This window comes from Pseudomonas sp. A0308 (assembly GCF_044218815.1).
Classification (GTDB): Bacteria; Pseudomonadota; Gammaproteobacteria; order Pseudomonadales; family Pseudomonadaceae; genus Aquipseudomonas; species Aquipseudomonas iridis.
Map to the genome: position 1 here is coordinate 2,809,714 of NZ_CP162581.1, position 115,343 is coordinate 2,925,056.

Sequence of the window (115,343 nt, forward strand, 5' to 3'; positions counted from 1 at the left end):
AGGCTATTCGCGCCGAGGAAGGCTTGGCCAAGGGCAATGCCGCGGACGCCGACTTCTATAAGGGCAAGTTGCAGGCGGCGCGGTATTTCCTGACGTGGGAAGTGCCGGGCTGTCACCACGAGTTGGCGTTGCTGGAGGCGCGGGATGATACGTGCCTGGCGATGCAGGATGAGTGGTTTTAAAGGCTGACCCTCGGGGCACGCCCTTAACGCGCGCCGCTTGTACACCTGTAAAACCTGACAGGTTACGTCGCAACACTGCAGGTATACCTTCGTGTCTTCAAAGTTACGGCACATAACGGAGGCGGGTATGACCCAGAGACAATTGAAAGCCGCAAGGGCCGAGCCGCTCGACCACATGCTGCTACACATAAATATCGGCGAGAAGCTGCTTCGAGGCAGCACAGATAAAGTGGTCAGCGCAAAACACTTTGCTGCACATGATTGGGATTACAAGGTTGAAGTGACCTTATCGGGTGAAACCCTGACGTCGCAACAACCCATCAGCCATGACCAGATGCTGTGGGCCGCGCAAAAGGACGATACGTTCGACTTCAACGGAACGAAGCGCACTGTAAAAGCCAAAGTGATATACGAATCTGGCGGTCAATATTTCTGCGAATTGCAGATTTGAACGCTGGCACGCCGAGCGGGCTTGAGCGCTCTGAACAAGAGCGCTCTTTCGAGGCGGCATTGGCCAAAGGCCCCATCAGCCCTGATTGATGGTCTTGGCGATAGTGTCGACCGTGGCGCTGACTTGCTCTTGGTAACGGTCGAGTTCTTGCTGGTGCTGTTTCTTCATTTCGATCTGCTGCGAGCACAGATTCATCGCCGCCAGCACCAGCAGGCGGTCGCCGATCAGCGTCGGGTATTTCCTTTTGGTGTCCGCCAACGCGGCCTTGAGCATGAGTGCGGCGTCCAGCAGGGTCTGTTCTTCCCCGGCCGGCGCCTTGATCGAATAGTCCTCCCCAAGAATGGAGACAACTTTTACCCCTGCTGTGTGGTGGTTCATGCGCTGACAGGACCTGCGTTGACGCGATCAACCAGGGCTTGAATGCGCGCGGCGGTGGCGCCGTGTTTTTCTTCCTGTTCCATCAGGTTCAGTTGCAGGCTTTCGTTTTCATCCTTGGCCTGGGCCAGTTCCGTGGACAGGGTCTGGTTGGTTTGCGAAAGGGTCTGGTTCTGTTGCACCAGGTCGCTGACGAGCTGTTCCAACTGGCTGAGGGATGCTTCCAACATTTTGATCTTCCAAGCGTTTTTCAAAGGGCGCGTACGATAAAGAAAAGTCGTCGTGGACGCTAGGTTTAAACCGGCGCAAAGCCTTGATTTTCCTGACGGCCGACCGTTCTCGCGAGTTTAAAAGACTGTGATCTGCCAATCTGGTTCCTGCACTTCGTCGCTCAAAGCGGGGTGCGACAAATCCGCACATGAACTAAAGAGTTCATTTGCCTGACCGATAAGCCATGCATTAGCAGTCTCAGCCCGCATGGATGCGGCCCTTTTCGGTATCCGCCCATGTCCCTCCGCAATATGAATATCGCCCCCCGGGCGTTCACTGGTTTCGCCCTGATCGGCGGCCTGATGTTGATTCTCGGTGTGTTCGCCCTGAACCAGATGGACAAAATCCGCGCGGCAGGCGAAGACATCGCCACCGAGAGCGTCCCATCGATCAAGGCCCTGGACGAATTCACTCAACTGACGCTTCGTCTTCGGGTGCTGTCGTATCGCTTGCTGATCAACCGTGAACCGGACGTCCAGCAAAAAACCTTCGAGCTCTTCGAACTGCGCAACAAGCAGATCGCCGACGCGCAACGCGCCTATGAGCCAATGATCGACGGCCCACAGGAACGCTCGGCTTACGACCAGTACGTGCAATTGCTCGCGCAGTACCGCCAGTTGGAAGACAGGATGAAAACCCTGTCGCGCAACAACCAGATCGATGAACTGCGGCAGATGCTCAATAGCGACTTGCTGAGCAATTCGGAAGCGGTGAATGCCGCGTTGGCGCGCTTGCTGGAAATCAACACCCAGCAAATCGCCGAAACTGATAAAGGTGCGTCTGACCAGTACTCCATGTCGTTCAACCTGGTGGTTACTCTGCTGATCATTGCCAGCGGCCTGACTGTGCTGTTCGCCTGGTTGCTGACCAACAGCATCACCAAGCCAATCTCCAAAGCACTGGAAGCGGCAGAGACCATCGCCGAAGGCAACCTGACGCAGCCGATCCACGTCGACGGCAGCGACGAAGCCGGACGCCTGCTGGCGGCGATGGCCAAGATGCAATCGAAGCTGCGTGACACCCTGCAGCGGATTTCCGGTTCGGCCACGCAACTTGCTTCGGCCGCAGAAGAACTCAACAGCGTCACCGACGAAAGCGCGCGCGGCCTGACTCAGCAGAACAACGAAATCGAACAGGCGGCTACGGCGGTCAACGAGATGACCAGCGCGGTCGAAGAAGTCGCCCGCAACGCGGTAAGCACCTCGGAAGCCTCGAAGAACGCCACCACGTCAGCAGGCGACGGCCGTGATCTGGTGCAGGAAACGGTCAGCGCCATCGAACGCATGAGCGCCGACGTGCAGAGCACGGCGAGCCTGATCGGTGATCTGGCCAATGAGTCCCGTGACATCGGCAAGGTGCTGGACGTGATTCGTGGCCTGGCTGATCAGACCAACCTGCTGGCGCTGAACGCCGCGATTGAAGCCGCGCGTGCCGGTGAGGCCGGTCGTGGTTTTGCGGTGGTGGCGGACGAAGTGCGTGCCTTGGCCCATCGCACACAGCAGTCGACCAGCGAGATCGAGCGCATGATCGGCAGCATTCAGAGCGGCACCGAACACGCCGTGGATTCGATGCGCAACAGCACTGAGCGTGCTGAGTCGACGCTGAACATCGCACGCGGTGCCGGGATGTCGCTGGACACCATCAATACCGCCATCGTAGAGATCAACGAGCGCAACCTGGTAATCGCCAGCGCCGCTGAAGAGCAGGCGCAGGTGGCGCGGGAAGTCGACCGTAATCTGGTGAACATCCGCGATCTGTCGGTGCAATCGGCGACCGGCGCGAATCAGACCAGTGCGGCGAGTAACGAGCTGTCGCGGCTGGCGCTGGATCTGAACAATATGGTTGGGCGGTTCAGCCTTTAATCGCCAAGAGCAAAGATCGCAGCCTGCGGCAGCTCCTACATGGGATTGATGTACACCCTGTAGGAGCTGCAGCAGGCTGCGATCTTTTGATCTACCAAAAACCTTTTTGACATCACCACATTTCAACAGGTTAGAATCGCTGGCACGCAGACTGCATGGTCAGTTTGTGCCCGTCTTTACGCTTCTGGAGTACTGCCTTTGAATGCGACGACCATCAACAGCCTGTTCTTGATCGGCGCGTTGCTGGTAGGCGCAAGCATTCTTGTCAGCTCACTCTCTTCCCGGCTCGGCATTCCGATTCTGGTCATTATTCTCGCGGTCGGCATGGCCGCCGGGGTCGATGGCGGCGGGATCATTTTCGACAATTACCCCACGGCTTATCTGGTCGGCAACCTCGCGCTGGCGGTGATCCTGCTCGACGGCGGTTTGCGCACGCGGGTCTCAAGTTTCCGCGTGGCGTTGTGGCCGGCGCTGTCGTTGGCGACGGTCGGAGTCTTGATCACCACCGGACTGACCGGCATGGCAGCGGCCTGGTTGTTCGACCTGAACCTGATCCAGGGCCTGCTGATCGGCGCCATCGTCGGCTCCACCGACGCCGCGGCGGTGTTCTCGCTCCTCGGCGGCAAGGGCCTGAACGAACGGGTGAGCGCCAGCCTGGAAATCGAATCCGGCAGCAACGACCCGATGGCGGTGTTCCTCACCGTGACCCTGATCGACATGCTCGCCAGCGGCCAGACCGGTTTGCACTGGAGCCTGTTGACCCACCTGATCCGCGAGTTCGGTATCGGTGGCATGGTCGGGCTCGGCGGTGGCTGGTTGATGTTGCAAATGGTCAACCGGATCAACCTCGCCGCCGGCCTGTATCCGATTCTGGTGATCGCTGGCGGTCTGGTGGTGTTTGCCCTGACCAACGCCTTGCACGGCAGCGGTTTCCTCGCGGTGTACCTGTGTGGCCTGGTGATCGGCAACCGCCCGGTGCGCAGCCGTCACGGCATCCTGCACATGCTTGATGGCATGGCGTGGCTGGCGCAGATCGGCATGTTCCTGGTGCTGGGGCTGCTGGTCACGCCACACGATTTGCTGCCCATCGCCCTGCCCGCCCTCGGCCTGGCGCTGTGGATGATTCTTTTTGCGCGGCCGTTGTCGGTGATGGTCGGCCTGCTGCCGTTCAAGGCGTTCCATGGCCGCGAGAAAGTCTTTATTTCCTGGGTTGGCCTGCGCGGCGCGGTACCGATCATTCTTGCGGTGTTCCCGCTGATGGCCGGGCTGCCGAACGCGCAGCTGTACTTCAACCTCGCCTTCTTCATCGTGTTGGTGTCACTGCTGGTGCAGGGCACAAGCCTGCCGTGGGTCGCCAAACTGCTGAAGGTCACCGTACCGCCGGAGCCTGCGCCGATTTCGCGATCCGCACTGGAAGTGCACATCACCAGCGAGTGGGAGCTGTTCGTTTATAAGCTCGGCGCGGAGAAATGGTGCATCGGTTCGCCCCTGCGCGAGCTGAAAATGCCCGAAGGCACGCGCATCGCCGCGCTGTTTCGTGGCCAGCAACTGCTCCATCCGTCGGGTAGTACGGTGCTGGAAGTCGATGATTTGCTGTGTGTTATCGGCCATGAACACAACTTGCCGGCGCTCGGAAAACTGTTCAGCCAGGCGCCACAACGTGGCCTCGACCTGCGTTTCTTCGGCGACTTCGTGCTCGAAGGAGACGCCCAGCTTAAAGCGGTTGCCGCGCTTTATGGCTTGCCGGCCGAAGGTATCGATCCGGACATGACCCTGGGCACCTTCATTGCCCACAAGGTTGGGGGCGCGCCGATCGTGGGTGACCAGGTGGAGTGGAACAACACCCATTGGACGGTGGCGGTCATGGACGGGAACAAGATTGCTAAAGTGGGCGTCAGATTCCCCGAAGGAAGTCGCCCGGGCCCCGGACTCTTCCTCTAAACTGCGTCCACTATCACTTGCTTGACCGGTCTCTATGCCTACCCTGCGCTCCTTTTTCGTCGCGGCCCTTCTGGGCCTAAGTCTTACTGTCGGCCCGCTGTACGCCGCCGAACCACCGTCGAGCCAATCCGTGCAGGCCAGCCTCGACAAGCTCGCCGACAGTAAACTGCCGGATGCCGATAAAAAGACTCTGCAAACTGTCCTGCAGAACACGCTCAATCATCTGAACAATCAGCGTGATTACGAACAGAAGCTGATCGATCTCAAGCAGCAATTGGCCTCCGCGCCCCGGCAGACCATCGAGAGCACCCGCGAACTGACGCGTCTCAAGGCCACTGCGGTGGTGCCGGTGACCCAGCGTTTCCCCAAGGAGTCGATCCAGCAGCTGGAGCAAATCCTGACGGATCGCTCGACCCAGCAAAGTGATCTGCAAAAAGCCCTGGCCGACGCCAACAGCCTGATCATCACCGCGCAGACTCGTCCCGAGCGGGCTCAGGCAGAAATTTCCGCCAGCCAGACGCGCATTCAGCAGATCAACAACATCCTCAAGTCCGGCAAGGAAGCGGGCAAGACGGTCAGCGCCGAGCAGCGCGACCAGTTGAATGCCGAGCTGGCGGCGCTGAACGCGCTGATACCGTTGCGCCGCCAGGAACTGGCCGGCAATAACCAGTTGCAGGATCTGGGCAACGCTCAACATGACCTGCTGTCCGAAAAATCCGACCGCCTCGACCGCGAGATCCAGGAACTGCAGACCCTGATCAACCAGAAGCGTCTGGCGCAGTCTCAGGAAACCGTCACCCAGCAATCGATCGAGGCACAGAAGGCCGGCAGCAGCAGCCTGCTCGCCACTGAAAGCGCCGCCAACCTCAAACTCTCGGACTACCTGCTCAAGAGTACCGATCGTCTCAACGAAGTCACTCAGCAGAACCTGCTAACCAAACAGCAACTCGACACTCTGACCCAGAGCGACTCCGCCCTCGACGAGCAGATTGCCGTGCTCAAGGGCAGCCTGCTGCTGTCGAAGATTCTCTACAAACAGAAACAGGCTCTGCCTCGCCTGAAGGTCGACCGCGATCTGGCGGATCAGATCGCCGACATCCGCCTGTATCAGTTTGATGTCAGCCAGCAGCGTGAACTGCTGAGCAATCCGGCGTCCTATGTGGACAACCTGCTGACTACCCAGCCGCCGGAAGAGATTACTCCGCAGCTGCGCAAAAGCCTGCTGGACCTGGCCAACACGCGCGCCGACCTGCTGGAGCGGCTCAACCGCGAATTGAGCGCAATGCTCAACGAATCGATCACCCTGCAACTCAACCAGAAGCAACTGCTGAGCACCGCGCAAAGCCTGCGCGCGACCCTCGACGAGCAGATGTTCTGGATTCCCAGCAACAAGCCGCTGGACCTGGAGTGGATGCGCGGCGTGCCGGATCGCCTCAAGCGTCAGGTCGATACGTTGCCGTGGGCTTCCAGCCTGAGCGAGTTGACCGACGGGCTGACCCAGCGACCGTTGCTGTTCCTGCCGCTGGCGCTGCTGATCGGCGCGTTGCTGTGGCGGCGCAAGAGTCTGTATGGGCGCCTGAACAAGGTTCACCAGGACATCGGCCACTTCAAACGCGACAGCCAGTGGCACACACCGCAGGCGATCCTGATCAATATTCTGCTGGCGATGCCGGTGGCGCTGGGACTGGGCCTGTGCGGTCTGGCCTTGCAGATCGACGCCCGCGGACAGAACGCCAACATGGGCGCGGCGCTGCTGCAAATGGGTCAGGCATGGCTGGTGTTCTACACCGCCTACCGGATTCTGGCGCCGGGCGGCGTGGCCGAATTGCACTTCCGCTGGGAAAAACCCCAGGTCGAATTCCTGCAAGGCTGGGTGCGTCGACTCGGCCTGGTGGTCATGGCACTGGTGGCTGTGGTCGCGGTCGCGGAATTGCAGCCAGCGGCGCTGGCCGACGACGTCCTCGGCATGCCGGTGGTGCTGACCTGCTACGCGTTGATGGCATGGCTGCTCAGCCGTCTGCTGATCAGCAGCCCTACCCACCAAAACACCTCGCTGTTCCGCAAGGCTCTTGGCGTGATGTTTACCCTGCTGCCAATCGCGTTGTTCGTAGCCGTTTGCTTTGGTTACTACTACACCGCGCTGAAACTCAGCGATCGCTTGATCAACACGCTCTATCTGCTGATGTTCTGGCTGGTGATCGAAGCCACCTTCGTTCGCGGCCTCAGCGTTGCCGCACGGCGTCTGGCCTACCAGCGTGCCCTGGCCAAGCGCCAGGCCGCGAAAGAGGCCGGCGAAGGCGAAGCCGTCATTGAAGAGCCGACGCTGGACATCGAAAAGGTCAACGAACAGTCCCTGCGACTGATCCGTCTGGCCCTGCTCGGCGGTTTCATCGCGGCGCTGTACTGGGTCTGGTCGGACCTGATCTCGGTGTTCTCGTACCTCGACAACATAACCCTTTACGAATACACCAGTGGCACCGGCGCCAACATGAGCATGGTGCCGATCAGCATCGGCGACATGCTTGGCGCGCTGATCATCATTGGCATCACCTTTGCCTTGGCGCGCAACTTGCCCGGCCTGCTCGAAGTGTTCGTGCTGTCAAAACTCAATCTGGCGCAGGGCAGTGCTTACGCGACCACGACACTGCTGTCCTACGTGATCGCTGGCATCGGCTTCGTCACGACCCTGTCGACCCTCGGGGTGAGTTGGGACAAGTTGCAATGGCTGGTGGCGGCGCTGTCGGTCGGCCTCGGTTTCGGTATGCAGGAGATCTTCGCCAACTTCATCTCCGGCATCATGATTCTGTTCGAACGCCCGGTGCGAATCGGCGACACCATCACCATCGGCAACCTGTCGGGCACGGTGAGCAAGATCCGCATCCGCGCCACGACCATTACCGACTTCGACCGCAAGGACATCATTGTCCCGAACAAGACGTTCATCACCGGACAACTGATCAACTGGTCGCTGACCGACACCGTCACCCGAGTCACGCTCAAACTGGGCGTCGATTACGGTTCCGATCTGGATCTGGTCAAGGAGTTGCTGCTCAAGGCCGCCCGGGAAAACCCGCGCGTGCTCAAGGAGCCGGAACCGCTCGTGTACTTCCTCAACTTCGGCGAAAGCACCCTCGACCACGAACTGCGCATGCACGTACGCGATCTGGGTGACCGCAACCCGGTGCTTGATGAGGTCAACCGCTTTATCAACCGCGAGTTCAAGAAGCAGCACATCAACATCTCGTTCCGCCAGATGGAGGTTTACCTGAAGAACCTGCATGGTCAGGAATACAAGTTGGTGCCCATTGAAGCGGAGACCAAAACCATCGTGCCGGTTGGCGCCGAGCAAAAACCGCTGCAAGACTCGCCACAAGAGCCTTTGCAAGAGCCGCCACAGACCAAACTCGACTAACCCGGTTAATCCCAGCAGAATGCTCGGACATTCTGCTGGAGCAGGCCCTTGAAAGCCCTCGACGAACTGACCTTCGACAATCGTTTCGCCCGCCTTGGCGATGCATTCTCCGCCCATGTGCTGCCCGAGCCGATCGACAACCCTCGTCTGGTCGTCGCAAGTCCGGCAGCGCTCGCCCTGCTGGATCTAGAGCCGGCCACCGCCGAAACTCAAGAGTTTGCCGAACTGTTCGGCGGCCACAAGCTGTGGGCCGATGCCGAGCCGCGAGCGATGGTGTACTCCGGGCATCAGTTCGGCGGCTACACGCCGCAACTGGGTGATGGTCGCGGCTTATTGCTCGGCGAGGTCTACAACGCGGCCGGCGAGCACTGGGACTTGCACCTCAAGGGCGCCGGGCAGACGCCGTTTTCGCGCATGGGCGATGGTCGCGCCGTGCTGCGTTCGTCGATCCGTGAATTCCTCGCTTCCGAAGCGTTGTACGCGCTGAACATTCCGTCCTCGCGCGCAGCCTGCGTGATCGGCTCCGACACCCCGGTCTGGCGTGAAAAGCAGGAACGCGCCGCGATGGTGCTGCGTCTGGCGCCGAGCCATATCCGCTTTGGCCACTTCGAATATTTCTATTACACCAAGCGTCCCGAGGAGCAGAAGTTGCTCGGCGAGCATGTGCTGGCGATGCATTTTCCGCAATGCCTGGAGCAACCCGAACCGTACCTGGCGATGTTCCGCGAGGTCGTCGAACGCAACGCCGAACTGATCGCCAAATGGCAGGCCTACGGGTTCTGCCACGGCGTGATGAACACCGACAACATGTCGATCCTGGGCATCACCTTCGACTTTGGCCCGTTCGCCTTTCTTGATGACTTCGACGCCAACTTCATCTGCAACCACTCGGACGACCAGGGCCGGTACTCCTTCAGCAATCAAGTGCCCATCGGCCAATGGAACCTCAGTGCCCTGGCCCAGGCATTGACGCCGTTCATCAGCGTTGAAGCCCTGCGCGAAACACTTGGCTTGTATTTGCCATTGTTCCAGGCGCACTACCTCGACCTGATGCGCCGTCGTTTCGGGTTCACCACGGCTGAAGATGACGATCAATTGCTGCTGGAAAACCTGCTGCAACTGATGCAGAACAGCGGCGTCGACTACACGCTATTTTTCCGCCGGCTCGGTGATCAATCCGCAGAACTGGCCGTTGCTCAATTGCGTGACGACTTCGTCGACATCCAAGGCTTCGACGCCTGGGGCGAACGCTATGTGGCGCGGGTTGCCCGTGATGGCGCGCCCGATCAAGAGCAACGCCGCACGCGCATGCACGCGGTCAATCCGCTGTACATCCTGCGTAATTATCTGGCGCAAAAAGCGATTGATGCGGCGGAACAAGGGGACTATTCAGAGGTTCGCCAGTTGTATGCGGTGTTGAGCAAGCCATTCGACGAACAACCGGGGATGGAAAGCTATGCCGAGCGCCCGCCCGAGTGGGGCAAGCATCTGGAGATCAGTTGTTCGTCGTGATGGCATCAAACTGGCCAGGCGCAAATTGAAGCGCCGGCGCTGCCAAGTGGTGCGGGCAGAGCGAGCGCTCAGGTCTGTGCGGCCGCGAATCTCAATCGCGGTCGCAGGGCCTCGCCAGCGTTGAGTTACGCAGCTTGCGTCTGCGCAGAAGGCCGCTCGCCTTGCTTGAATAGCACGAAGTCGCGCTCTTCGCTGTCCGTTGCGGCGCTCTTGAGCAGGAACCCGATCACTAGCCCGCCGCCAAACAATACCCCCGAGAATCCCGGGAAAGGCGGTTTGGCAAAGAACATGAAATAGAGCGTCGCGAGCAGGCTGATCAAGAAATACGGCCCCAGAATCAACAACGCCAACTTACCGATACGGGTGGCCGTATGCAGTTTTTTGTCCAGCACCTGACGGTCGGCTTCATCAAGCAATAGATCCGAGCTGCACTGATAACAGTTGATGGGTTGCAACCGAACCAGTTCGAACGCTTGGTGATACGTCGGTTTGAGCGTGTAGTTGCAATGCCCGCAACTCATGCTCGCGTCCTTGTAAGGCGTGGAGTCAGTAGGCACAGCGGCCTCTTGGGTGTGGCTCATGACAGTTAATTCCCTTTAGTTGACAGCTACGGCTGAAAAAGCCGCGCGACATGCTAGTAGAGTGCGACTGTCATGGCGCTGCATGGTCTTGCCGTGCCCTTCAGATAAATACATCTACCGGCACGTTGAAGCGCTCTGCCAACCAGCGGACCTGGCGCAAGTTGAGCTTGCGCTTGCCATTCAGAATTTCAGAAACAACCGACTGTGTACCGACACCCGGCAGGTCGCTCTGGGTCAAGCCGTGTTCACGCATCATGTAACCGAGAACCTCTTCGCCGCTCGCTTGAGCCATGGGGTGATGGGTGTGATCCCATTCTTTGATCCAGTCACCAATGATGTCGACCAGGCTCATCAAGGGATGCGACTCGTCATCGCCGGTAATCTCGAGTATCTCGTCGACTGCCCGAACCAGGGAGTCGTAGTCCTCTTCGCTCTTGGGTTTTCTAACCAATGGAGAAACAAACTCCCAATGTTCAGCAACTGTCTTGATCAAAACACTCATACCTTTGCCTCCTTCCATTTCCCACGGTCATATTCGCGGTGATCCAACACATGCTTTATGAAAAGCCTCTGTGATCGGTAACTGACAAAAGCAATTAACCTCAGCTTATTGCCGCCGATATCAAAGACATGAAATTCGCCCACCTTGTCGATTGCGGGAAATATCGATTTCATCGCCGCGAAATCCTTTGGATAACTCCTGCTTGCCAGACGAAACCACTGCGCCAGCGCGTTTTCTGCCTGTGGCCACCGTGCCTTGGCCTCTCTAATCGGTTTTTCACTGAACACATGCATGCAACATCCTTATCGCATTCTGCTATAGAAAGTTAATCACAGATCGAAATTATCGCAAGTTGCGATACTACCGAGCAGACCAACGGACCCGCTCGGTGTGCTCCAGCCTAGGTGCAACCTTGAAGCCTGCACGATTGAAAATATGAGCAAACGTCTCCAACTTACGCTTATCAGCTCTTCACCGGACTTTGCTCATGACCGACCCACTGCTCATCCCCTGCCCCACCTGCAACGGCCTCAACCGCATTCCCGCCGAGCGCCTCGCTGACCAGCCGAAGTGCGGTCGCTGCAAATCTGCGGTGCTGCTGAACAAACCCTTCGAACTCAAGCAAGGCGATTACGCCAGCCAGATCAAGGGTGATCTGCCGTTGTTGGTGGACGTGTGGGCGGACTGGTGCGGGCCATGCAAGTCGTTTGCGCCGATATTCGAGCAGGCGGCTGCGCAGTTGGCGGGCAAGTGTCGGCTGGCCAAGCTTGATAGCGAGGCGAATCAGCAGTTATCGGCGCAGTTGGGGATTCGCTCGATTCCGAGTCTGATTCTGTTCAAGAACGGTCGGGAGGTGGCGCGCCAGAGCGGGGCGTTTCCTTTGCCGCAGTTGATGGCGTGGCTGCGTAGCCAGGGCATCTGAAACACCCTGAAAACTCTGTGGGAGCTGGCTTGCCAGCGATGACACTGGATCAGGCACTTCAGATGCTGAATGTGCCGGCCTCATCGCGGGCAAGCCCGCTCCCACAGGTTTTGTGGGAGCTTCGAGAAGTCACGCGTCTTCGAGCAGGTTGTGCAACTCGACAAACTGCTGGGTCAGCTTGTGCCGCGGATCAAGGTGGATCAGCGGGATGCTCGCCTGATGCGATTCACGCATGCGCACTGAACTGGTCAGATACACCGGCAATACCGGCAAACCTTCGGCAATCAGCTCATCGAGAATCTGCTGCGGCAGGCTGGCCCGCGCCTGGAACTGGTTGACCACGATGCCTTCGATTTCCAGCCCTTCGTTGTGGTCTTCCTTCAATTCTGCAATTTCCGCCATCAACCCGTACAAGGCCTGACGCGAGAAGCTGTCGCAATCGAAGGGAATCAGCACGCGATCTGCCGCAATCAGCGCTGATACCGCATAAAAATTCAGCGCTGGGGGTGTATCGAGATAAATCCGGTCGTAATCTTCGGACAATTCATCGAGCAATTTGCGCAGCTTGTTGATCTTGTGCTTCGCCTCAAGCTTCGGCTGAAGATCGGCCAGCTCGGCGGTAGCAGTGATGATGTGCAGGTTGTCGAACGGGGTTTCGTAGATATCCGCCTGATTCTTCTTCGAGAACGGCCCTGAAGACAGCGTTTGCTTGAAGAAATCGGCAATTCCCATCGGGATATCGTTGCCGGTGAGCCCCGTCAGATATTGAGTGGAGTTGGCCTGAGCATCCAGATCGACCAACAGTGTGCGATAACCCTCACTGGCGCTGACCGCTGCCAGATTGCAGGCAATGCTGGATTTGCCTACGCCACCTTTCTGATTGAACACCACGCGCCGCATGACAAAACCTCCGTGTATCAAAGAATGACCGAGTGTAGATGCGCGCCGCCTCGCTTCGCTACCTTCGCGGACATGGACTACAGGTCAGGTGCAATTTTCCGCGTGCAGGACCAGTAAAAACCACCAGCAATCGCCGAGATGGCCGACAGACAAGCCGCTGACAATTTGGATAATGGCCAAGTGACAGTTTTACCGCGAACCATTCGGTACATTTCACTGCACAAAATGTAACCACCATTTGCTACACACCCGTGTCACCGGGATAATGCGCGCCACCCGGCGCCAAGCGCCACGTCAAGCCTGCTGCGGCTTTGACGACTCACGCCTCAACAAAAAGCCCGCAGGGGCGGGATGAATGTCCGTGATCAACTTCAACATCGCCCAGTGGCGCGCGTGGGCCCCGGGGCTCGATAGCGTGGACGCATGGCAAGCCTGGAGCCGACAACCGGTCGTGCTCCAGAGCAGTGATGCCGCGCCCGATGTATCGTTCTTGCCGGCCATGCAACGCCGCCGCCTCAGCCGACTGGCCAGAATGGCTTTCAGTGTCGGCTGGCCACTGGCCGACGGACGGGAAAACCTGCCGCTGGTGTTCGTCTCGCGACACGGCGAGACCCCGCGCACTTACGAGATCCTCAGCGACCTTGCCAAAGACGAACCGCTGTCGCCGACGCAATTCAGCCTCTCGGTGCACAACGCGATCATCGGCCTATGGTCGATCATGCGCGGCGAAACCAGCGAAATGACCGCCCTCGCCGCCGCTGGCGACGGTCTCGAACACGGCATGCTCGAAGCCGCAGCCCTGCTCAATGAAGGCGCTCCGGCGGTGTTGCTGGTGATTACCGAAGAACAGCCGCCCGCAGCCTATTCGGCGTGGATCGACGATGTGCCGTTTCCTTACGCGCTGGGTCTGTTGCTCACTCCCGGTACCGACTGGCGGCTGACCCTGAACAGCACCACCGAAGCACGGTCCAAAGCGCACTGGCCACACGCGCTCAACTTGCTACGCACCCTGCTAGGCCAGCAGCCCCTTTGCCAACATGCCTGGAAAAATCGTGTATGGACCTGGCAACGCAACCCGTGACCGAGAAGAACCGCGACGCTTACTACTGGCGTCTGCTGGCCACCGCGGCGAGTTTCGCGCTGTTCGGGCTGGGCGGGCTGTGCCTGCGCGTGCTGGTTTTCCCGGTGCTTGGCTGTCTGCCCGGTGATGCCCTGAAGCACCGTCAGCGTGCGCGGCACACCGTCAGTCGGCTGTTCTGGTTTTTTGTCCGATTCATGGCTCGCACCGGCGTATTGACCTACGACATTCAGGGCGCTGAGCGTCTCGGTCGTCCAGGGCAGATGATCATCGCCAATCATCCGTCGTTGATTGATGTGGTGTTCCTGATCGGTCTGGTGCGCCAGGCCAACTGCGTGGTGAAGAAAAGCCTGTGGGAAAACCCCTTCACCCGTGGCCCGCTGCGCAGCACCGAATACATCAGCAACGACGGCAGCATGGACATGCTCGATGCGGCCGCCGAGTCCCTGCAAAACGGCCAGACCCTGATCATTTTCCCTGAAGGCACCCGTACTCAACCGGGCCAGGCACCAGCCTTTCATCGGGGGGCTGCGGCGATTGCCCTGCGGGGTGCGAAAATCCTTACGCCGGTGGTTATCAAGGTCAACCCGACCACCCTGACCAAAGCCGAGCCCTGGTATCGGATCCCCAGCCGCCGCGTGCACTTCAGTTTTCGTGTCGGGGCCGATATAGATCCACAGGCATTCGCAGCACAAGGCCCGGCACCGCAGGCCTCGCGCAAGCTCAACGACTATTTGCATTCTTACTTCATCAAGGAGCTCGCCGAAGATGAGCGATCTACACCGTGAGATTAAATTGCTGATCATCGACGCCCTCGGCCTCGAAGACATCAGCGTCGACGACATCGGCGACGATCAAACATTGTTCGGCGAAGGCCTGGGCCTGGATTCTGTCGACGCACTGGAACTGGGTCTGGCGATCCAGAAAAAGTACGGCATCAAGATCGACGCCGACGCCAAAGACACCCGCAACCATTTCTCCAACGTGGCGAGCCTTGCGGCCTTCGTCATGGCAAAACAGGCAGCTTGAGACCGGACCATGCAAACTCGTGACGATATTTTCAACACCCTGCGTGATGCCCTGGTCGAGCTGTTCGAACTGGATCCCTCCCGTGTAAGCCTGGATTCCAACCTGTATCAGGATCTGGAGATCGACAGCATCGACGCGGTCGATCTGATCGACCACATCAAGCGCCAGACCGGCAAGAAGATCGCCGCCGAAGAATTCAAATCAGTGCGCACTGTCGGTGACGTGGTCGAGGCGGTCTACCGTCTGGTTCACCCGGCCGCATGAGCCGACTGATCGGCCTCGGCCTGTTGCTGGCCGGTCTGCTGTATCCCTTTGCGGTGTATTTCGGCATGGAGCACTTTGCCCCGTGGCAGTTCGGCCTGCTGCTGGGCAGCCTGTGGCTGGCGCGAGCACTGGTCGGCGAACGCAAACCCGGCAGTCTGTGGATGGCCTGCGTGGCGATCATGTTTTGCCTGTTGCTGGCGCTGTTCGACAGCCCGCTTTTGCTGCGCTGGTATCCGGTGCTGATCAGCGGTTTCATGCTGGTGCTGTTCAGCCTGAGCCTGAAATACGGCCCGCCGATGGTCGAACGCCTGGCGCGGCTGCGTGAACCGCATTTGCCGGCCAACGCAATTGCCTACACGCGCAAGGTCACGGTGGCCTGGAGCGTGTTTTTCTTCTGCAACGGTTTGTGCGCCGCGCTCCTGACCCTGTGGGCGCCGCTGAGTTGGTGGATGTTGTACACCGGCCTGATCTCCTACGGATTGATCGGCCTGATGTTTGCCATTGAATGGCTGATACGACAACGGGTAAGAGGCCGTACATGAACTGGATAAAACTTGAGCAACTGTTGCTCAAGGCGTTGCCGGCGCGGGCGATCAGCCAGGCCCCGGCATTGGATCACGCACAGCTGTGCGAGCAGGCGTTGAGCGTGGCTGCCGGCCTGCAAGCCCAAGGCGTGCAGCGTTTGGCCGTACATCTGGAAGATGCCGCCGACCTGGCCATCGCCCTGCTCGGTGCCTGGCGCGCTGGCGTCAGCGTATTGCTGCCCTCGGACTTGCAAGCGCAAACCCGCCAGCGCTGGTCCGGCGAAGTGGATCTGTGGCTGACCGATCAAACCGGCGACAGTGGTTTAGCTGAATTCCACCAGCCGCCACTTCCCGGCGCCGAGCTGGATCTGGATCAGTGTCGCTTGAGCCTGTGCACTTCCGGCTCCAGCGGCGAGCCCAAGCGCATCGACAAGACCCTGCGCCAGCTGGCCAATGAGGTCGAGGCGCTGGAACAGCTGTGGGGCGCGGATCTCGCCGAGTCATGCATCATCGGCAGCGTCGCCACCCAGCACATCTACGGTTTGCTGTTTCGCGTGTTGTGGCCGCTGTGCGCCGGGCGAACGTTCGTGCGCAAACAACTGGCATTCCCCGAAGACCTGCAACGCGCCAGCCGCGAGTATCCAGCCTTCGCCTGGGTTGCCAGCCCGGCGCTGCTCAAGCGCATGGGCGACAATCTCGACTGGCCGGCCCTGAGCGCTGTGCGCCGGGTGTTTTCCTCGGGCGGCGCACTGCCTGTAGACGCGGCTCAAAGCCTGCAGCAACGCTTGCAACAGTGGCCGACTGAAATCCTCGGCAGCTCGGAAACTGGCGGCATCGCCTGGCGCCAGGGTGAGCAGCTGTGGCAGCCGTTCGCCGGTGTCGAATTGAGTCAGGACAACGACGGTGCACTGCTGATCGCCTCACCGTACCTGCCTGCCGGGCATGTCGAACACACCGCCGATGCAGCACGCATTGCCGCCGATGGCCGTTTCGAACTGCTGGGTCGACTGGACCGAATCGTCAAACTCGAAGAAAAACGCATTTCCTTGCCGATGCTTGAGCAAGCCCTGGTCGCCCACGACTGGGTTGCCGAAGCGCGCTTGGGCGTTGTTCAGGAAAATCGTGCGTCCCTCGGCGCCTTGCTGGTGCTCAGCGAGTCCGGCCTGTTTGCTCTGCGCGAACACGGTCGACGTAGCCTGACCGAAGCCCTGCGCCTGCACTTGAAAGAGCACTGCGAAGCCCTGGCCCTGCCGCGTCGCTGGCGATTGCTGCGGCAAATGCCGCTCAACAGCCAGGGCAAACTGCCGCAGGCGGATATCGAGGCGCTGCTGCTCGGCCCTCGTCCGAAAGCCCCCGAGGTGCTGGAGCAAACCGAAACAGACGGCGAATGGAGCCTGCAACTGAGCGTGCCGCCGGATCTGGCGTACTTCAGCGGCCACTTCCCCAAAGCCCCCGTGTTACCCGGCGTGGTGCAAGTGGAATGGGCACTGAACCTCGCTCGGCAACTGCTCAACCTGAGCGGTGCCTTCGCTGGCATGGAAGTGCTGAAATTCCAGCAACTGGTGCGTCCCGGCGATGAAATCCAGCTGCACCTGCGCTTCGATCCCGAACGCGGCAAATTGTATTTCGCCTATCGCAATGACATGGCGACCTGTTCCAGTGGCCGCATCCTTCTGGAGACTGGCAATGCATAACCCCTGCGCCGTGATCCCGGTCTACAACCACGAAACCGCGATCACCACCGTTGTCGACGCCCTGCTCGCCCAAGGTCTGCCGTGCCTGCTGGTGGACGACGCCAGCAAGCAGTCCTGCGCGCGGGTGCTGGACGTGCTGGCCGAGCGCGACAACGTCCATCTGGTGCGGCTAACCATCAATCAGGGCAAGGGCGGCGCGGTGATGACCGGCCTGCGCGAAGCCTCGCGCCTGGGCTTCAGCCACGCGCTACAGGTCGACGCTGACGGTCAGCACGATCTGCACGACGTTGCCCGCTTCGTTGAGGAGTCCCGCGCACATCCGCAAGCGATGATCTGCGGCTATCCGCTGTTCGACGAAAGCGTGCCCAAGGGCCGCTTGTACGCGCGCTACCTGACCCACGTGATGGTCTGGATCAACACACTGTCGCTGCAGATCCGCGATTCGATGTGTGGCTTTCGCGTCTATCCGGTTGCAGCGACGCTGGCGGTGATCGACTCGGCCAAGGTCGGCAAACGCATGGATTTCGACTCGGACATTCTGGTGCGCCTGGCGTGGCGCAATCAGCCGATGCGCTGGCTGGAAACCAGCGTGCATTACCCGCTGGATGGCGTCTCGCACTTCCGGCTGTTCCATGACAACGCGCTGATTTCGAGCATGCACACGCGGCTGTTCTTCGGCATGTTGCTGCGCTTTCCGGTGATCCTCTGGCGACGGTGGCGGACATGACCGTCGATACCGAAAAGAAGCACTGGGCCGACCGCGAGGAACGCGGCAGTTTCCTGCTGATGAAATTCACCGCGCTAGCCGCCAAGGTGCTTGGTCGCCGCCTGCTGAGCCCGTTGTTATACGGCATCGTCCTGTACTTTTTCCTGTTCGGCCGCACGGCCCGACACAGCGCCCGGCAATACCAGCAGCACCTGGCCGACTGGAGCCAACGCGAAGACTTGCGCCCAAGCCATTGGCGGGTGTTCGGCCAGTTCATGGCGTTCGCCGACTCGCTACTCGACAAGCTCGACGTGTGGAACGGCAAACTGCGCATCGAGCAAATCGAAATCATCGACCCGGCGCTGCTGCGCACTCAGTTGCGCGGCAGTCGCGGGCAATTGCTGGTCGGCGCGCACCTGGGCAATCTCGAAGTGTGCCGGGCGCTGGCGGAGATCGGCGAAAAGGTCACGATGAACGTGTTGGTGCACACCAAGCACGCCGAGCAGTTCAACCGCTTGCTGGGGGAAGCCGGGGCGACCAATCTGCGCCTGATCCAGGTCAGCGAACTCGACCCGGTGATCATGCTGCAATTGCACGAACGCCTGGAGCGCGGCGAGTGGCTGGCGATTGCCGGCGACCGTGTGCCGCTGCACGGCGGCCGTAGCGTGACCGTGGACTTCCTCGGCCATCCGGCACCATTCCCGCAAGGCCCATGGCTGCTGGCCGGGCTCCTCAAATGCCCGGTCAATCTGCTGATGTGCCTCAAGCAACCCGACGGCCATTATCGCCTGACCCTCGAACCCTTCGCCGACGCCATAGTGTGGAAGCGCAGCGAGCGCGAGCAGGTCATTCATCAGTGGGCCACCCGCTACGCGCAGCGCCTGAGTCACTATTGCCTTGAAGCTCCGCAGCAATGGTTCAACTTTTACCCTTTCTGGAAGACCGATGACGACGCCAACCCATGAGCCGGTAACCTTCGGCGAACGCCCTCTGCGCATCGAAGACGTGCTGGCCCTGGCCAACCGTCAGGCGCCCGTAAAGTTGCAGAGCGACGCCGATTACCGCGAGCGGATCGCCAAGGGCGCACGGTTCCTCGATTCGCTGCTGGACAAGGAAGGCGTGATCTACGGCGTGACCACCGGTTACGGTGATTCCTGCGTGGTCGCGGTGCCGCTGCATCACGTCGAGGCGCTGCCGCGTCATCTCTACACTTTCCACGGTTGCGGGCTGGGCAAACTGCTCGACGCCCAAGCCACCCGCGCAGTGCTGGCGGCGCGTTTGCAGTCGCTTTGCCACGGCGTTTCCGGGGTGCGGATTGAACTGCTCGAGCGCCTGCACGCCTTCCTCGAATACGACATCCTGCCGCTGATTCCCGAAGAAGGCTCGGTTGGCGCCAGCGGCGATCTGACGCCGCTGTCCTACGTCGCGGCAACCCTGTCCGGTGAGCGTGAAGTGATGTTCCGTGGCGAGCGCCGTCAAGCGGCCGACGTCCATCGCGAACTCGGCTGGACGCCGTTGGTGTTGCGCCCCAAAGAAGCGTTGGCACTGATGAACGGCACCGCCGTGATGACCGGCCTCGCCTGCCTCGCCTACGCCCGCGCCGATTACCTGTTGCAACTGGCTACCCGCATCACCGCGCTGAACGTCGTGGCGCTGCAAGGCAATCCGGAGCATTTCGACGAACGCCTGTTCGCCGCCAAGCCACACCCGGGGCAGATGCAAGTGGCCGCGTGGCTGCGCAAGGATCTGGCAATCGACGCGCCGACCGCGCCGCTGCACCGCTTGCAGGATCGCTACTCGCTGCGCTGTGCTCCGCATGTCCTCGGCGTGTTGGCCGACAGCCTGAACTGGCTGCGTTCGTTCATCGAGATCGAACTCAACAGCGCCAACGACAACCCGATCATCGACGCCGAAGCCGAGCGTGTGCTGCACGGCGGGCACTTCTACGGCGGGCACATCGCGTTCGCCATGGACAGCCTGAAAAACCTCGTGGCCAACGTCGCCGACCTGCTCGACCGTCAACTCGCGCTGCTGGTCGATGAACGTTACAACCACGGTTTGCCGAGCAATCTGTCCGGCGCCACGGCGGATCGGGCGATGCTCAACCACGGCTTCAAGGCTGTGCAGATCGGCACCAGCGCCTGGACCGCCGAAGCGTTGAAAAACACCATGCCGGCCAGCGTCTTCTCGCGCTCCACCGAGTGCCACAACCAGGACAAGGTGAGCATGGGCACCATCGCTGCCCGTGATGCGATCCGCGTGCTGGAGCTGACCGAACAGGTCGCCGCCGCTACGCTCCTCGCCGCGAACCAAGGCGTATGGCTGCGCGCGCAAGCCGAAGACGCCCGAGCGCTGCCGCCTGCGCTGGCCGCCATGCACGAAGAACTTGCCAAGGACTTCCCGCCGGTGATCGAAGACCGCGCACTGGAAGGCGAACTGCGCCTGTGCCTGCAACGCATCGCCGCGCAACACTGGAGGCTGCATGCGTAGCGCCGGAGTACTGCACGCCGATACGGAAATCCTCGTCCCGTTCTTCGACGTCGACACCATGCACGTGGTCTGGCACGGCCATTACGTCAAATACCTCGAAGTAGCGCGCTGTGCGTTGCTCGACAAGATTGGCCACAACTACACGCACATGGTCGAATCCGGTTACGCCTGGCCGATCATCGATCTGCAACTGCGCTACGTGCGTGGCGCGGTGTTCGGCCAGAAACTCAACGTGCGCGCCAGCCTGGTCGAGTGGGAAAACCGTCTGAAGATCAACTATCTGATCACCGACCTGCAAAGCGGCGAACGCCTGACTCGCGCAAGCTCCGTGCAAGTGGCAGTCGAAGTGAGCAGCCGCGAGATGCAACTGGCTTCACCAAAAGTCTTCACTGATGCCGTGGAAAGGATGCTGCGATGAACCTGTTTTCTAAAAGTCTTGGTGCGCTGGTGCTGCTGGCGGTGTCATCACTGGCCCACGCCTTTGACCTGCAACAACTGAGCGCACAACTGGCCAAGCCGGACGTGATCCACGGCCAGTTCGTCCAGGAAAAACACCTGCGCGCCCTGCCCCAGCCGCTGATCAGCAAGGGCAGTTTCGTCCTCGCAAAAAACCAGGGCCTGCTCTGGCTGCTGAAAACCCCGCTGCAACAGGATTACCGCATTAGCGCCAAAGGCATTGCCCGGCGTGACGGCAACGGCTGGCAACTGCTGCCGAACAAAAGCGCCGGGGCCGAGCAGAACCGTTTGTTTCTCGCTGTGCTGCAAGGTGACAGCAGCGGCCTGCAACGCGACTTCGAACTGGCGCTCAGTGGCGACGCTCAACGGTGGAAACTCACCCTGACCCCACGTTCGCTGTTGCTCAAGCAAGTGTTCAGCCAGATCAACATTGACGGCGGCGAACTGGTGCAAACCATCGAACTGCTGGAAACCCAAGGCGACAGCACCGTGCTGCGCATGCAGGACAGCACCGCCGGCCAACCGTTGAGCGACGCGGAGCAACATGACTTTGCCGAGTGAACGCAAGCTGCCCTGGCTGTTCCTGATTCTGCTGCTGGCGGTCGTCGCGCTGGCCGGTTGGCAGTGGCGCGACGGTGCGCCGTTGTCCGCCAACCTGATGGAACTGGTGCCGGGCACTGACCCCGACGCCCTCGAACTGCGCGCCGAACAACGCATGCAGGAGCCTCTCAACCGCGAAATGCTGGTGCTGGTCGGCCACGCCGATCGCCAGCAAGCAGTGGCCATGGCGCAAACGCTGGGCGAGCAATGGCAAGCCAGCGGACTGTTCGAAAAAGTGCAGTGGAACCTGCAAGCAGACCTCCCGGCCCTGCGCACGCAATTGCTGCAAGGGCGGCTGGCGATGCTCTCGGCGAGTGACCGGCAACTCCTGATCGAACATCCCGACGCCTTCATTCAGCAACGGGTGCAGGCACTGTTCGACCCGTTCAGCGGTTTCAGTCTGGTGCCGAGTCAGGACGACTGGTTGGGCCTGACTGCACGCATCCAGAACAGCCAGCCGCAACACGGCGCGGTGCAGCTGGACATCGGCAGCGGTGCGTTGGTCGCCGATGCCGACGGCAAGAGCTGGGTGCTGTTGCGCGCACGCACCACCGGCAATGCCTTCGACATGAACCTGCCGCTGCAAGTGGCCGATCTGCTTAAGCACAGTCGTGATCAGGCGGCGAAATCCGACGTGCAGCTTCTGGCCGCCAGCGGTCTGCTGTACGCGGCCAGTGGTCAGCAACAGGCCACTCGCGAGATGACCTGGGTGGGCGGCGGCGCCACAGTCGGGATTCTGCTGTTGCTGCTTTTGGCGTTCCGTCGCTGGCGCGTGTTGTTGGCATTTGTGCCGGTGCTGGTGGGCATGTTGTTCGGTGCCGTGGCGTGTGTGGCGCTGTTCGGCCATATGCACGTGATGACGTTGGTACTCGGTTCCAGCCTGATCGGCGTGGCGGTGGATTACCCGCTGCACTATCTGTCGAAGAGCTGGAGCCTGAAACCGTGGCGCAGTTGGCCCGCCTTGCACCTGACCCTGCCCGGGCTGACGCTGAGCCTGATCACCAGCGCCATCGGTTATCTGGCGCTGGCGTGGACGCCCTTCCCGGCGCTGACGCAAATCGCCGTATTCTCTGCCGCCGGCTTGCTGGGCGCCTATCTGTCGGCGGTGTGCCTGCTGCCGGCGCTGTTGAAGAATGTCGAACTGCGCCCGGCGCAATGGCCGCTGCATCTGGCCAAACGGCTAATAAACCTGCGGGAAAAACTGCTGGAGCGCATCTGCACGCCAATACTGCTGGCGCTGTTGATCGCCTTCTGTGTCGGCGGTCTCGTGCAACTGCAAAGCAAAAACGACATCCGCCAATGGGTCGGCGCGCCACAGCAACTGACCGACGAAGCGCAGACCATCGCACGCATCACCGGGTATCAGCCGACCAGCCAATTCTTCCTGGTGCGCGCGGCCAATCAGCAAGAACTGCTCGCACGACAAGCGGCACTGAGCGAACGTCTGGAGCAACTGGTCAACCTCGACAAACTGCAAGGTTTTCTGGCGCTCGATCAACTGGTCAGCCCGCCAAGTCAACAAGAGCAAGTGCGCCAAGCGCTGAACAAGCTTCCACAGTTCTGGCAGCCGCTGCTCGATCTCGGCGTGCCGGTAACGGCCCTGCAAAACGAGTTGCAGCAGTTGCAAAGATTGTCCTTTGAGGACATCGACGCCGCGCTGGTCGGTCCGCTCGGCGAGCCCTACCGCACGCTGTGGCTTGGCCCGACCGAAGAGGGCGTGGCGGCGATCACCAGTCTGCAAGGCCTGAACAATTCTTCGCTGCTGCGGGTGCAGGCGCTGGATTTACCGGGGGTGGTGCTGGTGGATCGCCTCGGGGAATTGAACAGTGTTTTCGCCGCCACGCAGATCAGCGCGGCAGAACTGAAACTCGCCTCCTGCGTGTTGATCGTGCTGGTGTTGATCCTGCCGTTTGGTCTCGGCGGCGCCCTGCGCATCGTCACGCTGCCGTTGCTGGCAGCGCTGTGCAGCCTGGCCAGCCTCGGTTGGCTCGGCCAGCCGCTGACATTGTTCAGCCTGTTCGGCCTGCTGCTGGTGACAGCGATCAGCGTCGATTACGCGATTCTCATGCGTGAGCAAGTCGGCGGCGCGGCGGTGAGTCTGCTCGGCACGTTGCTGGCGGCCGTGACGACGTGGCTGTCATTCGGTTTGCTGGCGGTATCGAGCACGCCAGCAGTGAGCAACTTCGGCTTATCGGTCAGCCTCGGTCTGGCCTTCAGCTTCATGCTTGCACCGTGGGCCGGGCGTCACCCTCACACCGCAACAGTCGCGGAGCCGGCAGCATGATGGTCGTCGGATTCTGGCTGCTGGCCCTGGCGCTGTTCTTTGTCGCGACCCGCGTCGGTCGCCACTTCGGCCTGATTCCGATTGTCAGCCAGTTGCTGTTGGCGAGCTTCGGTTTGCCGCTGCTGATGTATTTCTGGATCGAACCGGGCTGGCAGCTCAGCGGCGCCGAACTGATTGCGCCGACGTGGCTGAAAGACCTCTACAGCCTGAGTTTTGCCCTGTTGCTCGGGCACATCCTCAGCGATGTGATCGACCTGCGTCTGGATCGCCAGAGCGTGAAAATCGCCGTACCGAGTTTCGCCGTGCCGTTCGCCTGTGGCCTGGCGACCGCCTATTGGCTGCTGCCAGCGCAAGCGTGGCTTAACTCGTTGGCCATCGGTCTGGTGTTCGCCATCACGGCCATTCCGGTGCTGTATCTGTATCTGCGCCACATCGACTACCCGCCCGCTGCCACACGACGGCTGGTGCAAACCGCGATCCTGATCGATCTGACCTGCTGGACCCTGTTCGGCCTCGCCCAAGGCAGTTTGCACCTGAGCAGTCTGTTGCTGCCGCTGGGGCTGGCGTGCGTGCCCTTGCTGCTGCGTTTGTTCGGTGTGCAGCGACCGCTGACTTATAGCCTCGGCTTCTTCGCGTTATTGGTGCTGGCCGAGCACTACAAACTCAATGCGCTGATTTTCGGCATCGGCTACCTGTTGTGCATGGCCACGCTGAGAATACCGCTGGTGCTGCCGTTGCCGGCGCGCTGGATGAGCCGTTTGCAGACGTGGATCGCGATCCCGTTGATCCTCACGTTCGGCATCGTGCAGATCGACGTACACGCCGCCCTCGCCAGCCTTGGCGCGCTGCAATGGGCGGCACTGCTGCTGGTGCCGATTGCCAGTAAACTGCTTGGCAACTGGCTTGGCCTCGGCTGGGCCGGTGCCTCGTTCGAGGGTGCCAGTCGCTGGCGGGAAAGCGTGCTGCTGAACATTCGCGGCCTGAGCGAAATCGTCTTTCTCAACTTGCTGTTGCAACAACAGCTAATCACCCCGGCGCTGTACTTCGCGCTGATGCTGATGGGCCTGATCGCGACGTTGCTGCCAGCCCTCATCGGCCTGCATCGCGCCCCATTGAATTCGAACAACCCACTGCCCCGGAGCTCACGTGCCAATCGTTGAAATGGAATCGCGTCAGGTCGTGATCATCGGCGCAGGCCCCTCGGGCGCCATCGCCGCCGCCCTGCTCAAGCGCAAAGGGCACGACGTGCTGGTGATCGAGCGTCAGCACTTCCCAAGGTTTTCCATCGGCGAAAGCCTGCTCAGCCATTGCCTGGACTTCGTCGAAGAAGCCGGCATGCTCGACGCCGTCAACGCCGCCGGGTTCCAGCGCAAGACCGGCGCTGCGTTTGCCTGGGGCGAGCGCTACAGCGCGTTTGATTTTGGCGACACCTTCACCAACGGCAAGCCGGCCACGTTCCAGGTGCAGCGCGCCGACTTCGACAAACTGCTGGCCGATCAAGCCGCGCTGCAAGGCGCCGAGATTCGCTATGGCGATGCCATCGTCAGCGTCGATTTCGACCGGGCAAAACCGCAGTTGGATGTGCGCCGCGAAGACGGCAGCGAATACCGCGTCGAAGCGGATTTCGTGCTGGATGCCAGCGGTTACGGTCGCGTGCTTTCACGCTTGCTGGATCTGGAGGCGCCGTCGAATTTCCCGGTGCGCCAGGCGGTGTTCACTCACGTCGAAGATCACATCGACAACCCGGCGTTCGACCGCGAAAAAATCCTCGTCACCACGCACCCGCAGCATCGCGATATCTGGTTCTGGACCATCCCGTTCAGCAATGGTCGCTGCTCGGTCGGCGTGGTCGCCGCTGCCGAACACTTCGAAGGTCGCGATACCGATCTTGACGCCTGTCTGCGCGGTTTCATCGCCGAAACGCCAAGTCTGGCCGACGTGCTCAACAACGCCGTGTGGGATACCCCGGCGCGCACCCTCGGCGGCTACGCAGCCAACGTCAAAACCCTGCACGGCCCGGGCTTTGCGTTACTCGGCAACGCGGCGGAATTTCTCGATCCGGTGTTCTCCTCCGGCGTAACCATCGCCATGCGTTCGGCGAGCATGGCGGCGGCGGTGTTGCATCGTCAGTTGCAGGGCGAAACGGTGGATTGGCAAAGCGAGTTTGCCGAGCCGCTCAAACGCGGCGTCGACACCTTCCGCTGCTATGTCGAGGGCTGGTACGCCGGGACCTTCCAGGACGTGATTTTTTATGAACAGAGCCAGGCCGACATTCGCCGGATGATCTGCTCGATTCTCGCCGGTTATGCCTGGGATGAACGTAACCCGTTCGTCAGCGAAGCTCGGCGCCGGTTGAAGATGATTTCCGAACTTTGTGCAAAGGACGCCCCATGAATTACCTGAGCGACAGCTACGTCGAGGAAACCCGCTTCGGTTTCTGGTTCCTGCGCAGCCACACCTGGCAGCATCACGTATTGCGCGTGGCAATCAACGATCTGCGTGGGCTGTTCAGCGAAGCACCGCCGGCAAACCCGGTGCTGCTCGATGCCGGTTGCGGTCAGGGCAAATCGTTCGGCCATTTGCGCCAGACCTTTGCACCTCAACGTTTGATCGGCATCGATGCCGATCCGCACAGCCTTGAATTGAGCGCCGAAGAAGCGGCGCGTCAGGGATTGCAAGTCGAGCTGATCGGCAGCGATTGCGCAACGCTCAACGTGCCGGACGCCAGTGTCGATCTGCTGTTCTGCCACCAGACCTTTCATCATCTGGTCGAGCAGGAAAAGGCCTTGGCCGAGTTTTATCGGGTGCTCAAGCCTGGCGGTTATCTGCTGTTTGCCGAATCGACCGAGGCTTACATCGATACCTGGGTGATTCGCTGGCTGTTCCGCCATCCAATGCACGTGCAGAAAAGCGCCGCGCAGTATCTGGGGATGATTCGCGAGCAGGGTTTTGAGTTTGGCGAGCGCAATGTTTCGTACCCGTATTTGTGGTGGAGCCGGTCGAAGGATTTCGGTTTGCTGGAGCGGTTTGGATTGCTCAAGCCCAAACCGTTCGGGCAGCGGGAAGAGACGCTGGTGAACGTGGTTGCGCGCAAGCCGCTGGAAGGTGAGATCTGATGTACGGCAGTCGATCAGTACACAACCCACCCTGTGGGAGCTGGCTTGCCAGCGATAGCGGTGGATCAGTCATCCTCAATATTGGACGTGCCGACGCAATCGCTGGCAAGCCAGCTCCCACAGGTTTTTGGGTGTTGCGACTGTTTTCGTTGGTCTGCATCGCGCTGCTAGGTGCCTGCGCAACTCAGGCACCACTACCAACGGGCAACCCGACTCTACCGCTGCCCCTGCAACTGCACATCGAACGCAACCTCGCCGAGCAACGCCAGGACTGGCTACTAGTGATCCAGCGTGAAGGTTCCGGCATCCGCTGGTCGATGATGGACCCGCTGGGCATTCCCCAGGCACGTCAGCAACTGATCGACGGGCGCTGGCAGGCCGATGGCCTGCTGCCGCCCAATCCCGAAGCCCGGGAGTTGTTCGCCGCGTTGCTGTTCGCCCTGACCCCGTCCGGCGAACTCCTGCGAAACTACCCCGCCGCGCAGCAACAGGGCGAGCAACGCTCCCTGCCAGCGCGCTGGAATATCCGCTACTCACAACCGTTGAGCTTCGAATTGAAACTGCCTCAAGGCCCGCACTACCGCGTCTCCCCCCTCGGTGAACCGACGCCATGACCGCCTACTTGAATGCCCTCGGCGTAATCTGCGCACTGGGCCGCGACAAGCATGAAGTTGCGCACAACCTGTTCGCTGGCGACTGCTCCGGCATGCGTCGCGAATCCGGCTGGGTGCCGGAGCGTGAGTTGCCGGTGGCCGCCGTGCACGGTGAGCTGGCAGCGATTGCGCCAGAACTCGCCGACCAGCGCAGCCGCAACAATCAGCTTTTGCTGGAAGCCGCGTTGCAGATCCGCAACGACATCGACCGGGCCATTGAGACTTATGGCCGCGAGCGCATCGGCGTGGTACTCGGCACCAGCACCTCGGGCATTGACGAAGCCAGTCGTGGTCTGGCGCATTTCCTTCGTGAACAGCAGTTCCCGAGCGGATACGACTATCGGCAACAGGAACTCGGCGCCCCGGCGAATTTCCTTGTCGACTGGCTACAACTGAGCGGTCCGGCCTACGTGATTTCCACCGCGTGCACTTCCAGCGCACGCGCCCTGATGAGTGCGCAGCGCCTGCTCGATCTCGGTCTGTGCGATGCAGTGCTCTGCGGCGGCGTCGATAGCTTGTGCAAACTGACCCTCAACGGTTTTTCATCGCTGGAAGCGGTATCCGATGAGCGCTGCAATCCGTTCTCGGCCAATCGCAACGGCATCAACATCGGCGAAGCCGCGGTGCTGTTCGTGATGAGCAAGCAACGCGGGGAGGGTCCGGCCATCGCCCTGCTCGGCGCTGGCGCCAGTTCCGATGCGCACCATATCTCGGCGCCGGAACCGAGCGGGCGCGGCGCGCTGCAAGCGATGCAAAAAGCCTTGAGTCGCGCGAAATTGCAACCCGGGCAAATCAACTATCTGAACCTGCACGGCACCGCAACCCAACACAACGACGCCATGGAAAGCCTGGCGGTCGCCACGCTGTTCCCCGACGGCGTGGCGTGCTCGTCGACCAAACCGATGACCGGTCACACGCTCGGTGCTGCCGGCGCGCTGGAAGCGGCGTTCTGCTGGCTGAGCCTGAGCGCTGACAACCCAGGCCACGCGCTACCGCCGCACGTCTGGGACGGCCAACCCGATCCCGACCTGCCAGCGCTCAAGTGGGTGACCGCAAGTGAACCCCTGACGTCCATTGCACCCCGCTACCTGATGAGCAACTCGTTTGCCTTCGGGGGCAACAACGTCAGCCTGATTATCGGAGACGCCCCATGACTGACTGGCCGCTCGCCGAACTGCTGCCTCACGCAGGCGACATGATCCTGATCGACAAGATCATCCGCTTCGACGAAGAACAGATTTACACCTGCCTCACGGTCAAGCCTGACGGCCTGTTCAGCCTGCCCGACGGCAGCCTGCCGGCGTGGGTCGGCGTCGAGCTGATGGCACAAAGCGTCGCCGCGTTCGCCGGTTGTCATGCACGGCGCAAAGGCAACCCGGTGGAACTGGGTTTCCTGCTCGGCACACGCAAGTTCGAGTGCAACGTCGAAGCGTTTCCGGCCGGCAGCGAGTTGACCGTCCACGGCATCCGCTCGCTGGAAGATGACAACGGCATGGGCGTGTTCGAATGCCACATCACTGCGCCCGGCATCCAGGCCAGCGCCCGACTGAATGTGTTCCGCCCGCCGCAACCGTCCCAATATCTGCAACAGACACAGGAGTCGAACGATGACTGAATCCGTACTGGTCACCGGTTCCAGCCGTGGCATCGGCCGCGCCATTGCCTTGCGTCTGGCGCAGGCCGGCCACGACATCGTCCTGCATTGCCGCAGCGGCGTCGCCGAAGCCCAGGCAGTGCAGGCTGAAATTCAAGCGCTGGGCCGCAACGCGCGCATCCTGCAGTTCGATGTCGCCGACCGTGAAACCTGCAAAACCATCCTCGAAGCCGACGTTGAAACCCACGGTGCCTATTACGGTGTGGTGCTCAATGCCGGGCTGACCCGCGACGGTGCCTTTCCAGCCCTGAGCGACGACGATTGGGACGTGGTGCTGCGCACCAACCTCGACGGTTTCTACAACGTCCTGCACCCGGTGATGATGCCGATGATCCGTCGCCGCGCCGCTGGTCGCATCGTTTGCATCACTTCGGTGTCGGGATTGATCGGCAACCGTGGCCAGGTCAACTACAGCGCCTCCAAGGCCGGTGTCATCGGCGCTGCAAAAGCGTTGGCGATCGAACTGGGCAAGCGCAAAATCACCGTTAACTGCGTCGCGCCAGGCCTGATCGACACAGCGATGCTCGACGAAAACGTGCCGGTGGAAGAATTGATGAAAATGATCCCCGCGCAACGCATGGGCACCCCTGAAGAGGTGGCCAGTGCGGTGAATTTCCTGATGTCGGCGGAAGCTTCGTACATCACCCGCCAGGTCCTGGCGGTCAACGGAGGCTTGTGCTGATGAAGCGCGTCGTTGTCACCGGCATGGCCGGCATCACCTCGCTGGGCAGCGACTGGCAGACCATCGCTGGCAACTTCGCGGCCAACCGCAGCGGCATCCGCCGGATGGACGAGTGGGATCGCTTCAGCGAACTGAACACGCGTCTCGCCGGCCCCATCGATGATTTCGTCGTCCCGGCGCACTGGACCCGCAAGCAACTGCGCAGCATGGGTCGGGTTTCGCGTCTGGCTGTCGGTGCAGCGGAACAAGCCCTGGCCGACGCCGGCCTGCTCGGCGACGCATCGATCAAGGACGGGCGCATGGGCGTGGCCTGCGGGTCCTCCACCGGCAGCACCGACGAGATCAAGGCGTTCGGCAACATGCTGCTCAACTCGGTGGCCGAGGGCCTCAACGCCAACTCCTACGTGCGCATGATGCCGCACACCACAGCGGCGAATATCAGCATCTTCTTCGGCCTCACCGGTCGTCTGATTCCGACGTCCAGCGCCTGCACCAGCGGCAGTCAGGGCATCGGTTATGCCTACGAGGCAATCAAGTTCGGACGCCTGCCGCTGATGCTCGCCGGCGGCGCCGAAGAACTCTGCCCGACCGAAGCGATGGTGTTCGACGCGCTCTACGCCACCAGCCTGAAAAACGACGCGCCACAGACCAGCCCACGTCCGTACGACAAGGGCCGCGATGGTCTGGTGATCGGTGAAGGTGGCGGCATGCTGGTGCTCGAAGAGCTGGAACACGCCCTTGCTCGCGGTGCACATATCCACGCCGAGATTGTCGGTTTCGGCAGCAACGCCGACGGCCAGCACACCACACGCCCGGAACAAACCACCATGCGCCGTGCGATGGAACTGGCGCTCGAAGACGCCGGGCTCACACCGGATGCGATCGGTTACGTCAATGGCCACGGCACCGCTACAGAACAAGGCGATATTGCCGAAACACTGGCGACCAGCAGCTTATTCGGTGAACGCATGCCGATCAGCTCGCAGAAGAGTTTCCTCGGCCATACGCTGGGGGCCTGCGGAGCGCTGGAGTCGTGGTTCAGCATCGAAATGCTCAACCGCGACCTGTACGTGCACACGTTCAACCTCGATGAGGTCGATCCGCACTGCGGCAAGCTCGACTATCTGCGCGGTGAATTCCGCCAGATGAGCAACGAATACGTGATGAACAACAATTTCGCTTTTGGTGGCGTCAACACCTCGTTGATTTTCCGCCGCTGGCACTGACCGCTACACGTTTGGAGTGAAGGGAATGACTCAGTTTCACCGCATCGCCGCCCTGCTGGCCCTGGCTTTTATACTCGGCGGTTGCACCAGCAAACCGGTGTACAACGCAAAGGAAGAGTTCTCCAGCAACCTGGGCTTCACCGAATCACAGATGAGCCGCGCCATCGTCACTGCGCTCAATGATCGCCAATGGGTCGTGCAATCGGTGCGTCCGGGCATGATCAAAGCCGCGATCACCGTGCGTGGTCGGCATCACGCCGAAGTCGACATCCCGTTCACCCCGACTTCGTTCGAAATCGACTACCGCAGCAGCTACGGCCTGAATGCCAAGGACGGCAAGATCCACGGCAACTACAACCGCTGGGTCAACCGTCTGCGCGACAACGTCCTCAAGGAGCTGTCGATCAACCCGGACATCGAAGCCGTCAACAGCCTTGGCATCATCAAGCAAGGCGCCGACGAGCCGACCTACCTCAGCTTCCGCGAAGGCGTCAAACGCGCCACCGACGCCGGCCTGCTCGACGGCAGCGTCAAGTTCTACCTGGCCGGCGAAACCCTGCCAAAACAGGTACGCAAACTCGACACCGTCAGCAGCAGCCGCAAGACCAACGGCTCGAACAAGTCCGACGAAGACGCCTGCTTCTGGGCCCTGCAATCGGCCCTCGCAACCCTGCAGAACGCCGCCAAAAAGGCCGACGCCAACGCCGTGATCAACATCGCCAGTGTCGACCAGCGCGACCTCTACAAAGACACCGAAAAATTCCAGTGCCGCGCCGGGCTGGTCGTGTCGAGTGTGGCGTTGCGTGGGGATTTGGCGCACGTGGATTGATGGAACTGTAGAAACGACAAAGGGCGCCTTTCGGCGCCCTTTTTATTTTGCCCATCTACACTCGTTCAAGCAGGCAACCGCACCACACCTGCCAGAACGGCGAGCCCCAGTCGATCAAACACTCGCTGCTCTCTTTCACCGTCAAGGAGATGACCATGCAAGTGAAAGCCCTGATCGCCGCAACGCTCTTCTGCCTGCTCCCCAGCGCCAGCCACGCCACCAATCTGATGTACATGCCGTTCGAGACCGTGCTCTCGGATGCGCTTCGTGCCGGGCGGCTGGATGGCAGTGTGAAGTTTTATCTGGTTGGCAATGGGCCGCTGGGAACTCAACAGTTGCTAAGGCGGGGCGTGGTCAGTGATCTGAGTACCAACGGGTTCAACAAGAGTGATCAGTTCTCGTGCGAGTGGGTGCTGCAGTCAAACCTGATCAAGTTGCAGGCCGAGGCCAAACGGGTCGGGGCGAATGCGGTGACCAATATCGTCAGTTATTACGACCAGCACGTGCGCAAGGATTTGAATACTTACGAGTGTCGAGCGGGGATTTTTGTCACGAGGGTGGCGTTGAAGGGGGATTTGGTGCGGTTGCCTTGAAGGGCAGATCAAAAGATCGCAGCCTTCGGCAGCTCCTACATTTGGAATGCCTTTCCCTGTAGGAGCTGCCGAAGGCTGCGATCTTTTGACTTCAGGTTTTCGGAGGCTCGACCTTACTTGTAAGCAATTTGACAAACGCCTTGGCCATCGGCGATTTCTGATCCTTGCGCTGTACAAGCCATACGGCCGACACCGCTGCGGGGTCGAGCAGCGGCCGGTAGACCACGCCGTCGATGCGCATCCGCTGGTAGGACGCCGGCAACACCGACACGCCCAACCCCGCCGCCACCAGACCGATGATGGTCATGGCTTCGCCGGCCTCTTGGGCGAAATGCGGGCTGAAACCGGCGTCGCGCGCCAGGCTGAGCAGTTGTGCGTAGAGACCGCTGCCATAACTGCGCGGGAAGAACACGAAAGGCTCCAGCGCCAGCGCCGAGAGAAACAACCCCTCCTCGCTGCCCTGAGCCAACGGATGCTTGGAACTGAGCACCGCTACCAGCGGCTCGCGCATCAATTCCACCACGCTCAATGAATCCGGCAAACCCAGCGGGCGCATGATGCCGACTTCAATTGATTCGTCGACCAGCGCCTCGGCAACCTGGGTGCTACTCATCTCACGCAAATGCAGATGCACCGCTGCAAACCGCTGGCGAAATGAAAAGATCGCCTGCGGAATGGTCGAGTTGAACGGCGCCGATGAGGTGAAGCCGATCTTCAGTTCACCGAGTTCGCCGAGTTGCGCACGACGGGCGACATCCGCCGCTTTGTCGACTTGCGCCAGCACCAGCCGCGCCTCTTCCAAAAACAATCTGCCGGCCTCACTCAGCTCGACCCGACGATTGGTCCGTTCAAACAGACGTGCACCGACCTCTTGCTCAAGCGCCTGAATCTGCTGGCTAAGCGGTGGCTGGGAGATGCCCAGCACCTGTGCTGCGCGGCCGAAATGCAGTTCTTCGGCGACGGCGATGAAGTAGCGCAGGTGACGCAATTCCATAAAAACCCCATTAGGTCGTTAAAGCTATCAAACAGGTCGAACAATATATTGGATAGAAACATTAGCCAGCTATATGATTTTTTCATTGCCTGCCCGGCTGCGCTCTCCGAGGTCCGATGTGAAAACTGCCACCGCCCCCCTTGCCCATGAGGTTCCGCCTGCAGCGGACGATGTCGTCGCCGAACTGCAAGAGATCTACATCGAAAAAGGCACACCGATGTTCATGCGCACGGTGCTGGCGCTATTCAGCGGCGGGTTTGCGACGTTTGCACTGCTGTATTGCGTGCAGCCGATGATGCCGTTGCTGTCTCATGAATACGGAATCAACGCGGCGCAGAGCAGCCTGATTCTGTCGGTGGCCACCGGCATGCTCGCCATCGGCTTACTGATCACCGGGCCGATTTCCGACCGGGTCGGGCGTAAACCGGTCATGGTTGCCGCGCTGTTCGCGGCAGCGCTGTGCACCATGGCCAGTGCAATGATGCCGAGCTGGCACGGCGTGCTGATCATGCGCGCGCTGATCGGCTTGTCGTTGAGCGGCCTGGCCGCGGTGGCGATGACCTATCTGAGTGAAGAAATTCATCCGCAACACATCGGCCTTGCCATGGGTTTGTACATCGGCGGCAACGCAATTGGCGGGATGAGCGGACGCCTGATTACCGGGGTGTTGATCGACTTCGTCAGTTGGCACACGGCGATGCTGGTGATTGGCGGTCTGGCGATGATTGCGGCGGCGGTGTTCTGGAAGATCCTGCCGGAGTCGCGCAACTTCCGCTCACGCTCGCTGCATCCGCGCAGCTTGCTTGACGGTTTCACCATGCACTTTCGCGATGCCGGTCTGCCGCTGTTGTTTCTTGAAGCGTTCGTACTGATGGGCGCGTTTGTCACGCTGTTCAACTACATCGGCTATCGCTTGCTGGCTGCACCGTACAACCTCGATCAAGTGTTCGTCGGTTTGCTCTCGGTGGTGTACCTGTCAGGGATCTACAGTTCGGCGAAAATCGGTTCGCTGGCGGACCAATTGGGGCGGCGCAAAGTGTTTTGGGCAACTATCGCGCTGATGTTCGCCGGTCTCGCGTTGACCATGTTTACACCACTGCTGCTGGTGATTGTCGGCATGTTGATTTTCACCTTCGGCTTCTTCGCCGCGCATTCGGTAGCGAGCAGCTGGATCGGCCGTCGGGCGATCAAGGCCAAGGGCCAGGCGTCGTCGCTGTACCTGTTCAGCTATTACGCCGGGTCAAGCATTGCCGGGACAGCGGGCGGGGTGTTCTGGCATTTGGGTGGGTGGAACGGGATTGGATTGTTTATCGGCGCCTTGTTGCTGGTGGCGCTGTTGATAGCGTTGAAGCTGGCGAAGTTGCCGCCATTGGGTGGTGTGAAGGCCTGACCCAAAACCAGTGTGGGAGCGAGCCTGCTCGCGAAAGCGGTGGATCAGTCAGCAAATTTATTGACGCAAACTGCGCATTCGCGAGCAGGCTCGCTCCCACATTTGCTAAGCGTCCGACTGTGGATTACGCATACAAAAACGCCCGGCATTGGCCGGGCGTTTTTTATTGCGTATCGATCACTCGTGATACTGAGCCGACAACTCATGCACCGCGCGCAGGAAGGCACCGGCGTGTTCCGGGTCGACTTCCGGGGTGATGCCGTGGCCGAGGTTGAACACGTGGCCGCTGCCCTTGCCGTAGCTGGCCAGAATGCGCCCGACTTCGGTGCGGATTGCTTCCGGCTTGGCGTAGAGCACGGTCGGGTCCATGTTGCCTTGCAGGGCAACCTTGTCGCCAACACGAGCGCGGGCGTTGCCGATGTCGCAGGTCCAGTCCAGGCCCAGTGCGTCGGCGCCGGCCTCGGCGATGCTTTCCAGCCACAGGCCGCCGTTCTTGGTGAACAGGATCACCGGCACCTTGCGACCGTCGTTTTCGCGGATCAAACCGCTGACGATTTTCTTCATGTAGGCCAGCGAGAATTCCTGATACGCCGCCGCCGACAGATTGCCGCCCCAGGTATCGAAGATCTGCACCGCTTGCGCGCCAGCCATGATCTGGCCATTGAGGTACGAAGTCACCGACTGCGCCAACTTGTCCAGCAGCAGGTGCATGGCTTGCGGGTTGTCGTAGAGCATGGCTTTGGTCTTGCGGAAGTCTTTCGACGAGCCGCCTTCAACCATGTACGTCGCCAGTGTCCACGGGCTGCCGGAAAAGCCGATCAGCGGCACACGGCCGTTCAACTCACGACGGATGGTGCTCACCGCGTCCATCACGTAGCCAAGGTCTTTGTGCGGATCAGGGATCGGCAGGGCCTCAATGTCGGCCAGGGTGCTGACGACTTTTTTGAAGCGCGGGCCTTCACCAGTCTCGAAGTACAGGCCTTGGCCCATGGCATCGGGGATGGTGAGGATGTCGGAAAACAGGATCGCCGCGTCCAGTTGTGGATAGCGGTCGAGCGGTTGCATGGTGACTTCGCAAGCGAACTCCGGATTCATGCACAGGCTCATGAAGTCACCGGCGTGGGCACGGCTGGCGCGGTATTCCGGCAGGTAGCGGCCGGCCTGACGCATCATCCACACGGGGGTGACGTCTACGGGTTGCTTGAGCAGGGCGCGGAGGAAACGGTCGTTCTTCAGGGCAGTCATGTCGGCATCCGGAAAAAAAGTGCGGGCATTTTCTCAGAGCGCGAGGGAAAAGGCACGGATGCAGGTCAGCCTTTTGTCTATCGGGTCAATTTATTGCGTTGGAATGCAGACTTTGTAACGCCACAAAACACTGTGGGAGCTGGCTTGCCAGCGATACAGACACCTCGGTGTGTCCAGATAAACCGAGGTGATGCTATCGCTGGCAAGCCAGCTCCCACAGGTATTGCGGTGTAGCTTAAAACGGTTTTAGACGCCCAGGTAATCAAGGATTCCTTCGGCGGCATTACGGCCTTCGAAGATTGCCGTCACTACCAGGTCGGAACCGCGCACCATGTCGCCACCCGCAAAGATCTTCGGGTTGCTGGTCTGGTGCTTGTACTGACCTTGCTCAGGCGCAACGACACGGCCCTGGCTGTCAGTCTGGATTTCGAACTGTCCGAACCAAGGCGCCGGGCTCGGACGGAAACCGAAGGCGATGACCACGGCGTCGGCCGGGATGATCTCTTCGGAGCCCGGGATCGGCTCGGGGCTGCGACGGCCACGGGCGTCCGGTTCGCCGAGACGGGTCTCGACCACTTTCACGCCTTCGACCCGGTCTTCACCGACGATGGCGATCGGCTGGCGGTTGTAGAGGAATTTCACGCCTTCTTCCTTGGCGTTCTTCACCTCTTTGCGCGAGCCGGGCATGTTCGCTTCGTCACGACGATAAGCGCAGGTTACCGACTTGGCACCCTGGCGGATCGAGGTGCGGTTGCAGTCCATCGCCGTGTCGCCACCACCGAGCACCACAACCTTCTTGCCTTTCATGTCGACGAAATCTTCCGGCGACTTTTCAAAGCCCAGGTTGCGGTTGACGTTAGCGATCAGGAAGTCCAGCGCGTCATAAACGCCCGGCAGGTCCTCACCGGCAAAACCGCCCTTCATGTAGGTGTAAGTACCCATGCCCATGAACACTGCATCGTATTCGGCGAGCAGTTGTTCCATCGTCACGTCAGTGCCGACTTCGGTGTTGAGCCGGAACTCGATGCCCATGCCGGTGAAGACTTCGCGACGATTGCTCAGCACGCTCTTTTCCAGCTTGAACTCGGGGATACCGAAGGTCAGCAGACCACCGATTTCCGGGTTCTTGTCGAACACCACCGGGGTCACGCCGCCACGCACCAGCACGTCGGCACAGCCCAGACCTGCCGGGCCAGCACCGATGATCGCGACACGTTTGCCGGTCGGTTTGACCTTGGACATGTCCGGGCGCCAGCCCATGGCGAACGCGGTGTCGGTGATGTACTTCTCGACCGAACCGATGGTCACTGCACCGAACCCGTCGTTGAGGGTGCAGGCACCCTCGCACAGACGATCCTGGGGACAAACCCGGCCGCAGACTTCCGGCAGGGTGTTGGTCTGGTGCGACAGCTCGGCGGCCTGAAGGATGTTGCCCTCGGCCACCAGCTTCAGCCAGTTGGGAATGAAGTTGTGCACCGGGCACTTCCATTCGCAGTACGGGTTGCCGCAACCCAGGCAGCGGTGGGCCTGATCGGCCGACTGCTGGGGTTTGAAAGGTTCGTAGATCTCGACGAACTCTTTCTTGCGTTGACGCAACAGTTTCTTCTTCGGATCTTTGCGCCCGACATCGATGAATTGAAAGTCGTTACTGAGACGTTCGGCCATCTTCAAAACCTCATAACAGCAGCTTCAAGCTACTAGCTTCAAGCTGCAAGAAAATCACTCTGCAGGCACATCGCGCACTGCTGTTAACTTGCGGCTTGTAACTTGCCGCTTGCAGTTGCGCCGTTATTGCGGACTCGCACGAGTACTGGAGAGCAGAGATTTCAGGCTCGCCGCTTTCGGTTTGACCAGCCAGAAACGGCGCAAGTAGTCATCGAGGTTTTCGGCGAGTTCACGACCCCACTCGCTGTCGGTTTCCGCGACGTACTCGTTCAGCACGTTTTGCAGGTGGCTGCGATAGGATTCCATCGCCTCACCACTGATCCGCTGAATTTCCACCAGTTCGTGGTTGACCCGGTCAACGAAGCTGTTGTCCTGGTCGAGCACGTAGGCGAAACCACCGGTCATGCCAGAGCCGAAGTTGTAACCGGTCTTGCCCAACACGCAGACGAAACCACCGGTCATGTACTCGCAGCAGTGATCGCCAGTGCCTTCCACAACCGTGTGGGCACCGGAGTTACGCACGGCGAAACGCTCGCCTGCGGTGCCAGCGGCGAACAGCTTGCCGCCAGTGGCGCCGTACAGGCAGGTGTTGCCGATGATGGCGCTGTTCTGAGTCTTATAAACGCTGCCCTTGGGCGGCACGATGGTCAGCTTGCCACCGGTCATGCCTTTGCCGACGTAGTCGTTGGCGTCGCCTTCCAGGTACATGTTCAGACCGCCGGCGTTCCACACGCCGAAGCTCTGACCGGCCGTCCCTTTGAAGCGGAAGGTGATCGGCGCCTTGGCCATGCCTTGGTTGCCGTGCTTGCGGGCGATTTCGCCGGAGATCCGCGCACCGATCGAACGGTCGCAGTTGCAGATGTCCAGTTCGAACTCGGCGCCGCTGAGGTCGTTGATCGCCGACGTCGCCAGATCGACCATTTTCTCGGCCAGCAGGCCCTGATCGAATGGCGGGTTGCGCTCAACCTGGCAGAACTGCGGCTTGTCCGCCGGGATGTGATCGCTGCCCAGCAGCGGAGTCAGATCCAGGTGATTTTGCTTGGCGGTCTGGCCTTCGAGGATGTCCAGCAGATCGGTGCGACCGATCAGCTCTTCGAGGGAGCGCACGCCAAGCTTGGCCAGCCACTCACGGGTTTCTTCGGCGACGTAGGTGAAGAAATTCACCACCATGTCGACGGTGCCGATGTAGTGATCCTTGCGCAGCTTCTCGTTCTGAGTGGCAACGCCGGTGGCGCAGTTGTTCAGGTGGCAGATGCGCAGGTATTTGCAGCCCAGCGCGATCATTGGCGCGGTGCCGAAGCCGAAGCTTTCGGCGCCAAGGATCGCTGCCTTGATCACGTCGAGGCCGGTTTTCAGGCCGCCGTCAGTCTGCACCCGGACTTTGCCGCGCAAGTCGTTGCCGCGCAGAGTCTGGTGGGTTTCGGCCAGGCCGAGTTCCCACGGTGCGCCCGCGTACTTGATCGAGGTCAGCGGCGAAGCACCGGTGCCACCGTCGTAGCCGGAAATGGTGATCAAGTCCGCGTAGGCCTTGGCCACACCGGCGGCGATGGTGCCGACGCCAGCTTCAGCGACCAGTTTCACCGAGACCAGCGCCTTCGGGTTGACCTGCTTGAGGTCGAAAATCAGTTGCGACAAATCTTCGATGGAATAAATGTCGTGGTGCGGCGGTGGCGAAATCAGCGTCACGCCAGGCACTGCATAACGCAGCTTGGCGATCAGCCCGTTGACCTTGCCGCCCGGGAGTTGACCACCCTCGCCCGGCTTGGCGCCTTGGGCCACCTTGATCTGCAGCACTTCGGCGTTGACCAGGTATTCCGGCGTCACGCCGAAACGGCCAGTCGCGACCTGCTTGATTTTCGAGCTCTTGATGGTGCCGTAACGCGCCGGGTCTTCGCCGCCTTCGCCGGAGTTGGAACGCGCACCAAGACGGTTCATGGCTTCGGCCAGGGCTTCGTGAGCTTCCGGTGACAGAGCGCCCAGCGAGATACCGGCAGAGTCGAAGCGCTTGAGCACCGATTCCAGCGGTTCGATTTCACTGATGTCCAACGGCGTGTCGAGGGTCTTGACCTTGAGCAGGTCGCGAATCATCGACACCGGACGGTTGTCCACCAGCGAGGTGTATTCCTTGAACTTGGCGTAGTCGCCCTGCTGCACAGCGGCTTGCAGGGTGTTGACCACGTCCGGGTTGTACGCGTGATATTCGCCACCGTGGACGAACTTCAGCAGACCGCCCTGCTGGATCGGCTTGCGCGGGCTCCAGGCTTCGGCAGCGAGGGCTTTCTGCTCGGCTTCGATGTCGACGAAACGCGCACCCTTGATGCGGCTCGGCACGCCACGGAAGCTCAGGTCGCACACTTCTTCGGACAGGCCAATGGCCTCGAACAACTGCGCACCACGGTACGAAGCGATGGTCGAGATGCCCATCTTCGACAGAATCTTGAGCAGGCCTTTGGTGATGCCTTTGCGGTAGTTCTTGAACACCTCGTAGAGGTCGCCCAGCACTTCACCGGTACGGATCAGGTCGCCCAGCACTTCGTAAGCCAGGAACGGATAAACCGCCGAGGCACCGAAACCGATCAGCACCGCAAAGTGATGCGGATCACGCGCGGTAGCGGTTTCAACGAGGATGTTGGAGTCGCAACGCAGGCCTTTTTCGGTCAGGCGATGGTGCACCGCACCGGTCGCCAGCGAAGCGTGGATCGGCAGTTTGCCCGGGGCGATATGACGGTCGCTCAGAACGATCTGGGTACGGCCGGCACGTACGGCTTCTTCAGCCTGATCGGCGACGTTGCGAATCGCCGCTTCGAGGCCGACGCTTTCGTCGTAATTGAGGTCGATGACCTGCCGCTCGAAACCCGGGCGATCAAGGTTCATCAGCGAACGCCACTTGGCCGGGGAAATGACCGGCGAGCTGAGGATCACACGCGAGGCGTGTTCCGGCGACTCCTGGAAAATGTTGCGCTCGGCACCGAGGCAGATTTCCAGCGACATCACGATCGCTTCACGCAGCGGGTCGATCGGCGGGTTGGTGACCTGCGCGAACTGCTGGCGGAAATAGTCGTACGGCGTGCGCACGCGCTGGGACAGCACGGCCATCGGCGTGTCGTCGCCCATCGAACCAACGGCTTCGTAGCCTTGCTCGCCAAGCGGACGCAGTACCTGATCGCGCTCTTCGAACGTGACCTGATACATCTTCATGTATTGCTTGAGCTGATCGACGTCGTAGAAAGCCGAACCGTGGTCGTTGTCTTCCATGGTCGCCTGAATGCGCAGGGCATTCTTGCGCAGCCATTGCTTGTACGGATGACGGGATTTGAGACGGTTGTCGATCGCATCGGTGTCGAGGATCTGCCCGGTTTCGGTATCCACGGCCAGGATCTGGCCCGGGCCTACGCGGCCCTTGGCGATCACGTCTTCGGGCTGGTAGTTCCAGACGCCGATTTCCGAAGCAACGGTGATGAAACCGTTGGTGGTGGTAACCCAGCGCGCCGGGCGCAGACCGTTACGGTCGAGCAGGCAGACCGCGTAGCGACCATCGGTCATGACCACGCCGGCCGGGCCGTCCCACGGCTCCATGTGCATCGAGTTGTACTCGTAGAACGCACGCAGATCCGGGTCCATGGTTTCGACGTTCTGCCACGCAGGCGGAATGATCATCCGCACGCCACGGAACAGGTCGATGCCGCCGGTGACCATCAGTTCAAGCATGTTGTCCATGCTCGAGGAGTCGGAACCGACGCGGTTAACCAGCGGGCCGAGTTCTTCCAGATCCATCAGATCATTGGTGAACTTGGTCCGACGGGCCTGAGCCCAGTTACGGTTACCGGTGATGGTATTGATCTCGCCGTTGTGTGCGAGGAAGCGGAATGGCTGAGCCAGCGGCCATTTCGGCAGGGTGTTGGTGGAGAAGCGCTGGTGAAACACGCAGATCGCGGTTTGCAGGCGCTCGTCACTCAGGTCCGGATAAAACGCGGCCAGATCGGCCGGCATCATCAAGCCTTTATAGATGATGGTCTTGTGCGAAAAGCTGCAGATGTAGTGGTCGCTATCGACAGCGTTGGTCACCGACGAACGGCGACGGGCGCTGAACAGCTTGACCGCCATGTCCTGATCGCTCAGGCCTTCGCCGCCGATGTACACCTGCTCGATTTGCGGCAGGCGTTCAAGGGCCAGGCGGCCGAGGACGCTGGTGTCGATTGGCACTTTGCGCCAGCCGATCAGTTGCAGTCCTTCGGCGAGGATCTCGCGGTTCATGTTCTCGCGAGCGGCTTCGGCCTTGGCCGAATCCTGGTTGAAGAAGACCATGCCCACGGCATATTGCTTGGGCAACTCGACGCTGAAGGTTTCCTGAGCGATAGCGCGCAGAAAGGCGTCGGGCTTTTGAATCAGCAGACCGCAACCGTCACCGGTCTTGCCGTCGGCATTAATCCCACCGCGGTGGGTCATGCAGGTCAGGGCCTCAATGGCCGTTTGCAAAAGGGTATGACTGGGCTCGCCCTGCATATGGGCTATCAGGCCGAAACCGCAGTTATCCTTGAATTCATCTGGTTGGTACAGACCTGCTTTCATAGACACTTTCTCACCAGGCTGCCTCTTTTCGAGGCAAATTTCTTTTCAATTCAACCACTTGCGATCCGCGCCGAACGTACGCCGGCTTAGCGGGGGCAAAAGGGTGGTCATTGTACACAGCGACACAGAGGCTCACAAATTTGACGACGAACTGTCGCAAATTCATGTCGCATTTGTGAAAGGTTTAAAGCGATCTGCTGTGCTAGTCAAAACTTTTTTAATTTTGACTGCAACGACTCAAAGACTACTGTGACGCAGACACCACAAGGCACGCGACCTCTGAAGGCGGCGCGCACTCGTAGAAATTTTGAGGTGCTTGGAGAGGCGGCCTGGGTAAGGCCGCCGAATCTTCAGCGAGTTGTTGCCAGTTCCTGTTGGACGCTGGCGACAGTGCGAGGCCAAGGTTTACCAGCCTGAACCTTCGCTGGCAAGGCCTTGATGGCAGAAACAGCCGCATCACGATTGGCGAAGTTGCCGTAGGTGATCACGTAAAGAGGCTTGCCGTTGAGGACTTTCTTGAAATAACGGTACTCGCCGCCCTGCTCCTTGACGAAGCTTTGCGCGGCCGTCTCGGAGCTGGTGCCGAGGATCTGCACCACGTAGTTGCTCGTCGGCTGCCCGGCGTACCAGCTGCCACCGGCGGCTTTGGCCACGGGAACCGGCTTCTCGGCGGGTTTGGCGGCGGCAACTGGTTTGGCTGGCGCTGGAGCAGGTTTGGCCGCTGGCGCTACCGGAGCAGGCTTGGCGGTGGCGATTTGTGTCGGGGCAGGCGCCGGCTTGGCGGCTGGCACTGGAGCCGGGGTGGGTGCCGGACCGGCCGGAACGCCCGCAGGAGGCGCCGAAGTGGTCACGGTCGGCGGCGTGTCGCTGGAGCCTTCCAGTGGCACACCGTCGTCGCCTTCGGTGATACCGCCAGCAGCTTCGGCCAGCGGGCCGCGCATGACCGGTTGCGAGTTGCCAACCAGCGGCAACGGCATCGGCTGCGTATTACCGGCAAATTCGACGTTCGGCGCGCCGCCATTGGCTGCGCCCTGGCCCAATGGCAGTTGTGCCTGTTCGTTGGCGGGTGCGCCGGTGGTTGGCGCCTTGTTGCGACCCGGCATCAGCCAGGCGGCGGCGACCGCGACCACAACGACGGCGGAAATCGCCAATACGTGTTTCTTCGGCATGTTGAACCCCATACTTGGACGCTTGACCGCAGAGCGGCTGGCAATCATGACTTCGATCAGTGCATCGCGAGCGACCTGGTTGATGTTGCCAGGCCAACCCTCGGAGCTTTCGTGAATATCAGAGATCTGATCCGCGGTGAAAAGTTCGACACCCCGGCCCGCACCTTCGAGCCGTTGGTCGAGATACTCGCGCGTCTCTTCTTCGGTGTAAGGCTGCAATTCGATGACGTGGAAGCGCTCTTCTTCGAGGTGCAAAGCCTCAAGCTGAGCGATCAGCGACGACTCACCGAACAGGAACACATGCGGGCGACCTTCCGGCGCGCCGGCACCCAGTGCCATCAGCGCTTCGAGGGCGGATTCGTCGAGCTGCTCGGCGTCATCCACCAGCAAATAGACTTCCTGGCCGGTCAGTGCCAACTGCACCACCTGATCCAGAATTGCGCCGACTTCGGCCTGAGCCACGTTCAGCGCCTGCGCCACCTGACGCAGTACGCCAGCGGCATCGCCGGCACCCCGCGCGGAAACCACAACGCTCTGTACCGATTGCTTGTTGGTGCTGGCGACCAGCGCCTGGCGCAGCAAAGTCTTGCCACTGCCCTGCGGGCCAGTGACCACCAGCAGCAACTGGCTGTAACGCGCCAGGTGATGCAGTTGGCCGAGCACCGGTTTGCGCTGGGCCGGAAAGAATTTGAAGCCCGGTACGCGCGGCGCGAAGGGGTCGTGGCTTAACTGGAAATGGCCGAGGAACGCCTCGTCGGCATGCAAACTAGTCATCGGAATCTTATTAACCTTTAAGCTGAGCCAGGGCGCGGTAATCCGCTCCCAGCGTGGCCTGTAGAACCTCTTTCGGATAATCGTCGGTCACTACCGCTTCGCCCATCTGGCGCAGCAGCACCAGGCGCAGACGACCGTCGATCACTTTTTTGTCGATTGCCATGTGTTCAAGAAAATCGGCTTCGCTCATTTCAGAAGGCGGAATCACCGGCAGGCCGGCTCGCTGAAACAGACGAATGCCGCGATCGCGCTCCTGTTCGCTGATCCAGCCCAGACGCGCTGACATCTCCAGCGCCATCACGGTGCCAGCCGCCACCGCCTCACCATGCAACCAGACACCATAGCCCATGTGGGTCTCGATGGCGTGGCCGAAAGTGTGGCCGAGATTGAGCGTGGCGCGTACGCCGGTTTCCTTCTCATCGGCGCCGACCACCGCAGCCTTGGCTGCGCAGGAGCGCTCGATGGCGTAAGTCAGGGCTGTTTGATCCAGCGCGCGCAAGGCGTCGACGTTGTCTTCGAGCCAGCCGAGGAACGGCTCGTCGCAGATCAGACCGTACTTGATGACCTCAGCCAGACCCGCCGACAGCTCGCGCGGTGGCAGGGTTTTCAGGGACGCCGTATCAATCAGCACGACATTCGGCTGATAGAACGCGCCGACCATGTTCTTGCCCAGCGGATGGTTGATCCCGGTTTTGCCGCCCACCGACGAATCAACCTGAGACAGCAACGTGGTGGGGATCTGGATGAAGTCTACGCCGCGTTGATAGCAGGCAGCGGCGAAACCGGCCATGTCGCCGATCACACCGCCGCCGAGGGCGATAACAGTAGTGCGACGATCATGACGGGCGGTTAGCAGACCGTCGAAGATCAGTTGCAGGGTTTCCCAGTTCTTGAAGGCTTCGCCGTCCGGCAACACCACGGAAATAACCGAGAACTGCGCCAGGCTGCGCGTCAGACGTTCGAGATAGAGCGGCGCAACGGTCTCATTGGAGATGATTGCCACCTGGCGCCCGTGGATATGCGGAGCCAGCAACTCGGGCTGATCCAACAAACCTTCGCCAATATGAATCGGGTAGCTGCGCTCGCCTAGATCGACCTTGAGTGTCTGCATGTGTCCCCACAGTGAAGATGGAAGCAGGCGTCCTGCCCTGAATTATTGGTTACTGCGGCCTATAGCGGGTATGACGCCGCCGGCACGCCATCCGCCACAACCTTGGCGGGCTGTGACAGGACGCCGAGGATAGCGCATTTCGGGCGATGCTTTAACGGGGAGGAAGCTGCGCCAGACGGTCGAGAATGTCGAGCACTACCATACGCGGCGGCCGTTCGTCGGTTTCCACCACCAGATCGGCAATTTCCCGATAGAGCGGATCACGGATGGCGAGCAAGTCACGCAGGGTTTTCGCCGGATCGGCGGTGCGCAGCAACGGTCGATTGCGATCGCGGGAAGTGCGGCCGACCTGCTGTTCGACGGACGCGTGCAGATACACCACGCGCCCGCCCTCATGCAGGGCCTTGCGATTGGCATCGCGCATGACCGCGCCACCGCCGGTCGCCAACACCACGCCGTCGAACTCGCACAGCTCGGCGATCATCGCCTGCTCACGGTCGCGAAAGCCCGGCTCGCCTTCCTTGTCGAAGATCCACGGGATATTGGCGCCCGTGCGCAGTTCAATTTCCTTGTCGGAATCTTTGAACGGCAGGCGCAGCTCTTTGGCCAGTAATCGGCCGATGGTGCTTTTGCCAGCACCCATCGGACCTACAAGAATCAAATTTCGCACAGAATCAACGACTCACAGCAATCGCCTGGTTATTCATGATACGCGGAGTGAGAAATACCAGCAGCTCGGATTTTTTCTCCGAAACCACATCACGCCGGAAAAGGCGGCCAAGATACGGCACATCGCCAAGAAATGGCACCTTATCTACAACCTTGCTCTGAGTATTTGAGAAAACACCGCCAATCACGATGGTTTCGCCATCATTGACCAGCACTTTGGCGTTGACCTCGTTCTTTTTGATCGGCGGTACATCCTGCACTTTGTTCAGGTAATCCGGTTCGTCCTTGGTGACCTTGACCTCCATGATGATGCGGTTATCCGGGGTGATCTGCGGGGTCACTTCCAGCGACAGCGAAGCCTCTTTGAACGACACCGACGTGGCGCCGCTGGAGCTGGCTTCCTGGTAAGGAATCTCGGTGCCTTTGAGGATCTTCGCGGTCTCTTTGTCGGAGGTGACCACTTTGGGCTGCGAAACGATTTCACCGTTGCCGGTCTTCTCCATGGCCGTCAGCTCCAGATCGAGCAAAACGTTGTCGGTAATGAACGCGATACCGATCCCGGAAGTATTGCCGACAGTCCCCATGTCGACGAACGGCGAGTTGGTACTGGTGCTGCCCGGCGTGCCGATGGTGGTCGATGAACCGTTGACCCCGGAAGCATTCCAGTTGCCCTTGTTCTGGATCGAGCCGCCCCAGCGCACCCCCAGACTCTTGTCGTAATCGACGTTGGCCTCGACGATGCGCGCCTCGATCATCACCTGACGCACTGGAATATCCAGTTGCGCCACGATCCGCCGCAGCTCGTCGAGACGATCCTGAGTCTGGTAGGCAATGATGTTGTTGGTCCGTTCGTCGACAGTGATTGATCCACGCTCGTCGATCTTGGCCTCGGCGCTGGTCACCGACTGGAACAACTTGGCGATGTCCGCAGCCTTGGCATAGTTCACCTGCAACAGCTCACGACGCAGCGGCGCCAGTTCGGCAATCTGCTTCTGCGACTCCAGCTCCTGACGTTCGCGCGCAGCAATTTCATCAGCCGGGGCCACCAACAGCACATTACCGATTTTGCGTTTATCCAGGCCTTTGGTCTTCAGCACCAGATCCAGCGCCTGATCCCACGGCACGTTTTGCAAACGCAGGGTGATGCCGCCCTGCACCGTGTCGCTCGCCACCAGATTGAGGTTGGTGAAGTCGGCGATCAGTTGCAGCACCGAGCGCACGTCAATGTCCTGGAAATTCAGCGAGAGCTTTTCACCGACATAGGCCTGACGATCGGCGTTGCGTTTTTGCAGGTCGTCGACGGTCATCGGACGGATGCTGACGGTCAGTTTGTTATCGGTCTGGAACGTGGAATAGTCAAAGGTGCCGCTGGGCTCGACGGTAATGACCGTGCGATCACCGGTTACGCCGGCGTTGACGAATTGCACTGGCGTGGCGAAATCCTTCACGTCGAGACGCACCCGCAGCTTTTCCGGCAATTGCGTACGGGCGAAGCTGAGGATGATCTTGCCGTCATGCTCCTGGATATCCGGGGCGATGGTCGGGTCGGACAGGTCGATGACGACATTGCCCTCGCCCGCAGTACCGCGCTGAAAATCCACACCGCGAATGGCGCGGGGTTTCGCCACGAACGCCTTGGCGGGCGCAGCAGGAGTCGACGCGCGTGGTGCCGCCACTGCCGGTCGCGGCGCCTTGGCCGGCGCGCCCTGACCAACCACCACGAACAGATAGTTGCCCTCAACCCGTGTGTCGTAAGGCGCCAATTGCGTGAGACTGACAATCAGCCGCGTGCGGTCCTTGGCTTCAACCACCGTGGCCGTGCGCGCATTGCCACTGCCCAGATCGAGATTTTTGCTCGCCAACTGACTGGCCACACCGGGCAAGTCCAGCGCAATTCGCGCCGGTGACTCGGTGGTGTAACCCTTGGGCTGCGGCGGCGGGCCGTCGAACGACAGCTTCAGTTCGACGCGATCACCGGGCAACGCTGCCACATCCAGCGCCTTCAAGTTGGCCGCCTGTACCATCGGTGACAACAGCGCTATCCATAGCGAAAAACCGAGGGTGGAGAAAATCCTGTTCATTATTCGACTTCCACTATGAATGCTCTTTCAAAGGAATGGTGCGCGGACGTTCCAGCCAGGCGCCTTCACCGTCGGGCACAATTTCGACCACATCGACCTGGGTCGCATTGATGGCCACGACGCGCCCATCGTTGCGCCCCAGGTAATCGCCGACCTTCAGGCGATGCACCCCGCCGGCGCCACGCAATAGCGCGAAGGAACCGGAAGCATTGGCAATCGTGCCGACCATCTCGAACTGCTCGATGTTGAAACCTTCGAGGTATTGCTTGACCCGACCAGGGTCGGGCTTGACGTTGCGCGAACCACGCTTCTGCCCGGCCAGATCGACGCGCACCTGACGCGAGAACGGACTGCGCAGGTTGGCAGCGCTGTAACTGAATGCTGGGTAAGACCGGAATGTGGGTGTTGGTTCAATCTTGCCTGCCGGACGCAAGCGCACTTCATTCATGTAGGCGTCGAGGTCGCTGAAGTCATTGCTGGCACCACAACCGCTCAATGCCAGCAGTGCCATCAACCCGGCGCAACAACGTATCGGGGTCATTTTTGCAGCCCCTTGTCGTTGTAGCGGTAGGTCTTGGCGAGGATGCTCATGCGCAACTTCGACCCACCTTCTTTGCTGGCAGGGGCCAGTTCGAAGTCATGCAGGGTCACGATGCGAGGCAACCCGGCCACACCACTGACGAATGTGGCGAGGTCGTGATAGGCACCCGTGACGGTAATCTGGATCGGTAGCTCGATGTAAAACGGCTGGGTAACCTCCGGCAGCAGTTTGATTTCCTCGAACTCAAGACCACTGCCCAAACCCGTTCGCGTGATGTCTTCCAGCAAGCCCGGCACTTCGGTGTCACTGGGCAACTGACGCAGCAGCACGCCGAAGGAGTTTTCCATCTCCTTCATCTGCTGGGTGTACAGATCCAGGTTGGCGGATATGCGCGCTTTGCTGGCGAACTGCTCCTTCAGCGTGGCCTCTTCTTCGCGCTTGAGCTGCAGCTGGTTTTGCGTGTCACTGATGAAAAAGTTATAGCCAAACGCCAATACCAGCACCATCAACAGCGCTCCGGCGATGGCTTTGACCGCGCCCGGCCACGATCCGATGTTGCTGGTGTCCAGATCGTTGAAGTCGATGTTGCGCAGACTCTCCAGCCATTCGGAAGGCTTCATTGCTCGCCCTCCACAATCTTTGGCTGGGTCTGACGAACGGTCAACTGAAAGACGTTGGTTTGCTCCACCTGATCGGCACTGGTCGCTTTGACTTCAGTGAGGCTCGCCGCGTCAAACCAGTCGGACGCATCCAGATTGCGCATCAGCTCGGAGACGCGGTTGTTCGACTCCGCCGCACCGCTGATCGACAAGGTTTTACCGACCATCTTCACGTCAGTGAAATACACACCGTCGGGGAGTGTGCGCGCCAGTTGATCGAAGATTCGTCCGCTGACCTGCCGGTTGCCCTGCAAGTCCTGAATGATGCGCATACGCTCGACCAACTGCTGGCGATGGGCCTTGAGTTCGCTGATCTGCTTGATGCGTTCGTCGACCACGGCAATCTGCTTGCCGATGTAGTCGTTGCGCGCCGCTTGCCGGGCGATGGCCGCGCTGATGATCTGATCGGCAATGAACACCGCGCCGATCGAACCGACCACCACGCCGGTCAGCGCCAGCAGGAAGCGTTTGCGCCGCTCTTCGCGGCGCTCCTCGCGCCAGGGTAAAAGGTTGATCCGCGCCATCAGTCGAAACTCCTGAGCGCGAGCCCGCAGGCGATCATCAAGGCCGGCGCGTCACTGGCCAGCGCCCCGGCGTTGACCTTGCTGCTCAGGGCCATATTGGAAAACGGATTGGCCACTTGGGTCGGAGTATCCAGGCGCTGTTCGATCAGCCGATCCAGCCCCGGCACCGACGCCGTGCCGCCAGCGAGCAGAATATGGTCGACCGCGTTGTACTGGCCGGAAGCGAAGAAAAACTGCAACGAACGCGATACCTGCTGCACCAGCGCCTCGCGAAACGGCTGCAACACCTCGCTGACGTAATCGTCGGGCAGACCGCCCTGCTTCTTTGCCAGCCCCGCCTGCTCGACGGTCAGGCCATAGCGACGCTGGATCTCCTCGGTCAGTTGCCGGCCGCCGAACAACTGCTCACGGGTGTAGATGATCTTGCCGTTGTGCAGGACGCTGAGGGTGGTCATGGTGGCGCCGATGTCGACCACCGCCACGGTCAAGCGCTCTTGAGAAGCCGCCAGCTGCGTGGCGAGCAAGCCGAACGAACGCTCCAGCGCGTACGCTTCGACGTCCACCACGCGCGCGGTCAACCCGGCCAGCGCCAGTGCCGCTTCACGGACTTCGACGTTTTCCTTGCGACAGGCAGCCAGCAACACGTTGACCCGCTCGGGGTTGCGCGGCGACACGCCCTGAACCTCGAAGTCGATGGCGACTTCGTCCAGCGGATAGGGAATGTATTGGTCGGCTTCAATCTTGAGCTGGTTTTCCAGTTCGTCGTCGGAAAGCCCGGCGTCCATCTCGATGATCTTGGTAATCACAGCTGAACCGGCCACCGCCACCGCCACGCTTCTCAGCCCGGTGCGTGCCTTGCCCAGCACCCGGGTCAGGGCCTGGCCCACACCCTCGAGCTCGGCGATGTTTTTCTCGACCACGGCGTTCGGTGGCAGCGGCTCAACCGCATAAGCCTCGACCCGGTAGCGATCACCCTGACGACTAAGTTCCAGCAGCTTCACGGACGTGGAGCTGATGTCGATCCCCAGTAACGCATTGGTCTTTTTATTGAAGAGTCCCAGCACTACCAATTCCCTATGACTTTCCGTGAGTTACGGACTCTGTAATACACATTGCGTTCCTTCACCCCGTCTTGACAGAAGCGCAAATGACGCCCCCAGCAGAAAAGTGCTTATAATGCCCAGCGATTTTTTCCGCTTTTTACTGCCTGCGCGGACAGTTCTGTGTGTAGCCGGAACCCCGTCGCCAAATTCATTTTTTGCTCTGGATATCCAAAAGCCTTGATTCGTCTGCTGAAATTTTTCGGTTGGTCCATCGTCGCCGTTTTCTGCGGACTGCTTTTAGGTCTCAGCGGCGCTTATCTTTACCTTAGTCCGGGTTTGCCGTCTGTGGAGGCTCTGCGAAGCATTCAGTTGCAGATTCCCCTGCGGGTCTACAGCAGCGACGACAAGTTGATCGCAGAGTTTGGCGAAATGCGCCGTACTCCGATCCGTTTCGCCGACATTCCCCCCAATTTCATTAATGCGTTACTAAGTGCTGAAGACGACAACTTCGCCAACCACTACGGCGTCGATCCGAGCAGCCTGATGCGTGCCGCGACCCAACTGGTCAAGAGCGGTCACATTCAGTCCGGCGGCAGTACCATCACCATGCAGGTGGCGAAGAACTTCTTCCTCTCCAGCGAACGCAGCTTCTCGCGAAAAGCCACTGAAATTCTTCTGGCCTTGCAGATCGAACGGCAACTCACCAAGGACGAGATCCTTGAGCTGTACGTGAACAAGATCTATCTGGGCAACCGCGCCTACGGCATCGAGGCGGCGGCGCAGGTGTATTACGGCAAGTCGATCCGCGACGTCAGCCTGGCGCAGATGGCGATGATCGCCGGCCTGCCGAAAGCCCCTTCACGCTTCAATCCGCTTGCCAACCCGGCGCGCAGTAAAGAGCGCCGCGACTGGATCCTGGGGCGCATGTACAAGCTCGGCAAGATTACCGAGCCTGAGTACACAGCGGCGATCAACGAGCCTCTGAACGCCAGCTATCACGTGCCCACCCCGGAAGTGAACGCACCGTACATTGCCGAAATGGCCCGTGCCGAAATGGTCGGACGCTATGGCAGCGACGCCTACACCGAGGGTTTTCGGGTCACCACCACGGTGCCGAGCAACCTGCAGGAAATGGCCAACACCGCGCTGCATGAAGGCTTGATGACCTACGATCAGCGTCACGGCTACCGTGGCCCCGAATCGCGCCTGCCGGGCAAGACCCGCGAAGCATGGGCCACCGAGCTGACCAAACAACGCACCATCAGCAGCCTTGAGCCGGCCATCGTCACTCAGGTCGACAAGAATGGCCTGCAAGTGTTGACCCGCACTGGCGAAGAACATGTCGCGTGGGACACCATGAAATGGGCGCGGCCGTTCCTTAATACCAACAGCATGGGCGCCAACCCGCGCCAACCGTCAGACGTTGCACAGATCGGTGATCTGGTTCGCGTGCAGCGCCAGAAAGACAATTCGCTGAAGTTCAGCCAGCTTCCCCAGGCGCAAGGCGCGCTGGTGTCGCTGGATCCACAGAACGGCGCGATCCGCTCGCTGGTCGGCGGTTTTGCTTTCGAGCAGAGCAATTACAACCGCGCCATGCAGGCCAAGCGTCAGCCGGGCTCAAGCTTCAAGCCGTTCGTCTACAGCGCTGCACTGGACAACGGTTACACCGCCGCCACGCTGGTCAACGACGCCCCCATCGTGTTCGTCGACGAGTACCTGGACAAGGTCTGGCGCCCGAAGAACGACACCAACACCTTCCTCGGGCCGATCCGCTTGCGTGAAGCGCTGTACAAGTCGCGTAACCTGGTTTCGATCCGCCTGCTGCAAGCAATGGGCGTAGGCAAGACCATCGACTACATCACCCGCTTCGGCTTCAACAAGCAGGACCTGCCGCCGAACCTGTCGCTGGCGCTGGGTACCGCAACGCTGACGCCGATGGAGATCGCCACCGGTTGGGCCACGTTCGCCAACGGCGGCTACAAGATCACGCCGTTCATCATCGACAAGATCGAAAGCCGCAATGGCGACACGCTGTTCGTCGCCAATCCGCCGACCGTTCCGCAGGGCACCTCGGCCACTGATGGCCTCGCGGCGCCGGCCACTGAATCGTTTACCGTCAACGCCGCGCCGGTGCCGGGCGAAGCACCGGGCACCGCTTCCGTGCCGCAAACGCCGGCAGTCGCTGAGCGCATCGTCGACGCTCGCACGACGTACATCCTCAACAGCATGCTGCAGGACGTCATCAAGCGCGGCACGGGGCGTCGTGCGCTAGCCTTGGGGCGCAGCGACATCGCCGGTAAAACCGGTACGACCAACGAATCGAAAGATGCGTGGTTCTCCGGCTACAACGCCGACTACGTGACCACGGTCTGGACCGGTTTCGATCAGCCGGAAAGCCTCGGTCGCCGCGAGTTCGGCGGCACTGTGTCACTGCCGATCTGGATGAACTATATGGCGGCCGCCCTCAAGGACAAGCCGCCCCACGTGCAGCCTGAGCCGGAAGGTCTGCTGAGCCTGCGGGTGGACCCGGCCAGTGGTCGCGCGGCGACGCCGAGCACGCCGGGTGCCTACTTCGAGCTGTTCAAGGCAGAAGACACGCCGCCATCGGTGAATGAGCTTGGGAATGGCTCAGTGCCGGGCAGCCCGCTGCCAGCGGATGAGCAGGCGCCGATCGATCTGTTCTGATCCCGGTGCACATTGAAAAGCCCCGCCTTCGTCAGAAGTGCGGGGCTTTTTTATACTTGCTGGCTGGACATTGGGGCGCTACAGAAATCCACCCCCTCACCCCTGCCCTCTCCCGGAGGTAGAGGGAGCCGACCGAGGTGTCTGGCTTCATACATCGACCTGAACGACCGAGTCGATTATGGATTCAACACAGTACTTCCAGGTCGGCGTAGCTTTCAAAAATCCCACGGTTGGTCCCCTCTACCTCTTGGAGAGGGCTGCTCCAGATATGGAACACAAAACCCCCAGCCACAAAAAAGCCCCGACTCATAACGAACCGGGGCTTTTGCTTGAAGCGCTACAACAGCTTAGCCGTTGAACACGTCATCCACGCTTTTCAGCGGGTAGTTCTTCGGATACGGCAGGGTTGCCACACCGGTCTCGATTGCGGCTTTGGCCACAGCGTCGGAGATCAGGGTGATCAGGCGCTTGTCCATTGGCTTCGGAATGATGTACTCACGACCGAATGCCAGCGGAGCACCACCGTAGGCATCGCACACGTCCTGAGGCACTGGCAGTTTGGCCAGTTCGCGCAGGGCGTTGGCGGCAGCCACTTTCATTTCTTCGTTGATGCGCTTGGCGCGAACGTCCAGGGCACCACGGAAGATGAACGGGAAGCCCAGAACGTTGTTGACCTGGTTCGGGTAGTCCGAACGGCCGGTCGCCATGATCACGTCGCTACGGGTAGCGTGAGCCAGTTCCGGGGAGATTTCCGGATCCGGGTTCGAGCACGCGAATACGATCGGATTTGCCGCCATCGACAGCAGGCCTTCAGCGCTCAGCAGGTTCGGGCCGGACAGACCGACGAATACGTCAGCGCCTTGCAGAGCGTCAGCCAGGCTGCGCTTGTCAGTAGCGTGGGCGAACACGGCTTTGTACTGGTTCAGGTCATCACGGCCGGAGTGGATCACGCCGGTACGGTCAACCATGAAGATGTTTTCGATGCTTGCGCCCATGCTCACCAGCAACTTCATGCAGGAGATGGCGGCAGCGCCGGCGCCCAGGCAGACGATCTTCGCTTCCGGCAGGGTTTTGCCAGCAATTTCCAGGGCGTTGATCATGCCCGCAGCGGTCACGATCGCGGTGCCGTGCTGGTCATCGTGGAATACCGGAATGTCGCACTGCTCGATCAGAGCACGTTCGATCTCAAAGCACTCAGGGGCCTTGATGTCTTCCAGGTTGATGCCACCGAAGGTGATGGAGATACGCTTGACGGTGTCGATGAAGGCTTGCGGGCTTTCGGAGTCGACTTCGATGTCGAAAACGTCGATGCCGGCGAAGCGCTTGAACAGCACGCCTTTACCTTCCATGACGGGCTTGGAAGCCAATGGGCCGAGGTTACCCAGGCCGAGAATCGCGGTGCCATCGGAAATGACTGCAACCAGGTTGCCCTTGCCGGTGTACTTGTAGGCCAGTTCAGGATCGCGAGCGATCTCGCGCACTGGTTCAGCTACGCCGGGGCTGTAGGCCAGCGACAGGTCGCGGGCGGTAGCAGTGGCCTTGGTGAGCTCGACACTCAGCTTCCCTGGACGAGGATGAGCATGGTATTCGAGAGCGGCAGTTTTCAGATCAGACATTTTGGCATTCCGCTTTTTTACTGTTGGACAGACTGGTCAGCGAGGATACGCGCCTCGCAAAGTCCCCACAAGACTGAGCGGTCACCCCTGTCAAGCGCCCTGCCCTACGACTTTGGGCCAAGAGCCACGGCGCACAAGGGCTTGACTGTTCACAATCGACAGAAAAAATGTCTACAATTTTTATTCAGCGTGCGCTCTGCAGCATGGCAGGATCGGTCAGTGGCAGCAGCCAACGCGGCTGACCCGGTTTCAACCCACCGCGCCGCGAACGATCGACCACCCAGCCACGCGCCTCGATTTGCTTGCCCTTCAGCGCTTGCAAGCGGGCATTGTCGAATTGTCTGACCAGATTGGGTGCAACACGCAATACAAGCGAGTCCTGCAACTCGATCCAGATTCCACCGCGATTGCGCTGCACTTTGCTCACACGGCCACTGACCACGGCGAAACCCGAGCGCTGGATCTGCTCTGCTTTCAGTACAGGTGACTGCCGCCAGAGGCCTCGACCCGCCTGTCGCGCTTCGCGTTCAGCCGCTTGCTGACAGGCAACAAGATCGACATTCGGCGCTACCGCGACCTGGAAACCCAGGCCATCGGCGAGCATTTGCGCTTCGAGGTTGGCGCCGCTGGCACTGTAGAGGTGGGCCAGCGTACGGCCGTAATGGTCTTTTGACTCTTTGCCGGGAAGCACGCCGACGCGCCCGCCGCTGTCAGCCACCAGCGCTTCCAGGCGTTTACGCGCAGCAATGGCGAATGGCTCGTCGCTGCGACCCTGCTTGCCGAGTTCAGGCGTATTGAGGCCGATCATCCGTACGCTGCGGCCGTCGCTCAGGCGCAAGGTGTCGCCATCGACCACGCGCTGCACGGCGACGTGCGTCAGTCCGGAGGGTGTCGGGCAGTACGCAAGCGCGGTGGAAAGCCAAATCGCAGGCATAAAAAAGGCGCCCGCGAGGGACGCCTTTTTCAGCAGCGAGGAAAAGCCCACCGGGCTCTTCAACCTTACTCTGCAGCAGCAGGTTTCTTGCCGAAAGCACCGAAACGGTCTGCGAAGCGCTGAACGCGGCCGCCAGTGTCCAGAGTCTTTTGCTTACCGGTGTAGAACGGGTGGCATTCGTTGCACACGTCGATTGGCAGAGCTTTGCCGAAGGTCGAACGGGTTTCAAACTTGTTGCCACAGCTGCAGGTAACAGCGATGACTGGGTAATTCGGGTGGATATCAGCTTTCATGGTGTCTTCCTCAGCTAGCGTGCCGCCATCCAACACTATTGTTGAATACCGCACGTAATTAGGCCGCGGATTCTACCAGACCTTTGCAATCACGCAAGCTGTCCCGGGTGCCCTCCATCAGAAAAGCTGTTCAATGCTGACGGCGGCCGTTGACATCATGCTGCGTTACCGCTCGTCAGCATTGAACGCTTTCCTGATGGAGGACACAGAACCGACCGTCTGCTAGGCTCCCGACCCATTGCGCTGTCCCTGTGGGAGCGAGCCTGCTCGCGAAGACGATCTATCAGCCAGCATTTTCGCCGCCTGACACACCGCTTTCGCGAGCAGGCTCGCTCCCACAGGTTATGTGCCCAGTCCTTTTAATCGTCTGCTGATCGAGATCCCCCCGCGTGCCCGACGCCATTCTGCGCCTCGCCCTGCCTTCGCCTTTGCGCCGCCTGTTCGACTATCGGGCGCCGGCCGGCGTACTGCGCGCGCAGTTGCAGCCGGGCATGCGCCTGCGGGTGCCATTTGGCCGACGCGAGATGATCGGGATTCTGGTGGAGGTGACCGACACCAGCGAAGTACCGGTGGAGAAACTCAAACCGGCGCTGGCCCTGCTCGACGCCACCCCGCCACTGCCGCCAGCGCTGTTCAAGCTGTGCCTTTGGACATCCCAGTATTATCAGCACAGCCTCGGCGACACCTTGAGCTGGGCGCTGCCGGTGCTATTGCGTCAGGGTGAACTGGCCGAAGCCCGGCAGGAGCGCTTCTGGTCGGTAATGCCGGGCGCCAGCGTCGATGATCCGCGCATCGCCCGTGCGCCGCGTCAGCGTGAAGCGTTGACCACGCTGGCCCAACACCCTCACGGCGTCGCCCATCAGTTGCTGAGCAAACTGATGCTGAGCAAGGACAGCCTCGATCTGCTGCTGGCGAAAAATCTGGTGCAAGTCGAGATCCGCCGCCATGCACCCGGCGCACGCCATGAACATTGGCTGGCGCAACCGGAGCTGCCGCTCAACCCAGAGCAGCGCGCCGCGTATGAGGCGATTCGCGCAGGCTTCGACAGTTATCACGCGTTCCTGTTGGCCGGCGTCACGGGTAGCGGCAAGACCGAAGTCTATTTGCAACTGATCCGCGAAACCCTCGAGGCCGGCAAACAGGCGCTGGTGCTGATCCCGGAGATCAACCTCGGTCCGCAGACGCTGGCGCGCTTCGAACAACGTTTCAACGCGCGGATCGCCCTGATCCACTCGGCCGTCAATGATCGCGAGCGCCTCGAAGCCTGGCTCGCCGCACGCGACGGCGAGGCCGACATTATTATCGGCACCCGCTCGGCGCTGTTCACCCCGATGAAGAATCCGGGACTGATCATCATCGACGAAGAGCACGACGGCTCCTATAAACAGCAGGAAGGCTTGCGCTACCACGCCCGTGATCTGGCGCTGGTGCGCGCGCGGCAGGAAAACATCCCGATTGTCCTCGGCTCCGCCACGCCTTCGCTGGAAAGCCTGCACAACGCCTACACCGGCCGTTATGGCCTGCTACGCCTGAACGAACGCGCCGGCGGTGCCAAGCAACCGCGCTTCCTGCGCCTGGATGTGAAAAGCCGCCCACTGGACAGCGGGATTTCCGGGCCGATGCAGCAAGCCATTGGCCAGACCCTGGCAAATGGGCAACAGGTGCTGGTATTCCTCAACCGTCGCGGTTTTGCACCAACGCTGCTTTGTCACGATTGCGGCTGGATGTCCGAATGTTCACGCTGCGATGCGCGGATGACGGTGCACCAGCGCCACGGCGAATTGCGCTGCCACCATTGCGGCTACGTCGAGCGCACGCCGCGCCAATGCCCGAAGTGCAACAAGGTCGATCTGCGCCCGGTCGGCGCCGGTACCGAGCGCGCAGAGGAACGCCTGGCGATTCTGTTTCCGGATTACCCGGTGCTGCGGGTCGACCGCGACAGCACGTCGCGCAAGGACGCGATGAATCAGCTGTTCGCGACGATCCAGAAGGGCCAGCCCTGCATTCTGGTCGGCACGCAGATGTTGGCCAAGGGGCACCATTTTCCGCGGGTGACGCTGGTGTCGATTCTCGATGCCGACGGTGGTTTGTTCTCCGGCGACTTCCGCGCCAGCGAGCGCATGGCGCAGCTGATCGTGCAGGTCGCCGGACGGGCCGGCCGGGCGGAAGAGCCTGGCAAGGTGATCATTCAGACCCACCTCGCCGACCATCCTTTATTGGTGCAACTGACCGAACAGGGCTATTTCGCCTTTGCCGAACAGGCCTTGAGCGAGCGCCGCGCCGCCGGCCTGCCGCCGTTCGCGCATTTGGCGCTGCTGCGTGCCGAAGCGCACAAGCCGGGGCAGGCCGAAGGTTTTCTCGACGAGGCGTGCAGCGAGGCGGAGCGTCTACTGGTCGAGCAGGGGCTGAACGGGATTGAACTGCTAGGGCCGGTGCCGGCGCCGATGGAGCGGCGTGCCGGGCGTTATCGCGCGCAGTTGCTGTTGCAGGCGACAGCACGGGCACCGCTGCATCGGCTGCTGGCCAGTTGGTTGCTGGTCCTGGAGCAGATGCCGAGCGGGCGGGCGGTGCGTTGGTCTTTAGATGTCGATCCGGTCGATTTGTATTGACCTGAAGATCGCCTTCGCGAGCAGGCTCGCTCCTACAAGGGATTGATGCCAGACACATAATGTATGAACGCCGCAGATCCAATGTGGGAGCGAGCCTGCTCGCGAAAGCGGTCTATTTGTCACCACATATCCATAAGCTGCCTGCTAAGGTTGGCAAGCCCGTCTTCGCAACGGATAATGCCCAGTTTTTCCACCCGCGCATCGATGCGCCGCCGCGCTTGCGGTCGAAAGAGAAGACCATGAAAGACACCATTCGCCAGCTGATCCAACAAGCCCTCACCCAACTCGTCAACGAAGGTGTGTTGCCTGAAGGCCTGACGCCGGCGATTCAGGTGGAGAACGCTCGTGACAAGACTCACGGCGACTTCGCCAGCAACATCGCGATGATGCTGGCCAAGCCTGCAGGCATGAAGCCGCGCGATCTGGCGGAAAAAATCATCGCTGCGCTGCCGGCCGACGAGAACGTCACCAAAGCCGAAATCGCCGGCCCGGGCTTCATCAACTTCTTCCAGAACACTCAGGCGCTGGCTTCGCGACTCGACGCTGCCCTGGCCGACGCCCATGTCGGCGTGAGCAAGGCAGGTCCTGCGCAGCGCACCGTGGTCGACCTGTCTGCGCCGAACCTGGCCAAAGAGATGCACGTCGGCCACTTGCGCTCGACCATCATTGGCGATGGCGTGGCGCGCGTACTTGAATTCCTCGGCGACGAAGTGATCCGTCAGAACCACGTTGGCGACTGGGGCACCCAGTTCGGCATGCTGATGGCCTATCTGCAAGAGAACCCGATCACCAGCGACGAACTGTCGGACCTGGAAAACTTCTACCGCGCCGCCAAGCAGCGTTTCGACGAGTCCGCCGAATTCGCCGACCGCGCCCGTGGCCTGGTGGTCAAGTTGCAGGCCGGCGACGCCGAGTGCCTGGCGCTGTGGACCAAGTTCAAGGACATCTCGCTGTCGCACTGCCAGAAGATCTACGAACTGCTCAACGTCAAACTGACCATGGCCGACGTGATGGGCGAAAGCGCCTACAACGACGACCTGATCAATGTGGTCAACGACCTGAAAGCGGCCGGCATGCTGGTCGAGAGCAACGGCGCCCAGTGCGTGTTCCTCGACGAGTTCAAGAACGCCGCCGGCGACCCGCTGCCGGTGATCATCGTCAAGGCTGACGGCGGCTACCTGTACGCCACCACTGACCTGGCAGCCGTGCGCTATCGCAGCGGCAAACTGAAAGCCGACCGCGCGCTGTACTTCGTCGATCAGCGTCAGGCGCTGCACTTCCAGCAAGTGTTTGCCGTGGCACGCAAGGCCGGTTTCGTGACCCATCCGATGGAAATGGAGCACATGGGCTTCGGCACCATGAACGGCGCCGATGGCCGTCCGTTCAAGACCCGCGACGGCGGCACCGTGAAGTTGATCGATCTGCTGACCGAAGCTCAGGACCGCGCCTACAACCTGGTGAAGGAGAAGAACCCGGAGCTTGCCGAAGACGAGCTGCGCAACATCGCCAAGGTCGTCGGCATCGGTGCGGTGAAATACGCCGACCTGTCCAAACACCGCACCAGCGACTACAGCTTCAACTTCGATTTGATGCTCAACTTCGAAGGCAACACCGCGCCGTATCTGCTGTACGCCTACACCCGTGTGGCCGGTGTATTCCGCAAACTGGGCAAGGATTTCAGCGAAGTCGACGGCCAGATCGTCCTCGAAGCGGCACACGAACATGAGCTCGCAGCCAAGCTGGCGCAGTTCGGCGAAGTGCTGAACAACGTGTCCGATAAAGGCACGCCACACATTCTTTGCACCTACCTGTACGACGTCGCCGGCCTGTTCTCGAGCTTCTACGAGAACTGCCCGATCCTCACCGCCGAAACCCCGGCCCAGATGCAGAGCCGTCTGCGTCTGGCCGCGTTGACCGGTCGCACCCTCAAGCAAGGCCTGGAGCTGTTGGGTCTGGAAACTCTGGAGCGTATGTAAGTTGGCTGCCAAGAAAAAACCTGCACCCAAACGTGGCGCCAGCCGTTACCAGGCGCCTGCGAAGCAGCCGATCCCGGGTTGGCTGTGGATGGCCATCGGCCTGACGGTCGGTGCGTTCATCGTGTTCCTGATGAAGCTGGAGCCTGGCAAAGGCAGCGACACGGTCAAGCGCGAGAAGGTCGAGCAACAGCAGAAAGCGAAAATCGCTGAAGCCAACAAGACCCCGCCGAGTCCGACGCAACCGGTGAAGCCGAAGTACGACTTCTACACCCTGCTGCCGGAATCGGAAGTGATCGTGCCGCCGGACGCCGTACCGGAGAAAACCCTGCCGACGCCGCAAGTGCCGACAACACCGGTCACCCCGGCGGAAGCCGCAAAAATCGACACTGCGCGGGCTCAGGCCGCACTGGCGGGCATTACCCCGCCGCCGGCACCTCCGGTGAAAGCCGCGCCAGTGACCAAATTCTTCCTCCAGGCCGGTTCGTTCCGCAAAGAGGCGGATGCGGACAAGGTTCGGGCGCAGATCATTTTGCTCGGCCAGGCGGTGGCGGTTGAGTCGGGTACGGTGAAAGATGAGACCTGGTATCGCGTACTGGTCGGCCCTTTCAGCAACCGTGAGCAGCTGACCACGGCGCAAAAACAACTGGCCGGCAGCGGCTTCAGCAACCTGTTGTTACAACAACGCCAGAGCCGCTGATTTCGCCAGTAGCACCGCGTCATCCTTCTTCGCGAGCAGGCTCGCTCCCACAGGGCCAGGGTAAATCCTGTGGGAGCGAGCCTGCTCGCAAAGGCGCACCGACAAAAACTAAAGCCTGCAACAGGCACACCACCGCTCGTCCCCTCTCCCGCCCCGCAGTTGAAATCCTCCGCGCCACCCCCATATGAATGGGCATAGGCATTTTCGCCCCGCTGCGTGGAGACTCTTCCCTTGACCACCATCGTTTCAGTCCGCCGCCACGGCAAAGTCGTCATGGGCGGCGACGGCCAGGTTTCTCTCGGCAACACCGTGATGAAAGGCAACGCAAAGAAAGTTCGTCGCCTGTACCACGGCCAGGTCATCGCGGGCTTTGCCGGTGCCACCGCCGACGCCTTCACCTTGTTTGAACGCTTCGAAGGCCAGCTCGAGAAACATCAGGGCCACCTGATCCGCGCCGCTGTCGAACTCGCCAAAGAATGGCGCACCGACCGTTCCCTCAGCCGCCTCGAAGCCATGCTCGCGGTCGCCAACAAGGATGCATCCCTGATCATCACCGGCAACGGTGACGTGGTCGAACCGGAAAACGGCCTGATCGCCATGGGCTCCGGTGGCGGTTACGCCCAGGCTGCGGCCAGCGCGCTGCTGAAAAAGACCGATCTGTCGGCTCGCGAAATCGTCGAAACCGCACTTGGTATCGCCGCCGACATCTGTGTATTCACCAACCACACTCAGACCATTGAGGAGCAGGATCTCGCTGAAGAAGCCTGACTCGGCCTTGTGCCACGGCTTTTTTCTGCTTGAGGACCGCCAAAAATTATGTCCATGACTCCCCGCGAAATCGTCCACGAACTCAACCGCCACATCATCGGCCAGGACGATGCCAAGCGCGCCGTCGCGATTGCCCTGCGCAACCGCTGGCGCCGCATGCAGCTGCCTGAAGAGCTGCGCGTTGAAGTGACCCCGAAGAACATCCTGATGATCGGCCCGACCGGTGTCGGTAAAACCGAGATCGCCCGTCGTCTGGCGAAGCTGGCCAACGCGCCGTTCATCAAGGTCGAAGCGACCAAGTTCACCGAAGTCGGCTATGTCGGCCGTGACGTCGAGTCGATCATCCGTGATCTGGCCGATGCTGCGATCAAGATGCTGCGCGAACAGGAAATGTCCCGCGTTCGCCATCGCGCCGAGGACGCCGCCGAAGATCGCATCCTCGACGCACTGCTGCCGCCGGCCCGCATGGGCTTGAACAGCGATGAGTCGACGAGTCAGGATTCCAACACGCGTCAGCTGTTCCGCAAGCGTCTGCGCGAAGGTCAGCTGGACGACAAGGAAATCGAGATCGAAGTCGCCGAAGTGGCCGGCATCGAGATCGCCACGCCCCCGGGCATGGAAGAGATGACCAACCAGTTGCAAAGCCTGTTTGCCAACATGGGCAAGGGCAAGAAGAAGTCGCGCAAGCTCAAGGTCAAAGAAGCGTTGAAACTGGTGCGCGACGAAGAAGCCGGGCGCCTGGTCAACGAAGAAGAGTTGAAGGCCAAGGCCCTCGAAGCAGTCGAGCAGCACGGTATCGTGTTCATCGACGAGATCGACAAAGTGGCCAAGCGCGGTAATTCCGGCGGCGTCGACGTGTCCCGCGAGGGTGTGCAGCGCGACCTGCTGCCCCTGATTGAAGGCTGCACCGTCAACACCAAACTGGGCATGGTCAAGACTGACCACATCCTGTTCATCGCGTCTGGCGCATTCCACCTGAGCAAGCCGAGCGATCTGGTACCGGAGCTGCAAGGCCGTCTGCCGATCCGCGTCGAACTCAAGGCCCTGAGCCCGGAAGACTTCGAACGCATCCTCAGCGAACCGCATGCCTCGCTCACCGAGCAATATTGCGCGCTGCTGAAAACCGAAGGCCTGAACATCGAGTTCCAGCCCGAAGGCATCAAGCGCATCGCCGAGATCGCCTGGCAGGTCAACGAGAAGACCGAGAACATCGGTGCTCGTCGTCTGCACACGCTGCTCGAGCGCCTGCTGGAAGAGGTGTCGTTCAGCGCCGGCGATCTGGCCAGCAGTCACGATGACAAGGTGATCCTGATCGACGCTGAATACGTCAACAGCCACCTCGGCGAATTGGCGCAGAACGAAGACCTGTCCCGCTACATTCTGTAGAGCTGCAAGCTACAAGCCGCGAGCGGCAAGCTGAGTTAAGCTTGCCGCTTGTAGCTCGCAGCTGAAGGCTTTTCCTATGATTCCTAGCGACATCAAACTTCACAAAGCCTCGAAAACCCTGACGCTCACCTACGCGTCCGGCGAGGAGTTCACCCTGCCCGCGGAATTTCTGCGTGTGCATTCCCCCTCCGCCGAGGTCCAGGGCCACGGCAAACCGATCCTGCAATTCGGCAAGCTCAACGTCGGTCTGAGCAAGCTGGAACCGGCGGGTCACTACGCACTGAAACTGACCTTCGATGACGGCCACGACAGTGGCTTGTTCACTTGGGAATATCTCTATGAGCTGGGGCGACGTCATGACGCACTCTGGGCCGATTATCTGGCCGAGCTCAAAGCCGCTGGTAAAACCCGTGATCCGGACGAGTCAATCGTCAAGCTGATGCTCTAGTCCGAGGGTCCTGCTCTTTAGAGGGCATTTTCTAACTTCATCTGTTTGAATGCTCCGCTGTGGCGTCGAGGATCGGCCCGCTTGCGAAAAAAATTAAACTCGGGTAACCAATGGAGCTGGCAAGTTCCCTGCAGTGCTCTACGACTGTAAAGCAGCTATGCAGAATTAACGGTCACCCGAGCAGTAGTACCTGGCAATCGCTGTGGAACTGCACAGCAGATAGCCGGGTACTCGTCTCAGGACAATGGAGCGTCGTAGATGAGTAACAAGAATAACGATGACCTGAAGTATCAAGCCTCGGAAAACACCTTGGGGCTTAATCCCGTCGTTGGGCTGCGCGGAAAGGATCTGCTGGCCTCTGCTCGTATGGTGCTCAAACAGGCCATCAAACAACCGATCCATAGCGTCAGGCACGTCACCCATTTCGGCCTCGAACTGAAAAACGTGCTGTTTGGTAAATCCGAACTGCAACCGGCAGGCGATGACCGTCGCTTCGCTGATCCTGCGTGGAGCCAGAACCCGCTCTACAAACGTTATCTGCAAACCTATCTGGCGTGGCGCAAGGAACTCCATGCCTGGATCGACGACAGCAGCCTGTCGCCCAAAGACATCGCGCGCGGCCACTTCGTCATCAACCTGATGACCGAGGCCATGGCCCCGACCAACACCGCAGCCAACCCTGCAGCAGTCAAACGCTTCTTCGAAACCGGTGGCAAAAGCCTGCTCGACGGCCTCTCCCATCTGGCCAAGGATCTGGTGCACAACGGCGGCATGCCGAGCCAGGTCAACATGGGCGCGTTCGAGGTCGGCAAAAGCCTGGGCGTGACTGAAGGCGCCGTGGTGTTTCGCAACGATGTGCTGGAGCTGATCCAGTACCGGCCGATCACCGAGCAAGTCCACGAGCGCCCACTGTTGGTGGTGCCGCCACAGATCAACAAGTTTTACGTATTCGACCTGAGCCCGGACAAGAGCCTGGCGCGTTTCTGCCTGCGCAACAACGTGCAGACCTTCATTGTCAGCTGGCGTAACCCGACCAAGGCGCAGCGCGAGTGGGGCCTGTCGACGTACATCGATGCGCTGAAAGAGGCGGTCGACGTGGTCACCGCGATCACCGGCAGCAAAGACATCAACATGCTCGGCGCCTGCTCCGGCGGCATCACCTGCACCGCCCTGCTCGGCCACTATGCGGCGCTCGGCCAGAACAAGGTCAATGCCCTGACCCTGCTGGTCAGCGTGCTCGACACCACGCTGGACAGCGACGTCGCCCTGTTCGTCGACGAACAGACCCTGGAGACCGCCAAGCGCCTCTCGTATCAGGCCGGGGTGCTTGAGGGCAAAGACATGGCCAAGGTCTTCGCGTGGATGCGCCCCAACGACCTGATCTGGAACTACTGGGTCAACAACTACCTGCTCGGCAACGAGCCGCCGGTGTTCGACATCCTGTTCTGGAACAACGACACCACACGGTTGCCGGCAGCGTTCCACGGCGACCTGATCGAGATGTTCAAAAACAATCCACTGATTCGTGCCAATGCACTGGAAGTGTGCGGCACACCGATCGACCTCAAGCAGGTCACCGCCGATATCTATTCGCTGGCCGGCACCAATGACCACATCACCCCGTGGAAGTCTTGCTACAAGTCGGCGCAATTGTTTGGTGGCAAAGTGGAGTTCGTGTTGTCGAGCAGCGGCCATATCCAAAGCATTCTGAACCCGCCGGGCAACCCGAAGTCCCGATACATGACCGGCGAAGAGATGGCCGCGAATGCCGAAGACTGGCAAGAGAACTCGACCAAGCACACGGATTCCTGGTGGCTGCATTGGCAGGCGTGGCAGGCCGAGCGGGCGGGCAACCTGAAAAAGGCCCCGACCAAACTGGGCAACAAGGCTTACCCGGCGGGCGAAGCATCGCCAGGCACTTACGTACATGAAAGATAGCGGCAAGCCACAGGCTAAAAGCCGCAAGCTGAGCAAGTTCTGCTTGAAGCTTGCGGCTTGTAGCTGCTCCACTCTAACCCGAAGGGCCTGACGCATGCCGCAACCGTTCATATTCCGTACCGTCGAGCTGGATGGCCAGACCCTCCGCACGGCGGTACGCCCCGGCAAGCCTCACTTGACGCCCTTGCTGATTTTCAACGGCATCGGCGCCAACCTGGAGCTGGTGTTTCCATTTGTCGCGGCGCTGGACCCGGATCTGGAAGTGATCGCCTTCGACGTGCCCGGTGTCGGCGGCTCCTCGACGCCCAATCGGCCATACCGTTTTCCTGGCCTGGCCAAACTGACGTCGCGGATGCTCGATTACCTCGACTACGGTCAGGTCAATGTGATCGGCGTGTCGTGGGGCGGCGCGCTCGCGCAGCAATTCGCCTACGACTACCCCGAGCGCTGCAAGAAGCTGGTGCTCGCGGCGACCGCTGCCGGTGCCGTGATGGTGCCGGGCAAACCGAAAGTGCTGTGGATGATGGCCAGCCCCAGGCGCTACATCCAGCCGTCGCATGTGATCCGCATCGCGCCGATGATCTACGGCGGCTCGTTTCGCCGCGACCCAACGCTGGCTGCCAGCCATGCCGCGAAAGTGCGTTCGGCGGGCAAGCTCGGTTACTACTGGCAACTGTTCGCCGGCCTTGGCTGGACCAGCATTCACTGGCTGCACAAGATCAATCAACCGACGCTGGTGCTGGCCGGCGACGACGATCCACTGATCCCGTTGGTCAATATGCGCATGCTCGCCTGGCGAATTCCCAACGCCCAGTTGCACATCATCGATGACGGCCATCTGTTCCTGATTACTCGTGCCGAAGCTGTGGCACCGATCATCATGAAATTCCTCCAGGAGGAACGTCAGCGAGCGGTGATGCACCCGCACCCGTCACCGTTGGGCGGCTGATCGCTGCGGCAGGCTTTATGCAGGGCTTTACACAGAGTGCGCAGCAGGATGCCGCGCAGGCAGCAATCCATAACAGCGTCTATGGTGTTCTGGTTCGGTGAGTTTGTTTTTGGCCTGAAGACGAAGGAGTGTTGAGTCATGCGCGACAAACCAGCGACGGGCGTAGTGCCAAGCCCGGCCGTGTTCATCAACGCACAAAGTGCGATCACCGGTTTGCGCGGTCGGGATCTGATCTCGACGCTGCGCAGCGTCGCCGCCCATGGTCTGCGCAACCCGGTCCACAGCGCCAGGCACGCCCTGAAACTGGGTGGCCAACTCGGTCGCGTGCTGCTCGGCGAGACCCTGCATCCCACCAACCCGCATGACAGCCGTTTTGCCGATCCGGCGTGGAGCCTCAATCCGTTTTATCGACGCAGTCTGCAGGCGTATCTGGCCTGGCAGAAGCAGGTCAAGAGCTGGATCGACGACAGCAACATGAACCCGGAGGACCGCGCCCGCGCCCACTTCGCCTTCACCCTGCTCAACGACGCCGTGGCGCCGTCCAACACCCTGCTCAACCCGCTGGCGATCAAGGAGCTCTTCAACTCCGGCGGCAACAGTCTGGTGCGCGGCCTCAGTCATTTGTTCGATGATCTGCTGCACAACGATGGCCTGCCACGGCAGGTGACCCGTCAGGCTTTCGAAGTCGGTAAAACGGTTGCCACCACACCAGGCTCGGTGGTGTTTCGCAACGAGATGCTCGAGCTTATCCAGTACAAGCCGATGAGCGAAAAACAGTACGCCAAGCCGCTGCTGGTGGTACCTCCGCAAATCAACAAATACTACATTTTCGATCTCAGCCCGCAGAACAGCTTCGTGCAGTACGCCCTGAAGAACGGCCTGCAGACTTTCATGATCAGCTGGCGCAACCCGGATGTGCGCCACCGCGAGTGGGGCTTGTCGACTTATGTCGAGGCCGTGGAAGAAGCGATGAACGTGTGCCGGGCGATCACCGGCGCCCGCGAGGTCAACCTGATGGGTGCCTGCGCCGGCGGCCTGACCATCGCCGCACTGCAAGGTCATTTGCAGGCCAAGCGGCAATTGCGCCGCATCTCCAGCGCCACCTACCTGGTCAGCCTGCTCGATAGCCAGATCGAAACCCCGGCCACGCTGTTTGCTGATGAGCAGACCCTCGAAGCCGCCAAGCGTCGCTCCTATCAAAAAGGCGTGCTGGATGGTCGCGACATGGCCAAGGTGTTCGCCTGGATGCGCCCGAACGATTTGATCTGGAGCTACTTCGTCAACAATTACCTGTTGGGCAAGGAGCCGCCAGCCTTCGACATTCTCTACTGGAACAACGACAACACCCGTCTGCCGGCAGCCTTGCACGGCGACCTGCTGGATTTCTTCAAACACAATCCGCTGACCCACCCGGGCGGGCTGGAAGTGTGCGGCACGCCGATTGACCTGCAGAAAGTCACGGTCGACAGTTTCAGCGTCGCCGGCATGAACGACCACATCACGCCATGGGATGCGGTGTATCGCTCGACCCTGTTACTGGGTGGCGACCGGCGTTTCGTGCTGTCCAACAGCGGCCATGTGCAGAGCATTCTCAACCCGCCCAGCAACCCGAAAGCCGCGTATGTCGAGAACAGCAAGATGAGCAGTGATCCACGCGCCTGGTACTACGACGCCAAACATGTCGACGGCAGTTGGTGGCCGAAGTGGCTGGAATGGATTCAGCAACGCTCGGGCGCCCAGCACGAAACCCAGATGACCCTCGGTAACCCGAACTATCCACCGATGGAGGCAGCACCCGGTACTTACGTGCGTGTGCGCTGACGCTTAACCGAACTTTTCTAAGAAGACTGGATGAAAACCCGCGACCGGATTCTCGAATGTGCTCTGCAATTGTTCAACGAAAAGGGCGAGCCGAACGTTTCCACCATGGAAGTTGCCAACGAAATGGGGATCAGCCCCGGCAACCTCTACTACCACTTTCACGGCAAGGAACCGTTGATACTCGGTCTGTTCGATCGCTTCCAGAATGAACTGGCACCGCTGCTGGATCCTCCGCCGGACGTGGAGCTGGCGCCGGAGGATTACTGGCTGTTTTTGCATTTGATCGTCGAGCGGCTGGCGCAGTACCGGTTCCTGTTTCAGGACCTGTCGAACCTGGCGGGGCGATTGCCGAAACTGGCGAAGGGCATTCGTCATCTGCTCAATGCGTTGAAGCGTACGCTGGCGTCGTTGCTGGCGCGGTTGAAGGCTTCGGGGCAGTTGGTCAGTGATACCCAGGCGCTGGGGCAACTGGTGGAGCAGATCACCATGACGTTGCTGTTTTCGCTGGATTATCAGCGGATTCTGGATCGCGAAGGCGAGGTTCGCTTGGTCGTGTACCAGATCATGATGCTGGTGGCGCCGCATTTGCTGCCGCCGGTGAAGGTGGCGACTGAGCGGATGGCTTTGCAGTATCTGGAAGATCATGACTGACTTCAAAAGCCCCTCACCCCAGCCCTCTCCCTCTGAGAGAGGGCCGGGATGAGGGTAAGCTTTAAAAACGCACAAACAAAAACGCCCGACCTTCACAGGCCGGGCGTTTTGTTTTGCCCTGAAAATCAGGACTGACTGGTTGGCGTCGACGGGGTCGATGCAGCAGTCGGGGTTGCGGCCGGGGTCGGTGCAGCGGCGGAGTTCGACGCGCTGGCCGGGGTTGCCGGGGTCGCAGGCTTGGCTGCTGGAGCGGCCGGTTTTGGCGCAGCGGCTTTCGGCGCGGCCGGTTTTTTCACTGCCGGCTTCTTCGCTGCAGCCGGTTTGGCTGCGGGCTTGGCGGCAGCGGTTTTCGCGGCTGGCTTGGCGGCTGCTTTTGCTGCAGGTTTGGCAACCGACTTGGCAGCGGTCTTGGCAGCAGCAACCGGTTTGGCCGCGGCTTTTGCAGCAGGTTTGGCGGCCGCTGTTTTCGCTACGGATTTAACCGCAGCCTTGGCTTTCGCCACAGGTTTGGCAGCCGCTTTGGCCAATGGCTTGGCCGCGGTTTTGGCTGCTGGCTTGGCCGCTGCAGTTTTAGCTGCCGGTTTTGCCGCAGCGGTTTTCGCCGCCACAGGACGTGCCTTCTCGCCGGTGAGTTTTTCGATCTGCTTGGTCAAGGTTTCAACCTTGCTGTGCAGGGCCTTGACCTCATTGCGGCTCGGTACGCCCAGGCGCGAAATCGCGCTGTTCAGGCGCTTGTCGAAAGCCCCTTCGAGCTCGTCCCACTTGCCCAGCGCGCGATCTTTCACGCCGCTGATGCGCGACTTGGCAGAAGAAGCAGAATCCTTGGCGGCATCGACTTTTTTGCCGACTGCAGACTTGGTGAGCTTCTCGGCTTTCTCGCCGTCTTTGACCAATGTATCGAAGAGCTTGCTGCCGTCAGTGTCGATCTTCGAGTACACGCCTAAACCAGCCAGCCAGATTTTGCGGGAGTAGTCTTCGACTTTCCCAATCCACGAGCTGCCTTCTTTATCGGTGTTCTTTTTACCAGCCATCCCGTTCTCCTTAAGATTTACGCGCGACGCGTTCGAGCAATGCCGTCAGCTCATCGAGCTTAGCAGAGAGTGTCTCAACGTCATGTTTAGACGGAATGCCGATACGATTCAAGGCGCTTGCTACACGGGTGTCGAATGCCTTCTCGACCTTGTCGAGCTGAACTTCGACGCGACCTTTGAAAGAACTGACTTCATCCCGGGCTTCGTCGATTTCGGCATTGGCCGCTTCGAGTTTTTCGGTGACGACCTTTTTGCCTTTCTTTTCAACAGTTTGACCAGCCTTGATCAACTCTTGAAAGTACTCGCCGCCCTCTTGGCCAACCTTGGCGTAGGCACCCAGGCCTGCCAGCCAGATCTTGCGGGCATAGGATTTGACGTCGCTCAGAGCAGAAGTCGAAGCGTCGATTTTTTTCTTCAAAATTACTTTGGCCATGGTGCACCTCACGCGCAGAAGGTTTGAGGAACTGCCCGCGAAAGTGTCGGGCTCAGGCACAAAGTAAGTAGAAAAATTAGAAACGGCACCCTAACAACTGACATAAACAGCAGGGGCACCCCAAAACAAATGTGGGAGCGAGCCTGCTCGCGAATACGGCGTATCAGTCAATAGTTGAGTCGACTGACACACCGCTTTCGCGAGCAGGCTCGCTCCCACAGGAGATCTCGGTTTATCGAAAAATCGCGATCAGACCAGCGCTTTATCGAGAGCTTTCTCGATCTCGGCTTTGATCATGCCGCTCATGGCCGACATCATCAGGCCCAGTTCCACGTCGACGCGGATCGAGTCATCGCCAACATGCACCGCGCCTTTCACACCCGAGCGCTTGAGATTCAATACGTCGCCTGACCATTGCGGCTCCAGGCCGTATTGTTCATTAAGCTTTTTGGCCAGCTTGTCGGCCTTCTCGCGGGCGGCTTCCTTGCCCAGGCTGTGGGCACGCTCAACACTGATTTTGGCCATTGGGTGGCTCCTTCTTTTTGAATACAGCTACGAATGCTTGTCGGTAAATCTTGACCGCGTCTGCGGCAAATCGTCCCGAAGGTTGCTCATCTTACCTTTAGCCATTCCAAGACAAAGCATGCCCTGGGGATTAGAATGTCGCGCATTCTCTTTTGGTGACAGCGATATGACTGATCAGCGCAAAGGCAGCGATGCCGAACCCACCACTCACTTCGGCTTCAAAAACGTTCCGGAAAGCCAGAAAGCGGAAAAAGTCGCTGAGGTGTTCCACTCCGTAGCCGCCAAGTACGACTTGATGAACGACCTTCTGTCGGGCGGCATGCACCGTTTGTGGAAGCGTTTCGCGATTGAGCTGTCGGGCGTGCGCAGCGGTAATCGCGTGCTCGACATCGCCGGCGGCACCGGTGACCTGACCAAAAAGTTTTCGCACCTCGTTGGCCCGACCGGTCAGGTGGTATTGGCCGACATCAACGAATCCATGCTCAAGGTCGGCCGTGACCGCCTGCTGGACCTGGGTGTGGCGGGCAACGTCGAATTCGTCCAGGCCGACGCAGAAAAACTGCCTTTCCCGGACAATCATTTCGACTGCGTCACGATCGCTTTCGGCCTGCGCAACGTGACGCACAAGGAAGACGCCCTGCGTTCGATGCTGCGCGTGCTCAAGCCCGGCGGTCGTCTGCTGGTGCTGGAATTCTCCAAGCCGACCAACGCGCTGATGTCCAAAGCCTACGACGCTTACTCGTTCGCCTTCATGCCGTTGATGGGCAAGCTGATCACCAACGACTCGGAAAGCTATCGTTACCTGGCCGAATCGATCCGTATGCACCCGAATCAGGAAACCCTGAAGTCGATGATGGTTGATGCCGGTTTCGACCGTGTGACCTATCACAACATGACCGCAGGCATCGTCGCCCTGCACCGCGGCATCAAGCCCTGATGCTGCTCACCGGGCTGCTCGCCAGCGTTGAACTCGGCCTGAACCGGGTGCTGCGTCTCGACAGCACGGCGCTGCCGCGGCTGGCGCATCTGACCGGCAAGGTGATTGCCGTCGATTGCCGCAGTCCGGCGCTGCAGCTGTTCATTTTGCCCAGCGACGAAGGCCTGATGCTGGCCTCGCACTGGGAAACCGGCGTCGATTGCACCCTGCGTGCGCCGGCGTCCAGCCTGCTGAAGCTGGCCCTGAGCAAAGACAAGACCGCGGTGCTGCATGCCCCGGAAGTCGAACTCGATGGCGACAGCGGCGTGCTGCTGGAGCTGGCCGGCGTGTTGCAGGATCTTGAGCTGGACTGGGAGTACGAACTCTCGCGCTGGCTCGGGCCGGTTGCCACGCAACTGGTTGGCGGTCATCTGCGCAGCCGCGCGCGCTGGTATCAACAAGGATTTGCCAGCCTCAACCAGAACCTCGCCGAATACCTCGCCGAAGAATCGCGCACCCTCGTCGGGCAACGCGAAGCCGAAGCGCGGTTCAGCGAACTGGACCGGATCAAACTTGATCTGGAACGTCTCGAGGCGCGTTTCGAGCGCCTTTCCCGATCCCTCGACCCAAGCGATAACGCATGAAGCTGCTCGCCGTCCGCCGTCTGCTGCGCATCCAGTCCGTCGTGATCCGCTACCGCCTCGATGACCTGCTTTTTGATCTGCCGCTGCCCTGGTTTCTCCTGGCGCTGCGTTACGTGCTGCCGTGGCGCTGGTTCCCGCGCAAGACGCTGGAGCTGAGCCGAGGCGCGCGATTGCGTCTGGCGTTGCAGGATCTGGGGCCGATTTTCATCAAGTTCGGGCAGATTCTCTCGACCCGCCGCGACCTCTTGCCCGAAGACATCGCCGATGAGCTGATGCTGCTGCAGGATCGCGTGCCGCCGTTCGACTCGCAGCTGTCGATCAAGCTGATCGAAGAGCAGCTCGGCAAGAAGATCAGCGAAGTGTTCAGCCGTTTCGACGTCCAGCCGCTGGCTTCGGCTTCGGTGGCACAGGTGCATGCCGCGCAGCTGAAAACCGGCGAAGAAGTGGTGGTCAAGGTGATCCGCCCGGGTCTGAAGCCAATCATCGCGCAGGATCTCGCATGGCTGTTCATCCTCGCCCGCGCGGCTGAAAAACTGTCAGCCGACGCGCGTCTGTTGCACCCGGTGGACGTGGTGCAGGACTACGAAAAAACCATCTACGACGAACTCGACCTGCTGCGCGAGGCGGCCAACGCCAGCCAGTTGAAGCGCAACTTCGAAGGTTCGCCGCTGCTCTACGTGCCGCAAGTCTATTGGGACTGGTGCCGGCCGAAAGTGCTGGTGATGGAGCGCATCTACGGCATTCAGGTGACCGATCTGGCGACCCTCGCCGATCAGCGCACCGACATGAAAATGCTCGCCGAACGCGGCGTGGAGATCTTCTTCACCCAGGTGTTCCGCGACAGTTTCTTCCACGCCGACATGCACCCGGGCAACATCTTCGTCAGCACCGTTAACCCGTGGAGCCCGCAGTACATCGCGATCGACTGCGGCATCGTCGGCAGCCTGACCCCGGAAGACCAGGATTATCTGGCACGAAACCTGTTCGCGTTCTTCAAGCGCGACTACCGCCGCGTGGCGCAGTTGCACATCGATTCAGGCTGGGTGCCGGCAGAAACCAAGCTCAACGAATTCGAAGCGGCGATCCGTACCGTGTGCGAACCGATCTTCGAAAAACCGTTAAAAGATATTTCATTCGGCCAGGTGCTGATGCGCCTGTTCCAGACGGCGCGGCGCTTCAACATGGAAGTGCAGCCGCAGTTGGTTTTGCTGCAAAAGACCTTGCTGAACATCGAAGGCCTCGGCCGTCAGCTCTATCCCGATCTGGATCTGTGGAACACCGCGCAGCCGTTCCTTGAGCGCTGGATGCGCGAGCGCGTCAGCCCGAAAACCTTGCTCGGCAACGTCCAGAGCCAGTTCGAACAACTGCCGCACCTGGCCAACATGGCCCGCGATCTGCTCGAGCGCATGTCCCAGCCACACGCCTACGACCCACCGCCGCCGTGGCACAAACGCAAGGACGACTGGTTCCTGCGACTGCTCGGTTGTGCCCATCTGGCGGGCGGTGCGATTCTCGCCGCCGGTGGCCCGATGCTCGAATTGGCGCATTGGCCAGCGGGCATCATGGTGGCTGTCGGTTTGTATCTGGTCGTTCGCCGATAGCACGAATCAGCTGCAAGTTATAAGCTGCGAGCTGCAAGCCTGACGATACTGAAACACCGCAATCTGCTTTTACTTGCAGCTTGAAGCTCAAAGCTTTTACCTGCGTTTCGGGAATTGAAGATGAAAAACTGGCTGGACGAGATCAAATGGGACGCTGATGGCCTGGTGCCGGCGATTGCCCAGGATCACAAGACCGGACGCGTGCTGATGATGGCGTGGATGAACCGCGAAGCGCTCGAGCTGACCGCCGCGGAAAACCGTGCAATCTACTGGTCACGTTCCCGTGGCAAGCTGTGGCGCAAGGGCGAAGAGTCCGGCCATGTACAGACCTTGCATGAAATGCGTCTGGACTGTGACGCCGACGTGATCATCCTGATGGTCGAACAGATCGGCGACATCGCTTGCCATACCGGCCGTCAAAGCTGCTTTTACCGCGTCTTCGAAAACGGTGACTGGAAAACGGTCGACCCGGTGCTGAAAGACCCGCACGCTATCTATTCCGCAGGACACAAACATGAGTGACACTCTGACGCGCCTCGCTCAGGTACTCGAAGAGCGCAAAGGCGCAGCGGCCGACAGCTCGTATGTGGCCAGCCTGTATCACAAGGGCCTGAACAAGATTCTGGAGAAAGTCGGCGAAGAGTCGGTCGAAACCATTATTGCCGCCAAGGACGCTGCCATCAGCGGCGACTGCAGTGATGTGATCTACGAGACGGCTGACCTGTGGTTTCACAGCATGGTCATGCTCGCCCAACTGGGGCAGCATCCGCAGGCTGTACTGGATGAACTGGATCGCCGCTTCGGCCTGTCCGGACACGTCGAGAAAGCCTCGCGTCCGTCCGCCTGAACAATTTTTAGAGAGGAACAGCAACATGGGCATTTTTGACTGGAAACACTGGATCGTCATTCTGGTTGTCGTGGTACTGGTCTTCGGCACCAAGAAACTGAAAAACCTCGGCACCGACGTCGGTGAGTCGATCAAGGGCTTTCGCAAAGCCATGAACGACGACGAGAAGCCAAACGTCGATCCGACCGTTACGCCTGCGCAACCGGTACCACCGGTGCAGCCGCAAGCCACCGCTCAGGCCAACCCGCCGCACACCATCGATGTGCAGGCGCAGAAAGTCGAAGAGCCGATCCGCAAAGACGTGTGAGCACTGACTAATGTTTGGTATCAGCTTCTCTGAACTGCTGCTCGTCGGCCTCGTTGCCTTGCTGGTGCTGGGCCCCGAGCGTCTGCCGGGTGCTGCGCGTACCGCGGGCCTGTGGGTCGGCCGGCTGAAGCGCAGCTTCAACGCGATCAAACAGGAAGTTGAACGTGAAATCGGTGCCGACGAGATTCGTCGGCAACTGCACAACGAACATATTCTGTCGCTGGAGCAGGAGGCGCGGAAAATCTTCCAGCCGGTTCAGCAAGAACCGACGTCGGTTGAGCACGTGGGCCAACAGACGATTCATGCGCCAACCGCGCCCGCTGCACCTGTACCCGCTCCGACACCGGCAACTGCCACCGCTGTAGCGCCGACAGAAACCGTGCCCACTACTGCTGAAACTTCGGTTGAACATGTATCTCCAACCGCCGCGCCGATCACACCTGCGCCTCACGACCCCACACTGCCGCCGCGAGCCCCATGAGCGATCTCCCCGAAAACGACCAGCACATGCCGCTGGTATCGCACCTCACCGAGTTGCGCACCCGCCTGCTGCGTTGTGTGGCGGCGATTTTCATCATCTTCGCCGGGCTGTTTGCCTTCACCCAGCAGATCTACACGTTCGTCTCGACGCCGCTGCGCCAGTACCTGCCGGTCGGCGCGACGATGATCGCCACCGACGTGTCGTCGCCATTCCTGACGCCACTGAAGCTGACGATGATGGTCTCGCTGTTCCTGGCGATCCCGGTGATCCTGCATCAGATCTGGGGGTTTATTGCGCCAGGCCTGTACAAGCATGAGAAGCGCATCGCGGTGCCGTTGCTGGTGTCGAGCATCATGCTGTTCTACACCGGCATGGCGTTCGCCTATTACTTCGTGTTCCCGCTGATCTTCAAGTTCTTCGCTGCAGCCACCCCGGCCGGCGTGGAAATGATGACCGACATCGCCAGCTATCTCGATTTCGTCATGACGCTGTTCTTTGCGTTCGGCGTGGCATTCGAAATCCCCGTGGCCGTGGTGCTGCTGGTGTGGATCGGTGTAGTCGACGTCGCCTACCTGAGGAAGATCCGCCCGTACGTGATCATCGGCTGCTTTGTGGTCGGCATGATCCTGACGCCGCCGGACATCTTCTCGCAGACCCTGCTGGCCGTGCCGATGTGGATGCTGTTTGAGATCGGCATCCTGTTCGGGGGCCTGATCAGCAAACGCGAACGCCCGGACGAGCATCCGGCCGACGATCACAACGACCAGCCGCCAGCGACCCAGGCATGAACCTGTTGTTGCTCGAGGAGGCCGACTTCATTGCGGCCGACCGTGTGGTGCTGCGTGATCGACGCCTGACACACATGAAGGAAGTCCATCGCTCGGAAGTCGGTGACAGCCTGCGGGTCGGGCGCATCAATGGGCTGATGGGTTCGGCTGAGCTGTTGCGGCTGGAGGCGGGTGAAGCGGAACTGCGCGTCACCCTCGATCAGCCGCCGCCGGCCAAGCTGCCGCTGACTTTGGTGCTGGCCCTGCCGCGCCCGAAGATGTTGCGACGAGTGTTTCAGACCGTGGCGACCATGGGCGTGTTGAAGGTGATTCTGGTCAACAGCTACCGCGTCGAGAAAAGCTTCTGGCAGACGCCGTTTCTTGAACCTGCAGCGATTCGCGAGCAATTGATCCTGGGCCTTGAACAAGCGCGCGACACCCTACTGCCAGAGATCATCATCGAGAAACGCTTCAAGCCTTTTGTCGAAGATCGACTGCCGATGATCACCGAAGGTACCCTCGGCCTGGTTGGCCATCCCGGCAACTATCCGCCGTGCCCTCGCGCCTTGAGCGAACCGGTGACCCTGGCCATTGGCCCGGAAGGTGGCTGGATTCCCTACGAAATCGACCTGCTGGCCAAGTCCGGTCTGCAACCGGTGCAGCTCGGCGATCGTATCCTGCGCGTCGAAACCGCCGTGACCGCCCTCCTCGCCCGCCTCTTCTAAGCGTCGCCCAATCCCCTGTAGGAGCTGCCGAAGGCTGCGATCTTTTGATGTTGTTTTAGAAGCAAGATCAAAAGATCGCAGCCTTCGGCAGCTCCTACATTTGCACCGTGCGGGGCCGTCGGATAAGTGGTGTTACAGATTGCCATCACTTGGCCGATACCCTCCCCATAAGTCCAATTAGTGGTTCAAGGGAGTCGTCGCATGTACCGTTGGTTAGCCGAGAGTCTTGGAAACGTCAGCGTCAAGCGCAAACTGGGAATCGGTTTCGGCCTGGTGCTGTTGCTGACGTTATTGATCACCTTTACCGGCTGGACCGGCATGAGCGGCATCATCAGCCGCGGCGACAAGCTCGGGTTCATCTCCAGCCTTAACGAGCTGACCAAGGACCTTCGACTGGCACGGCTGGACTATGAAGCGCGCCGTGGCGAACAAGGCCCGGGCACGGTCAACGAACTGCTGAGCAAACTCGACAGCGGTCTGCAAACCGCTCGCAGCCTGATCGAACAACCGTCCGATGCCGCCATGGTCGATCAGCAACTGGCCGCCGTCGCTGAATACAAACGTGCCTTTGCCGACATGACCCAAGCCACCGTCCACCGCGAAGACGCCCGCAGCAAGCTGGGCGCCAACGCTGACAACGCTGTAGCCAAAGTATCCGAAGTCGAAAAAACAATGCTGCAGGGTGACAGTGTTGCGCAGTTCAACAACGTGATCGAGCTGAGCAAACTGCTCCAGCAGGCGCGTTATCAAGTGCGCGGCTACACCTACAGCGGCAAGGCCGAGGCGGAGCAACCGGCCTTGGATGCCATCGACAATGCCCTGAAAAAGCTCGAAAGCCTGCCTTCGCAACTGCCGGAACAGCACATCGCCAACCTGCAACAGGCCACCGACTCGATCAAGGCCTATCGCGCGGCGGTCGCTCAGTTCCGCGATTCGCAGGTCACCAGCGCCACGTCACAGGCGCGCATGTCTGCTCAGGGCGACATTCTGATCGACCTCAGCAAGAAGCTGACGGCTTCGCAAACTGTCGTGCGCGACACCGATGCCGCCCACGCCAAGAACATGCTGTTGATCGCCACCCTGCTGGCCTTGGCCTTCGGCTTGCTGGCCGCTTGGGCGATCACCCGGCAGATCATCATTCCGCTGAACCAGACCCTGAAAGTCGCGGAACGTGTAGCTGCCGGCGATCTGACCCACAATCTGGTCTCGCTGCGCCGCGACGAACTCGGCCAGCTGCAACGCTCCATGCAGAGCATGACCCAGGGCCTGCGTGAGCTGATCGGCGGGATCAGCGAGGGCGTGACCCAGATCGCCAGCGCCGCTGAAGAACTGTCGGCGGTGACCGAGCAGACCAGCGCCGGGGTCAACAATCAGAAGATCGAGACCGATCAGGTTGCCACGGCCATGAACGAAATGACCGCCACCGTGCAAGAAGTCGCGCGTAACGCCGAAGAGGCCTCAGAAGCCGCCGTCGCCGCCGACCAACAGGCCCGCGAAGGCGACAAGGTGGTTGGCGAAGCAATCGCCCAGATCGAACGTCTGGCCGTTGAAGTCGGCAACTCCACCACAGCCATGGGCGAGCTCAAGCGCGAAAGCGACAAAATCGGCAGCGTGCTCGACGTGATCAAATCCGTGGCCCAGCAAACCAATCTGCTGGCACTCAACGCCGCAATTGAAGCGGCGCGTGCCGGTGAAGCCGGACGTGGTTTCGCGGTGGTAGCCGATGAAGTGCGCAGCCTCGCGCAGCGTACTCAGAAGTCCACCGAAGAGATCGAAGAGCTGATCGTCGGCCTGCAAAACGGCACCCAGCAAGTGGCGACGATCATGGACAACAGCCGTACCCTCACCGACAGCAGCGTCGAGCTGACCCGCCGGGCCGGTGGTTCGCTGGAAAGCATCACGCGCACGGTGTCGGCGATTCAGGCGATGAACCAGCAGATTGCTGCGGCGGCTGAACAGCAGAGCGCGGTGGCGGAAGAGATCAACCGTAGCGTGCTGAATGTGCGGGACGTGTCGGATCAAACGTCGGCGGCGAGTGAGGAAACCGCCGCCTCCAGCGTTGAGCTGGCGCGGTTGGGGACGCACTTGCAGACGCTGGTGGGACGCTTCAAGGTTTGAGGTGATTCAGCTGCCTCGGTTCGCTGAGGACCGAGGTGATGCTATCGCTGGCAAGCCAGCTCCCACAGGTTTGTAGTCGATCACAAGGTGCGTGTTCAGCCGATTCACTGTGGAAGCTGGCTTGCCAGCGATGGCGTCCGAGAGGACGCCGAAGTTACAGGACCTGGCGTAGAAAAGCCTGAGCTCGCGGATCCTTCGGTGCATCGAAGAACTCTGCCGGCGAGGCATCCTCCAGCAACTTGCCGTGATCGAAGAACAGCACCCGATCCGCCACTTCCCGGGCGAAACCCATTTCGTGGGTGACGCACACCATGGTCATGCCTTCCACGGCCAGGTTCTTCATCACATCCAGCACTTCGCCGACCATTTCCGGGTCGAGGGCCGATGTCGGCTCATCGAACAACATCACCTTCGGTTCCATCGCCAACGCCCGGGCAATCGCCACGCGTTGCTGCTGACCGCCGGACAGACGTGACGGAAACTCGTTGGCCTTTTGCGCGATCCCGACCTTTTCCAGCAATGCCATAGCCTTGGCTTCGCGCTCTTTCTTCCCGCGCTTGCGCACGACTTTCTGTGCCAGACAGAGGTTTTCCAGCACGGTCATGTGCGGGAACAGATTGAAATGCTGGAACACCATGCCGACTTCGCGGCGGTAGGCGTTGACGTCGGTTTTCGGGTCGGCCAGTTGCAGACCGTCGATGCTCACCGAGCCGGAATCGAACTCTTCCAGGCCATTGAGACAACGCAGGAAGGTCGACTTGCCGGAACCGGACGGGCCGATCACTACCAGCACTTCACCTTTGGCGACCGAGGTGCTGACGTTATCCACCGCACGCACCACTTGCCCACGGGTGTCGAAGACTTTTACCAGATCGCGGACTTCAATCACTTTGCGCGAGCCTCCGCTCAAGCCGACTGGCGATTTTCGACAGCGGCAGGTTGATCAACAGGTACAGACCGGCAACACAGAACAGAATCTCGAACGGCGAAAACGACGTTGTGATGACTTCACGGCCGCTTTTGAGCAGCTCGGTGATGGCGATCACCGACACCAGCGAGGTGTCCTTGACCAGACTGATGAACTGCCCGGCCAGCGGCGGCAGCACTCGTTTGAACGCTTGCGGCAGCACGACGTGGCGCATCGACTGACCGGAGCTCAGGCCGAGCGAACGCGCGGCTTCGTTCTGGCCCCGGGCAATCGACTGCACGCCGGAACGGATGATCTCGGCCACGTACGCGCCTGTGAACAGCGACAACGCGGCGATCCCGGCAAACTCCCGGGACAGGTTCATCACCGTGCCGATGAAGAAGTAGAAAATGAAAATCTGCACCAGCAGCGGCGTACCTCGCACCAACTCGACGTAGATGCTCGACAGGTCGCGCAACGTCGGGTTGCTCGATAAGCGGCACAGCCCGGTGACCAGACCGATCAGCAAACCGAGAACGCCGGAGACCACCGACAGCCAAAGCGTCGTCCACAGCCCCCATAACAGCGGCCCTGCCGCCCAATGCCGAGTAACACCCACGACGTCGCCTTCAGCCACATCGTCGCCCTGAGCGAATTGCAGGCTGTTCTCGTCGACGGTCAGGTGCTGTTCGTCGCCTGCATCGTTGCGCAGGGTGACGTCAGCGCTGCTGCCTTTGCGCACCAGTTCAGTGACGGTGGAAATGTCCGTGGCGCGCTGGGTTTCTTCCGCCTGATAGGCGAAGTACTGCGGCACACGGTTCCAGCGCCATTCGTAGGACATCAGCGACGTGGCGTAATACAACGCGCCCGCCAGACCGATCAGCACCAGCACGGTCAAGACGTGCCAGGGCCATTGGGCTTTTTTATGTTTCATTGGATTTGCAGGTTCCGAATTCTGTGTCGCTTGAGAGTCCGCCATCGCGGGCAAGCCCGCTCCCACAATGAGCCAGGGTGAGCACAAATTTTGTGTTCAACGCGAACCCTGTGGGAGCGGGCTTGCCCGCGATTGGAGCGACGCGGTCTATCTGACCGGGCTTATTCCATGTCCTTGAGCCACTCGGTGCTCTTGAACCACTTGTCATGGATGCGATCGTAGGTGCCGTCTTCGTGGATCTGATGCAGGAAGTTGTTGATGAAGTTGAGGCTGTCGTAGTCGCCCTTCTTCAGGCCGAAGGCCAGCGGCTCGTAGGTGAACGGCTTGTCGAGGAACACCAGTTTGCCTGCACCGACCTTGGTCACCGCCACGACGTTGTACGGCGCGTCGTAGATGAAGGCGTCGGCCTTGCCGTTGACCACGTCGAGCACAGCTTCCTGCTCGTTGTCGTAGCCGTGGTACTTGGCTTTGGAGATCAGCTTCTTGGCGACCATCTCACCGGTGGTGCCGAGCTTGGAGGTGATGCGGTAGTCGGCAGTGTTCAGGTCTTTATAGGACTTGATGGTGCCTTCCAGCTCCTTGCGGATCAGCAAGGTCTGGCCAACCACGATGAACGGTTCGCTGAAGTTCAGGCGCAGGTTGCGTTCCTGAGTCAGAGTCATGCCGCTGCCGATCATGTCGAACTTGTCGGTCATCAGCGCCGGGATGATGCCGTCGTAACCGGTGGAGACCAGCTCCAGTTTGACGCCCATGGCCTTGGTCATGGCTTTGAGGATATCGACTTCGAAGCCGATGATTTCACCGCGTTTGTTGGTCATCTCGAACGGCATGTAGGTCGGATCCATGCCGACTTTCAAGGTGCCGCGCTTGACCGCGTCATCGATTGCGCCCGCGTGTGCCGCATTGACTGCAACCAGTGCCGTGACGCCGACCAGCAGCATCGACAGATACTTCTTCATCTTCAAGTCCCCAAAACCATTGCGTTTGCGGCGCGAAAACCAACAGTGACGGGCAAAAAAGCCCGGGCGCGCCAATTCGGGGACGGATGCTAACGCACTCGTTCTTTTGCACAAGGGTTAATGGGTGATTTGTTTGACAATCAAGGGCTACCCTCACCCCGGGAGAGAGTTAGGGTGAGGGACTGTTCAGCAGTCAAAAAAAACCCCGCTACATTAGCGGGGTTTCTTCATCAAGCCGGCTGAGCCTGCAATGCCACCGGTCGCAGCGGCAGCAACGGCGCATGCGGATCGGCTTTCACCGAGGCCCGCCATGCGTCCAGCCACTCGGCGTGACCTTCGGCCCAGACCTGCTCGTGCAGGCGTGCCAAGGCCACCGGATCGCTCAACAGTTGCAGGCGATCATGGTTGTTCAGCCCGGCAGGACCGACCTTGATCGCGTGACGCACACGCTCCTGACGCAGCCATTCAATCGGCTCGGCCTGACCGTGACGGGAGGTCGCCAGCGAGCACGCCAAGGCGTTCTGCTGCGGATCGACCACCGCGCGGACGAAGCCGTCGTTCAGTGCGTGCCAGCGATTTTCGTGGGTGTACTGATCGGTGGCCAGCAGCGCCTGTGGCGGATTGTATTCCTCTGGGATGAGGAACAGGCTCTCGTCACGGGATTTGAGGCCCAGACCGACACGGCTGGAAATCACCGACACAGGAATCGACAGCATCAACGAACCCACGATCGGCACCAGCCACCAAAGGAAGCTCGGGTTCAGCCAGATCACCAGCAAGGCCCAGAAGAAGCCCAACAGGGTCTGCGGACCGTGGCGTTTGACCGCCTCGCTCCATGGCGTGGAGTCGTCGTCACGCTGCGGCGAGTTCCAGGTCGCGGCCCAGCCGAGGAACGCGGCCAGGACGAAACGGGTGTGGAAAATCATCCGCACCGGCGCCAGCAGCATGGAGAACAACATCTCCAGCAGCATCGACAGCGTCACCTTGAACTTGCCACCGAACTCTTTCGCGCCCTTGGCCCAGATCAGGATGATGCTCAACAGTTTCGGCAGGAACAGCAGCACGATGGTTGTCGAGAACAGCGCGATCGCCTTCTCCGGGTGCCATTGTGGCCACAGTGGATAGAGCTGACGCGGTTCAAGGAAATACTGCGGCTCCATCAAGGTGTTCACCGCCAGTAGCGCAGTCGACAACACCAGGAAGAAGAACCACAACGGCGCCGACAGGTACGACATCACGCCCGTCAGGAATACCGCACGGTGTACCGGGTGCATGCCTTTTACCAGGAACAGACGGAAGTTCATCAGGTTGCCGTGGCACCAGCGACGGTCACGCTTGAGTTCGTCGAGCAGGTTGGGCGGCAACTCTTCGTAACTGCCCGGCAGGTCGTAGGCAATCCACACGCCCCAACCGGCACGACGCATCAGTGCGGCTTCAACAAAGTCGTGAGACAGGATCGCACCGGAGAACGCCCCTTTACCCGGCAACGGCGCCAGGGCGCAGTGGTCGATAAACGGCTTCATGCGGATGATCGCGTTGTGACCCCAGTAGTGGGATTCACCCAACTGCCAGAAGTGCAGACCGGCAGTAAACAGCGGGCCGTACACGCGGGTCGCGAACTGCTGCATGCGCGCATACAGAGTGTCCATCCCGGACGCACGCGGCGCGGTCTGGATGATCCCGGCGTCCGGCGTGGCTTCCATCAAGCGCACCAGACTGGTCAGGCACTCGCCGCTCATGACCGAGTCGGCGTCGAGGACGACCATGTACTTATAGTCACCGCCCCAACGACGGCAGAAGTCGTCAAGGTTGCCGCTCTTGCGTTTCACCCGACGACGACGGCGGCGGTAGAAGATCTTGCCGAAGCCCTTGGCTTCGCGGCAGACGTCCAGCCAGGCCTGTTGCTCGGCTACGCAGATGTCGGAGTCGTTACTGTCGCTGAGCACGAAGAAGTCGAAACGATCCAGATCACCGGTAGCGGCGACCGATTCGAACGTTGCACGCAAACCGGCGAATACACGCGGCACGTCTTCGTTGCAGATCGGCATTACCAGTGCGGTACGCGCTTCTTTGGCAATCGGTTCGTTGCCGGCACTTTTACCGGAGATGCGGTATTTATCGTGACCGGTGAGCAACTCGAGGAAGCCCATCAGCGCGGTCCAGAAACCGGCCGAAACCCAGCAGAACAGAATCCCGAACAGAATCAGGATGCTGGTTTGCAGCGCATACGGCAGCACTTGCGTGGCGGTTTGCAGCAGTGGCTGATGCAGGACTTCTTCCAGATCAACGAACGACCAGCCCTGGTACGGCATGATGCCTTTCATGTACCAGCCGGCGACGATGGTCTGACCGAGCATCAGCACCAGCAAGATATAGCGACGGATCGAACCGACTGTGCGCCAGCGCGCCGCCGGCAGGACGTTCTCGTCCTTGGGCGGTTGCGGCGGGTTGGTGCGGCCAGTCAAGCGGCGCCAGCCGCGCACCAGAATATTGGTGCGCCACGGCTCCGGCACGACTTTGGTCCGACGGATCGGGGGCGTTGCCTTGAGGCTGACCCGACCGCTGGCGTCGAGCACCAGCATTTCCGCTTCTTCAAGCTCTTCAGCGGTGCTCAGTGTCAGGCGCTTGCCCACCGAAGCCTGGGCGGCTTCGGCAGGGGCGTCGAACGTCGAGGACGACAGGCGTTCATGCAACTCGCTGAACGACTGGCAGCCCGCGAGTTCCGCGCGCTGCTCGTCGGTCATCGGCAGATGCGCCAGGTACTCGGACAGAGTCTCTGGCTGTACTTGAGAGTTACTCATCGGCAGGCAACTGATAGCTCCAGGTCTCGGTCAGGACTTCTTCAGTCGGTGCCGATTCCGGTGTGGCTGTGGCCGCGTCCGCAGCGACTGGCTGCTTGGCGTCTTTGTTGGCCTTGTCCTTGGCATCTGCGGCTGGCTTGGCGTCAGCCAGTTTGGCCTCGGCTGCCTTGGCTTCCTTGTCGAGTTTCTCTTGTTGCTTGGCGGCAACCTTGTCGGCCTTGGCAACGGACGAGTTGGACGCCGGTACCGAAGACTTGGCCAGATCCGCCGTTACGATTGGCTGCACCAGAGCGGCACGCATCTCGGTCGCCTTGCTCGCGTCCTTGATCTTCATGCGCAGGGTCAAACGCCAGCCCTTGGTTTCAGGGTTGTAGCGCACGTTGTTCTCGACCAGCTCGGCATTGTCGCCAACGCTGACCTGGCTGCGAACGTCCGCATCCGGGGCCAGAGCCGCCAGCGATGGACCTTCGAAGTCGACCAGATAGGCAACGCTGCCATCCGGCTGACGGATCAGGTTCGATTGCTTGACGTCACCGGTGGAGCGCAGAGTCTGCGCAACCCAGGCGCTGTCCGGCGCATGAATCGACGCTTCGTCCATGGTCCAGTGCATGCGATAGGCGAAGTCGAGTGGCTGACCTGGCTCCGGCAGTTTTTCCGGGCTCCAGAACGCAACGATGTTGTCGTTGGTTTCGTCGGCGGTTGGAATCTCGACCAGATCGACGGTGCCTTTGCCCCAGTCGCCCTTCGGCTCGATCCAGGCGCTTGGGCGCTTGTCGTAGCGGTCGTCGAGGTCTTCGTAATGGCTGAAGTCACGGCCACGTTGCAGCAAGCCAAAACCACGCAGGTTTTCGACGCTGAAGTTGCTCACGGCCAGGTGTTTCGGGTTATTCAGCGGACGCCAGATCCACTCGCCGTTGCCGGCATGGATCGACAGACCGCTGGAGTCGTGCAGTTCACGACGGTAGTTGAGGACTTTCGACGGCTGGTTGGCGCCGAACAGGAACATGCTGGTCAGCGGTGCGATGCCCAGTTTGCCAACCTTGTCACGCAGGAACATCTGCGCTTTGACGTCGACAATGGTGTCGCTGCCAGGGCGCAGGATCAGACGGTAGGCACCGGTAGCGCGCGGCGAATCAAGCAGGGCGAAGATCACCAGATGCTTGTCGCCCGGTTTCGGCTGCTGAATCCAGAACTCGCGAAAACGCGGGAATTCTTCACCCGACGGCAACGCGGTATCGATCGCCAGGCCGCGGGCCGACAGACCATAGGTGTGACCCTTGCCGACGACGCGGAAGTAGCTCGCGCCGAGCATGGTCATGATTTCGTCTTGCTTGTCGGCCTTGTTGATCGGGTACAGCACACGGAAACCGGCATAACCCAGTTGCTCGGTGGCTTTTGGATCAAACTTCAGGTCGCCGAAATCGAAGCGAGTCGGATCGTATTTGATCTCATCGACGCTGTTGGCAGTAATTTCGTTGATTTTCACCGGTGTATCGAAGTGCATACCCTGGTGATAGAAGGAGAGCTTGAACGGCGTCTTCTTATCAGCCCACTCAGCCTTTTCGGTGAGGAAGCGGATTTTCTGATAGTCCGCGAACTTCATATCGCGGAATTCGTTCGGCAGGTTGCTGCGCGGGGCTTCGAACTTCTGCCCGGCCAGCTCTTTGGCCTTGGCCGACACATCGTCAAGATTGAACGCCCAAAGCTGACCGGCGCTGAGCAGGCACAGGAGCGCCGAACCCGCTACCAGGGCACTTCGCATGCGTTTGGCAGACATTTTTGCTGCATTACAGGGACTAACAATCACGAGCAACCCTCGCCGAAAACAGATCAAAAAACCAACGGCCAGCTATCTATATGCCAGGTTGGCGAGCATTGTTCCGACTCCGCTGGGGCAAAATGATTCCCCAATCGGATCCAGACAAGTCTCTACCTAAGTGAAAATGGACCAACGAACGCTGATCACCGTAGCGCGCGATTATCTAGTAGCCCGCATGACAACGCATCAGGGGTAACAAAGTATTTATCGCCAAAACGCCCTAAAAACGTCGAAATCTCCTAAAAAGGCGTTTCAAGTGTTGTCAGGTTTGTAACAAAAAGGTAACAGGGCCGTCGTTGACCAAATGCACCTGCATATCCGCGCCGAATCTACCTGATGCCACAGTGCCATGCACCTGTTTCGCTTTGCCTAATAGATAGTCGAATAATTCCTCGCCCAACGCCGGAGGCGCCGCGGTCGAGAAGCCCGGGCGCAACCCGCTTTTGGTATCGGCAGCCAGGGTGAACTGAGAGACCAGCAGCAACCCACCGCCGATATCGGCGAGAGACAAATTCATCTTGCCCTCGTCGTCGCTGAATACCCGATAGTTAAGCAGCTTATGCAGAAGTTTGTCGGCGCTGGCACGCGTGTCGTCGGGTTCTACCGCTACCAGCACCAGCAAACCCTGATCGACCGCGCCAACCACCTCGCCCGCCACTTCCACTCGCGCACCCCGCACGCGCTGTAAAAGCCCCTTCATGCTTCTTCGGGCGGCAGATCGAGCAGGCGACGCGCCATATTGCCCGCCGCGCGCACCAGTGCATCAGTAATACCCGGTTCGGATGCTGCGTGGCCGGCGTCGCGGATCACCTGCAATTCGCTGTTTGGCCAGGCCTGGTGCAATTCCCAGGCGTTGTCGAGCGGGCAGATCACGTCGTAGCGACCGTGGATGATCACGCCCGGCAGATGAGCGATCTTGCCCATGTCACGAATCAACTGGTTCGGTTCAAGGAAAGCATTATTGGTGAAGTAGTGGCATTCGATCCGCGCAATCGACAGCGCACGCTGCGGCTCGGAGAAGCGATCGACTACCAGTGGATTCGGCCGCAGCGTCGCGGTGCGCCCTTCCCAGGTCGACCAGGCCTTGGCTGCATGCATTTGGGCGATCTGGTCGTTACCGGTCAGGCGTTTGTGGAAGGCACTGAGCAAGTCATCGCGCTCGTCCAGTGGGATAGGCGCGATGTAGTCCTGCCAGTAATCGGGGAACAGGCGGCTGGCGCCGGCCTGATAGAACCACTCGATTTCCTGCGGACGGCAAAGAAAGATCCCACGCAGGATCAGACCGTGAACACGCTCCGGATGGGTTTGCGCGTAGGCCAGCGCCAGGGTCGAACCCCACGAACCGCCGAACAGCACCCATTTGTCGATGCCCAGGTGCTTGCGGATGCGCTCAAGATCGGCGACCAGATCCCAGGTGGTGTTGTTTTCGAGGCTGGCGTGCGGGGTCGAGCGTCCGCAGCCACGCTGGTCGAAGGTGACAATGCGGTAAAGATTCGGATCGAAATAGCGACGGCTCTGGGCGTCGCAACCGGCGCCCGGGCCACCATGGATGAACACGACCGGCAAGCCTTCCGGTGAGCCGCTTTCGTCGACGTAAAGCGTATGGGTGTCATCGACAGCCAGATCGTGCCGGGCGTGAGGTTTGATCTGCGGAAACAAAGTCTGCATTGCGCGCTCCGTAAGGGGTCGAGGTCATCCCTGGGGGGACTTCTATTATTCTGCCGTTTGGCATCATAAACCCGATTTACGTCAATGAGCATGCCTGTGCGCTGTCGCCGTCTGTCAGCCATAAACCAAAGCGGTTTTGAGCCGCACATAAAACCTGTGGGAGCGAGCCTGCTCGCGAAAGTGGTGGGTCATGCAACATAGATGTTGCCTGACCGGACGCCTTCGCGAGCAGGCTAGCTCCCACAACGAATTGTGTGATTACGTGCGGTAGCGGGATTCGCCCCACTTCAGCAAGCCCTGCAGCAATTCCTTGAGCACCAACTGCGTCGGCTCGGCCAGATCGGCGCGGTAGCGGAACGGTTCGAATTCTTCCATATAGGTGCACTGCCCCAGCTCCAGTTGCACCGCGTGAATATTCTCGGCCGGGTTGCCGTAATGACGGGTGATGTGGCCGCCCTTGAAGCGCCCGTTCAGCACATGGCTGTAGTCGCTGTGGCGCGCGCAGATCGCCTCCAGTTGAGTCGCCAGCTGCGGATCGCAACTGGCGCCGTTGAAGGTACCGAGGTTGAAGTCCGGCAGCTTGCCGTCAAACAGGTGCGGGATGATCGAGCGAATCGAGTGCGCATCAAACAGCAGCGCATAGCCGAACTCGGCCTTCAGCCGTGCCAGCTCTTGCTGCAAAGTGCGGTGATACGGCGTCCAGATTTGCTCCAGATACGTCGCGCGCTCTTCTTTCGACGGCTCCAGCCCTTCCTTGAACAACGGGATGCCATCAAACAGCGTTGCCGGATACAGGCCGGTGGTCGCCCCGGCATACAACGGTTTGTCATCGGACGGCCGGTTCAGGTCGATGACGAAGCGCGAGTACTCGGCCGCCAGAGTACTGGCGCCCAGCGCTTCGGCAAAGTCGTACAGTTGCGGAATATGCCAGTCAGTGTCCGGCAGGCTTTTCGCGTCGCCGATCAGGCCGGCCTCGACCACCGGGGTCAGACGTAAACCGGCATGCGGCATGCTGATCAGCAGCGGCACGCGACCTTGTTTGAAATTCAGAACCTTATCCACAACCGCTCTCCTACAGACTTGATTCAACGCCGTGACGCACGACGCGTTTGTCCAGATCGCCACCGAGCCAATACGCCAGATCCGCCGGGCGATCGATCTGCCAGGCGACAAAATCCGCGACCTTGCCAACTTCCAGCGAACCATGTGTGGCGGCCATGCCCAGCGCTTGCGCAGCGTGAATGGTTGCGCCGGCCAGGGCCTCTTCCGGGGTCATGCGGAAACAGGTGCAGGCCATGTTCAACATCAAACGCAGCGACAACGCAGGCGAGGTGCCCGGATTGAGATCGCTGGCGATGGCGATTTTCACCTTGTGTTTGCGCAAGGCGTCCATCGGCGGCAACTGGGTTTCGCGCAGGAAGTAGAACGCGCCCGGCAGCAGCACCGCGACGGTGTCGGACGCGGCCATGGCGATGGCATCGGCTTCGTCCATGAACTCCAGGTGATCGGCGGACAACGCCTTATAACGCGCGGCGAGGCTGGAACCGTGCAGCGACGACAGTTGCTCGGCGTGCAACTTCACCGGCAGACCGAGTGTTTGCGCGGCGATGAAAACGCGCTCGACCTGCTCCGGCGAGAACGCCAGGTATTCGCAGAACGCGTCCACTGCATCGACCAGACCTTCGGCGGCCAGCGCAGGCAGCATGTCGGTGCAGATGTGATCGATGTAATCGTCGGCGCGATCCTTGTACTCCGGCGGCAACGCGTGAGCGGCCAGGCAGGTGCTGCGCACGCTGATCGGCAGCTCTTTTGCCAGACGACGGATGACTCGCAGGATCTTGCGTTCGTTGGCCAGATCGAGACCGTAGCCGGACTTCATCTCTACCGTGGTCACGCCGTCGCGCATCAGGCTTTTCAGGCGTTTGGCGGCGCTGGCGAACAGTTCATCTTCGGTAGCTTCGCGAGTCGCGCGCACGGTGCTGGCGATGCCGCCGCCGGCCGCGGCGATTTCCGCGTAGCTGACGCCTTGCAGACGTTTCTCGAACTCGCCGCTGCGATTGCCACCGAACACCGTGTGGGTGTGGCAGTCGATCAGGCCGGGGGTGACCCACGCTCCTTGCAGGTCGCAGACCGCCGGGTATTCGCCGGAAGGCAATTGATTGCGCGGGCCGATCCACTCGATGAGCGCACCGGACGTCACGATGGCGGCATCCTCGATGATCGAGTAGACGCCCTGCGCCATGGTTGCGACGTGGCAGTGTTGCCAGAGGGTTTTCATCCCTTAGTCTCCACAGTATTCAAAATCGATTTCGCGAGCAGGCTCGCTCCCACAGGGGTAAGCATTCCGACTGTGGGAGCGAGCCTGCTCGCGAAGAGGTCATCAAAGGCTAGGCAGCATTTTCGCCGGAACCAGATCGTTCAAACACCGCGAAGCCAGCAGCTCAGTCGCCGCATTGATGTCCGGTGCAAAGAACCGGTCCTTCTCATAGAACGGCACTTCCTTGCGCAGAATGGCCCGAGCCTGTTCCAGCTTCGCCGAGGTCTTCAGGCCATTGCGCAGATCCAGCCCCTGCACCGCCGCCAACCATTCCACGGCGAGAATCCCGCGGGTGTTCTCGGCCATTTCCCACAGACGCTTGCCGGCCGCTGGAGCCATTGAAACGTGGTCTTCCTGGTTGGCTGAAGTCGGCAGGCTGTCCACCGAATGCGGGTGGGACAACGCCTTGTTCTCACTGGCCAGTGCGGCAGCCGTCACCTGAGCGATCATGAAACCGGAGTTCACGCCGCCATTGGCCACGAGAAACGGCGGCAGTTGCGACATGTGCTTGTCCATCATCAGCGAGATGCGGCGTTCGCTCAGCGAGCCGATTTCAGCGATCGCCAGCGCCATGTTGTCAGCGGCCATGGCCACTGGTTCGGCGTGGAAGTTACCGCCGGAAATCACATCGCCTTCAGCGGCAAACACCAGCGGATTATCGGAGACGGCGTTGGCTTCAACCGCCAGCACTTCAGCAGCCTGGCGGAACTGGGTCAGGCAGGCGCCCATGACTTGCGGCTGGCAGCGCAGGGAGTACGGATCCTGGACCTTGTCGCAGTTCTGGTGCGAGTCGGAAACTTCGCTGCGCTCACCCAGCAAATCGCGGTAAGCAGCGGCCGCATCGATCTGGCCTTTCTGCCCGCGAGCCGCGTGGATGCGCGCATCGAACGGCGAGCGCGAACCGAGCACCGCTTCAACCGTCAGACCGCCCAGCGCGATGGCGCCCGCAAACAAATCCTCACCTTCAAACAGACCACGCAACGCAAAAGCAGTAGAAACCTGAGTGCCGTTGAGCAACGCCAGACCTTCCTTCGCCGCCAGCGTCAGCGGCGTCAGGCCGGCGACTTTCAGCGCTTCGGTCGCTTCCATCCACTCGCCCTTGTAACGCGCCTTGCCTTCGCCAAGCAGCACCAGCGACATGTGCGCCAATGGAGCCAGGTCGCCGGAAGCACCGACCGAACCTTTCAACGGAATGTGCGGATAGACCTCGGCATTGATCAGTGCAATGAGCGCATCGATCACAACGCGACGGATGCCAGAAAAACCACGGCTGAGGCTGTTGACCTTGAGCACCATCACCAGCCGCACCAGCGCATCGCTGATCGGCGCGCCGACACCGGCAGCGTGGGACAACACCAGCGAGCGCTGGAGGTTTTCCAGATCTTCGCTGGCGATGCGGGTCGAGGCCAGCAGGCCGAAACCGGTATTGATGCCGTAGGCGGTACGATTTTCGGCGAGGATCTGCTCGACGCAGGCGACGCTGGCTTCAATCTGTTGCGAGGCGCTGTCGTCGAGGGTCAGCTTGACCGGGTTCTGATACACGTCACGCAGTTGGGCCAGGCTCAGTTGGCCGGGAATCAGGTTCAGCGCAGTCATTTTGTGCTCCTTTTGAGAGTTTATTGTTAACTCGCCAGACGCTCCGGAGATGTCCGTTGTCCGTCGCGTCTGCCCTTTTGGGGAGCCGCGCCTTGGTACGCTGGCGTAGATAGATTTTCAGTGCAGATTCGGTAATACGCGGTGCAGCAAGTTCGAGTCTTTCAAAACACTCGCGGCGGCGGTGATATCCGGCGCCAGCCAGCGATCCTGATCATAAGCCGGGACCTTTTCGCGCAGCAGTCGCCACGCAACATCGGTGCCCGCGCCGAAACGTTGTTCCTTGAGGAATTCAAACGCCTGCGCCGCCAGCAGATATTCGATGGCGAGGATCTGCGTGCAGTTTTCCAGGGCGCGATGCAGTTTGAGCGCGGCGTTGGTGCCCATGCTCAAGTGGTCTTCCTGCAAACCTGAAGTGATGTAGTTGTCGAGCACCGCCGGTTGCGCCAATTGGCGGTTTTCCGCACACAGCGACGCGGCGACGTATTGCACGATCATCATCCCGGAGTTAACCCCCGGATTGGCCACCAGAAATGCCGGCAGACCGCTGACGTGCGGATTCACCAAGCGATCAAGACGACGCTCGGCAATCGAGCCGATTTCCGCCATGGCAATCGCCAGCAAATCTGCCGCCATTGCCACCGACTGACCGTGCGGGTTGGCTTGCGACATGACGCGGAATTCGTCCGGTGTGCCCAGCAGCAGCGGGTTATCGGTGCAGCCATTGAGTTCGCTTTCGATCTGTTTGATCGCATGCTCCAGTTGATCGCGCGCGGCGCCGTGCACCTGCGGAATCGAACGGATGCTCAGCGCGTCCTGAGTGCGAATGCCTTTGCTCGATGCGATCACTTCACTGCCGTCGAGCAATGTACGCAGATTGACGCCAACCTGCTGCATCCCCGGATGCGGTTTCAGCGCAATGATCTCCGCATCGAACGCGGCGATCTGCCCACGCTGCGCTTCGAAACTCATGGCGCCGATCACGTCGGCCCATTGCAGCAGGCGCGTGGCGTCGGCGATGGCCAGGCAGCTGAGGCCGGTCATGCACGGCGTGCCGTTGACCAGACACAAACCGTCCTTCGCGCCGAGTTGCACCGGTTGCAGGCCCTCTTCGGCCAGCGCTTGTTGAGCAGAGGTGATTTGCCCGCGATAGCTGACGCTGCCGACGCCTAGCAGCGCAATGCCGATGTGCGCCATGTGGGTCAGATAACCCACCGAGCCTTGCGACGGCACCTGCGGCGTGATGCCGCGATTGAGCAACGCCAGCAGCGCTTCGACCACCCGGCGATGGATGCCGGATTTGCCGTGGCTGTAGTTGTGGATCGCGGCACAGATGATCGCGCGGGTTTGTTCGTCAGCGAGTACCGGGCCGACGCCGCAGGCATGGCTGAGCAAAGTGTTGCGTGACAACTGGCTGAGCTGTTCGTCTTTCAGCGAGACATTGGAGAGCCCGCCCAGGCCGGTATTGACGCCATAAGCACGCTCGCCGCTGGCAACAATGCGCTGGACGATGCCTTGCGCGTTTTCGATGCGCGCCCACGTGTCGCTCGACAGCTCGAGCGGCGCGCCGTGACGGGCGACGGCGACTACGTCTTGCCAGCGCAGGTGGGCGCCGGTGATCACGACTTTTTCAGCCTGGGACATCTTTAACCTCAACCGTAATATTGATGCAGCTTCACTGGCCCTATCGCTGGCAAGCCAGCTCCCACAGGATCTCCAGTGTTCACACAATCTCTGTAGGAACTGGGCCTGCCAGCCCCCACAGAGCCCCCTGTGTTCACACAATCTTTGTAAGACCTGGGTCTGCCAGCCCCCACAGAGCCCCCAGTGTTCACACAATCTTTGTAAGACCTGGGCCTGCCAGCCCCTACAGAGTCCTCAGGGTTCACACATTCCCTGTGGGAGCTGGCTTGCCAGCGATGAGGCCAGTCATTGCACTGCAAAACCCAGATCAGACCACCGCCGCCCGCCGCTGCACGAACCGGTCAACATATTCATCCGCCGGCGAATGCAGGATCTCGCGTGGCGTACCAACCTGAATCAACTTGCCATCCTTGAGGATCGCAATGCGATTGCCGATACGCACCGCCTCGTCGAGGTCGTGGGTGATGAAGACGATGGTCTTGTGCAGGGTCTTTTGCAGTTCCAGCAACTGGTCCTGCATCTCGGCGCGGATCAGCGGATCCAGCGCGCTGAACGCCTCGTCCATCAGGATGATGTCAGTGTCCGCCGCCAAGGCGCGGGCCAGGCCCACACGCTGACGCATGCCGCCGGAGAGCTGGTGCGGGTATTTGTTTTCGTAGCCTTTGAGGCCCACGGTGTTGATCCAGTGCTGCGCCCGCTCGGCGCACAGTTGCTTGCTCTCGCCGCGCACTTTCAGGCCGTAGGCGACGTTGTCGAGCACGCTCTTGTGCGGCAGCAGGCCGAAGCTCTGGAAGACCATGCTGATCTTGTGCCGGCGAAATTCGCGCAGGGCTTGCATGTCGTATTGCAGGATGTCCACGCCGTCCACCAGGATCGCGCCACTGGTCGGGTCGATCAGGCGATTGAAGTGGCGCACCAGCGTCGATTTGCCGGAGCCGGACAGGCCCATGATCACGAAAATCTCGCCAGTGCCGATGCTCAGCGACAGGTCGTTGACTCCGACCACGCAGCCGGTTTCGTTCAGCACCTGATCCTTGGTCTTGCCTTGGCCCACCATGGCCAAGGCGTCCTTGGCGCGGTTGCCGAAAATCTTGAAGACGTTTTTGACTTCGATCTTGCTCACGGTTGCGTTGCTCATTTGCTCACCTCATGCCGTGGCCGACCGTACGCCTGAGTAATGCGGTCGATGACCACTGCGAGAATCACGATCGCCAGACCGGCCTCAAGCCCGCGTCCGACGTTGAGGGTCTGAATCCCCACCAGCACGTCTTCACCCAGGCCACGGGCGCCGATCATCGAGGCGATCACCACCATCGACAGGGCCATCATGGTGGTCTGGTTGATCCCGGCCATGATGCTTGGCAGGGCCAGCGGCAGCTGCACGCCGAACAGTTGCTGCCAGCGGTTGGCACCGAACGCGTTGATCGCTTCCATGACTTCGCCGTCGACCTGGCGAATGCCCAGATCGGTCAGGCGAATCAGCGGTGGCGCGGCGTAGATCACGGTGGCGAAAATCGCCGGGACCTTGCCCAGACCGAACAGCATCAGCACCGGGATCAGGTACACGAAACTCGGCATGGTCTGCATGATGTCGAGCAGCGGCATCAATACCGAACGCAGGCGATTGCTGCGCGCCGAGAGAATCCCCAGCGGAATGCCGATCAGCACCGAAATGATCGTCGCCACCATCATCAGCGCCAGCGTCTGCATGAGTTTGTCCCACAGGCCGACAGCGCCTACGAGAAACAACAGACCGACGATCACCGCCGTGGTCACGACTTTGCGCGTTGCATGCCAGGCGACGACACCGACGATCGCCAGCATCAGCCACCAAGGCGCTGCACGCAGCAGGCCTTCGAGATTGACGATGGCCCACAACAGGGTGTCCGAGATCTGGCGGAACACATCACCGTAGTTGGTGACCAGCGAATCGACCCAACCGTTGACCCAGTCGGCGATGGAAAAGGTAAAGCTTTCGGGAAACATAAGCGGCTCTCAATCAGAAATCTCAATCAAGCGATGACGGCATATCTCCCGGCCAGCCTCACGGTTGGCCGGGAGGTATCGACCTACAGCGCCGCGTCGATTTTCTTGGCGGCGTCTTCACTGACCCACGCGTGCCAGACTTCAGGATGTTCCTTGAGGAAGATTTTCGCCAGTTTTGGCGACTCGATACGTTCCTTCGCCATGCGTCCCAGATTCTGGTTCAGCAGATCGATCGGCAGGTTGACCTTTTCCAGCACGGCCACCAGCTCTGGAGCCTGCTCGTGGAAGGTCTTGGACAGGCCGACCTTGATCGTCACGGCCTTGTCGACGCCCGGTTTTTCTTCCAGTTTGACCAGATCGACCTGGCCCATCAGCGGGGTCGGCGACCAGTAGTAGAAGAGAATCGGCTCGCCACGTTTGTAGCTCGACAGCACCGCCGCATCCAGCGCCGGGCCGGTGCCTGGGCGGAAGTTGGTGTAGCTGTTTTCCAGTCCGTAGCTTTTCAGCATTTCGCTGTTGTCCAGCTCGCAGGTCCAGCCGGCCGGGCAGTTGTAGAAGCGGCCCTTGGCCGGCTCTTCAGCGTCTTTGAACACGGCGGAATACTTGGCCAGATCAGCGATGTTTTTCAGGTCTGGCGCTTTCGGTTCAAGCTTGCGCTTGGCGTCGCCTTCGATCACATAACGCGGCACGTACCAGCCTTCGATAGCGCCCACGACAGGTGCGCCGACACCGACGACCTTGCCGGCCTTCTCGGCCTTGTTCCAGACTTCGCTGCGGCCGACCCACTCTTCGGCGAACACTTGAATGTCGTTGCTGCTCAGGGCGTTTTCCATGGTGATGGAGTTGCCCGGCAGGCTGTCGGTCTTGCAGTCGTAGCCTTTCTCCAACACCACTTGCATGACGTCGGTCAGCAGCATGCCGCTTTCCCAGTTCAGGCCGGCGAACTTCACCGGTTTGCCTGACTCGCACCAACCGGCCGCCTGGGTGGCACCGGCACTGGCGAGCAGGCCCATGGAAAGCACAGTGGTCAGCAGGGTCTTGTTCGATTTCATTGTCGTGACGCTCCTAATCATGAATTGGGCTTACGGCAGTCAAGAGGCATCCAGCCCTGTCCACGTCCAATCAGGCCTGCGCCGCAACACGGCTGGCCCCGCTTTTTTCAGGTTGTGCATCGCTGTCCCGCTCGGTCGGCAGAATCAGATGATCAGGTACGGCGCTGTGCCATTTTTTCGCACAGACGTAATACACGGCGGCGGGCACCACCAGCCCGATGATCCAGGAGATATCCACATCACCCAGCGCCGCCACCAAGGGACCTGTGTAGAACTTGGTGGAAATAAACGGCAGCTGCACCAGCACGCCGAACACATAAACGCTGATACCGAGGATGTTCCAGCGGCCATAGCGACCATTTGGATCGGCCAGCGCCGGCACGTCATAGCGCTCACGGGTGATGCAGTAGTAGTCCACCAGGTTGATCGCGCTCCATGGCGTGAAGAAGGCGAGCAGGAACAGGATGAAAGACTTGAACGCCCCGAGAAACGAATGCTGACCAAGCAATGCGATCAGGGTTGCCGCACCGACGATGAACAGCACGAACACAAGACGCTGCAGGCGGGACACCTTCAGGTGACCACGGAAACCGCTGATGATGGTCGCGATGCACATGAAGCTGCCGTAGGAGTTCAGCGTGGAAATGGTCACTTTGCCGAAGGCGATGCTGAAGTACAGCAGCGCAGCGGTGGCACCGGTACCGCCCAGACCTACGATGTAAGCCACTTCATGGCCGGCGAATTGGCCGTTCGCCGAAGCCGCAGCGAATACGCCGAGGATCATCGCCACTTGGGCGCCAATCACCGACCCGGCACCCGCGGCGAAAAAGGTTTTCACCGAGGAAGTGCTGCTCGGCAGGTAGCGCGAATAGTCAGCCACGTATGGGCCGAAAGCGATCTGCCAGGAAGCGGCGAGCGACACCGCCAGCAGGAAACTGCTCCAGCTGAAATGGCGGATTTGCAGGAGTGCGCCGACGTCGGTCTGATTCATCAGACGCCAGAACAGGAAAACAAAAGCGATCACGCCGATGACGCTGGCGACACGGCCAATCCAGTGGATAACTCGATAACCGAGCACCGTTACCAAGACGATGACACTGGCAAAAATCAGGATGCCGGCGCTGTCGCTGACACCAAACAACTGGCCCAGCGCCTGACCGGAAAGCACGGTTCCGGTGGCGGTAAAACCCAGGTACATCAAACACACCAGCACGATCGGGATGGCCGCGCCATACACACCGAACTGCACGCGGCTGGAGATCATTTGCGGCAAGCCCAGTTTCGGTCCTTGCGCAGCATGCAGCGCCATGACGCCACCGCCGAGCAGTTGACCGATCAGCAGACCGATCAACGACCAGAACACATCACCGCCCAGCACCACGGCCAGGGCCCCGGTGACAATCGCGGTGATCTGCAGATTGGCACCCATCCACAGGGTGAACTGGCTGAACAGACGACCGTGTCTTTCCACTTCCGGGATGTAGTCGATCGAACGCCTTTCGATCAACGGTTTGTTGCCTGCACGATCGGTGTCAACAGCCATGATTCAACCTCTGTGGATTGTTAGATTCCCTGTAGGAGCTGCCGCAGGCTGCGATCTTTTGATCTTGAAAAACCAACCTCAAAAGATCGCAGCCTGCGGCAGCTCCTACAGGGTTTTGCGTTTATTTACCGGTAATCATCGGCAGGTTCAGGCCCTGCTCCTTCGCGCAATCGATGGCGATCTGGTAACCAGCGTCGGCGTGACGCATGACACCGGTGGCCGGGTCGTTATGCAGCACGCGTGCGATTCGCTCGGCCGCTTCGTCGGTGCCGTCGCAGACAATCACCATGCCCGAGTGCTGCGAGAAACCCATGCCGACGCCGCCACCGTGGTGCAGGGAGACCCAGGTCGCGCCGCTCGCGGTATTGAGCAGAGCGTTGAGCAGTGGCCAATCGGACACAGCGTCGGAACCGTCCTGCATCGATTCGGTTTCGCGGTTCGGGCTGGCAACCGAACCGGAGTCGAGGTGGTCGCGACCGATCACGATTGGCGCGGACAATTCACCGCTGCGAACCATTTCGTTGAAGGCCAGACCGAGCTTGGCGCGCAGGCCCAGGCCAACCCAGCAGATACGTGCCGGCAGACCCTGGAAGCTGATGCGCTCCCGGGCCATGTCCAGCCAGTTGTGCAGGTGGGCGTCGTCCGGGATCAGCTCTTTGACCTTGGCGTCGGTTTTGTAGATGTCTTGCGGATCACCCGACAGCGCCGCCCAGCGGAACGGGCCGATGCCACGACAGAACAGCGGACGGATGTAAGCCGGCACGAAACCCGGGAAGTCGAATGCGTTCTCGACGCCTTCTTCCTGCGCCATCTGACGGATGTTGTTGCCGTAGTCGAAGGTCGGAATGCCTTGTTTCTGGAATTCCAGCATCGCTTTGACGTGCACAGCCATCGACTGCTTGGCGGCTTTGATCACAGCGGCCGGTTCGGTCTTGGCGCGGGCGCGGTATTCGTCCCAGGTCCAGCCGGCCGGCAGGTAACCGTTGAGTGGATCGTGGGCGCTGGTCTGGTCGGTGACCATGTCCGGGCGCACGCCGCGCTTGACCAGTTCCGGCAGGATTTCCGCCGCGTTGCCCAGCAGGGCGATGGAGATCGCTTTGCCTTCTTTGGTGTATTTGGCGATGCGCGCCAGCGCGTCATCGAGGTCAGTAGCTTGCTCGTCGACGTAGCGGCTTTTCAGACGGAAATCGATGCTGACCTGCTGGCATTCGATGTTCAGCGAGCAGGCGCCGGCCAGGGTTGCCGCCAGAGGCTGAGCGCCACCCATGCCGCCCAGACCTGCGGTCAGGACCCACTTGCCGGAGAGGTTGTCGTTGTAGTGCTGACGACCGGCCTCAACGAAGGTTTCGTAGGTGCCTTGAACGATGCCCTGGCTGCCGATGTAGATCCAGCTGCCAGCAGTCATCTGGCCGTACATGGCCAGGCCCTTGGCGTCGAGTTCGTTGAAGTGCTCCCAGCTCGCCCAGTGCGGTACGAGGTTGGAGTTGGCGATCAGGACGCGCGGGGCGTTGCTGTGGGTCTTGAACACGCCGACCGGCTTGCCGGATTGCACCAGCAGGGTCTCGTCGTCATTCAGGTTGGTCAGGCTCTCGACGATCTTGTCGTAGCACTCCCAGTTACGGGCGGCGCGACCGATACCGCCATAAACCACCAGCTCTTTCGGGTTCTCGGCGACTTCCGGGTCGAGGTTGTTCATCAGCATGCGCAGCGGCGCTTCGGTCAGCCAGCTCTTGGCGGTCAGCTTGTTGCCGCGGGCGGCACGGATTTCGACGTCACGGTGCTTTGTAAATGCAGTAGCAGTACGGTTGTTATCAGTCACGAAAAAGACTCCTCAGCGATCAATTCAAACCAACCCTGGCAGTGGGCAAGCAGCCTGCGCGCATCAATGCGCGACAAGCGAATCAGTGGACGCTGCGGACTCATACGCATACGTCTTTACTTGTACATACAAGCATATGCAATCAAGCGGCCAACTTGGTGACGCGGTGTTCAAGAAAAATCGCGGACACGGCTGGAGATCGCCTGAATCAAGGGTTCTGGCGATGATGAAATTTTTCGCGGGGCTGGTTTGGGGAGTTGGGGGATGGTTACGAGAGCATGGTTTTGCGCCACGCTGGGGCGTTCGGTAACAAGTTGGTGCGTGGTTGGGAACACCCCAAAAGCAAAAGATCGCAGCCTTCGGCAGCTCCTTCAGTGGGATTGATGTACACCCTGTAGGAGCTGCCGAAGGCTGCGATCTTTAGATTGTTTGTGAATCAGCGTGTAGTGAGTTCGATCACGCAGCAACCGGCATTGACGGATATCTCAACCAGCCCGGTGTTACCGTCCAGTTGCAGGCAGTCGTGTCGGCCAAGTTGTGCACTCTTCTCACCGACCACAACTTCAAGCAACTCACTGACACTGAACACCAGCACCGTCCCCGCCGAACTGAAAAATCGTTGCTCGCCATCCAGCCACTGCAATCGCGCGCTGTAACGCTGCGGCGCATAAATCAGGTTGAAGTCGCGAATCGCCCCACCGAGCAAGGTGCAGGAAACCTGGCTCTCACCGCTGAATGCAAAGGGATCGAGCGGTAGCAGTGGCCGAGTATCGTCGCCGTCGACGCACAGGGTCATGCCGTCACCCTGCAACACGGTAATCACCCGCTGGTAACCGGCAAAGCTCGAAAAACCGCCGGACTCGGCGATGTCGGCAATCGAAAGACGCCAGCCGAAACCGTCGAGGCCAGCGCCAGCGTCACGGGTGATTTCTTCAGTGCTACCGCCGCCGTTTTTCCACGGCATACGCGGATAGCCTTCGGCGCGCAGGACTTTCAGTGAACTCATTTATGCTCTCTATTTATGGAACCGACCTTCCAGACGATGACGGGAACCGGGGTGAATCAGGCGCGCAGCGGTCACCGGCTGACGGCCCGACCACGTGCGGCGGCGGATCAGCAGGCATGGCTCGCCCTTTTCGATCTGCAGCAATTTGCACTCGGACGCCTCGGCCAGGATTGCTTCGACCACATGCTCGCCCTCAGTCAGCGGCGCCACCTGGTTGAGATAGGCGTATGGCGTTTGCAGGGTGAAGTCCTGCTTGAGGTATTCCGGGGCGACCAGCGCGTTGACGAAACGGTCTTCGATTTGCACCGGAATATCGTTTTCGTAATGCACGATCAGCGAGTGAAATACCTTTTGCCCTTCGCGCATGTCCAGCGCCAGTGCGCGCTCGGAACCGGCAGCCTCTTCTTCGAGGGTGATGACCTGGCAGGTGTGGCGATGACCGCGGGAGGCGATTTCATCGGCGATGTTATGCACTTCAAACAGCGCGGACTGGCTCTTCGGCTCGGCGACGAAGGTGCCGACGCCTTGCATACGCACCAGCAGGCCGTCGGCGGTCATCTCGCGCAGCGCGCGATTGATGGTCATGCGGCTGAAACCGAGCTGATTGACCAGTTCGCTCTCGGACGGCACGCGGTAGTGCGGCGGCCAGTTCCCGCTGTCGATCTGCTGGGTGATCATCTGTTTGACGCGGGCGTACAAGGGCGCCGGACTGTCGCCCATGTTCGCGGCCAACGGGGAAACTGGAGGCGGAGTCGGCACGGTGGATCCTTGTTCGTCGGTAGAGGTTGCTAGCTTGCCGGAGTTTACCGGGCAGGCAAACGTCTGTATATGTATATACAAATAACACACGACGGGGTGCTGAACCATGTCCGCCTTCTTTGCCGAACGCGCGCTGCTGCCTAACGGATGGGCCAATAATGTACGTCTTGAGGTCAGCGCCGATGGCCTGCTGACCCAAATCCTGGCCGATTCCACCGCAGATGGCGCCGAACGGTTGAGCGGACCGTTGCTGCCGGGAATGCCCAACCTGCACTCCCACGCTTTTCAGCGAGCAATGGCCGGACTGGCCGAAGTCGCCGGCAATCCCAATGACAGTTTCTGGACCTGGCGCGACCTGATGTATCGCCTCGTCGGAAAAATCAGCCCGGATCAACTCGGCGTGATCGCCCGTCAGCTATACATCGAAATGCTCAAGGCCGGTTACACCTCGGTCGCTGAATTCCACTATGTTCACCATGACAGCAATGGTCAGCCTTATGCCGATCCGGCGGAACTGGCGCTGCGCATCAGTCAGGCTGCCAGCGAAAGCGGCATCGGTTTGACCCTGCTACCGGTGCTCTACAGCCACGCCGGTTTCGGCGGCCAGACGCCAAACGACGGCCAGCGCCGATTTATCAACAGCACCGAAAACTACCTGAATCTGCAATCGCGTTTGCAGCCCTTGTTGGCGCAGCAAAAGGCGCAATCACTGGGTCTGTGTTTCCACTCGTTGCGCGCGGTGACCCCGCAGCAGATCAGCGAAGTCCTGGCGGCCAGTGACAAGCAATGCCCGGTGCACATTCACATCGCCGAACAACAGAAAGAAGTCGACGACTGCCTGAGCTGGAGCGGTCGCCGCCCGCTGCAATGGCTGTATGAAAACACTGAAGTCGATCAGCGCTGGTGCCTGGTCCACGCCACTCACGCCAACCCGGAAGAAGTCACGCTGATGGCCAAGAGTCGCGCCATTGCCGGCCTGTGCCTGACCACCGAAGCCAACCTGGGCGACGGGATTTTCCCGGCGGTGGATTTCATGGCTCAGGGCGGGCGCATGGGTATCGGCTCTGACAGCCATGTGTCGCTGAGCGTGGTCGAGGAATTGCGTTGGCTGGAATACGGCCAGCGTTTGCGTGATCAGCGGCGTAACCGTTTGTATGGCGCGGATCAGCCAATGGTCGGACGCACGTTGTACGACGCGGCGCTGGATGGCGGAGCTCAGGCATTGGGGCAGCCTATTGGTGCGCTGGAAGTCGGCAAGCGCGCTGACTGGATTGTGCTCGATGGCAACGATCCGTATCTGGCGACGGCGAGTGGGGACGGGATTTTGAATCGCTGGTTGTTTGCTGGCGGTGATCGTCAGGTGCGTGATGTGCTGGTCAATGGCCAGTGGGTTGTGCGGGATGGCCGGCATGCCGGCGAAGAGGACAGTGCGCGTGCCTTCACCCAGGTCCTGCGCGACCTCCTCGGCTGACACAAAACAAAAATGTGGGAGCGAGCCTGCTCGCGAAAGCGGTGTATCAGCAACATTTTCGTTAACTGACACGCCCTTTTCGCGAGCAGGCTCGCTCCCACATTTGTTTTGTGGTGGTGTTTAGTTTGAGGTCTTGGCCATCTGCCGATCCGACGCTCGCCAGATCAACCGCGTCGTGTCGTAACCCTGCTGGCGGGCCTTGCTCAACAGTTCTTCGCGCACCACACCGTTGACGGTTGGCGTGCGCGACAGCAGCCAAAGGTACTTGCGACTCGGGTCGCCGACGATAGCGGTCTTGTAGTCGTCGCTGACGTACAGCACCCAGTATTCGCCCTTCGCCACACCCGGAATCAGGCGTGAGAACCAGTTGTCGAATTCGACCCACAACTTGTCGGTCTTGCCCGGCACCTGTGGATAAGCCGTGCCCTTGGCCTCTTCCCACTGCCAGTCCGGGGTCAGGCAGCGATTGAGCACCGCAACATTGCCGTCAGGCTTGAGGGTGTAGCGGGCTTCGGATTGCGCGCAATTGCGCTGGAAGTACATCGGCAAGCGCGCCAGCTCGTACCAGGTCCCCTGATAACGCTTGAGGTTGACGCTGTCGACGGTTTTCGGCGCCAACGAATCCACGCCGGAAGTGGCGCAGCCGGCCAGTACCAGGCCGGCAAAAAGGACAAATAATAACCGCTTCATTTTTCTTCTCCGTGGGCGCGAAGCCCCGGTTTACTTCAGGCCTTGGCCGGAAAACATCAGCACTTTGTCACCGGCGTACTGCACGCTGATAAAGCTGTTCTTGTCGCCCCAGGTGCAACTGGACATGCCGAGCGCGCCCGAGCAGTCAGTCGGTTTGCCGAGCAGGGTCTCCACTTCAGCCTTGGCCATGCCAGCCGAGAGCTTCGCGTAGTTTTCCTGATTGACCTTGCTGCATGCGGCCAACAGCACGCAAAACGACAGAAGGGCGATAGATCGCAGCGACATTGTGTAACTCCTGGAACGAGGGGGGATGGCAGGGTGCCAACCAGAAGCTTAGAAGAGAAAACCGTCATCTGGTTCCGTACACAAAAGGCTATTTATTAGCCCGCCCGTCTGACTTTTACCTTTAAATCAGTCACTTTCCAGGGCTATTGAGCATTTCGTCGCATTTAAGCAAAGCCGCCTAATCTTTGGCGCATGGCGGTCGAAATAAATGGCAGCGCAAAGCCCGATAGTGTGGCAAATTGCCGCCCTTTCTTGACCAGCCCCTTCGCGGTAGTTCATTCGATGACCAGAAACATGAAATTCAGCCACAAAATCTTGTTGGCTGCCGCCCTCGTGGTGGCCGTTGCGTTCGCCTGTTTCATTTTCTTCAACGACTATCGACAACGCGAAGCGCTGAGCAGCAGCACCGAGTCGACCATGCAGGAACTCGGCAGCCTGACCACCAGCAACATCCAGACCTGGCTGGAAAGCCGCATTCAACTGCTGCAATCGCTGTCCCAGCAGGTCGCGGTTGACGGCAACGCCCCCGCCAGCCTGAAACGCATCATCGACCTGCCCGCCTACACCGGCAATTTCCAGCTCAGCTACTTCGGCGGTACTGACGGCGTGATGTTCTCCGTGCCCGCCGGCAACCGCGCGCCGGATTACGATCCGCGCGCCCGCGGCTGGTACAAAGCGGCCAACAGCGCGCAGCAGACCATCGTCACCGAACCGTACATTGCCGCCTCGTCGGGCAAACTGGTGATCACCGTTGCCACCCCGGTGCAGCGCCAGGGCCAGATGCTCGGCGTGGCCGGTGCCGATATCGACCTGACCAGCGTCAGCGCGATCATCAACTCGCTAAACTTCGGCGGCCACGGCCACGCGTTCATCGTCAGTGCCGATGGCAAAATCCTGATTCATCCGGACAGCAAACTGGTGCTCAAGACCCTGGCCGAGGCTTACCCCAACGGCGCACCGAAAGTCAGCCCGGGTCTGAAAGAAGTCGAATTCAACGGCAAGACCCAGCTGATCTCCTTCACCCGCGTCAACGGCGTACCGTCGGCCGACTGGTACGTGGCGCTGGTTCTGGACAAAGACACCGCATTCTCGATGCTCAGCGAATTCCGCACCTCGGCGCTGATCGCCATGGTCATTGCCGTGGTGATCATCATCTTCCTGCTCGGCATGCTGATCCGCGTGCTGATGCAACCACTGCTGACCATGGGCCGCGCCATGCACGATATCGCCGAAGGTGAAGGCGACCTGACCAAACGTCTGGTCATCCACGGCAACGACGAATTCGGCGCGCTGGGCACATCGTTCAACCGTTTCGTGGAGCGTATCCACACCTCGATCCGCGAAGTGTCCTCGGCAACCGGCCAGGTAAACGAAGTCGCCCTGCGCGTGGTCGCAGCCTCGAACTCGTCGATGTACAACTCCGATCAACAGGCGACTCGCACCAACAGTGTGGCCGCAGCGATCAACCAACTCGGCGCTGCGGCGCAGGAGATCGCCCAAAACGCCGCCCTCGCCTCGCAGCATTCCAGCGAAGCGCGCAGCCTGGCGGTCGACGGTCAGCAGGTTGTGGATAGAACCATCCACGCGATGCAGCAGCTCTCGGCGAAGATCAGCGATTCGTGCGGCAACATCGAAACCCTGAACAGCAACACCGTGAACATCGGCCAGATTCTGGAAGTGATCACCAGCATCTCCCAGCAAACCAACCTGCTGGCACTGAACGCCGCGATTGAAGCGGCGCGTGCCGGTGAAGCCGGTCGTGGTTTCGCCGTGGTCGCTGACGAAGTGCGCAACCTCGCGCACCGCACGCAGGATTCCGCGCAGCAAGTGCAGAAGATGATCGAAGAGCTACAAGTCGGCGCACGTCAGGCGGTCAGCATAATGACCGAGAGCCAGCGCGAGAGCGAAAGCAGCGTCGGCATCGCCAACCAGGCCGGCGAACGCCTGGGCAGCGTGACCCAGCGAATCGGCGAGATCGACGGGATGAACCAGTCGGTAGCCACCGCGACTGAAGAGCAGACTGCTGTGGTTGAGTCGATCAACGTTGATATCAACGAGATCAACACGCTGAATCAGGAAGGTGTGGAGAACTTGCAGGCGACGTTGCGGGCTTGCTCGGATCTGGAGCAGCAGGCGGCGCGGTTGAAGCAGTTGGTGGGTAGCTTCAGGATCTAAATTACTGCAACTGACCCTTTCGCGGGCAAGCCCGCTCCCACAGGGATCTTCGGTGTTCACACAATGTGTGCTCCACCCCAAAACACTGTGGGAGCGGGCCTGCCCGCGAAAGCGGCATCAGCCGCACTGAAGATTTAGAATCTGGACCCGGGTTCGGAAAGAAACGCCAACTCCTCAGCCGTAGACTCCCGCCCCAACACCGCATTGCGATGCGGAAACCTTCCAAACCGTGCAATCACCTTCTGATGCCGCTCGGCATAATCCAGATTGTCGGCAAACACTGCCCGCTCCGCTTCCGGCTGTTCAGCCACAAGCTCCATGAATCGGGAAACCGCTTCGTTCTGCACCGCGAGGTTTTCGCAGTGTTCGAACACCAGATAAATGAACACTCGCTGAATGGGCTTTAACTGCCGATCAAAATCCGCAGCAATGCCTTGCGCGACGAGCTTCTGCGCACGCAAATCACCGGAGAACGCTTTGGGAGAGTCGCGAAAGATCATTCGCGGCAGTTGATCGAGCAGCAGCACCACCGCCAGCCAACCTTCGGGACATTGCGTCCACTCGGTCAATTCGCCAGCCAGGGCCTGATCGACAAAGACCCCGAAACGCGTCTGCGCTTCGAGGTCTTGGCTGTCACGCTTACCGAACCACAACTTGCCCTTGTCAGCCGATATCTCATTCGGTGATTCGGCATTTCCGAACCACCAATCGAGCAACGGCTGCCAGGGCGCGTTCATGGTTTATTCCTTGTGGTAAGCCGTAGCGCGTGCGACTTCTTCTTTCGAGCCCAGGAACACCGCTACACGCTGGTGCAGCCCGTCCGGCTGAATGTCGAGGATGCGCTGGTGACCGTCGGTGGACGCACCGCCCGCCTGTTCCACGAGGAACGACATCGGGTTGGCTTCGTACATCAGACGCAGTTTGCCAGGCTTGGATGGCTCGCGGCTGTCGCGTGGGTACATGAACAGACCGCCACGGGTCAGGATGCGGTGCACGTCGGCAACCATGGCCGCGACCCAACGCATGTTGTAGTTCTTTTTCAGCGGGCCTTCTTCGCCGGCCAGCAACTCGCCAACATAACGTTGTACCGGAGCTTCCCAGTGACGCTGGTTGGACATGTTGATGGCGAATTCCTGAGTCGATTCAGGAATGGTGATGTCTTCGTGGGTCAGCACGAAGCTGCCCATTTCGCGGTCCAGGGTGAAGCCCTTGACGCCGTGGCCCAAGGTCAGCACCAGCATGGTCTGCGGGCCATAGATCGCGTAACCGGCAGCAACCTGCTGAGTGCCTGGCTGCAGGAAAGCCTTTTCGTTCAGCGGCTCGTTCTGGGTCAGGTATTCGTTCGGGCAACGCAGCACCGAGAAGATCGTACCGACAGGCGCGTTGATGTCGATGTTCGACGAACCGTCCAACGGGTCGAATACCAACAGGTACGCGCCTTTCGGGTATTTGCCCGGGATCTGGTAGGCATTGTCCATTTCTTCGGACGCCATGCCGGCCAGGTGACCGCCCCATTCGTTGGCTTCGAGCAGGATCTCGTTGGAGATCACGTCGAGTTTCTTCTGCACTTCGCCTTGCACGTTTTCAGTGCCCATGCTGCCCAGAACACCACCCAGGGCGCCTTTGGACACGGCGTGGCTGATTTCTTTACAGGCGCGCGCCACCACTTCGATCAGGAAACGCAGATCGGCAGGAGTGTTGTTGCTACGGGTCTGCTCAATCAAATAGCGACTCAGGGTAACGCGGGACATGGACGGCTCCGGTGGAATGGGGGGCTAAAAACCCGCGCAGTTTACAGGGAGTCTGAAAACGTAGCGAGCGAAGACGCCCGGTAACGTGCGTCGGGGCGCAATTGCCTGTATCAGACGTGAATGGGTGCAGAGAGTTCAGGTAGCGGGTTTAGCGTAGTTGGAAATGGGATGGGTGGTGGTGCTCGTATGGCGGCCGGTTGAGCATTTTTGTCGACTTATCGCAAGCTTTCGCGAGCAGGCTCGCTCCCACAGGGGATCTAGAGTGGACACAAATTTCGTACCACCGAAGATCAACTGTGGGAGCGAGCCTGCTCGCGATTGGCGCGCAGCGCCAGCCATTCTCAGGAATTGGTCGGCGGCTTGCGCAACAGGCTGAACGCCATCGCCCCAAGAAACACCACACTCAGCAACAACACCGCCCACAGCCCGATCTTCTTCCAATTAGTCCCAGCCACGGCAGCTGTGGTCGCGGTCGACGTCTGAGTAGCCACCACATCCCCCTGAACCGTCGCCTTGCCCAATGTCGCCAGTTTCTCCGGTTTGAAATCCGGTATCAGCGTCGTCAACGGCAGATTCGCCGTTTTCACATTCGGATTCCCCAACGCCAGACTGTACGGGCCCTCCCCTCGCGCAAGAAAGATCACCTGCGTCGCCCGTACTGCGTATTTCAGGCTCGGCACCTGTTCACCCAAACCGCCGCCGCGCTCATCCACGGTCAGCTTCAACTGCTGCACGGTTTGCCCGTACAGCTGCAATTCGTTCTGCACCACGTCCTGAGTATTCTGCGTCAGGCGATAGAGCAGACCGCTGCTCAACGTCTGCCACGGCAGGCTGCTCTCGCGTCGGCCCGCCAAGGTTACCGGCGCCAGACTGTTCGATTGCTTCAGCTCGACCTGAACCCGCTCGACATTCAGCCCCATCGGCAACTGCCAGGTGTATTCGCCGGGTTTGCTGCTACTGCCCGCCAACGCTTGCGACCAGACCAACGGTAGCGGCACGTTACGCGGGTCGCTGCTTTTCAGCTGGGCCGAGGTCAGGATCGGTGCCGAATTCGGCGACTCCCAGAGCAGTCGCAGATAACGCGCCGATTGCCCCGGCAGAGTCACCTCATGCTGCTCGATCCGCTCATCGGAAAAGGTCAGCCGCGCCACCTGCCCCTCGCCCCACGGCTGCCAACGCTGCAAGTCGTCGCTGGCCTCGATGCTGAAACGCTGGAAGCCATCGCGCTCGCTGGTCCAGTCGAGGATCAACTGCTGCAATGGTGCCTTGATCGCACTGGCATCAAGCAACCAGCCGCGCAGCACTTCTTCACCCGCCTCCAACTGACTGGATGGCTGCACCTCAACCAGCGTGCCGCTGGTGGTGGATTGCACCCGGACGTTGGGGGCGCGCTCCGTGGCGTCGGCGGCGTTGTACAGCGGGAACCACTTCACCTCGTGCAACTGGCCGTCGTCGCGGGTTTGCGCCGATTCGCGGGCCAAGGCGTAGGCCTGTGGTTCGCCGGCAGCGTTGAACACACGCAAGTCACTGAGATCGGTCTGGCGCGCCTGCAATTGCGCGCTCAGCGGCAATTCCAAGCGATACCACGGCCCATCGCCCGCCACCGACAGCGGCACCTGCGTGGCGAAGTCCGCCGGTTTTTCCTGAGCGCCGGCAACCATCACCACGCCCAACGCCAACCACCCCAGATTCAGCATGCGACTCAAGATGCAACTCCTTCGGTTTCCGGGGCTGGCTTTTGCGCCGCCGGGTCAGCTTCGACGCGTTTGGGTGGCAGCGGCGCGAAGTAGCCCACCACCAACAGCAATACGCCAACGCCGATAAACGAGACGATCCGGGCGAGGCCGCCACGGTTGCTCAGTTCGACAAAAATCAGTTTGGCCACCACCAGCGCAATCAGCGCTGCACCGATCAGCCAGACTTCACGACGATGACGCAGGTGTCCGCCGATCATCAGTCCCAGCGCCATCAGCGTCCAGACGATGGACAACCCGGCTTGCACCAGCATAGAGGCGAGCAGCTGATCGAGTTCGAATGGAATGCCGGCCCAGTGGTGCGCGGCGCGGGTCACCAACGCGGTGCAGAAAGCGAACAGTGAAACCCCGGCGACCAGTTGCGTGGCGTAATCGGCGTAGTCCTGACGGATCGACAGCTGCGAAACTGCGCTGCGTGACCAGACGTAAACGCCGAACAAGGCGAACAGCAAACCCAGCTCCAGCGGATTGAGCAGCGGCACGTACGGCAACGGCTCAGCGTTGCCATCGCTGACCCCGTTGGCCAGCCAGAACCACGCAAGCATCAACACTGCCAAAGGCGCGGCGGCATACAGACGATATTCGCGTGCGAACGCCGCCACCGGCCAAGGCCAGTTGCGCGGTGCTGCCGCCAGCAACAGATACAGACTCGGCAGAAGCGCCCAACCCAACCAGCGCCAGGCGTTGTATTGCTCGGACAACAGGAGCAAGCCGTAGCGCAACTCCAGCGCGAGCACGCCGATCAGCAGCCAGCAACCGAGCACATGGGCGGCACTCAAGGCCCGTGCCGGCAACATTGACGCCAAACGGCGCAAGCTGAAGAAGTGCACAGCGAACACCAATGTCCACGTCAGCCAGCCGAAGTCTGCCGCCGGGTGATAACGCGAGTGCCAAGCCGCCAGCAACACCAAGCCTGACGCGGGGATCAGCAGCGTGCAAAGCAAGCCCAGCGCCGGCCACTTCAAGCGCAGCGACAGCAGCGTCCACAACAGAACACTCAACGCCGCCACCAACAGCAGCAACGTACCTTGCAGTGTCACCGGTGCAAAACGCAGCACCTCACTGACCCACGCCAACGCCCACCAACCAGCGCCCCATACCAGCAAGACTTGGGACAGACGCTGCAAACTCAGCGCATCAAATGCTGAAGGGTGATTGCCCCGTTGCAGGCGCCAGGCACCGATCATCGCCGCCAGCCCCAGCACCAGCGGCGTCCAGAACCCGCCATGGGCCAACGGCTTCAGACCTTCGGCAGACAGCGGCCCGAGCAACTCGGGGCCTGCGAGCAAGAACGCCGCTCCACCGATCACCTGCAACAGCAGTCCAAAGACAAAACTCACACGCTGCTGGAGGTACAGGCTCAGCCAGATAATCAGCAAACCGCTGGCGGCCCACACCGCACTCGCCGTTTGCCACGGCAGGACAAACAACACCGCCAGATTGATCAGCGCCAGACCGGCCAGCAGCACTACCGACAAACCGCGCAACAGGCGTACGTCGCCGCGCACCATTTCGTCGCGAGCGGCCAAAAGCATGCCGGCGATCAGCGCCAGGCCAATCAAGGATGCGCTGAGCAGACCGCTCCAACCGGCACTCAATACCGCCGCAGAATCTTCGCCAGCGCCCTGCAGCCGCAGCAGGAACAACGCACCGCCGAGCAATTGCACTCCGAACGCGGTGAACAGGAACGTGCGCGATTGCAGCCGCAGGCCTACAAACAAGGTCGCCAGGCCGGCCAACGCCCAACTGATCGCCGTGCCCTGAATGAAGAAAAACAACGGCGCCAGCAGATAAAGGAACGTCAGCCCCAGGCACGCCAACACCGGCAACCCCTGGCGTTCCCAAAGCGAAGCCTGCTCCGGCGTGGCTTTGCGCAGTTGATAGAAGCTGAACAACAGCGCCGCGCCGAGCATCAACGCGCCGAGTGGAGCACCATCGAGCAGGCTTCTTTCGCCGATATTCAATTGGCTGAGAAACGCTAGCGCAGAACCGAACTGCAGCAACAACGCAAAGGCCCGGGCAAACGGTCGATGCTGACGCAAGCCCAGCCAGAAAATCCCTGCGCCCTCCACCGCCCATGCCGCCGACGTCCAGCGTGCATCAAGGCCCAGCGGAATCGCCAGACTGGCGAAAATCACCCCAAGCGCCAGACAGGTTTCGCCCAGCAGTACCGCGCGCCCGCCCATCAACACCTTGGCCAGGCCCATGTAAATCATGCCCAGCGCCAGGGCACTGAATGCGGCGGCGAACTCAAGATGCTGGACCAGCGCAAACTGCAACCCGAAGCCCACGATTGGCGGGCCGAACAGCATCGTTCCGTCAACGTAATCGCCCTTGCGCGCCGACCAGTGCAGCAGCGCCTCGCGATCACCGTCCGCAGGAGCGTCAGGCATATCGAGCAATTTACGCCGGGCAAACAGCAGGCCGATGGCGAGGTACATCAGGAAGAACAGAATCAAAAATGGCTCGGTGCTCCACAGCAGTTCCGGCGCGTAAGAGCGCAGGCCCCAGGCGAAGCCAATGCCGAAGGTGCCGACGAAACCGATCAGGTTGAGCAGGCGCCAGGCCTTGAACCAGGCGATGGCGAGAATGCCGGCATTTAGCAGCGCGAAATAACTGAACAGCGCGACATGGTTGCCGGCGCCGGTCGAGGTCAGGATTGGTGCGGCGAAACCACCCAGCGCAGCCGCGGCAGCCAGGCCCAACGCATCTTGCGTGATGGCGAGGATCGCCGAGAACACCGTGACCGCCACCAGCAAACCCAGCGCGGCGGAAGGATCAAGCAGCGGATGCAAGCGCATCGCCGCAAACACCGTCAGGTACAGCACCGCGATCCCGGTGCCTTGCAGCATCAATGCGTAGCCGTTGTTACGCTGGCGCAGCCACCAGCCCAGCGCCAGCAGACCCAATGCCGCGGCCGCGACCCCGGCGTAACGCAATTCGATCGGCACCACCATGCCTTCGGTGGCGTAACGCAGCAGAAACGCCAGACCGAAAAACAACAGCACCACGCCGACACGCAGCACGGTGTTGCCACCGAACAACCAGTTGCGTGCAGCGCTGATGCCGCGCTCGACAAGGTTCGGGCCACGGGGTTCGGCGGGTTGTTTGGGTTCGGTAGTGACGGCGTCCAGACGCCAGACATCGTCCGGCAATGGTTGACCGGCTTCGCTGGCGACGGCGGATATTGGCTCAAGTTCGGGCGGCAGTTCCCAAACCAGTTCCGGTGCCGGGGCGTCTTCGACGATGTCGACAGGCTCACTGACCGGTTCAACGCCTGGCGGTGTCACCGCATGAGAAGGCGAGCCTTCCAGCAGAAACAGACGCTGCGCAACGCCTTGCAAAGCCTCCCTGACCTGTTCAAGTTGGTGCTGTTGCTCGGTCATCTGGGTGCCAAGGCGCGCGATGCGGATCGTCTGACCAATCGCCAGACCCAGCAGCGCACCCAACAGCGCATCACTGAGCGATTCGTCGAGCAGCCAGCCGAGCACCAGCCCGATCAACATGAACATCCATTGCATGGTCGATATCCCTAAGCGGCCCACAGGGGGCGAGTCCGGCAATTGCATCAGTCTAGGCACAAACCTTGTGGGAGCGAGCCTGCTCGCGAAAGCGGTTTGTCAGTCAACATTTCTGTTGAATGTGACAACGCTTTCGCGAGCAGGCTCGCTCCCACAGTGGCTGTGTTGTGCCTGAACCAGCACTGACCGGCGCTCAGTATATCGATCGGGCCCAACAACCGCTGGGCCTTGCCTACATTTTGTTGCGGAAAACTACTCCAGCGCCTTCCAGATATCCGTGGCGTACTCGCGGATTGTCCGGTCGGACGAGAACCAGCCCATCCGCGATGTATTCAACACCGCCGAACGCCACCAGTTATCAGCATCATGCCAATGCGCTTCGACACGCTTCTGTGCTTCCCAGTAGGAGTCGAAGTCGGCGCAGACCAGGAAGCGGTCGTAGTCCACCAGCGAATCGATCAGCCCGGTATAGCGTGAAGTGTCATCCGGCGAGAACACGCC

Annotated in this window: 100 protein-coding genes and 5 pseudogenes (2 of these 105 only partly in view); 56 read left to right on the forward strand and 49 right to left on the reverse strand. The window is 60.4% G+C overall.

Features of this window, described 5'->3' with window-relative positions; all coding sequences use genetic code 11:
- Positions 1-182, forward strand: the final stretch of a protein-coding gene (locus AB4P92_RS12880) for an acyl-CoA dehydrogenase (protein ID WP_395599488.1). The gene continues 1,621 nt to the left of window position 1, outside the view; only the last 182 of its 1,803 coding nucleotides appear in the window; the start codon falls outside the window, past its left edge; it ends in the stop codon at positions 180-182.
- Between the two features lie 127 nt (positions 183-309).
- A complete protein-coding gene (locus tag AB4P92_RS12885; RefSeq protein WP_395599489.1) occupies positions 310-633 on the forward strand; it encodes a hypothetical protein in 324 nt (107 codons plus the stop codon).
- Positions 634-708: 75 nt separating this feature from the next.
- Here AB4P92_RS12885 and AB4P92_RS12890 read toward each other — a convergent pair whose 3' ends face one another.
- Positions 709-1,011, reverse strand: a complete 303-nt coding sequence (locus tag AB4P92_RS12890) for a cell division protein ZapA (protein ID WP_042557308.1) — start codon at positions 1,009-1,011, stop codon at positions 709-711.
- Positions 1,008-1,238: a hypothetical protein gene (locus AB4P92_RS12895; protein WP_042557307.1), complete on the reverse strand. Its 231-nt coding sequence runs from the start codon at positions 1,236-1,238 to the stop codon at positions 1,008-1,010. The genes AB4P92_RS12890 and AB4P92_RS12895 overlap by 4 nt, the downstream gene beginning before the upstream one ends.
- A 342-nt stretch (positions 1,239-1,580) precedes the next feature.
- On the opposite strand from AB4P92_RS12895, the pseudogene AB4P92_RS12900 reads away from it, so the two are divergent.
- From AB4P92_RS12900 to selO, 5 genes and pseudogenes are all read left to right on the forward strand, one after another.
- Positions 1,581-2,237 (forward strand): annotated as a pseudogene (locus tag AB4P92_RS12900) (MCP four helix bundle domain-containing protein); the annotation flags it as partial.
- A 303-nt stretch (positions 2,238-2,540) separates the two neighbouring features.
- A pseudogene (locus tag AB4P92_RS12905) lies at positions 2,541-3,140 on the forward strand (methyl-accepting chemotaxis protein); the annotation flags it as partial.
- A gap of 198 nt (positions 3,141-3,338) precedes the next feature.
- Complete coding sequence (locus AB4P92_RS12910; RefSeq protein WP_042557305.1) at positions 3,339-5,081, forward strand: potassium/proton antiporter; 1,743 nt, start codon at positions 3,339-3,341, stop codon at positions 5,079-5,081.
- A 34-nt stretch (positions 5,082-5,115) separates the two neighbouring features.
- Complete coding sequence (gene mscK / locus AB4P92_RS12915; RefSeq protein ID WP_261736264.1) at positions 5,116-8,493, forward strand: mechanosensitive channel MscK; 3,378 nt, start codon at positions 5,116-5,118, stop codon at positions 8,491-8,493.
- 48 nt (positions 8,494-8,541) lie between these two features.
- Entirely contained in the window at positions 8,542-10,005 is a 1,464-nt protein-coding gene (gene selO / locus AB4P92_RS12920; RefSeq protein ID WP_395599490.1) for a protein adenylyltransferase SelO, read from the forward strand.
- Between the two features lie 125 nt (positions 10,006-10,130).
- Here selO and AB4P92_RS12925 read toward each other — a convergent pair whose 3' ends face one another.
- The 3 genes from AB4P92_RS12925 to AB4P92_RS12935 all read right to left on the reverse strand — a co-directional run bounded on the left by AB4P92_RS12925 (position 10,131) and on the right by AB4P92_RS12935 (position 11,381).
- On the reverse strand, positions 10,131-10,586 hold the full coding sequence (locus AB4P92_RS12925) for a hypothetical protein (protein WP_047299432.1): 456 nt from the start codon (positions 10,584-10,586) through the stop codon (positions 10,131-10,133).
- A 100-nt stretch (positions 10,587-10,686) separates the two neighbouring features.
- Positions 10,687-11,088: a type II toxin-antitoxin system HigA family antitoxin gene (locus AB4P92_RS12930; protein WP_047299431.1), complete on the reverse strand. Its 402-nt coding sequence runs from the start codon at positions 11,086-11,088 to the stop codon at positions 10,687-10,689.
- Positions 11,085-11,381 carry a type II toxin-antitoxin system HigB family toxin gene (locus tag AB4P92_RS12935; RefSeq protein WP_047299429.1) on the reverse strand — a complete coding sequence of 99 codons (297 nt, stop codon included), beginning with the start codon at positions 11,379-11,381 and terminating at the stop codon, positions 11,085-11,087. Before AB4P92_RS12935 ends, AB4P92_RS12930 begins: the two co-directional genes overlap by 4 nt.
- A gap of 194 nt (positions 11,382-11,575) precedes the next feature.
- Between AB4P92_RS12935 and trxC the strand changes: the two genes are divergently transcribed.
- The gene (trxC, locus tag AB4P92_RS12940; protein ID WP_339478822.1) at positions 11,576-12,010 is read left to right on the forward strand and encodes a thioredoxin TrxC; all 435 of its coding nucleotides are present in this window, start codon (positions 11,576-11,578) and stop codon (positions 12,008-12,010) included.
- A gap of 129 nt (positions 12,011-12,139) precedes the next feature.
- Here trxC and AB4P92_RS12945 read toward each other — a convergent pair whose 3' ends face one another.
- Positions 12,140-12,910, reverse strand: a complete 771-nt coding sequence (locus AB4P92_RS12945; protein WP_261736260.1) for a ParA family protein — start codon at positions 12,908-12,910, stop codon at positions 12,140-12,142.
- A 355-nt stretch (positions 12,911-13,265) separates the two neighbouring features.
- Here AB4P92_RS12945 and AB4P92_RS12950 point away from each other — a divergent pair, with 355 nt between their 5' ends.
- The 22 genes from AB4P92_RS12950 (at position 13,266) to AB4P92_RS13055 (ending at position 32,788) form a co-directional block, all read left to right on the forward strand.
- Complete coding sequence (locus tag AB4P92_RS12950; protein WP_042557296.1) at positions 13,266-13,991, forward strand: beta-ketoacyl synthase chain length factor; 726 nt, start codon at positions 13,266-13,268, stop codon at positions 13,989-13,991.
- A complete protein-coding gene (locus AB4P92_RS12955) occupies positions 13,967-14,776 on the forward strand; it encodes a 1-acyl-sn-glycerol-3-phosphate acyltransferase (protein ID WP_047299427.1) in 810 nt (269 codons plus the stop codon). The genes AB4P92_RS12950 and AB4P92_RS12955 overlap by 25 nt, the downstream gene beginning before the upstream one ends.
- Positions 14,757-15,017 carry a phosphopantetheine-binding protein gene (locus tag AB4P92_RS12960; protein ID WP_047299425.1) on the forward strand — a complete coding sequence of 87 codons (261 nt, stop codon included), beginning with the start codon at positions 14,757-14,759 and terminating at the stop codon, positions 15,015-15,017. Before AB4P92_RS12955 ends, AB4P92_RS12960 begins: the two co-directional genes overlap by 20 nt.
- Positions 15,018-15,026: 9 nt before the next feature.
- Complete coding sequence (locus tag AB4P92_RS12965) at positions 15,027-15,281, forward strand: acyl carrier protein (protein WP_042557293.1); 255 nt, start codon at positions 15,027-15,029, stop codon at positions 15,279-15,281.
- Positions 15,278-15,823, forward strand: coding sequence for a hypothetical protein (locus AB4P92_RS12970; RefSeq protein WP_261736259.1), 546 nt, complete (start codon positions 15,278-15,280; stop codon positions 15,821-15,823). The genes AB4P92_RS12965 and AB4P92_RS12970 overlap by 4 nt, the downstream gene beginning before the upstream one ends.
- A complete protein-coding gene (locus AB4P92_RS12975; RefSeq protein WP_261736258.1) occupies positions 15,820-17,499 on the forward strand; it encodes an acyl-CoA synthetase family protein in 1,680 nt (559 codons plus the stop codon). Before AB4P92_RS12970 ends, AB4P92_RS12975 begins: the two co-directional genes overlap by 4 nt.
- Positions 17,492-18,226 carry a glycosyltransferase family 2 protein gene (locus tag AB4P92_RS12980; RefSeq protein ID WP_261736257.1) on the forward strand — a complete coding sequence of 245 codons (735 nt, stop codon included), beginning with the start codon at positions 17,492-17,494 and terminating at the stop codon, positions 18,224-18,226. The genes AB4P92_RS12975 and AB4P92_RS12980 overlap by 8 nt, the downstream gene beginning before the upstream one ends.
- Positions 18,223-19,170: a glycosyl transferase gene (locus AB4P92_RS12985; RefSeq protein WP_395599491.1), complete on the forward strand. Its 948-nt coding sequence runs from the start codon at positions 18,223-18,225 to the stop codon at positions 19,168-19,170. The genes AB4P92_RS12980 and AB4P92_RS12985 overlap by 4 nt, the downstream gene beginning before the upstream one ends.
- Positions 19,151-20,695, forward strand: a complete 1,545-nt coding sequence (gene hutH / locus AB4P92_RS12990; protein WP_395599492.1) for a histidine ammonia-lyase — start codon at positions 19,151-19,153, stop codon at positions 20,693-20,695. Before AB4P92_RS12985 ends, hutH (AB4P92_RS12990) begins: the two co-directional genes overlap by 20 nt.
- Entirely contained in the window at positions 20,688-21,113 is a 426-nt protein-coding gene (locus AB4P92_RS12995) for a thioesterase family protein (protein ID WP_095187415.1), read from the forward strand. The genes hutH (AB4P92_RS12990) and AB4P92_RS12995 overlap by 8 nt, the downstream gene beginning before the upstream one ends.
- On the forward strand, positions 21,110-21,712 hold the full coding sequence (locus tag AB4P92_RS13000; protein WP_395599493.1) for an outer membrane lipoprotein carrier protein LolA: 603 nt from the start codon (positions 21,110-21,112) through the stop codon (positions 21,710-21,712). Before AB4P92_RS12995 ends, AB4P92_RS13000 begins: the two co-directional genes overlap by 4 nt.
- Positions 21,696-24,035 (forward strand): MMPL family transporter, encoded by a 2,340-nt coding sequence (locus AB4P92_RS13005; RefSeq protein ID WP_395599494.1) that lies wholly within the window; start codon positions 21,696-21,698, stop codon positions 24,033-24,035. Before AB4P92_RS13000 ends, AB4P92_RS13005 begins: the two co-directional genes overlap by 17 nt.
- Positions 24,032-25,195 carry a sodium:proton antiporter gene (locus AB4P92_RS13010; RefSeq protein WP_395599495.1) on the forward strand — a complete coding sequence of 388 codons (1,164 nt, stop codon included), beginning with the start codon at positions 24,032-24,034 and terminating at the stop codon, positions 25,193-25,195. Before AB4P92_RS13005 ends, AB4P92_RS13010 begins: the two co-directional genes overlap by 4 nt.
- Positions 25,182-26,429 carry an NAD(P)/FAD-dependent oxidoreductase gene (locus AB4P92_RS13015; RefSeq protein WP_395599496.1) on the forward strand — a complete coding sequence of 416 codons (1,248 nt, stop codon included), beginning with the start codon at positions 25,182-25,184 and terminating at the stop codon, positions 26,427-26,429. Before AB4P92_RS13010 ends, AB4P92_RS13015 begins: the two co-directional genes overlap by 14 nt.
- On the forward strand, positions 26,426-27,151 hold the full coding sequence (locus tag AB4P92_RS13020; protein WP_395599497.1) for a class I SAM-dependent methyltransferase: 726 nt from the start codon (positions 26,426-26,428) through the stop codon (positions 27,149-27,151). The genes AB4P92_RS13015 and AB4P92_RS13020 overlap by 4 nt, the downstream gene beginning before the upstream one ends.
- Positions 27,152-27,282: 131 nt before the next feature.
- A complete protein-coding gene (locus AB4P92_RS13025) occupies positions 27,283-27,765 on the forward strand; it encodes a hypothetical protein (protein WP_047299411.1) in 483 nt (160 codons plus the stop codon).
- Positions 27,762-28,958 carry a beta-ketoacyl-[acyl-carrier-protein] synthase family protein gene (locus AB4P92_RS13030; RefSeq protein WP_395599498.1) on the forward strand — a complete coding sequence of 399 codons (1,197 nt, stop codon included), beginning with the start codon at positions 27,762-27,764 and terminating at the stop codon, positions 28,956-28,958. Before AB4P92_RS13025 ends, AB4P92_RS13030 begins: the two co-directional genes overlap by 4 nt.
- A complete protein-coding gene (locus tag AB4P92_RS13035; protein ID WP_042557279.1) occupies positions 28,955-29,419 on the forward strand; it encodes a hotdog family protein in 465 nt (154 codons plus the stop codon). The genes AB4P92_RS13030 and AB4P92_RS13035 overlap by 4 nt, the downstream gene beginning before the upstream one ends.
- Entirely contained in the window at positions 29,412-30,140 is a 729-nt protein-coding gene (locus tag AB4P92_RS13040; RefSeq protein ID WP_047299408.1) for a 3-ketoacyl-ACP reductase FabG2, read from the forward strand. Before AB4P92_RS13035 ends, AB4P92_RS13040 begins: the two co-directional genes overlap by 8 nt.
- Positions 30,140-31,366, forward strand: coding sequence for a beta-ketoacyl-ACP synthase (locus AB4P92_RS13045; RefSeq protein WP_047299407.1), 1,227 nt, complete (start codon positions 30,140-30,142; stop codon positions 31,364-31,366). The genes AB4P92_RS13040 and AB4P92_RS13045 overlap by 1 nt, the downstream gene beginning before the upstream one ends.
- 25 nt (positions 31,367-31,391) lie before the next feature.
- Complete coding sequence (locus AB4P92_RS13050; protein ID WP_395599499.1) at positions 31,392-32,195, forward strand: hypothetical protein; 804 nt, start codon at positions 31,392-31,394, stop codon at positions 32,193-32,195.
- A 155-nt stretch (positions 32,196-32,350) separates the two neighbouring features.
- Positions 32,351-32,788, forward strand: a complete 438-nt coding sequence (locus tag AB4P92_RS13055) for a hypothetical protein (RefSeq protein ID WP_042557275.1) — start codon at positions 32,351-32,353, stop codon at positions 32,786-32,788.
- Between the two features lie 91 nt (positions 32,789-32,879).
- On the opposite strand, the gene AB4P92_RS13060 is transcribed toward AB4P92_RS13055, so the two are convergent.
- The gene (locus AB4P92_RS13060) at positions 32,880-33,782 is read right to left on the reverse strand and encodes a LysR substrate-binding domain-containing protein (RefSeq protein ID WP_395599500.1); all 903 of its coding nucleotides are present in this window, start codon (positions 33,780-33,782) and stop codon (positions 32,880-32,882) included.
- 118 nt (positions 33,783-33,900) lie between these two features.
- On the opposite strand from AB4P92_RS13060, the gene AB4P92_RS13065 reads away from it, so the two are divergent.
- Positions 33,901-35,172: an MFS transporter gene (locus AB4P92_RS13065; RefSeq protein ID WP_395599501.1), complete on the forward strand. Its 1,272-nt coding sequence runs from the start codon at positions 33,901-33,903 to the stop codon at positions 35,170-35,172.
- Between the two features lie 177 nt (positions 35,173-35,349).
- On the opposite strand, the gene hemE is transcribed toward AB4P92_RS13065, so the two are convergent.
- The 11 genes from hemE to AB4P92_RS13120 all read right to left on the reverse strand — a co-directional run bounded on the left by hemE (position 35,350) and on the right by AB4P92_RS13120 (position 51,243).
- Complete coding sequence (gene hemE / locus AB4P92_RS13070; protein ID WP_007909440.1) at positions 35,350-36,417, reverse strand: uroporphyrinogen decarboxylase; 1,068 nt, start codon at positions 36,415-36,417, stop codon at positions 35,350-35,352.
- A gap of 246 nt (positions 36,418-36,663) precedes the next feature.
- Complete coding sequence (locus AB4P92_RS13075) at positions 36,664-38,082, reverse strand: FAD-dependent oxidoreductase (protein WP_042557272.1); 1,419 nt, start codon at positions 38,080-38,082, stop codon at positions 36,664-36,666.
- Between the two features lie 123 nt (positions 38,083-38,205).
- Positions 38,206-42,651 carry a glutamate synthase large subunit gene (gene gltB / locus AB4P92_RS13080; protein ID WP_047299402.1) on the reverse strand — a complete coding sequence of 1,482 codons (4,446 nt, stop codon included), beginning with the start codon at positions 42,649-42,651 and terminating at the stop codon, positions 38,206-38,208.
- 350 nt (positions 42,652-43,001) lie between these two features.
- Complete coding sequence (locus AB4P92_RS13085) at positions 43,002-44,594, reverse strand: AAA family ATPase (RefSeq protein ID WP_395599502.1); 1,593 nt, start codon at positions 44,592-44,594, stop codon at positions 43,002-43,004.
- A gap of 10 nt (positions 44,595-44,604) precedes the next feature.
- The gene (gene aroB, locus AB4P92_RS13090) at positions 44,605-45,705 is read right to left on the reverse strand and encodes a 3-dehydroquinate synthase (protein ID WP_047299400.1); all 1,101 of its coding nucleotides are present in this window, start codon (positions 45,703-45,705) and stop codon (positions 44,605-44,607) included.
- 151 nt (positions 45,706-45,856) lie between these two features.
- Positions 45,857-46,375 (reverse strand): shikimate kinase AroK, encoded by a 519-nt coding sequence (aroK, locus tag AB4P92_RS13095; protein ID WP_042557267.1) that lies wholly within the window; start codon positions 46,373-46,375, stop codon positions 45,857-45,859.
- A 4-nt stretch (positions 46,376-46,379) separates the two neighbouring features.
- Positions 46,380-48,455 carry a type IV pilus secretin PilQ gene (pilQ, locus tag AB4P92_RS13100; protein ID WP_395599503.1) on the reverse strand — a complete coding sequence of 692 codons (2,076 nt, stop codon included), beginning with the start codon at positions 48,453-48,455 and terminating at the stop codon, positions 46,380-46,382.
- Between the two features lie 13 nt (positions 48,456-48,468).
- Positions 48,469-48,996: a pilus assembly protein PilP gene (locus AB4P92_RS13105; protein ID WP_395599504.1), complete on the reverse strand. Its 528-nt coding sequence runs from the start codon at positions 48,994-48,996 to the stop codon at positions 48,469-48,471.
- Positions 48,993-49,616, reverse strand: coding sequence for a type 4a pilus biogenesis protein PilO (gene pilO / locus AB4P92_RS13110; protein ID WP_042557264.1), 624 nt, complete (start codon positions 49,614-49,616; stop codon positions 48,993-48,995). The genes AB4P92_RS13105 and pilO overlap by 4 nt, the downstream gene beginning before the upstream one ends.
- Complete coding sequence (locus tag AB4P92_RS13115) at positions 49,613-50,179, reverse strand: PilN domain-containing protein (protein WP_042557263.1); 567 nt, start codon at positions 50,177-50,179, stop codon at positions 49,613-49,615. Before AB4P92_RS13115 ends, pilO begins: the two co-directional genes overlap by 4 nt.
- Positions 50,179-51,243 (reverse strand): pilus assembly protein PilM, encoded by a 1,065-nt coding sequence (locus AB4P92_RS13120; RefSeq protein WP_042557262.1) that lies wholly within the window; start codon positions 51,241-51,243, stop codon positions 50,179-50,181. The genes AB4P92_RS13115 and AB4P92_RS13120 overlap by 1 nt, the downstream gene beginning before the upstream one ends.
- Before the next feature lie 216 nt (positions 51,244-51,459).
- Here AB4P92_RS13120 and AB4P92_RS13125 point away from each other — a divergent pair, with 216 nt between their 5' ends.
- Positions 51,460-53,907, forward strand: coding sequence for a penicillin-binding protein 1A (locus AB4P92_RS13125; protein WP_395599505.1), 2,448 nt, complete (start codon positions 51,460-51,462; stop codon positions 53,905-53,907).
- A 347-nt stretch (positions 53,908-54,254) separates the two neighbouring features.
- Here AB4P92_RS13125 and AB4P92_RS13130 read toward each other — a convergent pair whose 3' ends face one another.
- From AB4P92_RS13130 to rpmE, 3 genes are all read right to left on the reverse strand, one after another.
- Positions 54,255-55,523, reverse strand: coding sequence for a malic enzyme-like NAD(P)-binding protein (locus AB4P92_RS13130; protein WP_042557260.1), 1,269 nt, complete (start codon positions 55,521-55,523; stop codon positions 54,255-54,257).
- A gap of 184 nt (positions 55,524-55,707) precedes the next feature.
- The gene (locus AB4P92_RS13135; RefSeq protein WP_395599506.1) at positions 55,708-56,457 is read right to left on the reverse strand and encodes a thermonuclease family protein; all 750 of its coding nucleotides are present in this window, start codon (positions 56,455-56,457) and stop codon (positions 55,708-55,710) included.
- Between the two features lie 65 nt (positions 56,458-56,522).
- Positions 56,523-56,750 carry a 50S ribosomal protein L31 gene (gene rpmE / locus AB4P92_RS13140; protein WP_016984589.1) on the reverse strand — a complete coding sequence of 76 codons (228 nt, stop codon included), beginning with the start codon at positions 56,748-56,750 and terminating at the stop codon, positions 56,523-56,525.
- Between the two features lie 389 nt (positions 56,751-57,139).
- On the opposite strand from rpmE, the gene AB4P92_RS13145 reads away from it, so the two are divergent.
- The 10 genes from AB4P92_RS13145 (at position 57,140) to AB4P92_RS13190 (ending at position 69,993) form a co-directional block, all read left to right on the forward strand.
- The gene (locus tag AB4P92_RS13145) at positions 57,140-59,359 is read left to right on the forward strand and encodes a primosomal protein N' (protein ID WP_047299391.1); all 2,220 of its coding nucleotides are present in this window, start codon (positions 57,140-57,142) and stop codon (positions 59,357-59,359) included.
- Positions 59,360-59,598: 239 nt separating this feature from the next.
- Entirely contained in the window at positions 59,599-61,335 is a 1,737-nt protein-coding gene (gene argS, locus AB4P92_RS13150; protein ID WP_395599507.1) for an arginine--tRNA ligase, read from the forward strand.
- 1 nt (position 61,336) lies between these two features.
- Positions 61,337-62,032, forward strand: a complete 696-nt coding sequence (locus AB4P92_RS13155; RefSeq protein WP_042557257.1) for an SPOR domain-containing protein — start codon at positions 61,337-61,339, stop codon at positions 62,030-62,032.
- A 231-nt stretch (positions 62,033-62,263) separates the two neighbouring features.
- A complete protein-coding gene (gene hslV / locus AB4P92_RS13160; protein ID WP_003220875.1) occupies positions 62,264-62,800 on the forward strand; it encodes an ATP-dependent protease subunit HslV in 537 nt (178 codons plus the stop codon).
- 48 nt (positions 62,801-62,848) lie between these two features.
- Positions 62,849-64,186, forward strand: coding sequence for an ATP-dependent protease ATPase subunit HslU (gene hslU, locus AB4P92_RS13165; RefSeq protein ID WP_200613929.1), 1,338 nt, complete (start codon positions 62,849-62,851; stop codon positions 64,184-64,186).
- Between the two features lie 76 nt (positions 64,187-64,262).
- Positions 64,263-64,634: a gamma-butyrobetaine hydroxylase-like domain-containing protein gene (locus AB4P92_RS13170; protein WP_042557255.1), complete on the forward strand. Its 372-nt coding sequence runs from the start codon at positions 64,263-64,265 to the stop codon at positions 64,632-64,634.
- A 258-nt stretch (positions 64,635-64,892) separates the two neighbouring features.
- A complete protein-coding gene (gene phaC, locus AB4P92_RS13175; protein WP_042557254.1) occupies positions 64,893-66,572 on the forward strand; it encodes a class II poly(R)-hydroxyalkanoic acid synthase in 1,680 nt (559 codons plus the stop codon).
- A 94-nt stretch (positions 66,573-66,666) separates the two neighbouring features.
- On the forward strand, positions 66,667-67,521 hold the full coding sequence (gene phaZ, locus AB4P92_RS13180; RefSeq protein WP_042557253.1) for a poly(3-hydroxyalkanoate) depolymerase: 855 nt from the start codon (positions 66,667-66,669) through the stop codon (positions 67,519-67,521).
- 138 nt (positions 67,522-67,659) lie between these two features.
- A complete protein-coding gene (phaC, locus tag AB4P92_RS13185) occupies positions 67,660-69,342 on the forward strand; it encodes a class II poly(R)-hydroxyalkanoic acid synthase (RefSeq protein ID WP_395599508.1) in 1,683 nt (560 codons plus the stop codon).
- A gap of 30 nt (positions 69,343-69,372) precedes the next feature.
- Positions 69,373-69,993, forward strand: a complete 621-nt coding sequence (locus tag AB4P92_RS13190; protein ID WP_042557251.1) for a TetR/AcrR family transcriptional regulator — start codon at positions 69,373-69,375, stop codon at positions 69,991-69,993.
- Positions 69,994-70,118: 125 nt separating this feature from the next.
- Here the strand turns inward: AB4P92_RS13190 and AB4P92_RS13195 are convergent, their stop codons facing one another.
- The 3 genes from AB4P92_RS13195 to AB4P92_RS13205 form a co-directional block, all read right to left on the reverse strand.
- Positions 70,119-71,024 carry a phasin family protein gene (locus AB4P92_RS13195; RefSeq protein WP_042557250.1) on the reverse strand — a complete coding sequence of 302 codons (906 nt, stop codon included), beginning with the start codon at positions 71,022-71,024 and terminating at the stop codon, positions 70,119-70,121.
- A 10-nt stretch (positions 71,025-71,034) separates the two neighbouring features.
- Entirely contained in the window at positions 71,035-71,457 is a 423-nt protein-coding gene (locus AB4P92_RS13200) for a phasin family protein (protein ID WP_047299389.1), read from the reverse strand.
- Positions 71,458-71,706: 249 nt separating this feature from the next.
- Positions 71,707-71,982 (reverse strand): polyhydroxyalkanoic acid system family protein, encoded by a 276-nt coding sequence (locus AB4P92_RS13205; protein WP_042557248.1) that lies wholly within the window; start codon positions 71,980-71,982, stop codon positions 71,707-71,709.
- 166 nt (positions 71,983-72,148) lie between these two features.
- Between AB4P92_RS13205 and ubiE the strand changes: the two genes are divergently transcribed.
- The 11 genes and pseudogenes from ubiE to AB4P92_RS13260 all read left to right on the forward strand — a co-directional run bounded on the left by ubiE (position 72,149) and on the right by AB4P92_RS13260 (position 80,388).
- Complete coding sequence (gene ubiE / locus AB4P92_RS13210) at positions 72,149-72,919, forward strand: bifunctional demethylmenaquinone methyltransferase/2-methoxy-6-polyprenyl-1,4-benzoquinol methylase UbiE (protein WP_008080626.1); 771 nt, start codon at positions 72,149-72,151, stop codon at positions 72,917-72,919.
- Positions 72,919-73,542: an SCP2 domain-containing protein gene (locus tag AB4P92_RS13215; RefSeq protein ID WP_042557247.1), complete on the forward strand. Its 624-nt coding sequence runs from the start codon at positions 72,919-72,921 to the stop codon at positions 73,540-73,542. Before ubiE ends, AB4P92_RS13215 begins: the two co-directional genes overlap by 1 nt.
- Positions 73,539-75,143 (forward strand): ubiquinone biosynthesis regulatory protein kinase UbiB, encoded by a 1,605-nt coding sequence (ubiB, locus tag AB4P92_RS13220; protein WP_042557246.1) that lies wholly within the window; start codon positions 73,539-73,541, stop codon positions 75,141-75,143. Before AB4P92_RS13215 ends, ubiB begins: the two co-directional genes overlap by 4 nt.
- Before the next feature lie 120 nt (positions 75,144-75,263).
- Positions 75,264-75,665 (forward strand): phosphoribosyl-AMP cyclohydrolase, encoded by a 402-nt coding sequence (gene hisI / locus AB4P92_RS13225; RefSeq protein ID WP_007909357.1) that lies wholly within the window; start codon positions 75,264-75,266, stop codon positions 75,663-75,665.
- Positions 75,658-75,990, forward strand: a complete 333-nt coding sequence (locus tag AB4P92_RS13230; protein ID WP_003220849.1) for a phosphoribosyl-ATP diphosphatase — start codon at positions 75,658-75,660, stop codon at positions 75,988-75,990. Before hisI ends, AB4P92_RS13230 begins: the two co-directional genes overlap by 8 nt.
- Positions 75,991-76,015: 25 nt before the next feature.
- Positions 76,016-76,297, forward strand: a complete 282-nt coding sequence (locus tag AB4P92_RS13235) for a twin-arginine translocase TatA/TatE family subunit (protein ID WP_042557245.1) — start codon at positions 76,016-76,018, stop codon at positions 76,295-76,297.
- A 10-nt stretch (positions 76,298-76,307) separates the two neighbouring features.
- Entirely contained in the window at positions 76,308-76,778 is a 471-nt protein-coding gene (gene tatB / locus AB4P92_RS13240; protein WP_395599509.1) for a Sec-independent protein translocase protein TatB, read from the forward strand.
- Positions 76,775-77,566, forward strand: a complete 792-nt coding sequence (gene tatC, locus AB4P92_RS13245; RefSeq protein ID WP_042557243.1) for a twin-arginine translocase subunit TatC — start codon at positions 76,775-76,777, stop codon at positions 77,564-77,566. The genes tatB and tatC overlap by 4 nt, the downstream gene beginning before the upstream one ends.
- On the forward strand, positions 77,563-78,270 hold the full coding sequence (locus tag AB4P92_RS13250) for a 16S rRNA (uracil(1498)-N(3))-methyltransferase (RefSeq protein ID WP_395599510.1): 708 nt from the start codon (positions 77,563-77,565) through the stop codon (positions 78,268-78,270). Before tatC ends, AB4P92_RS13250 begins: the two co-directional genes overlap by 4 nt.
- A gap of 318 nt (positions 78,271-78,588) precedes the next feature.
- Positions 78,589-79,533: pseudogene (locus AB4P92_RS13255) on the forward strand (methyl-accepting chemotaxis protein); the annotation flags it as partial.
- Between the two features lie 141 nt (positions 79,534-79,674).
- On the forward strand, positions 79,675-80,388 hold the full coding sequence (locus tag AB4P92_RS13260) for a methyl-accepting chemotaxis protein (protein ID WP_395599670.1): 714 nt from the start codon (positions 79,675-79,677) through the stop codon (positions 80,386-80,388).
- A gap of 154 nt (positions 80,389-80,542) precedes the next feature.
- On the opposite strand, the gene AB4P92_RS13265 is transcribed toward AB4P92_RS13260, so the two are convergent.
- The 18 genes and pseudogenes from AB4P92_RS13265 to hutC form a co-directional block, all read right to left on the reverse strand.
- On the reverse strand, positions 80,543-81,277 hold the full coding sequence (locus AB4P92_RS13265) for an amino acid ABC transporter ATP-binding protein (RefSeq protein ID WP_042557240.1): 735 nt from the start codon (positions 81,275-81,277) through the stop codon (positions 80,543-80,545).
- The gene (locus AB4P92_RS13270) at positions 81,270-82,229 is read right to left on the reverse strand and encodes an amino acid ABC transporter permease (RefSeq protein WP_273877234.1); all 960 of its coding nucleotides are present in this window, start codon (positions 82,227-82,229) and stop codon (positions 81,270-81,272) included. The genes AB4P92_RS13265 and AB4P92_RS13270 overlap by 8 nt, the downstream gene beginning before the upstream one ends.
- 161 nt (positions 82,230-82,390) lie before the next feature.
- The gene (locus AB4P92_RS13275; RefSeq protein ID WP_042561939.1) at positions 82,391-83,188 is read right to left on the reverse strand and encodes a transporter substrate-binding domain-containing protein; all 798 of its coding nucleotides are present in this window, start codon (positions 83,186-83,188) and stop codon (positions 82,391-82,393) included.
- A 213-nt stretch (positions 83,189-83,401) separates the two neighbouring features.
- Positions 83,402-85,989: pseudogene (gene mdoH, locus AB4P92_RS13280) on the reverse strand (glucans biosynthesis glucosyltransferase MdoH).
- Entirely contained in the window at positions 85,982-87,766 is a 1,785-nt protein-coding gene (locus tag AB4P92_RS13285; protein ID WP_234451716.1) for a glucan biosynthesis protein G, read from the reverse strand. Before AB4P92_RS13285 ends, mdoH begins: the two are co-directional and overlap by 8 nt.
- A gap of 304 nt (positions 87,767-88,070) precedes the next feature.
- Positions 88,071-88,508 (reverse strand): D-aminoacyl-tRNA deacylase, encoded by a 438-nt coding sequence (gene dtd / locus AB4P92_RS13290; protein ID WP_042557236.1) that lies wholly within the window; start codon positions 88,506-88,508, stop codon positions 88,071-88,073.
- Positions 88,505-89,476, reverse strand: a complete 972-nt coding sequence (gene pip / locus AB4P92_RS13295; protein ID WP_008080611.1) for a prolyl aminopeptidase — start codon at positions 89,474-89,476, stop codon at positions 88,505-88,507. Before pip ends, dtd begins: the two co-directional genes overlap by 4 nt.
- 258 nt (positions 89,477-89,734) lie before the next feature.
- Positions 89,735-90,538: an N-formylglutamate deformylase gene (gene hutG, locus AB4P92_RS13300; RefSeq protein WP_395599511.1), complete on the reverse strand. Its 804-nt coding sequence runs from the start codon at positions 90,536-90,538 to the stop codon at positions 89,735-89,737.
- A 10-nt stretch (positions 90,539-90,548) separates the two neighbouring features.
- Positions 90,549-91,754 carry an imidazolonepropionase gene (gene hutI / locus AB4P92_RS13305; protein ID WP_395599512.1) on the reverse strand — a complete coding sequence of 402 codons (1,206 nt, stop codon included), beginning with the start codon at positions 91,752-91,754 and terminating at the stop codon, positions 90,549-90,551.
- A gap of 102 nt (positions 91,755-91,856) precedes the next feature.
- On the reverse strand, positions 91,857-93,389 hold the full coding sequence (gene hutH / locus AB4P92_RS13310) for a histidine ammonia-lyase (RefSeq protein WP_395599513.1): 1,533 nt from the start codon (positions 93,387-93,389) through the stop codon (positions 91,857-91,859).
- Between the two features lie 117 nt (positions 93,390-93,506).
- A complete protein-coding gene (gene hutH, locus AB4P92_RS13315) occupies positions 93,507-95,030 on the reverse strand; it encodes a histidine ammonia-lyase (RefSeq protein ID WP_395599514.1) in 1,524 nt (507 codons plus the stop codon).
- A gap of 307 nt (positions 95,031-95,337) precedes the next feature.
- Positions 95,338-96,168: a glycine betaine/L-proline ABC transporter ATP-binding protein gene (locus AB4P92_RS13320; protein ID WP_042561938.1), complete on the reverse strand. Its 831-nt coding sequence runs from the start codon at positions 96,166-96,168 to the stop codon at positions 95,338-95,340.
- Complete coding sequence (locus AB4P92_RS13325; protein WP_042557230.1) at positions 96,165-97,016, reverse strand: proline/glycine betaine ABC transporter permease; 852 nt, start codon at positions 97,014-97,016, stop codon at positions 96,165-96,167. Before AB4P92_RS13325 ends, AB4P92_RS13320 begins: the two co-directional genes overlap by 4 nt.
- A gap of 83 nt (positions 97,017-97,099) precedes the next feature.
- A complete protein-coding gene (locus tag AB4P92_RS13330; protein ID WP_200613958.1) occupies positions 97,100-98,068 on the reverse strand; it encodes an ABC transporter substrate-binding protein in 969 nt (322 codons plus the stop codon).
- Between the two features lie 70 nt (positions 98,069-98,138).
- Positions 98,139-99,611 carry a cytosine permease gene (locus tag AB4P92_RS13335; protein ID WP_047299376.1) on the reverse strand — a complete coding sequence of 491 codons (1,473 nt, stop codon included), beginning with the start codon at positions 99,609-99,611 and terminating at the stop codon, positions 98,139-98,141.
- Positions 99,612-99,732: 121 nt separating this feature from the next.
- Positions 99,733-101,430 (reverse strand): urocanate hydratase, encoded by a 1,698-nt coding sequence (hutU, locus tag AB4P92_RS13340; protein WP_047299375.1) that lies wholly within the window; start codon positions 101,428-101,430, stop codon positions 99,733-99,735.
- 436 nt (positions 101,431-101,866) lie between these two features.
- On the reverse strand, positions 101,867-102,436 hold the full coding sequence (locus tag AB4P92_RS13345; protein ID WP_261736235.1) for a HutD family protein: 570 nt from the start codon (positions 102,434-102,436) through the stop codon (positions 101,867-101,869).
- Between the two features lie 9 nt (positions 102,437-102,445).
- Complete coding sequence (gene hutC / locus AB4P92_RS13350) at positions 102,446-103,156, reverse strand: histidine utilization repressor (RefSeq protein WP_181818442.1); 711 nt, start codon at positions 103,154-103,156, stop codon at positions 102,446-102,448.
- Positions 103,157-103,301: 145 nt separating this feature from the next.
- Here hutC and AB4P92_RS13355 point away from each other — a divergent pair, with 145 nt between their 5' ends.
- Complete coding sequence (locus tag AB4P92_RS13355) at positions 103,302-104,666, forward strand: formimidoylglutamate deiminase (RefSeq protein WP_042557224.1); 1,365 nt, start codon at positions 103,302-103,304, stop codon at positions 104,664-104,666.
- A gap of 120 nt (positions 104,667-104,786) precedes the next feature.
- Here AB4P92_RS13355 and AB4P92_RS13360 read toward each other — a convergent pair whose 3' ends face one another.
- Positions 104,787-105,356, reverse strand: a complete 570-nt coding sequence (locus AB4P92_RS13360) for a lipocalin family protein (protein WP_047299365.1) — start codon at positions 105,354-105,356, stop codon at positions 104,787-104,789.
- Between the two features lie 30 nt (positions 105,357-105,386).
- Entirely contained in the window at positions 105,387-105,641 is a 255-nt protein-coding gene (locus AB4P92_RS13365; RefSeq protein WP_042557222.1) for a lipoprotein, read from the reverse strand.
- A 294-nt stretch (positions 105,642-105,935) separates the two neighbouring features.
- Here AB4P92_RS13365 and AB4P92_RS13370 point away from each other — a divergent pair.
- Both AB4P92_RS13370 and AB4P92_RS13375 read left to right on the forward strand, forming a co-directional pair.
- Positions 105,936-106,958 (forward strand): annotated as a pseudogene (locus AB4P92_RS13370) (cache domain-containing protein); the annotation flags it as partial.
- Positions 106,959-107,051: 93 nt separating this feature from the next.
- On the forward strand, positions 107,052-107,816 hold the full coding sequence (locus AB4P92_RS13375) for a methyl-accepting chemotaxis protein (protein WP_390896384.1): 765 nt from the start codon (positions 107,052-107,054) through the stop codon (positions 107,814-107,816).
- A gap of 134 nt (positions 107,817-107,950) precedes the next feature.
- Here AB4P92_RS13375 and AB4P92_RS13380 read toward each other — a convergent pair whose 3' ends face one another.
- The 5 genes from AB4P92_RS13380 to AB4P92_RS13400 form a co-directional block, all read right to left on the reverse strand.
- On the reverse strand, positions 107,951-108,553 hold the full coding sequence (locus AB4P92_RS13380) for a DUF924 family protein (RefSeq protein ID WP_273877244.1): 603 nt from the start codon (positions 108,551-108,553) through the stop codon (positions 107,951-107,953).
- A 3-nt stretch (positions 108,554-108,556) separates the two neighbouring features.
- Entirely contained in the window at positions 108,557-109,567 is a 1,011-nt protein-coding gene (locus tag AB4P92_RS13385; protein WP_042557219.1) for a class 1 fructose-bisphosphatase, read from the reverse strand.
- A 341-nt stretch (positions 109,568-109,908) separates the two neighbouring features.
- Positions 109,909-111,273, reverse strand: coding sequence for a DUF3999 domain-containing protein (locus AB4P92_RS13390; protein WP_395599515.1), 1,365 nt, complete (start codon positions 111,271-111,273; stop codon positions 109,909-109,911).
- Positions 111,270-114,842, reverse strand: a complete 3,573-nt coding sequence (locus tag AB4P92_RS13395) for a DUF2339 domain-containing protein (RefSeq protein WP_395599516.1) — start codon at positions 114,840-114,842, stop codon at positions 111,270-111,272. The genes AB4P92_RS13390 and AB4P92_RS13395 overlap by 4 nt, the downstream gene beginning before the upstream one ends.
- A 252-nt stretch (positions 114,843-115,094) precedes the next feature.
- Positions 115,095-115,343, reverse strand: the end of a protein-coding gene (locus tag AB4P92_RS13400) for a glycogen/starch/alpha-glucan phosphorylase (protein ID WP_395599517.1). 2,202 nt of this gene lie beyond the right edge of the window; the window shows 249 of its 2,451 coding nt (coding positions 2,203-2,451); its start codon lies beyond the right edge, outside the window; it ends in the stop codon at positions 115,095-115,097.

Excerpts from the sequence above, each read along its gene's own strand:
- AB4P92_RS12885 (WP_395599489.1), top strand. The coding sequence starts at position 310 with ATGACCCAGAGACAATTGAAAGCCGCAAGGGCCGAGCCGCTCGACCAC.
- AB4P92_RS12890 (WP_042557308.1), bottom strand. The coding sequence starts at position 1,011 with ATGAACCACCACACAGCAGGGGTAAAAGTTGTCTCCATTCTTGGGGAG.
- AB4P92_RS12895 (WP_042557307.1), bottom strand. The coding sequence starts at position 1,238 with ATGTTGGAAGCATCCCTCAGCCAGTTGGAACAGCTCGTCAGCGACCTG.
- mscK (WP_261736264.1), top strand. The coding sequence starts at position 5,116 with ATGCCTACCCTGCGCTCCTTTTTCGTCGCGGCCCTTCTGGGCCTAAGT.
- AB4P92_RS12925 (WP_047299432.1), bottom strand. The coding sequence starts at position 10,586 with ATGAGCCACACCCAAGAGGCCGCTGTGCCTACTGACTCCACGCCTTAC.
- AB4P92_RS12930 (WP_047299431.1), bottom strand. The coding sequence starts at position 11,088 with ATGAGTGTTTTGATCAAGACAGTTGCTGAACATTGGGAGTTTGTTTCT.
- AB4P92_RS12935 (WP_047299429.1), bottom strand. The coding sequence starts at position 11,381 with ATGCATGTGTTCAGTGAAAAACCGATTAGAGAGGCCAAGGCACGGTGG.
- trxC (WP_339478822.1), top strand. The coding sequence starts at position 11,576 with ATGACCGACCCACTGCTCATCCCCTGCCCCACCTGCAACGGCCTCAAC.
- AB4P92_RS12945 (WP_261736260.1), bottom strand. The coding sequence starts at position 12,910 with ATGCGGCGCGTGGTGTTCAATCAGAAAGGTGGCGTAGGCAAATCCAGC.
- AB4P92_RS12950 (WP_042557296.1), top strand. The coding sequence starts at position 13,266 with ATGTCCGTGATCAACTTCAACATCGCCCAGTGGCGCGCGTGGGCCCCG.
- AB4P92_RS12955 (WP_047299427.1), top strand. The coding sequence starts at position 13,967 with ATGGACCTGGCAACGCAACCCGTGACCGAGAAGAACCGCGACGCTTAC.
- AB4P92_RS12960 (WP_047299425.1), top strand. The coding sequence starts at position 14,757 with ATGAGCGATCTACACCGTGAGATTAAATTGCTGATCATCGACGCCCTC.
- AB4P92_RS12965 (WP_042557293.1), top strand. The coding sequence starts at position 15,027 with ATGCAAACTCGTGACGATATTTTCAACACCCTGCGTGATGCCCTGGTC.
- AB4P92_RS12970 (WP_261736259.1), top strand. The coding sequence starts at position 15,278 with ATGAGCCGACTGATCGGCCTCGGCCTGTTGCTGGCCGGTCTGCTGTAT.
- AB4P92_RS12975 (WP_261736258.1), top strand. The coding sequence starts at position 15,820 with ATGAACTGGATAAAACTTGAGCAACTGTTGCTCAAGGCGTTGCCGGCG.
- AB4P92_RS12980 (WP_261736257.1), top strand. The coding sequence starts at position 17,492 with ATGCATAACCCCTGCGCCGTGATCCCGGTCTACAACCACGAAACCGCG.
- AB4P92_RS12985 (WP_395599491.1), top strand. The coding sequence starts at position 18,223 with ATGACCGTCGATACCGAAAAGAAGCACTGGGCCGACCGCGAGGAACGC.
- hutH (WP_395599492.1), top strand. The coding sequence starts at position 19,151 with ATGACGACGCCAACCCATGAGCCGGTAACCTTCGGCGAACGCCCTCTG.
- AB4P92_RS12995 (WP_095187415.1), top strand. The coding sequence starts at position 20,688 with ATGCGTAGCGCCGGAGTACTGCACGCCGATACGGAAATCCTCGTCCCG.
- AB4P92_RS13000 (WP_395599493.1), top strand. The coding sequence starts at position 21,110 with ATGAACCTGTTTTCTAAAAGTCTTGGTGCGCTGGTGCTGCTGGCGGTG.
- AB4P92_RS13005 (WP_395599494.1), top strand. The coding sequence starts at position 21,696 with ATGACTTTGCCGAGTGAACGCAAGCTGCCCTGGCTGTTCCTGATTCTG.
- AB4P92_RS13010 (WP_395599495.1), top strand. The coding sequence starts at position 24,032 with ATGATGGTCGTCGGATTCTGGCTGCTGGCCCTGGCGCTGTTCTTTGTC.
- AB4P92_RS13020 (WP_395599497.1), top strand. The coding sequence starts at position 26,426 with ATGAATTACCTGAGCGACAGCTACGTCGAGGAAACCCGCTTCGGTTTC.
- AB4P92_RS13030 (WP_395599498.1), top strand. The coding sequence starts at position 27,762 with ATGACCGCCTACTTGAATGCCCTCGGCGTAATCTGCGCACTGGGCCGC.
- AB4P92_RS13035 (WP_042557279.1), top strand. The coding sequence starts at position 28,955 with ATGACTGACTGGCCGCTCGCCGAACTGCTGCCTCACGCAGGCGACATG.
- AB4P92_RS13040 (WP_047299408.1), top strand. The coding sequence starts at position 29,412 with ATGACTGAATCCGTACTGGTCACCGGTTCCAGCCGTGGCATCGGCCGC.
- AB4P92_RS13045 (WP_047299407.1), top strand. The coding sequence starts at position 30,140 with ATGAAGCGCGTCGTTGTCACCGGCATGGCCGGCATCACCTCGCTGGGC.
- AB4P92_RS13050 (WP_395599499.1), top strand. The coding sequence starts at position 31,392 with ATGACTCAGTTTCACCGCATCGCCGCCCTGCTGGCCCTGGCTTTTATA.
- AB4P92_RS13055 (WP_042557275.1), top strand. The coding sequence starts at position 32,351 with ATGCAAGTGAAAGCCCTGATCGCCGCAACGCTCTTCTGCCTGCTCCCC.
- AB4P92_RS13060 (WP_395599500.1), bottom strand. The coding sequence starts at position 33,782 with ATGGAATTGCGTCACCTGCGCTACTTCATCGCCGTCGCCGAAGAACTG.
- hemE (WP_007909440.1), bottom strand. The coding sequence starts at position 36,417 with ATGACTGCCCTGAAGAACGACCGTTTCCTCCGCGCCCTGCTCAAGCAA.
- AB4P92_RS13075 (WP_042557272.1), bottom strand. The coding sequence starts at position 38,082 with ATGGCCGAACGTCTCAGTAACGACTTTCAATTCATCGATGTCGGGCGC.
- gltB (WP_047299402.1), bottom strand. The coding sequence starts at position 42,651 with ATGAAAGCAGGTCTGTACCAACCAGATGAATTCAAGGATAACTGCGGT.
- AB4P92_RS13085 (WP_395599502.1), bottom strand. The coding sequence starts at position 44,594 with ATGACTAGTTTGCATGCCGACGAGGCGTTCCTCGGCCATTTCCAGTTA.
- aroB (WP_047299400.1), bottom strand. The coding sequence starts at position 45,705 with ATGCAGACACTCAAGGTCGATCTAGGCGAGCGCAGCTACCCGATTCAT.
- pilQ (WP_395599503.1), bottom strand. The coding sequence starts at position 48,455 with ATGAACAGGATTTTCTCCACCCTCGGTTTTTCGCTATGGATAGCGCTG.
- AB4P92_RS13105 (WP_395599504.1), bottom strand. The coding sequence starts at position 48,996 with ATGACCCCGATACGTTGTTGCGCCGGGTTGATGGCACTGCTGGCATTG.
- pilO (WP_042557264.1), bottom strand. The coding sequence starts at position 49,616 with ATGAAGCCTTCCGAATGGCTGGAGAGTCTGCGCAACATCGACTTCAAC.
- AB4P92_RS13115 (WP_042557263.1), bottom strand. The coding sequence starts at position 50,179 with ATGGCGCGGATCAACCTTTTACCCTGGCGCGAGGAGCGCCGCGAAGAG.
- AB4P92_RS13130 (WP_042557260.1), bottom strand. The coding sequence starts at position 55,523 with ATGTCTGATCTGAAAACTGCCGCTCTCGAATACCATGCTCATCCTCGT.
- AB4P92_RS13135 (WP_395599506.1), bottom strand. The coding sequence starts at position 56,457 with ATGCCTGCGATTTGGCTTTCCACCGCGCTTGCGTACTGCCCGACACCC.
- rpmE (WP_016984589.1), bottom strand. The coding sequence starts at position 56,750 with ATGAAAGCTGATATCCACCCGAATTACCCAGTCATCGCTGTTACCTGC.
- argS (WP_395599507.1), top strand. The coding sequence starts at position 59,599 with ATGAAAGACACCATTCGCCAGCTGATCCAACAAGCCCTCACCCAACTC.
- hslU (WP_200613929.1), top strand. The coding sequence starts at position 62,849 with ATGTCCATGACTCCCCGCGAAATCGTCCACGAACTCAACCGCCACATC.
- AB4P92_RS13170 (WP_042557255.1), top strand. The coding sequence starts at position 64,263 with ATGATTCCTAGCGACATCAAACTTCACAAAGCCTCGAAAACCCTGACG.
- phaC (WP_042557254.1), top strand. The coding sequence starts at position 64,893 with ATGAGTAACAAGAATAACGATGACCTGAAGTATCAAGCCTCGGAAAAC.
- phaZ (WP_042557253.1), top strand. The coding sequence starts at position 66,667 with ATGCCGCAACCGTTCATATTCCGTACCGTCGAGCTGGATGGCCAGACC.
- phaC (WP_395599508.1), top strand. The coding sequence starts at position 67,660 with ATGCGCGACAAACCAGCGACGGGCGTAGTGCCAAGCCCGGCCGTGTTC.
- AB4P92_RS13190 (WP_042557251.1), top strand. The coding sequence starts at position 69,373 with ATGAAAACCCGCGACCGGATTCTCGAATGTGCTCTGCAATTGTTCAAC.
- AB4P92_RS13195 (WP_042557250.1), bottom strand. The coding sequence starts at position 71,024 with ATGGCTGGTAAAAAGAACACCGATAAAGAAGGCAGCTCGTGGATTGGG.
- AB4P92_RS13200 (WP_047299389.1), bottom strand. The coding sequence starts at position 71,457 with ATGGCCAAAGTAATTTTGAAGAAAAAAATCGACGCTTCGACTTCTGCT.
- AB4P92_RS13205 (WP_042557248.1), bottom strand. The coding sequence starts at position 71,982 with ATGGCCAAAATCAGTGTTGAGCGTGCCCACAGCCTGGGCAAGGAAGCC.
- ubiE (WP_008080626.1), top strand. The coding sequence starts at position 72,149 with ATGACTGATCAGCGCAAAGGCAGCGATGCCGAACCCACCACTCACTTC.
- AB4P92_RS13215 (WP_042557247.1), top strand. The coding sequence starts at position 72,919 with ATGCTGCTCACCGGGCTGCTCGCCAGCGTTGAACTCGGCCTGAACCGG.
- ubiB (WP_042557246.1), top strand. The coding sequence starts at position 73,539 with ATGAAGCTGCTCGCCGTCCGCCGTCTGCTGCGCATCCAGTCCGTCGTG.
- hisI (WP_007909357.1), top strand. The coding sequence starts at position 75,264 with ATGAAAAACTGGCTGGACGAGATCAAATGGGACGCTGATGGCCTGGTG.
- AB4P92_RS13230 (WP_003220849.1), top strand. The coding sequence starts at position 75,658 with ATGAGTGACACTCTGACGCGCCTCGCTCAGGTACTCGAAGAGCGCAAA.
- AB4P92_RS13235 (WP_042557245.1), top strand. The coding sequence starts at position 76,016 with ATGGGCATTTTTGACTGGAAACACTGGATCGTCATTCTGGTTGTCGTG.
- tatB (WP_395599509.1), top strand. The coding sequence starts at position 76,308 with ATGTTTGGTATCAGCTTCTCTGAACTGCTGCTCGTCGGCCTCGTTGCC.
- tatC (WP_042557243.1), top strand. The coding sequence starts at position 76,775 with ATGAGCGATCTCCCCGAAAACGACCAGCACATGCCGCTGGTATCGCAC.
- AB4P92_RS13250 (WP_395599510.1), top strand. The coding sequence starts at position 77,563 with ATGAACCTGTTGTTGCTCGAGGAGGCCGACTTCATTGCGGCCGACCGT.
- AB4P92_RS13260 (WP_395599670.1), top strand. The coding sequence starts at position 79,675 with ATGAACGAAATGACCGCCACCGTGCAAGAAGTCGCGCGTAACGCCGAA.
- AB4P92_RS13270 (WP_273877234.1), bottom strand. The coding sequence starts at position 82,229 with ATGAAACATAAAAAAGCCCAATGGCCCTGGCACGTCTTGACCGTGCTG.
- AB4P92_RS13275 (WP_042561939.1), bottom strand. The coding sequence starts at position 83,188 with ATGAAGAAGTATCTGTCGATGCTGCTGGTCGGCGTCACGGCACTGGTT.
- AB4P92_RS13285 (WP_234451716.1), bottom strand. The coding sequence starts at position 87,766 with ATGTCTGCCAAACGCATGCGAAGTGCCCTGGTAGCGGGTTCGGCGCTC.
- dtd (WP_042557236.1), bottom strand. The coding sequence starts at position 88,508 with ATGAAGGGGCTTTTACAGCGCGTGCGGGGTGCGCGAGTGGAAGTGGCG.
- pip (WP_008080611.1), bottom strand. The coding sequence starts at position 89,476 with ATGCAGACTTTGTTTCCGCAGATCAAACCTCACGCCCGGCACGATCTG.
- hutI (WP_395599512.1), bottom strand. The coding sequence starts at position 91,754 with ATGAAAACCCTCTGGCAACACTGCCACGTCGCAACCATGGCGCAGGGC.
- hutH (WP_395599513.1), bottom strand. The coding sequence starts at position 93,389 with ATGACTGCGCTGAACCTGATTCCCGGCCAACTGAGCCTGGCCCAACTG.
- hutH (WP_395599514.1), bottom strand. The coding sequence starts at position 95,030 with ATGTCCCAGGCTGAAAAAGTCGTGATCACCGGCGCCCACCTGCGCTGG.
- AB4P92_RS13320 (WP_042561938.1), bottom strand. The coding sequence starts at position 96,168 with ATGAGCAACGCAACCGTGAGCAAGATCGAAGTCAAAAACGTCTTCAAG.
- AB4P92_RS13325 (WP_042557230.1), bottom strand. The coding sequence starts at position 97,016 with ATGTTTCCCGAAAGCTTTACCTTTTCCATCGCCGACTGGGTCAACGGT.
- AB4P92_RS13330 (WP_200613958.1), bottom strand. The coding sequence starts at position 98,068 with ATGAAATCGAACAAGACCCTGCTGACCACTGTGCTTTCCATGGGCCTG.
- AB4P92_RS13335 (WP_047299376.1), bottom strand. The coding sequence starts at position 99,611 with ATGGCTGTTGACACCGATCGTGCAGGCAACAAACCGTTGATCGAAAGG.
- AB4P92_RS13345 (WP_261736235.1), bottom strand. The coding sequence starts at position 102,436 with ATGAGTTCACTGAAAGTCCTGCGCGCCGAAGGCTATCCGCGTATGCCG.
- hutC (WP_181818442.1), bottom strand. The coding sequence starts at position 103,156 with ATGGGCGACAGTCCGGCGCCCTTGTACGCCCGCGTCAAACAGATGATC.
- AB4P92_RS13355 (WP_042557224.1), top strand. The coding sequence starts at position 103,302 with ATGTCCGCCTTCTTTGCCGAACGCGCGCTGCTGCCTAACGGATGGGCC.
- AB4P92_RS13360 (WP_047299365.1), bottom strand. The coding sequence starts at position 105,356 with ATGAAGCGGTTATTATTTGTCCTTTTTGCCGGCCTGGTACTGGCCGGC.
- AB4P92_RS13365 (WP_042557222.1), bottom strand. The coding sequence starts at position 105,641 with ATGTCGCTGCGATCTATCGCCCTTCTGTCGTTTTGCGTGCTGTTGGCC.
- AB4P92_RS13375 (WP_390896384.1), top strand. The coding sequence starts at position 107,052 with ATGTACAACTCCGATCAACAGGCGACTCGCACCAACAGTGTGGCCGCA.
- AB4P92_RS13380 (WP_273877244.1), bottom strand. The coding sequence starts at position 108,553 with ATGAACGCGCCCTGGCAGCCGTTGCTCGATTGGTGGTTCGGAAATGCC.
- AB4P92_RS13385 (WP_042557219.1), bottom strand. The coding sequence starts at position 109,567 with ATGTCCCGCGTTACCCTGAGTCGCTATTTGATTGAGCAGACCCGTAGC.
- AB4P92_RS13395 (WP_395599516.1), bottom strand. The coding sequence starts at position 114,842 with ATGCAATGGATGTTCATGTTGATCGGGCTGGTGCTCGGCTGGCTGCTC.